Below are 112,697 nucleotides of genomic sequence, written 5' to 3' on the forward strand. Positions count from 1 at the left end.
TTCCATCGGCTTATGGCCCTGACTCAACAAGTCCAGCACCAACCGCCGACGCTCCGGCGACAACTTCGATCTCCCCACAACAGCCCTCCAACTCTGAAAGGCGTTGCGACAATCCCCTGACACCAGGTGCGCCTGGAGCAAGATAGTTTCCCCGTAGATCAACCCGGGCACCACGCGTACCCGCGGCACGCGTGGTGCGACAGTGGGAGTTCGTGATGTCTTCTGCTGTGCGGCCGTGGGTGGTGACGGTCCGGGCCGCCACCACCCACCAACCTCGACTGGTCGCCTGCGGCTGAGCGTGCGTAGTCGCGCTCCCGAGCAAGAACGGTAAGTTGATGTGTGATGGCAGTGCGGTTAGCGCGCAGGCAATTGGATGGTGAAAGTCGAGCCGTGCCCCAGGCGGCTGGTTGCGCCGATGGAGCCGCGATGCGCCTCGACGAGGTGTTTGGTGATGGCCAGGCCGAGTCCGCTGCCGCCGGTGGTCCGGCTGCGGGACTGTTCGGCGCGGTAGAACCGGTCGAAGAGGTAGGGGAGATGCTCGGCCGAGATGCCCGTCCCGTTGTCCGTGACGGTGAGGTTGTAGCCGTTGCCGACCCGGCGTACGCCGACCAGCACCTTGCCGTCGGCCGGGGTGAAGCGGATCGCGTTGGCGACCAGGTTGCCCAGCGCCTGCCGGATCCGGGCGGTGTCCACCACCGCCGGCGCCGGGCCGTTCACCTCGGCGGTCAGCGTGACCCCGGCTGCCTCGGCCGCCGGCCGATGCGCTGACACCACTTGCTGAGCCAGCTCGGACAGGTCCCGGAGCTCAGGGTGGATCCGGAGCTTGCCCGCGTCGGCCAGCGCTAGATCCTGTAGGTCCGAGACCAGCCGCTCGAGCAGCCCGGCCTCCTCCAGCAGCGAGGTGACCAGCTCGCTGTCGAGCGGAACCACCCCGTCCTCGGAGGCGACGAGATAGCCCTTGATGTTGGCCAGCGGCGTGCGCAGCTCATGGGCGACGTCGCTGACCATCGCCTTGCGCTGGTGGTCGTGGTGCTGGATCGACTCCGCCATCGCGTTGAAGGCGTGCCCGAGCCGGGCCACCTCGTCCCGCCCGGTCACCGGGACCCGGGCGGCGTGGTCGCCGTTCGTCATTCGCTGGGCCGCGCCGGTGAGGGCCAGGATCGGCCGGACCAGCCGGCGTCCGGCGAACACCATGACGAGCGCCGCGATCAGGAGTACGCCGAGCGCGGTGGCCGCAGTACGGGCCAGGCCTTCACCGGAGAAAACGTTGAAGGTGCTCTTGGCGCCAAGGTAGAGCTTCGCCTCCGGCGCGACGTACGGCGTGAGCGCGGCGGCGCGGGCGGTGTTTCCGCACTGGAAGAACGCCTCGGGAATCTCGGTACTGGCCGGGTCGACCGGGTTGACCACCAGGAGCCCGTCGCCCGGGTTGAGGTTCACGTCGTACTGCTCGCCGGCCGCGTCCAGGCAGTCGGTCGAGCGACGGATCTCGTCGGCGTTGACGGCGGCTGCCTTCGCACTCGGCGCGAAGAGGCCGGCCGGTACGCAGGGATCGTCCTGCAGGCTGGCCGGCCGCTGGATCTCCGCCACGGGCATACCTGACACGGACTGCCCACTCGCCATCGAGAACAGCGGCGGGCCGTCCTGCGAGCTGATCACCTGGACGTCCTGGCCCTTGGCCTGGAAACACGCCGACGCCTGGTTCGCGAGCTTGGCCCGCTCCTCCTTCTCCTGGTCCGTCAGGCCCCAGCTGGCCGAGCCCACCAGTTGCACACCGGCGTACTGGGTGGCGCTGGGCCCGATGACGGCGGTGGCCGACCTGGTCGCCATCCGCGTGGTGGCGCCGGCGACCGCGTTGAAGTAGCCGCCGCCCTCGTTGCGGGCGTCGACCGTCGCCGCGGGCACCGAGGGGAGGTCCGGCCCGGCTCCGAGCGTCCGGGCCGAGTCGGCGATCACGGCTCCGTCGGCGTCGGTCAGCGCGATCCGCCGGCCGGTCTTGTCGGACAAGGTGCCGACCAGCTTGTCCACGCCCGACCAGCTCTCGTGGTCGGCGGCGTACGTGCTCAGCTGGGCGTAGATGTCGCCGTCGACCTGGAGCTGCGAGGTGTTCTGGTCGATCTCGCCCTGGAGCTTCTCCGAGGTGCTGTAGGTCGCGATCACGGCGGTGGCGATGACGGCACCGAGCGCGACCGCGAGCGAGAGCCCGAGGAACCTGACCAGGACGCTATGACGCATCGCGAGCCACCACCTTGTCGGCGAGCTTGTAGCCCACGCCGTACACGGTCTTCAGGTACGCCGGGCTGGCCGGTGCCCGCTCGATCTTCTTGCGCAGGTTCATCACGTGCACGTCGATCGTCCGGTCGAACACGTAGTGGTCGAAGCCGAAGGCGTGTTCGAGCAGTTGCTGCCGGGAGAACGCGCGTCCGGGGGAGGCGGCCAGGCAGGCGAGGATCTTGAACTCGGCCGGAGTCACATCGACCAGCTCGTCCTCCAGCCGTACCTCGTGCCGGACCGGGTCGATCTCCAGCCCGCCGACCCGGTACACCTCGCCCTCGGTACGGCTGCGCGTGCGGCGCAGTACGGTCCGGACCCGGGCCACCAGCTCGCGCGGGTTGTACGGCTTGGTCAGGTAGTCGTCGGCGCCCAGGTCGAGGCCGAGCAGCAGGTCGTCCTCGGTGGCCCGGGCGGTCAGCATGATGATCGGCACGTCACCGTTGCCGGCGGCATCCGCGCGCAGGACGCGGCAGACGTCGAGGCCGTCGACCTTGGGCATCATCACGTCGAGGACGAGCAGGTCGGGGCTGCGCCGGCGGGCCTCGTCGATCGCGGCCCGCCCGTCGTGCACGACGACCGTCGTATGGCCCTCGCGCTCGAGATAGCGCCGGATCAGCTCCGCCTGCTTGAGGTCGTCTTCGGCGACGAGGATCCGGGCTGGCATGGTCTGACAGTGACTGATCTTCATGAGATTTCGATGAAGATCGGCTGAGAGCATCGGGTGCTGATCGGTCCTTCACAGGTTCTTCACAGCGTTCGCGGCACGCTCCACGGCATGAAGAACTCACGCATAGCGCTCTCCCTGGTTGCCGTCCTGGCACTGGCCGGCTGTGGAGCCAACAGCTCGGCAGCCGACCAGGAACCAGTGAAGAGCGGCGACGACAAGAGCCCGCTCGCGGAGTACATGGGCGAAGGTTTCTCCGGCTCCGGTGGCGGCGGCATGGTGGCGACCCGGGCGGTCGGCGGCAGCCAGGAGTCCTCCGAGGAGCAGCTGGCCAAGCAGCGCAAGATGGAGGACGCCGTCGCCGCCTGTATGAAGGCGGCCGGCTTCGAGTACGTCGCGGTACCGCCGGAGTCGCAGGGGAAGAGCAAGTTCGACGAGGCCTTCAAGCTGCCGCCGGACAAGTTCGCCGAGCAGTACGGCTACGGCATCTCCACGATCGACTGGGGCAAGCCGTCCGACGATGCCGACAAGGACCCCAACAGCAAGATCCGCAAGGCGCTGTCACCGTCCGCGCAGAAGGCCTACGGCAAGGCGCTGAACGGCCAGTTCGACAACCCCGACGGCGGTGCCATCGCGATGGCGCCTTCGACGGGTGACAAGGGCAAGCCACAGGACACCGGTTGCCGGGGTAAGGCCGCCGAGGAGGTGTTCGGCAAGGCCGACGAGCAGATGGCCGACTTCAAGAAGTTCGACTCGCTGTTCAAGGACCTCGAGGCGCTGCGCAAGCGGATCGAGGCCGACCAGCGCGTCATCGACGCCACCTCGGCCTGGTCGGACTGCCTGGCCGACGCCGGGCACAGCGGCTTCAAGAAGGCCGACGATCCGCGCGAATCGATCAGCAAGAAGCTCGATACCCTGACCGGCGCGGACAAGGGCGGCGCCAGTGGACCGGGTAAGCCCGACGGCTCGATGACAGTGACCGGGCCGCCGTCGTTCGACAAGGTGGACGCCGCCAAGCTGGCCGACCTCCGCAAGGCCGAGATCGAGCTGGCCAAGGCCGACCAGGGCTGCAAGAAGAAGGTCTACGAGGAGCCGTTCAAGAAGGCGCAGTACGAGCTGGAGAAGGAGTTCGTCGACGCGAACAAGACCCAGCTCGAGCAGTACCGCGACACGGTGTCGGAGCGGTGACCGCCTCACCCAAGTCGCGTCGCCGGGTGCTGGTCGGAGTCTCCGCGGTGGCGACGCTCTCCCTCGGGGTGGGCGTCGCGGCCGGCAGCCGGTTGATGTCGCCGGAGGACGCGGCGGCCAAGACGGCGGCGCCGAAGGCCTCCCAGATCACCGTGCCGGTGGAATTGAAGGCGTTGTCCAGCAAGGTCGTCGGGCGCGGGGACACCTCGTTCGACGGAGCGGTGAACATCCGGGTCGAGACCAGTGGTCTGCACACTCCGGCCGTGGTGACGGGCAAGGTGCCGAAGGTCGGTTCCACCCTCCAGGCAGGTAAGGCGCTGCTGGAGATCGCGGGCCGTCCGGTGATCGGGCTGCCCGGCGTACTGCCGATGTACCGGGCCCTCGCGCCGGGCTCCAAGGGGCCCGACGTGCTGCAACTCGAGCAGACGCTCGAGAAGCTGGGATTCGACCCCGGCAACGTCGACACGAAGTACGACACCAGTACTTCGCGCGCTGTGGAGAGGCTCTATGAGGCGGCCGGCTACGACGCGCCCGAGCCCGACGAGCAGCTCAAGCAGGCGGTGGATCAGGCGGACAAGGGTGTCGACGCGATGAAGAACGCCCTCCGGCAGGCGAAGGCCGCGCTCAAGCAGGCCAAGGCAGGCCCGGGCAAGGCGGACACCTCGGTCCAGCAGGGTCTGGTCGACGACGCGGAGGAGAACCTGGCCGACGCCGTGGAGGACAAGAACGAGGCCGAGTTCAAGGCCGGTACGCCGCTGCCGTTGTCCGAGATCGTCTACGTGAAGTCGTTGCCGCGCCGGGTCGACGAGGTGAAGGTCGAGCGTGGCGGCACCGTCAACGGCGTGGTGATGTCGGCCAGCGGTGCCTCGCTGGTGGTCAGCATCAAGGTGGACGCGGCGACCAAGGACCGGCTCAAGGCCGGGATGCCGGCCAGCTTCGATCCCGGCGACGGTTCGGTCGTCCAGGCCAAGATCGTCCGGATCACCGGCAGCGGCGACGACTACACCGTGGTGATCGCGCCGAAGTCGCTGACCGCGGCGCAGCTGAACCGGCTGCGTGAGGCGAACGTCAAGGTGACCGTCCCGCTCAAGAGCACCAACGGCAAGGTTCTCGCCGTACCGCTGGCCGCCTTGTCGGCGGGCTCGGACGGGGGCTCGCGGGTCGAGGTCCTGCGCAACGGCAAGATCGAGCTGATCCCGGTCAAGGTCGGGTTGTCGGCCGACGGGTTCGCCCAGGTGACGGCCAGCGGTGACGCCAAGCTGTCCGAGGGCGACCAAGTGGTGGTCGGCAAATGACCGCGACGGCCGTGGCGCTGCCGGCGCCGGTGGTCGAGATGATCGGCGTCCGGCGGTTCTTTCCCGGGCCACCGGAGGTGCAGGCGATCCGGGAGATCGACCTGACCATCCGCGAAGGCGAGTATCTGTCGATCGTCGGCCCCTCCGGGTCGGGCAAGTCGACCTTGCTGCACCTGCTCGGGCTGCTCGACAACCCGACCGGTGGGATCTACCGGCTGGACGGCGTCGACACGATGAGCCTGCGGGAGCGGCGTCGCGCCGTACTGCGGGGTGAGCGGATCGGGTTCGTCTTCCAGTCGTTCCACCTGCTCGACCACCGCACGGTGCTGGAGAACGTCGCGCTGTCGATGGTCTATGTCGGAGTACCACGGAAGGAGCGGATGGCCCGTGCACGAGTCGCCCTGGAACGGGTCGGGCTGGCACACCGGATGGAGTTCGGGCCCAGCACACTGTCGGGCGGCGAGCGGCAACGCGTCGCGATCGCCCGGGCGCTGGTGGCCGAGCCGAGTCTGCTGCTCGCCGACGAACCGACCGGAAACCTGGACAGCGCCAATGCGGAGGCGATCCTCGCGGTGTTCGACGAACTGCACCACGAGGGCATGACGCTGGCGGTGATCACTCACGACGACCACGTCAGTGAGCGGGCCCAGCGCCGGGTCCGGATCGTCGACGGGACGCTGCAGTGGTGAGCTGGCGCCGTACCCCGAAAGCCGGCCTCCCGAAAGCCGGGCCTCCGAAAGCCGGCCCCCCGGATCCCGCCGGCGGGCCGTCCACGTCCCACCGGCAGCGCAAGTCGGGGCGGCTGGCGCTGGCCGGTGCGGTACGGCGGCTGGCCGGGCCGCGGCGCAAGCGACTCTCGGGTGGACCCGCGCTGCGGGACCTGCTCGACGAGGCTCTTGCCGGCGTCGCCGCCCGGCCGACCCGCCTGGTACTGACCACGCTCGGCACGGTGCTCGGCATCGCCGCGCTGGTCGGGACGGTCGGGCTCGGACAGACCGCGGCCGGCCAGATCACCCAGCTGTTCGATCTCGCCGCCGCGACCCGGGTCGTCGTCACACCGGACGACACCGGGCAGCAAGGCGAGGCGGCGACGCAGCTGCCCTGGGACGCGCCGCAGCGGCTCGTCCGGCTGAACGGGGTGGACGCGGCCGGCACGGTCAGCCACGTCGACGTCGGTGAGGACCTGGTCCGCAGTGTCGCCGGGCTGGATGGCGCGAAGGAGGGCTACAAGCTGCAGATCATGGCCGCGTCGGGCGGGCTCTTCGATGCCGTTCGCGCGGCGCTGAAGACCGGCCGCTTCTTCGACGCCGGCCACGACAGCCGCGGCGACAAGGTCGTCGTACTGGGCAAGAACGCGGCGAAGCGGCTCGGCATCAACCGGGTCGACTCGCAGCCGGCCGTCTTCATCGGCGACCAGGCCTACACGGTGATCGGCATCGTCGACTCGGTCAGCGGTAAGGCCGAGCTGCTCGACTCGGTGATCATGCCGAACGGAACGGCCAAGACGGCCTTCAACCTGAAGGCGCCGGAGTCGGTCGAGATCCGTACGACGGTGGGCGGCGCGCAGCTGATCGCCAAGCAGGCGCCGGTGGCGATCGACCCGAACAACCCGAGTGCGATGAAGGTCGACGCCCCGCCGAAACAAGGTGGCGTGCGCAAGGGCGTCGAGTCGAACCTGAACGCGCTGTTCCTCTTGCTGGGCGCGGTCGCGCTGCTGGTCGGCGGTCTCGGCATCGCCAACGTGACGCTGCTGTCGGTGCTGGAACGGGTGGGCGAGATCGGCCTGCGCCGGGCCCTGGGCGCCGCGCGAAGACACGTGGCCGGGCAGTTCCTGGTGGAGAGCGTGATCGTCGGGTTCCTGGGCGGACTGCTGGGGACGGCGGTCGGGGTGCTGCTCACGGTCGGGGTCTCCTTCGCCCGCGACTGGACGCCGATCCTGGACAACAAGCTCACCTTCGGAGCGCCGTTCCTCGGTGCCGTGATCGGCCTGATCGCCGGCACCTACCCGGCCTGGAAAGCCTCCGCCATCGAGCCGATCACAGCACTGCGGGGGACCTGAGCTCCGATGACCAGCGGGAGTACAGGAAGGCGGTCAGCAGGAAGCCGAGAACCACGAAGGCCAGTACGGGGTAGGACTTCCCGTCGTCGGGGAGGATCAGCGCGCCGAGGGCGGCCGCCGAAACCTGGCCGACGTTGAAGATCATGTCGTAGAGAGAGAACACGCGACCGCGGTAGACATCGTCGACACCCGTCTGGACGAGGGTGTCGACGCTGATCTTCACGCCTTGCGCGCAGAAGCCGGTGAGGAAGCCGGAGACCAGGATCGCGGGTTGGGTGTACAGCCCGCCGGGGACCGCCGTAACCACCGCGGCCGCCACGAACAAGACGGTGATCCACCGGCGCAACGTCAGCACCCGGGTGGCCCACGGCGTCACCAGCGCGGCGATGAACAAGCCGGCGCCGACCGCCCCGGTCGCGAGCGCCAACGCGCCGAACGCCTGGTCGAGCTGGTCGGGGCCGTAGAAATTGTTGCGGTACAGCAGGATCATCGCGACCGTGACGAGCCCGAAGAAGAACCGCAGCGAACCGATCGCGGCGAGCCCGAGCGCCGCCTGACGCCGCTCCTTGAGATGCCGGCCGCCGTCGATCAGCCCGGCCACGATGCCGCGGACCGCTTCGACCAGGCCGGGTTCCTCGCCGGTCAGGTCGGGGCCGAGCTGGTTCCGCCCGAGCCGCAACGCGAGGAAGGCCGCGGCGAGGTAGACGGCGGCCGTAGTACCGAGGACTGCCAGGTCGGAGTCGGAGACGAGTTTGACCCCGGCGCCGACGCCACCGCCGATCAGGAACAGTGCGGTACCTGAGGTCGGCGTGACCGCGTTGGCCATCACCAGCTCGTCGTTGCCCACGACGTGCGGGAGGCCGGCGGACAAACCCGAGAGCAGGAAGCGGTTGACCCCGAGCGTGAGCAGCACCGCCAGATAGAACGGCACACCCGCGTTGCCCGCAGCAACGATCCCGCCGACCGCGAGAACCAGCGCGGCCCGGGTCAGGTTCGCCCCGAACAGGATCTGCCGCCGGGACCAGCGATCGAGCAGTACGCCGGTGAACGGCCCGAGCACCGAGAACGGCAGCAACGCGACGGCGAACAGCCCCGCGATCGCCGCGGCATCCGGCGCCCGCTCGGGCGAGAACAACACGTATGACGCCAGCGCGACCTGGAAGACACCGTCGCCGAACTGCGACGTCAAACGAACAGCGAAGAGCCGACGGAAATCCCCCCGCCGCAACAACCTGCCCAGATCCCGCGTGAACTGCACGCCAGCACTGTAGTCACACCGACCTGACAGCGACCCGCTCGGCCGCCGTCCGACCCCGCCTGTTCACCAGGATGACGCCTGCCAACGGTGACTTCCGAGCGCTCAGTCTCCGGGCCGCTGCTCAGGCCTGGGCGCGGGCGGCCTGGCGTTCGAGTAGGCGGGTGCGTTGTTCGACGAAACGGGAGGCCTGGGCGTCGAGGGCGGTCATGAACTCGGCGAGCTCCTCGCGGGCCTTGGCGCCGTCGCCGGACAGGTCCTCGCGGTCGTAGACCTTCCACATCCGCAGGATCGGGGCGACCACCTCGTCGTGGTGCAGGCGGAGGTCGTAGATGCCGGCCTTGGCGATCGCCACCGAGTTGCGGGCGAAGCCGTCCATCGTCGCGCCGGGCATGGAGAAGTTGCGGACCTCGTTGGTGACGGCGCGCATCGTCTCGTTCGGCGCGGACTCGAACGCGGCCGAGACCAGGTTGCGGTAGAAGATCATGTGCAGGTTCTCGTCGGTCGCGATCCGGGCGAGCAGCTGGTCGGCGATCGCACAGCCGGTCGCTTTGCCCGTGTTGCGGTGCGAGACGCGGGTGGCGAGCTCCTGGAAGCTCACGTAGGCGATCGCCTCGAGCATGTTCTTGTCGACCTCGTGGCCGACGGTCATATGCGCCATCCGGGCCACCTCGAGCTCGACCGGGTCGACGCCGCGGGTCACCACCAGGTAGTCGCGCAACGCGATCCCGTGCCGGCCCTCCTCGGCGGTCCAGCGGCCGACCCACGTCCCCCACGCGCCGTCCAGCCCGAACTGGGTGGCGATCTCGCGGTGGTACGAGGGCAGGTTGTCCTCGGTCAGCAGGTTGGTGATCATCGCGATCTTGGCGACCGGGTCGAGCCGGGACTGCTCCGGCGCCCAGTCCTCGCCGCCCAGGAAGGCGAAGTCGCGGCCCTCGCTCCACGGCACGTAGTCGTGCGGGTTCCAGTCCTTCGTGATCGCCAGGTGCCGCTCGAGATTCTCCTCGACGACGGGCTCCAGCTCGTGCAGCAGGTTCGTCACCAGCTTGTCGGTCACCGGGATTCTCCTTCGTCGGGGGGCTTCCTCCCACCCTACGGCACCGTAAGTTACGCATCCGTAAGTTACGCCGCCGGCCCGGGTCCTATGGTGGGCGGATGGATCGGAGCTCCTACCCGCACTTCCTCGCGATCGGTACGCGGTGGAAGGACAACGACGTCTACGGGCACGTGAACAACGTCGAGTACTACAGCTTCTTCGACACCGTGATCAACGACTTCCTGATCCGGGCCGGCGGGCTCGACATCCATCGCGGCGACGTGATCGGGTTGTGCGTGGAGTCACAGTGCACCTTCAAACAGTCGCTCGCGTTCCCGGAGACGGTCGACGCGGGGCTGCGGGTGACGAAACTCGGCAACTCCAGCGTGAGCTACGAGATCGGGCTGTTCCGCGACGGCTCCGCCGAGCCCGCCGCGACCGGCCGGTTCGTGCACGTCTTCGTCGATCGCTCCGACCGCCGGCCCGCCCCGATCCCGCCGGGGATCAGGACCGCTCTGGAGGGGATCACCGGATGATCGTGCGAGGCGCAGTACTGCGGGAGATGGGCCTGCCGAGCCCGTACGCCGAATCGCGGCCGCTCACCATCGAGGAGCTGCACCTCGCGCCACCCGGGCCGGGCGAGTTGCTGGTCCGGATCCGCGCGGCCGGGTTGTGTCACTCGGACCTGTCGGTGATCAACGGATCCCGCCCGCGGGTGATGCCGATGCTGCTCGGCCACGAGGCGACCGGCGAGGTGATCCAGTCGGAGGCGGCGAACTTCGCGCCCGGCGACACGGTCGGCTTCGCCTTCGTACCGGCGTGCGGCGCCTGCGCACCTTGCGCCGAAGGCCGCGCCGCCCTCTGCGAACCAGGAGCCGCAGCCAACGCCACCGGCACGCTGCTCTCTGGCGAACGCCGGCTGACCATCCCGCCCACCAGTGATCTGCCGCCCGCCAGCGACCAGCCGTCACCCTCCGATCGGCCGCCGGCCGCCGGCACCTCGCTCGCGAGCGAGGTGCACCACCATCTCGGGGTGTCCGGCTTCGCCGACTACGCCGTGGTCTCGGCGCGATCAGCGGTCAGGATCGATCCGTCGTTGCCACCCGAGATCGCCGCGCTCTTCGGGTGCGCGGTGATGACCGGCGTCGGCGCGGTCGTCAACACGGCCCGGGTGCAGGCCGGCCAGAGCGCCGTCGTCTTCGGGCTCGGTGGCGTCGGATTGTCCGCCCTGCTGGGCGCCGTGCTCGTCGGAGCGCACCCGATCGTCGCGGTGGACGTAGTACCGGAGAAGCTTTCCCTTGCGCTGGAGCTCGGCGCGACTCATGCAATCGATGCCCGAGGCAACGATGTTGCCGAGCAGGTGCGGGAGGCGACCGATGGTGGTGCGCACTACGCCTTCGAGACCGTCGGCAGCGCCGCAGTACTGGGGCAGGCCTACGCCGCAACCCGCCGGGGCGGAACCACGGTCACGGTCGGACTGCCGGATCCCTCGCAGCTGCTGAGCATTCCGGCCGTCAGCCTGGTCGCCGAGGAGCGCACGCTGAAGGGCTCCTATCTCGGCTCGGCGATCCCGAGCCGGGACATTCCGCGCTACATCGCGCTCTACCAGGCGGGCCGGCTGCCGGTCGACCGGTTGCTGACCTCGACGGTCCGCCTGGAGAGCCTCAACGAAGCCTTCGACACCCTGGCAACGGGAACCTCAATCCGCCAGGTGCTGGTGCTCTAGTCCGTTGCGTCCGAAGAAGTGACGATGACGTCCCTCCACTTCTTCGGACGCAACGGACTCAGTTGTTGTTGATGAAGGTGCGGGCCAGCTCCTGTCCGCGGGTCACGGCGAGGTTGTGGTTCTCGATCGGGTTGATGGTCGAGTTCTTGAACACGATGTAGGTGACGCCGGAGTCGGTGCCGCCGTTCTCCGGGTTGGGGTTGATGCCCAGCTGGCTGGCCGCGGCGTACGAGGCCTCGCCGATGATGTCGACGGGTCCGGTGTCACCGACGACCGTGTAGCTGACCTGGTTGTTGTAGATCACCGCGACCACACCGCCACCGGCAATCTGGAAGTTGCGGTAGTCCCAGGTGCTGCTCGGGCTCGGTACCACGACGTACGGGAGGGTCGCCGCGTTCAGCGGCTGATCCGTGGACGTGTGGAAGGCGGTGTCCGGCTGGTACCAGGGGTCGGTGTTCTCGTTGCACTGCGAGGTGCGCAAGCCGTCGCAGTCGACGTCCATGTCGGCCTTCCAGAAGACGGCGCCGTTCTTGCCGCAGACCGGGATGGTTCGGCCGAGCTCGGAGTCGGTCTTGTAGGTGCCGTTGGAGATCTGGCTGCAGCTGGTCACCTTGGCGAGCAGCTCGGCCGCGGTCGGTGCCCCGCCGCCACCGCCACCGGCGTCCGTGACGGCGAGCGAGTCGAGGTTCGGGCCGCCGTTCGCGGTCGTGGCGGTGGTCTTGATGGTGTGCGAGCCGGTCGGCAGCGTGGTGTTCACCGTGGTGGTGTTCCAGCTGGTCCAGACGCTCGTACTGGCGAACTGCGGGGTCGCGATAGTGGTGCCGTCGACCGCGATCGTCATCGGCCGGTTGATCGTGGTGCCGTTGGCGAACCGGAACACGAGCGCCGCGTTGCCGGCCGTGCCGACGTTGACGGTGAAGGTGACCGACGAGCCGGCCACGTTGTCGTAGTTGACGAACCCGGTACCGGTGAAGCCGGCGTGGTTGGACTCGACGACACCTTGAGTCCGGGCCGCGTTCTCGGCCTGGTAGGTGGTGGTCGCGGCGGACGCTGTGGTCGCGGCGGTCGGCACCAGTAACGCGGCACCGAACAAGGCGAGGGCAAGTGCGATGGGGCGGAACTTACGCATCTTTCACCTCTCTGATAGTTAGTAAACTTTCCTAACTATCAGAGAGGTGGATCGCCTCGTCAAGAGCCTGTGGTTCCGGAACCAGCAAGGGCTTTCCAGCCTGCCTCAGGAGTCGACGGAGAAGGTCGAGCTGCCGTCCTCGATCACCGCGGTACCGGTCAGGAACGGGGTCGGCGTCAGTACCGAGTACACCCCGCCGGTGCCGGTGACGCGGCTCTCGAGGAGCTTGAAGCCGGTCGCCGGAGCGTCCTCGGTGAACAGCCGCTTGCCGGTACCGACCGCGACCGGGAAGGTGATCAGCCGGTACTCGTCGATCAGGCCGGCCTGGTGCAGCGAGCGGGCCAGGCCGCAGGAGCCGTGGATCTGCAGTTCGCCACCGGGCTTCGCCTTCAGCTCCTCGACCTGCTTGACGACGTCGCCGGTGAGCGCGGTGCTGTCGTTCCAGACCGGCGCCAGCGGCGTGGAGGTGGCGACGTACTTCGGCAGGTCGTTCAGGCCGGTGGCGGTGTTGCTGCCGTCGTGCACCTGCGACCAGTAGGACTGCATCATCGTGTACGTCGTCCGGCCGAGCAGGATGCCGTCCGCGTGAGCGAACCAGCCCTCGACGATCTCGCCCATCACCTCGTCGCCGTACGGCATCAGCCAGCCGCCGCGGTCGAAGCCGCCGCTGCGGTCCTCCTCGAAGCCGCCCGGGCCCTGCATGACGCCGTCGATGCTGAGGAAGGTGTGCAGTGTGAGCTTCATGGTTCTGTCTCCGATTCGTCGCCCCGGTGCTCCGGGAGTGGTTCTTGCTTTCGATGACGCGTCGGGTGAACCCGGCCTGGATCGACATCCCATCGGATGTGATCCACATCACAGGCTTCGGCTGCCGTGTCAGGGAGTCTGAAGGCGCCTGGGGCCGCCTCTGGGGAAGGTAAATTCCGCGGAAAAATGTATACAGGGGGGCAACCGATGGGGCACTCTCTACGCAGAGTGCGCGGAAGCGCACCACAAGTGAGGCAGGACGGTTCCTCCCCGCCGCCCGGCGTACACCGCCGAGGAGCCGCCAGGAGTCCCCGAGGAGGGCCCCCAAGATGCACAGCAGGTTCCGCCGAACCGGTGCGCTAGTCGGCACCGGTGCCGTTCTGTTCGGAGCGCTGGCCGTCGTCGCCGGCAACCAGGCAGATGCCCAGCAAGGTCCGTCCCCGGCCCCGTTGGACACACTGCTCGGGCAGTCGCTCCAAGGCCAGTCGCTCCAGGGGAAGGCCGCCCTCAGTAAGCTCCAGCCGCGCCTCGCCGAATTGGCTGAGCGCAACGGCATCGCCGAGCAGAAGTTGCAGCGGATCCTCGCCACCGACAAGACCAGCTGGCTGGACAAGGACGGCAAGCTCTTCTACTCCGAGCCGGTCGCCACCGCTAAGGAGCGGGCCAGCACCGCCAAGTCGCCGAAGTGGGCGACCAGTGCGGTCGCCGCCGCGACCGGGCCCGCCTTCGAGCTGCACAGCAAGGCCGGCTCGAGCAGGGTGATCTACCTGGACTTCGACGGCCACACGATCAGCGGCACCGCCTGGAACGGTAACGGCAGGCCGGCCACCGTCAACGTGACGGCGTACGACACCGACGGCAACACGGGCAACTGGAGCACCGCCGAGCAGAACGTTGTCCGCGAGGTGTGGGCCCGGGTCGCCGAGGACTACGCGCCGTTCGACGTCGACGTGACGACGCAGGCACCGGCCGAGTCGGCCATCACCCGGTCCGGTTCGTCCGACCAGCAGTACGGCACTCGCGTCGTGATCGATCCGACCACCTGGTACCAGTCCGGCTGCGGTTGTGGCGGCGTCGCATACGTCGGCGTCTACGACGCGACCTCGCAGCACTCGTACTACCAGCCGGCGCTCGTCTTCACGAAGGGCGTCGGTACCGGTGCGAAGAACATCGCCGAGGCCGCGTCGCACGAGGCCGGGCACAACGTCGGGCTCAGCCACGACGGCACCGCGTCGGTCGGCTACTACACCGGTCACGGTGCCTGGGCGCCGATCATGGGCGTCGGCTACTCCAAGGCGATCAGCCAGTGGAGCAAGGGCGAGTACTCGGGCGCCAACAACAAGGAAGACGACTTCGCGGTGGTCGGGCAGAACGGCCTGGCTCTGCGCGCCGACGACCACGGCAACGGCACCGGCGACGCGACCGCTCTCACGCTGGGCACCGCCGTCAACGGCGTCTACGCCAACGACGCTGACGTGGACAGCTTCCGGATCGATCTGTCGGCCGGCACCTTCACGTTCGCGGCCAACGCCGCGGCGGCCGGTGGCGACCTGGACGTCAAGCTCCAGCTGCTGGACTCCGCGGGCGCGGTCGTCGCCACCGCGGACCCGGCCTCCGGCCAGACCAACTCCGGTACGCCGACAGGACTGAGCGCCAGCATCAGCCGTCAGGTGAGCGCCGGCCGCTACTACCTGCGCGTCGAGAACACCGGCTACGGCAACCCGCTGAACACCGGCTACTCGACGTACGGAAGTCGCGGCGGGTACTCCGTCAAGGTCACCGCCGGCTGACCACCTAGTTGTGGCCTGGGACATGTGGGCGCTCGGCCCGCCCACATGTCCCCGGCTACGTCCCGCGGGGGGACGTTTCTTGTCTGTACTTCAGCTGGGGGGAATCCTTGAGGAGGATTCCACGTGCACAACAAATTCCGCCGTACCGGTGCTCTGGTAGGAGCCGGTGCCGTCGTCTTCGGAGCGCTGGCCGTTGCTGCCGGCACCCAAGCCGACGCACAACAACTACCGCTCGGCCAAGTACTCGGTCAGCCCACGCCGGGTAGGACCGCCCTGGCCAATCTGCAGTCCCGGCTGGGGGAAGTTGCCCAGCGCAATGGTTTGTCCGAGCAGAAGCTCCGCGAGACGCTCGCCACCGACACGACGGCCTGGCTCGACCCCGCGGGCCGCTTGTTCTTCCGCGAGCCCGTCCTCACCAAAGCCCAGAAGGCTCCCGAGGCATCACCGCGCTGGGCGACCGAGGCAGTCGCAGCTGCCGCCGGCCCGGCCTTCGAGCTGCACAGCAAGCCTGGCTCGAACCGTGTCATCTACCTCGACTTCGACGGTCACGCCATCACCGGTACGGCGTGGAACGCGGACAAGGGGATCGACCCGGTCAACGTCTCCCCGTACGACACAGACGGGAGCCCGGCGAGCTTCGGTACCGCCGAGCAGGACGTAGTACACGAGGTGTGGGCGCGGGTTGCGGAGGACTACGCCGCCTTCGATGTCGACGTGACGACGCAGCAGCCGGCGCAGGACGCGATCAACCGGACGAATGCCGCGGACCTGCAGTACGGCACGCGCGTACTGATCGATCCGGACACCTGGTACCAGTCGGGTTGCGGCTGCGGTGGTGTCGCCTACATCGGCGTCTACGACAACTCGGGCCAGCACGACTACTACCAACCCGCGTTGGTATTCACCAAGGGAGTCGGTACCGGCGCGAAGAACCTCGCCGAGGCCGCCTCCCACGAAGCGGGCCACAACGTCGGCCTCGGCCACGACGGCACCGCATCGGTCGGGTACTACGAGGGCCACGGCTCCTGGGCGCCGATCATGGGCGTCGGGTACTACCGCGGCATCAGCCAGTGGAGCAAGGGCGAGTACGCCGGCGCCAACAACCCCGAGGATGACTACTCGGTCGTCGGCACCCACGGCCTCGCCCTCCGTACCGACGAAGCCGGCGACACCACCGGCGCTGCAGCCGCCCTCACGGTAGGGGCTCCCGCTGCCGGCTACATCGCCGCCGAAACAGACACCGACGTCTACCGAGTCCAGGTGAGCACAGCCGGCAACTACACCGCCACCGCCGGCGCCTCAGCCCTCGGCGGCAACCTCGACATCAAGCTGGACCTGCTCAACTCGTCGGGCGCAGTCGTCACGTCAGCCGACCCCGCCTCCGGCCAGACCAACGCCGGCACCCCCACCGGCCTCGGCGCCACCGTCACCAGCAACCTCCAGCCCGGCACCTACTACCTCCGCATCGACAACGTCGGCTACGGAGACCCCCTGAACACCGGCTACTCCACCTACGGCAGCCGAGGCGGGTACTCGCTGACCATCAACCCGTCCTAACCGCCGCTACTAGCAGTTTGCTAACGGCCAGCTGAGCCAGGGCGGCCGCCTGATCACCGAGTACCGCGTCGTCGAAGCGGACTTCGCTTGAATGGTTGGACGGCCCGTCCTCGCCGACATCGTCCGGCCGGGCGCCCAGCATGATGAACGTGCCAGGCACCTGCTCCAGTACCAGCGAGAAGTCCTCCGAACCCATCAAGGGATTGTCCAGTGGCAGTACCCGTGCCGCACCGAACATCTGCCCGAGCTCGCCGGCCGCCGCGGCGGTACTCGCCGGGTCGTTGACCGTCACCGGGTACTGCCGCTGGAAGTCCACGTCGACCGTGCACCCGTAGGCCGAGGCGATTCCCTCGGCCAGCACGGGTAGTTCGCGGGCCAGCTGGTTCCAGGACGCGTCCGACAGTGTGCGGACGGTAGCCCCGAGGGCCGCGGTGTTCGGGATGACGTTGATCGCGACCCCGGCCGCGAGTTGCGTCACTGTGATCACCACCGGGTCGAAAACGTTCACCTTGCGCGTCGCGTAGGTCTGCAGGGCCAGCACGAGCTCGGCGACGACCGGGACCGGATCGACCGTCGTGTCCGGCGCCGACCCGTGCCCGCCCTTACCGTGCACGGTGATGTGGAGCTGGTTGGAGCCGGCCATCATCGTTCCGGGCCGGGTCAGGAACAGTCCCTTGGCCGCCTGGGACCAGACATGAACGGCGTACGCGGCCACCGGCTTCTCCCCGGTGGCCCGCAGCAGACCTTCCTCGATCATCCACCCGGCGCCCCGCAGCCCTTCCTCACCGGGCTGGAACATGAAGACGACGTTGCCGTGCAGCTCGCCGCGATGTTCGCTGAGCAACCGCGCGGCGCCGACCAGGCCGGCAGTGTGGAGGTCGTGGCCGCAGGCGTGCATGTTGCCGTTGGCCGAGGCGTACTCCAGGCCGGTCTCCTCGACCACCGGGAGGGCGTCCATGTCGCCACGGAGCAGCACGGTCGGCCCGGGACGATCGCCGCGCAGTACCCCGACGATCGAGGTCAGTTCTTTACCGGTGGTGATCTCGAGCGGCAGGCCGGACAGCTCGTCGAGCACCATCGCCTGGGTCTTCGGCAGGTCCAGGCCGACCTCGGGGATCTCGTGCAGCGCGCGGCGCAGGGCGACCAGCCCGGGAGCGATCGCGGCGGCTTCGTCGATGAGACCCATCAGCTCGCTCCCTCGAAAGCCCATTGCCCGATGTTCGCCACCGTACCGTTCCAGAACGGCGCCGGGCCGCCGACCGCGACCGACTTTCCGGTCGAGGCGACCGCGTGGTCGGAGTACAGGGTCAGGATCGGCAGATCCGTCTGCCAGAGCTTCTGCAGGTCGTTGTAGATCTTGTGCCTGGCCGCGGGGTTCGCCTCGGACGTCCCGGCCAGCAGGAGGCGGTCGCTGTCCGGGGAGGCGTAGCCGGTCAGGTTGAAGGATCCGGTCGACCCGTACATGTTGGACACGTCCGGGTCGATGTTGAAGTTCAGGCCCATCAGGACCAGGTCGTGCTCCTTGGCGCGGGCCTTGGCCAGGGTGGTGGGGAAGTCGTAGTTCGTCTGCACCACGTTCAGGCCGATGGCCTTGAAGTTCTGCAGCATGATGTCGGCGGAGCGCTCCCGGATCTTGTTGCCGGTCGGTACGACGAAGTCGATCTTCTTGCCGAAGTCCCAACCGGCGTCGGTCAGCAGCTTCTTGGCGAGCGCCGGGTCGTAGGTCAGGTCCTTCTGGCTCTTGTCCAGGTACGGGCTCTGGCTGGTGTAAGGGCCGTCGACGATCTCGCCGTTGCCGAGCAGCAGTTGGTCGACCATCTGCTGCCGGTTGATCGCATGCGCGAGCCCCAGCCGCATTCGCGGATCAGGGAAGCTCTTGACGTTGAACTGGATCGTCTGGAAACCGATGGTCGGGTTCACCTTGGTGTTCACCTCGCGCAGACCCTGGACCGTCTTCAGGTCCTGGAACGGGATGTTCCCGATCCCGCCGCCGGAGTTCATCAGGATGGACTGGGTCTGCAGCTCGCCGGCCAGGTTCGCGGCCGGCATGATCTTCACGATCACCTTGCTGATCTTGGCCGCACCGAGGTAGTAGTCCGGATCGGCCGTGTACTCGATGCTGGCGTTCTGGGTGTACTTCGCGAACTTGTACGGACCGCTGGTGACATCGGGGAGCTGGGCGAACTTGCTGTCATCGACCTTGGCCGGCGCGACGCTGCCCAGCACGTGCTCGGGCACGATGACGATCTTGGTGCCCATCATCTCCTTGATGTAGTTGGGATCCACCGGCGTCTTCGTGGTGAACACCACGGTGCTGTCATCGGTCGCCTTCAGGCCGGGGACGGCCGTCCCGCCCTTGGGAAGCTTGCCGGTGGCATCGACTCCGGTGAGCGCGGTGATGTTGCCGCCGAGGGTGGTCAGGGAATCGCGGTTGGCGATCAGGTTGATGGTGAAGACGACGTCCTTCGCGGTGATCGGCTTGCCATCGCTCCATTTCGCGCCGGTGTGCAGCTTGACCGTGAAGGTCTTGTTGTCCTGGCTCTGGATCGACTCGGCGAGCTTGGGGACGAATTTCAGCGGCTCGGGCTGATCGAGCAATGTGTCCATCGCGAACCGCACGGCCCACTGGCCGGCGATGTCCGCCTGGTTGATCGGGTTGAAGCTAGCCGGCGGGTTGACGGTGCCGATGTAGAGCGTGTCGCCGGCTGTGCCCCCGCCCGTGTCGCCTGAGCAGGCCGCGGCGGCGAGCAGCCCGCCGGTGGTCAGCGCGGCGATCAGGAGTCGGGTCGGGCGGCGCCGGGCGGTGGTCGGTGCACTCATGGATGGAGCTCCCCTTCTCGGATGACGGCTTAGGCGTGGGAGCGGGACTCCATCGAGTCCCGGAGCCCGTCGCCGACGAAGTTGATCGACAAGACGGCGAGCAGGATCATCAGGCCGGGCGGGATCCAGATCCACGGCTGGCTGGACAGCACGGTGATCGACTGTGCCTCGCTGAGCATGTTTCCCCAGCTGGCCGCCGGTGGCCGGACGCCCAGGCCCAGGAAGCTCAGGCCCGATTCGAGGATGATCGCCTGCGCCACCCCGAAGGTCGCGTTCACGATGATCGGTGACAGCGCGTTCGGCAGGATGTGCCGGAACAGGATCCGTGGCGTGCTGTACCCCAGTGTCACGGCGGCCTGGACGTAGTCGCTCTGCTTGATCGACAAGACGCTGCCGCGGACCAGCCGGCCGATCATCGGCCAGGCCAGCAGGCCGATCACCACGATGATGGTGAGCAGGCTCGGTCCGAGCACGCTGACCAGGATCAGGATCACCATGAAGTACGGGAAGGACATGAACACGTCGGTGATCCGCATGATCACCAGGTCCACCCAGCGCCCGTAGTACCCGGCGAGCAGCCCGAGCAGGACCCCGATCACCAGATAGACGGCGACCGCCCCGACGCCGACACTCATCGACACCCGCGAGCCGTAGATCAGCCTGCTCAGCACGTCCCGGCCGACCGAGTCGGTGCCGAGCAGGTGGTCCGCCGACGGCGGCGCCTCGAAGGCGTCGAAGATCCGGTTCGGATCGTGGGGCGCCAGCAGTGGCGCCAGCGCCGCCATCAGGACGAGCAGGGCGACGATGACAAGCCCGGCGACGGCCACCCGGTGACGGAGGAACCGCCTGACCACCAGTCCGGCGGACGAACGCTCCTTGCCCCGCGCCTTATGCATAAGCGATCCTCGGATCGACCACGGCGTAGGCGACGTCGGTCAGCAGATTGGCTGCGAAGACCGAGACCGCCGCGATCAGGTTGATCCCCATCAGTACGGCGTAGTCCCGCGACCCGATCGACTGGATGGTCAGCAGCCCGATCCCGGGCCACTGGAAGATCTGCTCGGTGACGATCGCGCCGCCGATCAGGGTGGACAGATCGACGCCGACCACGGTCACCAGCGGGATCAGCGCGTTGCGCAGGGCGTGCTTGCTGGTGATCGTGGACCGGCCCAGCCCTTTGGCCTTCGCGGTTCTGATGTAGTCCTGGCCGAAAGCGTCGATCATGCTCGAGCGGACATAGCGGGCCATGTTCGCAGCGGTCGCCGTGGCCAGCACGGCGACCGGCAGGATCAGATGCTCGACCCGGTCGGCGAGCCCGCCGCCGCGGCCGAGGGTGAGCATGCCGCCGGTCGGGAACCAGCCGAGCGTCAACGCGAAAACATAGATCAGCGCCAGGCCGAGGAAGAAGTGCGGTACCGAGATGCCGAGGAACGACAACCCCACCACCCCGTAGTCGGCCGCGGTGTTCTTCTTCCTGGCCGCGAAGATCCCGATCGGGATGGCGATCAGGTAGGCGACGACCAACGAGGTACCCATCAGCAGCAACGTCGGGCCGATCCGGTCGCCGATCAACTGGGTGACCGGCTCGCGATTCTGGAACGACACCCCGAGATCACCCTGGAAGAGCCGGCTGAGCCAGTGGAAGTACTGCACGAAGACCGGCTGATCGAGGCCGAGCTCCGCCTCGGCTCTGGCGACGTCTTCCGGCGTCGAGGTCGGGGAGAGGTAGAGGTCGGCCGGGCTGCCCGGCGCCAGGTTGATGATCAGGAAGTTGATCAGCGTGACGCCGAGCAGGACCGGGATCCCGATCACCAGTCGCCGAATCAGGTAGGAGACCATCAGCTCGCCGCCGCCACTGCCGGCGTACCGGCTGCCAGGGGAAAATGACAGGCGACCGGATGTCCGCCGGTGCTCAGCTGCGGCACCTCGGTTTTGCAGATCTCCTGGGCATACCGGCACCGGGTGTGGAAGACGCAGCCCGGCGGCGGCTTCGCGGGACTCGGCACATCGCCCTCGACGATGATCCGCTGCCGGTCGCGCAAGCGCGGATCGGGCTCGGGATAGGCGTCGAGCAGGATCTGCGTGTAGGGGTGACGAGGCCGGGCGAAGATCTCCGCGGTATCCGCGATCTCCATCACCTTGCCCAGATACATCACCACGACCCGGTCGCTGATGTATTTGATCGCGCCCAGACCGTGCGAGATGAAGAGGTACGTCAGTCCGAACTCGCCCTGCAGATCCTTGAGCAGGTTCAGCACCTGCGCCTGGATCGACACGTCGAGCGCGGACACCGGCTCGTCGCAGACGATCAGCTTCGGCTCGAGCATCAGGGCGCGGGCGATCCCGACCCGCTGCCGCTGACCGCCCGAGAGCTCGTGCGGATAGCGGTTCAGATACACCGTCGGCAGCCCGACCACCTGCAGGATCTCGGCCGCCCTGGCCCGCGCTCCGGCCCGGTCGAGCCGACGGTGGGCGATCAGCGGTTCGGCGAGCAGATCGCCGATCCGGATCTGCGGATTCAGGGAGGAGTACGGATCCTGGAAGACCATCTGCAGGTCGGTCCGCAGCCGCCTCATCCCGCCCTTCGACAACGAGGCGATGTCGGTGCCCTCGAAGATCACCGAGCCGGCGGTCGGCGTTTCGAGCCGGACGACGGCGCGGCCTGTGGTCGACTTGCCGCAGCCGGATTCCCCCACGATGCCGAGGGTCTCGCCCGGGTACACGTCGAAGCTGACATCATCGACGGCGCGAACCTGACCAACCGTACGAGCGAGTACACCTTTGCGGATCGGGTAGTAGCGCTTCAGATTGCTGACCCGCAACAACGGCTGGTCAGCCGGCCCGGGTGGCTTGGTCAGCGTCATGCCGGCACCACCGCCGCGGCGGTCTTCGGTAGGGGCGCCCCGTCGTACAGCCAGCACCGTACTGCGTGCGCGCCCTGGCCGGCGGTGCTGAGGAGCTCGGGTCGCTCGCCCGCGCAGCGGTCCATCGCCTGCGGGCAGCGTTCGTGAAAGCGGCAGCCGGCCGGCATCTGCAGCAGGCTCGGCACCGATCCGGGGATGGCCGCGAGCCGATCACCTGCCGGGGCGGTCAGGTGCGGGATCGATCGCAGCAGGGCGGTCGTGTACGGGTGCTCGGGCTCGTCGAAGAGGGTGTAGACGTCGGTCTGTTCGACCACCTGGCCGGCGTACATCACCGCGACTCGATCGGCCATCTCGGCCACCACCCCGAGGTCGTGGGTGATGAAGATCATCGCGGTACCGGCCTCGTCGCTGAGGTCGCGCAGCAACTTCAGGATCTGGGCCTGGATCGTGACGTCGAGAGCTGTCGTCGGTTCGTCGGCGATGATCAGCCTCGGCTCGCAACTCAGCGCCATCGCGATCATCGCCCGCTGCCGCATACCGCCCGACAACCGATGCGGATAGTCGTCCACGACGTCCCGGGCCCGCGGGATGCCGACCTTCTGCAGCAGGTCGACCACTCGCGCCCTGGCCTGCTTCCTGGTCAGCCCCAGGTGCAGGATCATCGTCTCGGAGAGCTGATCGCCGATGGTCAGCACCGGGTTCAGCGACGTCATCGGCTCCTGGAAGATCATCGCGATCGAGTTACCGCGAACCGTGCGCAGGCGACTCTCCGGCAGCGTCACCAGGTCCTGGCCTTCGAAGACCACCTGGCCCTGGGTGATCCGGCCGTTGTCGGCGAGCAGCCCCATGATCGACAGCGCGGTCACCGATTTGCCGCTACCGGACTCGCCGACCAGACAGAGGGTCTCACCGGCCGCCAGGCTGAAGCTGACCTCGTCGACCGCGGTGGCGGTGCCTTCGTCGGTGCTGAACTCGGTCTTCAGATTGTCGACCCGCAGCAACGCGGGGGCGTCTGTTGACAAGCGATCCTCCGATGGGCGATGGGGAGATCACAGTGCGTCGGTGGACCGTCACCGACGGTCGACCTACTGAGGATGCTCCGGGCTCCGCGCGGTCGATCAAATTTTTGTCATGACATTGCAGGGAACTTGCGTGCCGACAGCGGTCCATGCAGGGATATTGAGTTGTGGACGACGTAGATTTCGCGCTGATTAACGCTTTACAGATCAGTCCGCGAGCCGGCTGGTCGCAACTCGAAGCGATTCTGGGAGTCGACTCGACGACGCTGTCACGCCGCTGGACCAGGCTGGTCGAGAGCGGGCTGGTGTGGAGTTCATGCTTCGCCGTGACCCCGCCGGAGCAGGCTCAGTTGCCGACCGGTGTTCTTGCCCTGGTCGAGGTGTCCTGCGTCGCAGGCGAGCGCGAGAAGGTGATCGAGAGCATCGTGCTGAACCCCGCCGTCCTCACCATCGACTGCACGTCCGGTTCGCGCGAGTTGATTCTGACCCTGTCCTTCATGTCGGTCTCCGGGGTGGACGCCTATGTGGCCGCCGAACTCGCCGCGGTGCCCGGCGTGCTGGGCACCAGGACCCACTTCACCCGCACCTTCTTCAAGGAAGGGACGAGTTGGCGGCTCGGAGTACTCCGCCAGCGCCAGATCCGGGCTCTGCATGACCTGCCTGCGACGGGTATCGACGCACCGGCCGTGCCGACCCGCCTACATGAACTGGTGATCACCGGACTCGCGGGCGACATCCGCCGGTCGGCCACCTCGATCGCCGATGAGATCGGCAAGAGCGTGGCCACTGTCACCCGGGCGATCGGCCAGATCATGCATGCGTCCTGGGCCCGTACCCGGATCGACTTCGCGCACAACGTGGTCGGCTACGACGCCTCCGTGATGGTCTGGTTCAGCGTTCCGCACCATCAGTTGGAGACAGTCGGAGCCGGGCTGGCGCTGATGCCGGAGACGAGGATGTGCTGCTCGGTGGTCAACAGCGCCAACCTCGCCGTTGTCCTGTGGTTGCACAACCTGCGGGAGTTCGACGCGATCGAGACCAAGATCGCCCGCGCCTTCCCGAGTGCCCAGATCGAAGATCGCTGGATGCTTCCCCGCTTCGCCAAGCGGATCGGCCACATCCTCACCCCAGCCGGCCTGCACGCCGAGTTCGTCCGCCCCCACAGAACCCCGCTACCCCTACACCAGACCGACTAGCCCGATCGGCAGCGAATCCGGCGCTCCTTGCCCCTTCGATGTTGGCGGCGCTGTCGTCGATGAACAGGATCGCCGACGGGTCGGCTGCGATCCGCCGCGCGGCTTCGGTGAAGAAGCCCGGGTCCGGCTTGGCGACGCCGAGGTCGTAGGAGTAGCAACTGACATCGAAGAGGAGGTCGTAGCCGAGCGCTGCGCGCATGTGTCCGCCGCGGTGCCTCTCCTGGTTCGTGCCCAGGTGTACGCCGTAGCCGTTGCGCCGGAGCGTTTCCACGATTGCGAAGGACTCTTCGACGGGCGCGATGCGGTGCCACACGTCCTGGAAGACGACCGCGGTAGGCGTCAGGACGCCGTACTCGGCGAGTGACGCAGCCAGCATGGGCAGGTAGTCACCGCGTCCGGCGAGCGTCGGAAGTTCGTCCTTCCAGGTCTTGTGCAGGAACTCGCGTGCTCTGTCGCCGACATACGGTTCCATCGCGGCATACCACCCATCGGGGATGTCCTGAAGCACTCCGTCGGCGTCGAAGAGCAGGTGCCGAATCGGCGAGCCGACGACCTGCCGTTCGCTGCCTGTCATGGCTTCTGGATCATCAGTGCGCGCCTCGGGGCAGGCCGAGGGTTGCGATGAGGTCTTCGTGCAGTTCGAACCAGACGGTGTGGCAGGAGTCGGCGCTGGTTCGGTCGACCCAGGTGTTGTCTCCTGAGCGCACTCGGTCCAGGGCTGCTGTGAATCTGGTGTCGTAGCCGTGGAAGCGGTGGAGTACGGCGGCGGTCCGCTCCGACACCAGGTGAAGTGCCTGATCCAAGGCGCTCAGTTGCTCGATGACCTGGCGGTCCCAGTGGGGATCGCTGTGGTCGTTGAAGGCGAGGGCGTCGGTTGCTGTCGGTCTGATCTGCCAGTTGGTGCAGGTCTGCTGCAGGCGCTCGTTGAGTGGCAGGAATTCTGAGTAGATCTCGTGAATCACCTCGCGCCCGGTTACCTGGTCGAGCTCGGCGGCGAGTTGCCGTTCGTTCTCCGCGCGTCCGGCGTCGGTGAGCGACCAACCGCCGGTGCCGGCGAACTCGCTCCAGCTGATCCAGCCGAAGGCCTGGTAGTCGAGCAACAACTCCGTCGTCCCCGCCTGGTCGAGGCTGAACCTTCTGGCGACGGTCTGGTCATCAGCAACGCCCTTGAGCCGAACGGCGTGCAGTGCCAGCAACTTTGGCGCGGAGACGGAGGCAGGTGCGGGCTGCGATGTGGAGGACCCTGTCACGGTGCGAGTCCTTCCGCGGGACGGCTTCCCCGCGCAGTAAGTCGATCGAGGCGCTGCTGACAGGCTTGCGGCGAATTCAGTCCAAGTGCACTGGCCATCTGAGCCCACGTGAGCCCGAGGCCACGCGCCGCGAACAGCAGCCCGGTCTCGAGTTGGTCGATCTCGGCTCGCGCGGCCGGCAGCAACTGAAGCGCCGCCACCGCCGCGTCGGTCATCTCCTGGTCCGAACCCGCCGCCCCGTCGAATGCCGCTGAACTCGACCGCCAGAGGAACAACTGGATCAGGTCGGCGGCCGACGGCGGCATGGAACCGACCTGCCACGGCCGCCGATCGAGCTGGTCGGCACCAGCCGCCAGCAGTCGCTCCCGAGCCTCTCGCTCCCGCTGTGCCTGGGCATGGTCACTCGCGGGCTCGCCCGCACCGTCGTCATTGCGTTGCACCCCGAAACAGTCCATCATCAACAAAGTGTTGTCAACATTTTGTTGAAGCAACTCCAGGTGCCGTTGGCATCCGCGTCCGTCTGCAGTGCTGGTTCCCGCAGCGGGTTGGCCGGTACGACGACCTTGTTCTCGGAGGAGGAAGCTCGTTGATCATCCGTCTCACCGAGGCGACGCCGCAGAACGCCGGCGCCAAGGCCGCGGTCCTGGGCCGCCTCACCCGGGCGGGTTTCCCGGTCCCGCCGGGTTTCGTGATCCCGGTTGACGCCTACCGCGCTGTCACTGCTCACCTCGCCCTGGCCCTGGCACTTTCCAGCCGGGATCCGGACGAGGCGCGCCACCTGGTCGAGGCTCAGCCGGTACCGCCGTGGTTGCTCGACGAACTGGCTGAGGCGCTGGCTGAACTGGGCGACCACCCCATCGCGGTACGGTCCTCAGCCACCACCGAGGACACCCCGACAGCATCAGCAGCCGGACAGTACGACACCTACCTCGGAATCCACGGCCTCCCCACGATCACTACCAAGATCCAAGCAATCTGGGGATCCCTCTGGAGCCAACGCGCTGTCACCTACCGTCGGCTCCAACCAGCACCAGCACCAGCACCAGCACCAGCACCAGCGCCAGGTCTAGGTCCAGGTCCAGCACCAGATCCGGGGATCGCGGTCATCGTTCAGCGCCACATCGACGTGGACGTCGCGGGAGTGCTCTTCACTGCGGATCCTCGCACTCAGGGCGGGGCAGCAGTTGTGGAAGCCTCCTGGGGGTTGGGGGAGAGCGTGGTGCGGGGGTTGGTGATGCCGGACACTTACGCGGTCAGTGCCGACGGTCGGATGAGTCGTCACTGCGGCGCCAAGCTCACCCGAAGGGATCGGACCGCCAGTGCTGACGGCATCGTCGCCAGTGAGGTTCCGGTGGGTCAGCGCGACCAGCTTTGCCTCAGCGACGGGCAGGTCCTGCAGATCGTGGAGTTGGGGCGAGAGGTTGCTGATCGACTCGGGGGTCCGCAAGACATCGAGTTCGCTCTGGAGAACGACCGGATCTGGCTCCTTCAGTCACGCCCGATCACGGCTCCTCTCGGCGCACCCGACAGCGCCGAGCAGGAGCAGTTACTCGAACCCGCCATACCGCGAGCAATACCCGAGGCCGCCGTACCGCGAGGTGCGGGCGATCTTGTTGGGCTGCGAGGTGCAGGTGGAGGTGTTGTGTTGCAGGGGGTTGGGGGGAGTGCTGGGAGTGTTTCTGGGCCGGCGCGGTTGGTGGCGCGGGTTGAGGACTTTGGGCGGGTTGGGGCGGGCGACATCCTGGTTTGCCGGTTCACCGATCCTGCGTGGACTCCTTTGTTCGGGCTGGTTGCGGGGGTGGTCACTGAGATAGGTGGCCGGTTGTCGCATGCGGCGATCGTTGCTCGCGAGCATCGGATACCCGCCGTGCTAGGGGTTCCCGGCGTTATGAGTGCTCTGGAGGATGGACAGCTGATCACCATCTCGGGGAGCCTCGGAACTGTCATGGCTCCATCTCTTTCGCGGTAGCAGGAACGGCGGTGGGGGTGGTCGGAGGCGGCGCCGTCGGAGGCGAGGGAGCGCGGTGGGTTGGCGGGCTGATGCCCGCGAATGCGTGCAGGGCGGCCTGGTGGGAGTCGGTCGGCCTGAGTCTGTGCGCCGGTGCCGAGGTGTCCGCAGATGCGGGCGACGGAGTGGGCATAGGAGTGTTGGTGACGGGGGACGGTGGGGCGGGTAGGCGTGGGGGCGTCAGGTGGATTCGGGTGCGGGTGGGTGTCGGGGTGTAGTGGCGTTCTGCGGTGGCCAGTTCTTGGTGGAGGAAGGACAGAGTTCTAGTGGTGGCCGCGTGGGAGCGGGAGGCCGCGAAGCCTCGGGGGAAGGGTTCGTAGAGCTCCAGGCCTTTGAATGACGTGCGGAGTGCTTGCTCGAGGTGGAGGCGGACCGCCGGAGCCTGATCGGGTGGGACCAGGTGTGGCAGGCGGCTCGACTGGTAGATGAGGGCGACTGCCTGGGGCCACTGGCCTTCGGCGGTTTGGCGGTTGAGTAGGTGCAGGCTCTGGCCGGCGGGTGAACCCGTTTGGCGGTCGAGATCAGCGCTGAAGAGACGGACGGCGGGGACGAACGCGGCGTACGACGGCTCGCTGTGGGCGTGAAGGATGCCGGGGGCAACTTTGTCGATGCCGAGCTCGCGGATGTAGTCGTTCAGGTGGTCGTGGGCCCAGACCTCGGCGACGCCCTCCTCCAGCGCTCGCCCGCCAGGGAGTTCGAAGGCAGCGCGGGCCGCCTCCTGGGTGGCGCCGGCCGGGCCGAGGAAATGCGACTGCTCGTGCAGCAGCGTCATCAACGCCTCGCGACAGCGGCTCAGCTCGGCGTCGGATCGCGGCTCGCCCGGGCGGTCGTACAGCTCGCTCAACGGCTCGAGGATGCTCTCGCGGTCGAGATGCAGCGTCCCGTCCCAGTGCGCCAGGCCGAGGATCCCGTCACCGGCTTCGACGATCTCGCCGCTCCAGGAGCTCTGGTCCGCGCCGCTGATCCGCAGCGCGGCCCAGGCATGCCGCTCCAGCAGGCCTTCCAGCGAGGTGATCACGGCTCGAGCGCCAGGGCTACGCGGACCAAGGAGTCCACGGATCGTCGGAGGTTGGTCTGCTCGCGCGGATCCTCGCAGGCCTCCGCGCGCCGGCGCAGGTCGGCGATCAGCGACTGGGTGCGGGTGTAGCGATCTTCGACGGATTCCATGGCTGTCCTCCCGGGAGATTGGTCTCACCGGGGAACATATGGATTCTCAGGCCAGGATCAGCCGCCGATTTCGCAGCTGTGGATAACCCTCAGAACAACGTCGGCGGCTCGGCGGGCATCGACGCCGGCTCGGGCAGCGGAGCAAGCTGAGGGACCTGAGCCCGGACGTCGTCGTAGAAGCGCCGCGCGAGCGCCAGCGCCTCGACGTTGTCAGGCGTGTGCAGGAAGACGGTCGGCGACCGCCCTTCCCGCAGCCAGGAAGCGGTCTGGTCAGCCAGGTATTGCCAGCCTCGGACCGTCACCTCGAGGTCGTCCCGGCCGATGTACCGCACGATCGGGTACTGCGTGAGTGCCCGCGTCCGCCGAGGCAACCGTGGCTTGTTCATCCACGCCTCACGCTCGCCATAACTCGAAGCCGCCGTCTGGAACAGCGTCACAGTGTCGAAAGGCACCCACTCGGCCCCGACCCGGCCGAGCACCTGTTCCAGCTGTTGGGTCGCCCGCTCATCCGAGAAGAAGGCTGGATGCCGGACCTCGACCGCGTACCGGAAGGCCGACGGTGCGCGACGAAGGAAGGACGCGAGTGAGCCGAGCTCGGAGGGACCGAAGGAAGCCGGCAGCTGGATCCACAAAGCATGGGCCCGCGGGCCGAGCGGCCGCATCGCGTTCAGGAATGTACGCAGCTCTGCATCGGCGGCGTCGTGCAACCGAAGGTCGTGGGTGATCACCTTCGGCAGTTTCAGCACGAAGCGGAAGTCGGGCGGCACCTGCGCAGCCCACATCTCCACGGTCGAACGCGCGGGGATCGCATAGAAAGTGGTGTTGCCCTCGACCGCGTTGCACCAGGTCGCGTAGGCCTCCAGCCGCTCGCTGGAAGGCAGCGGATGAGGCAGGAACCGCCCGTTCCAGGGCGCGTGCGTCCACATCGCGCATCCCACATGCAGCCGCATGACAAGGACGCTACCGAACCACACCGACAGTCCGGTCTGGTGTGCTCGAACGATGCTTGCCGACGTTTCGGTCACGACTAAATCGTGGCGGGCTCAGCAGCCGCACCCTGAGCCTGCTCTCGTGCCTCTCGTTCGGACAGGGGCCTAGGAACAGGAGTCGTCATGGACCGATCCGCTACCCGCCGCGCTTTACGGTCAAGCATTCTGATCGCCTCGGCCGTCGTCCTCGCCGTGCCGGGCACCGCCAATGCCGCGTCGGCGGCGGATACCAGCGCAGTGCCGGGCAAAGCCAAGACCTGCGCCCAGAAGCTCGACAAGGCGCAGCGCACCGACATGGAGTCGTTCCGCGACTTCGATCTGGCCAAGTGGGTCGCCGGGCATGACAAGGGTGTGGTGAGCATCATCGCCGACGGCCGGACCAGGATCGGCCTGGAGGCGGTCGTCGCGGCGAGCCGGCCACGCTTCATCAGCAAGGACTCGGTGTGGTCGTGGACCGAGAACACCCGCAAGGTCGACGGCTGCAGCACGGCCTTCGTCGTCTACACCACGAAGTACGCGATCCCGCGCCTCGACTACTGGTTCACGGCCGTCACCAGCGTGACCTACGAGTACAAGCGTGGCCGGTGGCTGGTGATCCTGGACCAGAGCACGCTACTCGAGGAGCACGTCGGGTCTGCCTGAACAACCGGTACTTCCAGCTGCATCGCCACCTGCAACCCCGGGTGCCGCGTGACCCGGACTTCGACCTCGACCTGCTGCTCGACATTGACGCCGCCCAGGCCCGCTGACCCCGGCGACCTTCGGCAGAAAGCGCGGGGCCCCGCGACCAAGACGGTCGCGGGGCCCACGCAGTACAGATCAGTCAGTACCGGGGTACTGCGATCAGCGCTCGACCTCGCCCTTGATGAACTTCTCCACCAGGTCGCGGCAGACGTCGTCGGCGTACTGCTCCGGCGGCGACTTCATGAAGTACGAGGAGGCGGACAGGATCGGGCCGCCGATGCCGCGGTCCTTGGCGATCTTCACGGCGCGGATCGCGTCGATGATGATGCCGGCCGAGTTCGGCGAGTCCCAGACCTCGAGCTTGTACTCCAGCGACAGCGGGACGTCGCCGAAGTTGCGGCCCTCGAGCCGGATGAAGGCCCACTTGCGGTCGTCCAGCCAGGCCACGTAGTCCGACGGGCCGATGTGCACGTTGCGCGGGTCGATCTTGTCGACCAGTTGCGAGGTGACGGACTGGGTCTTGCTGATCTTCTTGGACTCCAGCCGGTCGCGCTCCAGCATGTTCTTGAAGTCCATGTTGCCGCCGACGTTCAGCTGGTAGGTCCGGTCGACGGTGACGCCGCGGTCCTCGAACAGCTTGGCCAGCACGCGGTGCGTGATGGTGGCGCCGATCTGCGACTTGATGTCGTCGCCGACGATCGGGACACCGGCGGCGGTGAACTTGTCCGCCCACTCCTTGGTGCCGGCGATGAACACGGGGAGCGCGTTCACGAAGGCGACGTTGGCGTCGATGGCGCACTGGGCGTAGAACTTCGCCGCCTGCTCCGAGCCGACCGGCAGGTAGCAGACCAGTACGTCGACCTGCGCCTCACGCAGGGTGGCGACGACGTCGACGGGCGACGCGTCGGACTCCGTGATCGTCTCGCGGTAGTACTTGCCGAGACCGTCCAGCGTGTGACCGCGCTGCACGGTGATACCGCTCGGCGGTACGTCGCAGATCTTGATCGTGTTGTTCTCGCTGGCGCCGATCGCGTCGGCGAGGTCGAGGCCGACCTTCTTGCCGTCCACGTCGAACGCGGCGACGAACTCGACGTCGCGGACGTGGTAGTCGCCGAACTGGACGTGCATCAGACCGGGGACGCGCTCGTCGGGCTTCGCGTCGCGGTAGTAGTGCACGCCCTGGACGAGCGAGCTGGCGCAGTTGCCGACACCGACGATCGCTACGCGGATCGAGGTCATCTGGAACTCCTTAGTTGGGGGGTGGAACAGGCGGTTGATGCTCTTCAGGGGGCCGCTGCCGGCTGCGTTCGCCGTCGATCAGCTCGTTCAGCCAGCGGACCTCGCGCTCGGCCGACTCCAGGCCGTGCCGTTGCAGCTCGAGGGTGTACGCGTCGACGCGCTCCGCGGTCCGGCTCATCGCGGCCGAGAAATTGGCCAGCCGCTCCTCCATCCGGGCCCGTCGGCCCTCGAGGATGCGCAACCGGGTGGCCGGATCGGTCCGGCCGAAGAACGAGAACCGGACGCCGAACGTGTCGTCCTCCCACGCCGACGGTCCGGCGTCGTGCATCGCTTGCGCGAAGTGGTCCTTGCCGTCGGCCGTGATCGTGTAGACGATTTTCTGCCTCCGCCCGGCGTCCGGCGTACCGGCGTCGGCGGAGATCAGTCCGTTGCGGAGCATCGCCTTCAGACACGGGTAGAGCGATCCGAACGACAGCACGCGTCCCCAGCCGAACTGGGCGTTGACGCGCTTGCGGAGCTCGTAGCCGTGCATCGGCGCTTCGTGCAACAGGCCGAGTACGGCGAGCTCCAGGACCCCACTGCGGTTTCCCATGACCCACCTCCCTCGACCAGTTTGTCATGGCTATGTCATGACCTGATGTATCGAGTTGATACATCGCACCGCCACTGTAAGCACCTCGGTCGGCTGTGGACAACTCCTGACAAAGGTGGACTTTGTTAGCTATCCCACGACCCGCTGCGGCAAAACCTGTTACGTCAGGCGCCGATCTGCGTTAATCAACTGACACAGAGTCGTGGTCCAGGAGCGGAGGGTCATGGCGGACAGCCATGGGAAGCACACGAAACACGGCACCGAGGGCGAGGGCCCGTTGGCCCGGATCGCGCTGCGTTTCACTGCCTTCACCGAGAAGTGGTTGCCCGACGCGTTCGGGTTCGTGCTGGTCGGTACCTTCGTGGTGCTCGTCTTCGGGCTGATCACCGGCGAGCCGCTGTTGAAGCGCCCGGACGACCCCGCGGCGACCAAGGGCTACGGCATGGTCGACGCCTGGGGCCTGGGGTTCTGGAGCCTGATCACCTTCACGCTGCAGATGGCCATGATCATCATCGGCGGGTACGCCGTGGCCACCAGCGGCCCGGTCGCCCGGCTGATCACCAGGCTGGGCCGGATCCCCAAGTCACCTCGTACCGCGGTGGCCTTCGTCGCGGCGGTCGCGATGCTGGCGTCGTACCTCAACTGGGCGTTCAGCCTGATCTTCGCCGCCATCCTGGCTCGCGAGGTGGCCCGCAACGTGCCGAAGGCCGACTACCGGGCACTGGGCGCGATGGCGTTCCTGGGGCTCGGCACGGTCTGGGCGCAGGGCCTGTCCGGCTCGGCCGCTCTGCAGGTGGCGAGTGCGAGCAGCAGCCCCGGCCCGGTCCAGGAGGTGATCCGGGCGGGCGGTCACGCCAGCGGGCTGATCCCGCTGAGCGACACGATCTTCACCTGGCAGGCGATCGTCGCCACGCTCTTCGTGTACGTCGTGGGCGTGACGATGGCCTGGTTCGTCGCACCCGGCGAGGGCAACGCCAGGACGGCGGAGGACATCGGTATCGAGCTACGGCCGCTGATCGGCCGCGGTTCGGCGTACAACGGCAAGCGGGTGGACGGCTCGGAGGACGAGAAGCGCAGGCCGGGCGACTGGCTCGAGCACTCGCCACTGTTCAGCCTGCTGGTCGTACTGCTCGGCGCGATCTACCTGGTCCGGTACTTCGACGGCAAGAGCTTCTTCAACGCACTGGACCTCAACACGGTGAACCTGATCCTCTTCCTGCTCGCGATGCTGCTGCACTGGCGTCCCTGGCGGATGGCCCGGGCAGTGCGCGACGGTGCGCCGGCCGCAGCCGGAGTGCTGCTGCAGTTCCCCTTGTACGGCGGAATCTTCGGCATGATCGCGTACACCGGGATCTCGGCTCGCCTGGCCGGCTGGCTCGTGCAGGCGAGCAACCAGTTCCTGTTCCCGCCGCTGGTGGCGATCTACTCCTGCATCCTGGGCGTGTTCGTGCCCAGTGGTGGCAGCAAGTGGGTCATCGAGGCGCCGTATGTGCTGGACGCCGCCAACCAGCTCCAGGTGGACGCCGGCTGGATGGTCGTCGTGTACGACCTCGGAGAGGCCAGCGCGAACCTGCTGCAGCCGTTCTGGATGCTGCCGACGCTGGCCATCCTCGGGCTCAAGGCGCGCGACATCATGGGCTACACGTTCACCATGTTCCTGGCCTGCTTCCCAGCGGCCCTGATCGCTGTGACGCTCCTGGCACCGCACGTCACCGGCTGATTACCGGTGACCGCTGGGACCGCTACCATCCAGGCGGAATAGGGACCGTTACCACATCCGCCGTACTCTGGGTCGCAATGACTTCAGCGAGATCGTCGAGGATTGCACTGTGAGTGAAGCTCGTAGGAAGGCTCCTACCCGCGCGCGCCGCAAGAAACACTGGGCGCTGAGGGTTCTGGGGTGGCTGCTGGCACTCGGCTTCCTGGGCGTGATCGGCGCCGTCGCCACCTTCTTCATCGGGTACCAGACGACGGACATCCCGGACACCAACAAGGCGTTCGCGGCGAACACGACCACGGTGTACTACGCCGACGGCACGACGGTGATGGGCACCTTCTACGAGCAGAACCGGCGCTCGGTGTCGATCGACCAGATCCCGAAGTACGTCCAGGACGCGATGATCGCCGCCGAGGACCGGACCTTCTGGACCAACCCGGGCGTCTCGCCGTCCGGGATGGCCAGGGCGGCCTTCAACATCGCCCGGGGCGAGCAGTTGCAGGGTGGCTCGACGATCACCCAGCAGTACGTGAAGATCATGTACCTGACCCAGGAGCGGACCTTCTCGCGGAAGTTCTCCGAGCTCTTCATCGCCACCAAGCTCAGCCGCTCGCAGGACAAGAAGTCGATCCTCGAGGGCTACCTGAACACCATCTACTTCGGTGAGGGCGCGTACGGCGTCGCCGCGGCCGGCGAGGCGTACTTCAACGTGAAGGAGCCGAGCCAGCTCAGCGTTCCGCAGGCAGCCTTCCTCGCGACCGTGCTGAACAACCCGACTCGCTTCGACCCGGACAACAAGACGCCGGCGGCGCAGAAGCGGATCCTGGAGCGCTACCAGTACGTCATCGACGGGATGCGGCAGAGCGGAACGATCTCGGAGGCGAAAGCGCGGCAGTACAGCGCCAGGCTTCCCGAGATCCACAAGCCGGAGAAGAGCACCAAGTACAACGGCCCGAACGGCTACCTGCTCGACATGGCCAAGAAGGAACTCGCGAAGATGGTCCCGCAGGACCAGATCAGCGGCGGTGGCCTGAAGGTCGTCACCACCTTCGAGTTGCCCAAGCAGAACGCCATGGTCCGGGCCGCTCAGGAAGAGCTGCCGAAGAAGAACCGGGCGAACCTGCACATCGGGATGGCCTCGGTCCAGCCGGGCACCGGCCGGCTGGTCGCGATGTACGGCGGGCCCGACTATGTGAAGGCCCCGGGGCTGAACTGGGCGACATCGAAGGGCCGCCCAGGCTCGTCCTTCAAGCCGTTCGCCGTCGCGGCCGCGCTGCTGGACAACCGGACCATCTACGACACGTTCCAGGGCGACAGCCCGATCGAGGTCAAGGGCAAGAAGCTCAACAACGAGTTCGACCGGGACTACGGCGACGTCAACCTGCTGACGGCGACCGAGCAGTCCATCAACACCGCCTTCTACGACCTGATCGACAAGCAGATGGAGAACGGGCCGTCGAAGCTGGTCGACGCCGCCGAGGCCGCCGGCATCCCGAAGACGAGCATCCTCGAGAGCGCTCGGGACAAGCCGTCGACCGTGCTCGGCCCGGACCCGTACGCGTCACCGGTCGACATGGCCAGCGCGTACTCGACCTTCGCCGCGAGCGGCAAGTACGTCCCGGTGCACACGCTGAGGTCCGTGACTGGTCCGAACTTCAAGACGTGGACGGACACGAAGGACGTCATCGCGAAGCAGTCCAAGCAGGCCTTCCCGGCTGAGGTCGCCGACATGGTCAACTACGTGCTGGCGAACGTGGTCGAGAAGGGCACCGGCGAGAAGGCCAAGGACCTCGACCGGCCGGCGGCGGGCAAGACCGGTACCGCCGGTGGTGTCGCCCTCGAGCACCGGGCGGCGAACGCCAAGTGTGACGGCTGCAAGGACGGCGAGGACACCCTGACGTCGTGGTGGGCCGGGTACACGCCGCAGCTGTCCACCGCTGTGCTGTACCGGGCCGGCAAGAGCGGTGAGGCCGACCTGGACCCGTTCAGCGACGACGAGGCGTTCTTCGGTGGTAACTGGCCGGTGCGGACCTGGCTGGCCTACATGGAGCCGGTGCTCAAGGGCCTGCCGGACGCGGACTTCGCCCCGGCGGACGAGGACGCGATCAAGGACAGCCCAACGCCGACGTTCACGCCGAAGCCGACCCCGCCGCCCTCCAGCACGCCGCCGCCGAGTTCGCCGCTCCCGTCGAACACGCCCCCGTCGTCGAACACCCCACCCCCGCCGTCTGACACCCCGACGAAGACCAAGACTCCGAAGCCGCCGGGCTGGCCGTCGATCCCCACCAGACCGACCGGCCCACCTGACACACCCGAGACACCCAACGACGACGGCCAGTAGCTCCACGAAGAAGGCACTCCTACCTGAGGGGTGCCTTCTCGGTTTTGAGGAGCAGTACTCCCGGGCGCAAGGGTTCATCGAGACATTGCGGACAGACTTGGGGATGAGGCGTGGCTGAGGTGATGGGGGTCGAGGGGCGGCCGGGTGCGGCGCGGCTGACATTCGCGCTGTACGGCTGCGGGATCGTGCTGGTCGGCGCGCTGATCTACGGCTTCTTCCTTGCCTCGGTGTACTCGCCGATCAAGCCGGCGAGCGAAGCCTGCCACACGGGCCGGGCTGGGCATTCCCAGGACTTCGGCGGAGTACCGACGACGACGCCCGGGACGTTTCCGATCAGCTCGATCTGCCGGTGGCCGGAGACCGGGGAAGAGCTGGAGTTGGTATCCCGCGACATGACGGTTGTGCCGTTGGTGGTGATGGGGGCCGGGCTGATTGTGGCCCTTGGTGGGGTGGTTTTGGTTCGGCGGTGAGGGTTGGCTGTTCGACCTGTGAATGCGCGATGGGGCACCATGGGGGTGTGAGGGCGGCTAGGCGGTTTGTTGCGCAGTGGGCGTCCTGTGCGCAGAAATGGGCGTCTGGTGGTTGTTGAGCGGGCGGCTGCCGAGGAGCAGCCGCGGCGGGCTCGGCGGGCCAAGGAAGGTACTGCGCTCCGGGTGCGGTGGCGGCCTGATCTGACCGTGCGGGAGACGCTCGGGTGGTGGCTGGTCAGCCGGGTCGGGATCTTCGTGCTGTCCGTGTCCGCGCCGATGCTGTTCAACCGCGGCAGCGACTACCCGAACGTGTGGCACGCCTGGCTGCAGTGGGACGTCTGGCACTTCAAGGCGATCGCAGACTTCGGGTACAACCACGGCGAGCCGTCCGGCGCTCCACTGGCCGCGTTCTTCCCCGGCCTGCCGTACTTGATGCGCGTAGTCGGCTGGACCGGCATCGGCCCAGTGGCCGGCGGCGTGGTGATCTCCCTGGTCGCCAGCGCGGTCGCGGGGGTCTACCTCGCCCGGCTGGCGCAGTACGAGTTCCCACAGCTGAAGAACCTCGGGCCGAAGGCGGCACTGATCTGGTTTGCGGCGCCGGTCGGGGTCTTCCTCGCCGCGCCGTACACCGAGGCCCTGTTCTGCGCGTTCGCCTTCCCCGCCTGGCTGGCCGCGCGGCAGGGGCGATGGGCGCGGGCGGCGCTCTTCGTCGCGCTCGCGTCGACCGTCCGGGTGTCGGGCATCTTCTTGATCTTCGCGCTCGGCGTCGAGTTCCTCACCTCGAAGAAGCGCGACTGGTACTCCCTGCCGTGGCTGTTCTTGCCGGCCGTGCCGGTGCTCGGATTCATGGCGTACCTGAAGCAGATCCACGGTTCCTGGTTCGCCTGGCAGGAGGCGCAGGAGAAGGGCTGGGCGCGCGAGTTCACCGAGCCGTGGGTCTCGCTGATGCACACCGTGGAGGCCGCGACCAAGGGCCACTTCGCGGCGGATCGCAGCGACTGGACCTGGATGTTCCGGGCCGAGCTGGTCGCGCTGGTCGTCGGCCTGGTGGTGCTGGCGTGGCTGCTCTGGCGTCACTCGTGGGGCGAGGCCGCCTGGGTGGCGAGCACGATCGCCGCCTTCGTCACCTCGTTCTGGATCTACTCACTGACCCGCGCGACCCTGCTCTGGTGGCCGCTCTGGATCGGCCTGGCGGTGCTGGCCGAGCGAAGACCCTGGCTGGGCCGCCTCTACCTGGCGGTGGCAGTACCCCTCGCAGCCATCTGGGCCGCCGCCTTCTTCACCGGCCGCTGGACCGGCTGACGCCCGATCGGGCACACCTGCGTCCCCTGAGTAGTACTACCGATCCTGTACGTCGTACGCGAACCTAGCGTCGTCTTATGGATACCCGGGGGCAACTGTTTCGCAAGGCGCTCATCCAAGCAGCGATGGCTGCCCTGGTCACCGGCGTCATCGTCGGCATCTTGTTGGCCGTCCCTACGCCGTTGTGCCCGTCTGAGGCCGAGGACTGCCTCATCGACGAGTACGGGACGCACACCCACCTGAGCATCAGCATCGCCGGGATCGCTCTGCTCATCGCACTGCCCATAGCCGCGCTCAAGGCCAGGGTCGGCTCGCTCTACGTCCTGGGCGGCTTCTTCGCCGTACTACTGGCCAACCTCGCCTGGCACCTGTCCGGCGATGCCGCCTGGGTTCTCGGGCTCGCAGTAGCCGCGGTGGCTCTGCTGGCGGCCTATGTCCTCGCCACCCGAGGCAAGACCTGGCTCGTCGCGGCAGCCTTCGTTGCCGTCGGCATCGGCTACCCGGTCCTGCTGGAATTCAAGACGATGGTGCCGATCGTCAACGCCCTGAGAGGTCAGGGCGGAGCGCTCGTGCCGCAGCTCGAGTACGCCCGCGTCACGGATCCGCAGGTCGTCTCGGATGAGGTCAGCTACCTGGTGGAGAGCACCGACGTGAGCTTGAGCAAGCGGCAGTTGGCCGCCGGCACGATGCCTTGTGTGGGATCGATTGTGAGCTGCGTCGAGGAGGGGCCGGGTGTCTGGCGCGGTACGGACACCAGCGGCCGGACCCAGTTCTGGGTACACGGGGAGCAGGATCAGTGGGCTCAACTCACGTACGTCGGCAACGAGAACGAACCCGGCCCAGTCCGGGACTCCCACTACGCCTACGCCGGCGACCTCGCCCATTCCCTCCGCCCCGCCTCACCCTGGCGGATCGCTGTCGCCGGCTGCGGAGTCTGCAACCACTTCCGCTGACAAAAGCCCAGGTCAGCGAACATCCTGCCACTGCCGCGTCCAGGATGTGGACTGTTTTGGGTCAAGGCAACCTAACCGGAGCCTTGCTCGTCAGTAAAGGTGTTGGGGTGGCAGGCCGGGCGGGGTCGCCACCCCTCCATATTTTTCCCGGCCGACTGGCCGCGGACGTCCGGCGGAACCTCTCAGGGGCAGGTTCCGCCGGAAATTTTTGTCCTGTTCGACCGCGCCGCCGCGCGTTCTCAGCTCAGCCGAAGTTCCGGTCGATGGACTGCGACGGAGTCGGGCTCGGCTTGGCCTGGGCGACCCGCTGATCGCTCGGGTGCGTCCCTGCCTCGACACCCTTCAGCGTGCCGAGCAGCTCGAGCTCGGACAGCGTCACCCCGGTCGCACCGGCCGCCGGAGTCATCACCAGCCGGTACTGCGTGTAGGCCTTCGGCGCTGCGACGCTGAACGACCTGGTGTACGACGTGAACGCCCATGCCTGGCCGCTCCGCTTGTCCACCTCGGCCCACGTCGTCCCGTCGTTCGACCCCTCCAACGTCCACGCGGAGGGCGCGGTACCGGTGCTTCCACTGGTCAGCGTGTACATCGTGACCGGACGGCCGTCCTGCAACTGCACCGTCACGGTCGGGGTGGCGCCGGTCAGCGTGACCTGCTTCTTCGAGTCGTTGTCGGTCAGCGCGGACACGTCCACCCCGCCGGCCGACGTGACGGCCCCGGAGTCCTCGGTCGAGTCACGCCACGTCTTCGGGTCCTCGCCCGGAGTCGTGATCGACGGCGGGGCGTCGTTGCGGCCGCTGCCCCAGGTCGACGGCTGGTCCGTCATGTCGAACTCGATCTTGCCGCCGCTCGCGATCAGGTCGTGCGGCAGGTTGGTCGAGGTCCAGGCCTTGCCGTTGACCTTGACGCCCTTCACGTACTTGTTCGTGGCGCTGTTGTTCGGTGCGCTGATGGTCAGCTTCTTGCCGCCGGACAGCCGCACCGTCGCCTTGGTGAACAGCGGAGCGCCGATCGCGTACGACGGCGAGCCGACCTGCAGCGGGTAGAACCCGAGCATGCTGAACAGGTACCACGACGACATCTCGCCGTTGTCCTCGTCGCCCGGGTAGCCCTGGCCGATCTCGGAGCCCAGGTAGAGCCGGTCCAGGACCTCGCGGACCTTCTCCTGCGTCTTCGACGGCTGACCGACGAAGTCGTACATGTACGCGATGTGGTGCGACGGCTGGTTGCTGTGGCCGTACTGGCCCATCCGGACGTCCCGCGCTTCGAGCATCTCGTGGATCGTGCCGCCGTAGCCGCCGGTGTGCAGCGCGTCCTCCGGCGTACTCCAGAACTCGTCGAGCTTCTTCGCCAGACCTTCGCGACCGCCGTACAGGGCAGCCAGGCCGGCGCCGTCCTGCGGAGTGGAGAACGCCATGTTCCACGCGTTCGTCTCGGTGTAGTCGTGACCCCAGTCCATCGGGTCGAAGGTGGTCGGCGAGTTGCCCCACAGACCGCTTCCGTCCTTGCCCTGGAAGAAGTTCAGCGCCGGGTCGAACAGCGTGACGTAGTTACGCGCACGGTTCAGGTAGTAGTTGTAGTTGTCCAGGTACTCCTGTTTGCGCGGGTCGCTCGCCTTCGCGCCGTCGTACAGCGCCTTCGACATGTTGGCGATGCCATAGTCGTTGATGTAGCCGTCCATCGACCAGCTGAAGCCCTCGCCGGTGGTGCTGGCCGTGTAGCCGGCGAACACCGAGTGGTCCAGACCCTTGCGGCCGACGTTGTCTGTCGGCGGGCGAGCCGCCGCGTTCTTCAGCGCGGCGTCGTACGCGGCCTGTACGTCGATGCCCTTGATCCCCTTGAGGTAGGCGTCGGCGAAGGCGACGTCCGAGCTGGTGCCGACCATCAGGTTGGCATAACCCGGCGAGGACCAGCGGGAGATCCAGCCGCCGTCCTTGTACTGCTGGACGAACCCGTTCACCAGGTCGGCCGCGTCGTCCTGCGAGAACAGGCTGTACGCCGGCCAGACGGTCCGGTACGTGTCCCAGAACCCGTTGTTCACGAAGGTCTGGCCGGCGACGAGCTTCGAGCCGGTCGTGGTCGGGGTGTCGGCGCCGACCTTGGGCGACGTCGGCGACGCGTAGGTGATCACCGGCTTCGACGCGGTACCGGTGTTCTCCGAGCCGTTGTTCGGGTAGAGGAACAGCCGGTACAGGTTGCCGTACATCGTGTTGAGCTGGTCGGTGGTCGCACCCTCGACCTCGATGGTGGACAGCTTGGCGTCCCAGGCGTTCTGGGCCGCGTTGCGGACCTTCTCGAACCGGCTGCCCTCGGCCAGCTCCAGCTCGAGGTTCTTCTTCGCCTGCGCGGTGCCGATCAGCGAGGTCGCGATCCGCAGTTGCACCTGCTTCACCTTCGGGTCGAAGGAGAAGAACCCGCCGACGTTCGCGCCGCCACCGTTGGACAGCTTGCCGCTGGCAACGACCTTCTGGTCGACGACGCCGTAGACGAACAGCCGGCCGGCGCCGGTGGACAGGCCGCTCTTCACGTCGCTGTAGCCGGTGACCACACCGGTCGCCGGGTCGAGCGTGAGGCCGCCGAGGTTACTGGTGTTGTCGAAGATCAGCTTCGCCTGGCCGGCCGGGAACGAGAACCGCATCATCGCGGCGTGGTCGGTCGGGGTCAGCTCGGCCGCGTTGCCGTTGTCGAACGTGACGCCGTAGTAGTACGGCCGGGCGACCTCGTTGTCATGGCTGAACGCCCAGGCGCGCGCGTCCCGATCCGCCGTCGGCGTGTCGGCAGTGGACGGCATCACCTGGAAGGTCTGCCGGTCGCCCATCCACGGGCTCGGCTCGTGGCTGATCGAGAACGCCTGGATCTCCGGCTTGTTCTGGTCGTTGTTGCCCTTGGCGTAGTCGTACAGCCAGGAGGTCGAGCCGGCGTTCGTCACCGGCGTCCAGAAGTTGAAGCCGTGCGGTACGGCGGTGGCCGGGAAGTTGTTTCCCCGGGAGAATCCGCCGGTCGAGTTGGTGCCGCGGGTGGTCAGCACCAGGTCGGACGGGTGGTGCCGGGCGGTCAGCTGCGCGGCGGCGTCCGAGGTGGTCGCCTTGCTGATCCGGACGTCGTCGATCCAGCCACGGAAGTCCGCCGGGCCGGACGGCTTGTCATAGCCGACCAGGATCCGGGTCACCGTCTTGCCGGCCGCGACCTTGCCCAGGTCGGCCTCGATGTTGTTCCACTGGTTCGTGGACAGGCCCTTGCCGTCGCCCTGACCGCGCGGGCTGAGCTCGAAGCCACGGTGGTCCTTGGCCTTCAGATCGCTCAGGTAGGTGCCGTCGGAGAACGCCAGGTCGACCGCCGCGAAGGTGCTCGGGTAGCTCAGGTCGCCCTCGACGTGCTCGGGAAAGATCTTGTACGCCAGCTGGGTGTCCGGGCCGACCGTCAGGTCCACGTCGGCGACCTTGTTCCAGGTGTAGCCCCGGCCCTCGGCGGTCTGGTGTCCGGCGTACCGGAACGACTTGACGCCGGTGAAGCCGGTCCGGGCGCGGGCGTTGTAGGCGCTGGTCGGGCCGGAGTCCAGCCGCGATTCCGCCACCTCGCCAGGGGGCGGCAGGGGAGCGCCGTTCGACAGGTACCAGTCGGCGAGCTGGACGATGTTCTCGCCGTGGTTCAGCGTGACGTCGAACTTGAAGAACTTGTACGCCGTGGAGTTGCTGAAGCTGTACTCCTTGGTCTGGAACCGGTTGGCGAAGCTCTCGCCGGTCCGGGTGTCCAGCGTGGTCCAGGTGGTCCCGTCGTTCGAACCGGACACGGTCCAGTTCTGCGGGTCGCGGCCGTCGGCGTCGTTGGCCGAGGTGAGCGCGTACTTGCGGATCACCACCGGCGCGGAGGTCTCATAGGTCAGCCACCCGGTCTTCTGGAAGACCAGCCACTTGGTGAACTTGTCACCGTCGGCGGCGTTGCTCGCGATCTCACCGCCACCGGTGTTCTCGCCGCTCGCGGTCACCTTGGTGACCTTGTCCATCTCGCTGCCACCGATCCCGGTCGGCGTCGGGCCTTCGACACCGCCGGCCCGTGGCTTCCCGTCCGGTCCGGTCTCGACCGCATCGGCGTACCCGGGCTGCGGCTGGCCAGGCTCGAAGGAGGTGAAGAAGCTGGAACCGGCGACGACCGGCTGCGCTTCGGCGTTCGGGCTCGCGGTGGAGCCGGCGCTCGCTGACGTGGAGGACATGGAAGACATTGTCACAACAAGCCCGAGAGCCGTGACGAGCCCCAGGGGACGGCGGAGATCCATCTACGCTCCTGACACGACAAGACCGGCGTACGGCGATAGCCGTGTGCCGGAGGTTTTACGCGGCCCCGATGACAAGGTTGTCAGCCCGCGTCCGGGCTGATCCTGCCTACCATCGTCACCCCTGGTCAAGGGTTCATCGCTGACCGCTTGCGGTCGCGGCGAGTTGCAGCCTGACTAGTAAGTTGCTGGTATGGACGGATTCGAAGACAGGGTGCTCGTGACGGGCGCCTCCGGCTTCATCGGGCGGGCCGTGGTTGCCGCCTTGCGGGCGCGGGACCTGCCGGTGACGGCTGTGGACCGGGAGCCGGCGGATGCCTCGTGGGACGACGGTGTCACCGCTATCACCGGCGACCTGGCCGAGCAGGAGGTTTGCATCGCAGCCTTCGAGACGCGGCCGCGGGCGGTGGTGCACCTGGCGGCGCTGACCTCGGTACTGCGGTCTGTCGAGGCCCCGATGCGGACCTTCGCCGAGAACGTCACGATCACCCAGGTGCTGCTGGAGTTGTCGCGTGGCAGTGGTGTGGACAGCTTCGTGATGGCCTCCACGAACGCGGTGGTCGGCGACGTCGGCACCGAGACCATCACCGCCGAGCGCCCGCTGCGCCCGCTCACGCCGTACGGCGCGACGAAGGCCGCCGGCGAGATGCTGCTCTCGGCGTACTCCGGCAGCTACGGCCTGGCGACGGCGGCGCTGCGCTTCACCAACGTCTACGGCCCGGGCATGTCGCACAAGGACAGCTTCGTCCCGCGGATGATGCGCGCGGCCCTGACCGGCACCGGCGTCAAGGTGTACGGCGACGGCAAGCAGCGCCGCGACCTCGTGTACGTCGACGACGTGGTCGCCGCCGTGCTCCTGGCCCTCGACACCCGGTACGACGGCCGCGCGATCATCGGCTCGGGCAACTCGGTCTCCGTGCTCGACCTGGTCGATGCAGTGCGCGCGGTGACGGGCGCCGAAGTACCGGCTGAGCATGTGGAGGCGCCGGCTGGGGAGATGCCGGCCGTGGTGGTCGACGTGTCCGCCAGCGCGGAGACGCTCGGCTACCGGCCCACGGTGTCGCTGGAGGATGGCTTGGCACGGACGTGGCAGTACTTCCAAGCCCAGTGAGGCGGACCCTCAGGGCGCACTGGTTGCTCGCCATCTTCCTGGTGGCGGGCCTGGTACTGCGTGTGCTGGCGACCGTCGCCTACCGGCCGGCGATCATCTACACCGACTCGGTGCAGTACCTGACCAACATGAAGGACCTGAAGCCCGATCAGCTCAACCCGATCGGCTACGACTTCGTTCTCAAGCCACTGGTCGACATCGGCGGCCTCACCGGTGTGGTGATCGTGCAGCACCTCGCAGGGCTGGCCATCGGGGTCGCCATCTATGCGCTGGCCCGCAGGCTCACCGTCTACAAGTGGCTGGCCGCTCTGGCGGCCGCGCCGATCCTGCTCGACGCCTACCAGGTGCAGATCGAGCAGAACATCATGGCCGAGACCACCTTCGACGTACTGCTCGTAGCGGTCCTCTGGACTCTCCTCGGCTGGGGCAAGCCGGGCTGGAAGCGGGCGCTCGCAGTCGGCCTGCTCCTGGGCGCCGCCTTCGTAGTACGCACCATCGGCCTGACCCTGATCGTTGCCGCGGTCCTCTACCTCGTGGTGGTCGGCTCCGACTGGCGTCATCACCGCAGCAGGCTCGTACTACGAACCGCTGCCGCGCTAGCCGGCTTCGCTCTCGTCTCCGGCGCCTACGTCGGCTACATCCACAGCGAGACGGGCAAGTGGGCCATTTCGGGCGCGGACGACACAGTCCTGTACGGCCGGACCGCAGTAGTCGCCGACTGTGCCAAGCTGCCGCTCGACGAGGGCACCAAACTGTTCTGCCCGACGGAGCCGCTCGGTCAGCGCCTAGGCGTCGACTACTACGCGCACAACCACTACGGCGACCCGAACTGGCCGGGGCCGCTGCCACCTGGCACCACCAAGCAGCAGTTGGCGCACGACTTCAGCATGCTGGTGATCAAGCACCAGCCGTTCGATGTCGCGTGGGCCGCGGTCAAGGACTTCCTGAAGGGTTTCGCGCCGACCAGGACCACTTCGCCGGACGACGTACCGCTGGATCGGTGGCAGTTCCAGCTGACCTACCCGAACCTCGCCGACCCGAACACGGCCAAGGCGTCGCAGACCTGGGGCGGGACTGCCCCGCACGTCATCCACGGTCCGGCCGTCGTACTGCGGGCCTACCAACTCAACGGTGGCTACACGAGCGGCCTGGCTCTTGGGATCGCAGTACTGATCGCACTGGCCGCTGGAGCCGGGGTTGGTCGAGCCAAGCAGTCCGGTCTCCGCTCTGCTGCGCTACTGCCCGCAACTGCTGGGGTGATCCTCCTGCTGGGGTCCGCAGCCTTCGAGTTCTCCTGGCGGTATCAGCTGCCAGGCTTGGTGCTCTTCCCGCTGGCAGGAGCGATCGGCTTGCGGGCCGTGCTGGGCAGGGACCAGGCCCGGCCGCCAATGGAGAGCTATCCGGACCAGACCGATTCCGAGGCGCTCGACGACTTCCGGGCCAGACATGGCGAGCCGGCCTTCGCGCCACTCGTCGTGGTGATTGCCGCCTACAACGAAGCGGGCGGTATCGGCCCAGTGCTGGCGAATATGCCCAAGACGTGCGCCGGGCTGCCGGTCGACGTACTGGTCGTCGTCGACGGAGCCGAGGACAACACGGCCGAGATCGCCGCAGCGCATGGTGCCTACGTCTGCGTTGCCCCCCGCAACCGTGGCCAAGGTGCTGCGCTCCGACTCGGCTATCACCTTGCTGGGCAGGGCAGAGCGGAGTACGTCGCCACTACGGACGCGGACGGGCAGTACGACAACGACGAGCTCGATGTGCTGTTGCGGCCGATCCTGGAGGGCAAGGCGGACTTCGTCACCGGCTCACGCCGGTTGGGTGAAGAGGACGCGGACAGCCGGCTGCGGTGGCTCGGGGTCCGCGTATTCGCTGCCCTGGCGTCGATCCTGACCCGTCGCCACTTGACCGACACGTCGTTCGGGTTCAGGGCGACGCGGGCAGCCCTTGCCTGCAAGGTGACGCTGCGGGAGCCGCAGTACCAGTCGTCGGAACTGCTCCTCGGAGTACTGGCCAGTGGCGCTCGCGTAGTCGAGTTGCCGATGACCATGCGTCGCAGGGGAGACGGGACGAGCAAGAAGGGGCCGGGGCTCGTCTACGGCGCCAACTACGCGCGGGTGATGACCACTACTTGGTGGCGGGAGTACGTACGGGCTTCGAGAAGACGTATCGGTCGAACAGCACGAACTTCAGGATGAACGTCACCGCGTTCGCGGTGAGAAAGACCGCACCGGCCAGGATCGTCCGCCAGGTGTGGGAATCGACCCAGCCGCGGACGAAGTGGTCGCCGGCGCTGGTGCCGGCGATGACGACCGCCGCGCTGCCCAGCACGATGATTGCGTAGGGCAACAACTCCCGCCGGGCCGAGATCCGGCCCTGCCGGCGCCAGGCCCAGCGCCGGTTCAGCACATAGTTGGGCACGGCACCGGCCGCGAAGGCGATCACGCTCGCCACGGCGGACGCAGTACCGATCCAGTAGCAGAGCAGGAAGGCGACCTCGCTGGTCAGGGTGGCCACCAATGATGACGCTGAGTACTTGACCCAGGTCAGCAGGTTGGCCGGCTTCTTCACCTGGCCCATTCTGCAACGTCTGCCCCAGTCGTTGCAGGTGCGCGTCGATTCACAGGAAAATACCAGCTAGCGGGCAGGTGTTTCCTCCACCAGCTGGGTACACAGGACAGGACAAAGGCAATTTCCGGTCCGGAAGGCGGTTCGATCCGTGCGTGTTCTCGTGCTGGGTGGTGACGGTTACCTGGGGTGGCCGACAGCACTGCATCTGTCCGACAGCGGACATCAGACAGCGGTGCTGGACAACTTCGCGCGGCGTGGTTACGACCGCGAGCTCGGTGTCGACAGTCTGGTCCCGATCGAAGATCTCGATACCCGGGTCGCCGCCTGGCAGGAGGTCTCCGGGCAGCAGATCACGGCGTACACCGGTGATCTGTGCGACGCCGACTTCGTCTATCGGGTGCTGCGCGAGTTCAAGCCCGAGGCGATCGTGCACTTCGCCGAGCAGCGCGCCGCGCCGTACTCGATGATCGACCGGCAGCACGCCGTCTACACCCAGCAGAACAACGTGGTCGGCACGCTCAACCTGATGTACGCCATCGCCGAGCTCGACCCCGGCATCCACCTGGTCAAGCTGGGCACGATGGGTGAGTACGGGACGCCCAACATCGACATCGAGGAAGGCTGGCTCGAGATCGAGCACAACGGTCGCAAGGACCGGATGCTCTACCCGAAGAAGCCGGGGTCGTTCTACCACCTGAGCAAGGTGCACGACTCGCACAACCTGGAGTTCGGCTGCCGGGTCTGGGGCCTGCGCGTCACCGACCTCAACCAGGGTGTGGTCTACGGCCAGCAGACGCCGCAGACCGTGCTGGATCCACGGCTGGCGACGCGGTTCGACTACGACGCGGTGTTCGGCACTGTGCTCAACCGCTTCGTCATCCAGGCCGTGCTCGGCGAGCCGTTGACCGTCTACGGCACCGGCGGGCAGACCCGTGGCCTGCTGGACATCCGGGACACGATCGAGTGCATCCGGCTCGCGGTGGAGAACCCGGCGGATGTCGGTGAGTTCCGCGTCTTCAACCAGATGACGGAGAGCTGCTCGGTCAGCGAGATCGCCCAACAGGTGGCTGAGTGCTTCCCCGGTCCGGTCCAGATCGACCACCTGGAGAACCCGCGGGTCGAGCAGCCGGAGCACTACTACAACGTCAAGCACACCGGCCTGGTCGGCCTCGGCCTGCGACCGCACCTGCTCTCGGAGACGCTGATCGAGTCGCTGTTCCCGATCGTTGCCGAGCACAAGGACCGGGTGAACCTGGACGCGCTGCTCCCGACGGTTCGCTGGCGGGGCGGCCTCAAGTCCGCCTGACGGTCCGATCTGACAGTCCGATCCCCGGTCAGGTCGCGTGGACGTACGAGCGGAAACGTCGCGCGGCCGGGCTGGCGGCGTGACCCTGGGGCAGCACGAGATCGAGACGGCGGGTCAGCTCGATCCCGGCCAACGGGATCAGCCGGATGGCCGCGGCGACTCGTGGTGCCAGGTCGAATCCGGTCGGCGCCAGGGTCACGCCGACGCCCGCCGCGACCAGCTCGAGCACCATCGTCCACTCGTTCACCTCGCAGGCGATCCGCCGGCTGAGGCCGGCGGTCCGGAACGCGTCGTCGATCACGGTCCGGATGGCCCACTGCGCGGGCGGTTCGACGAAGCGCTCATCGGCCAGCTGCTCGAGCGTGACCGAGTCGGCTTGCGCGAGCGGATGGTCCTTCGCCGCGATCAGCACGATCGGCTCGGCGGCCAGCGGCACCACCTCCAGACCGGCGACCCGGGCCGTCGGCAACGAGACCAGCGCGCAGTCGAGTCGTCCGTCCAGGACCAGGTCCACCATCTGCATCCCCGGCAACTGCTGCACCGAGATGTTCACCCGCGGGTGCGCCAGCGCGAAGGCCGCCAGCCAGGACGAGAACGGCAGCCGATGCCCACTCGTCTGCAGCGCCCCGATCCGGAGCTGGCCAGCCAGCACTCCGTGCGCGTCCTGCACTGCCTGCTGGGCCGCATCGGCCGCGTCCAGCGTGTGCCGGGCGGCCGGCAGCAGCGCGGTTCCTTCAGCCGTCAACCGGACCGGCCTCGTACCGCGGACGAACAGCAGCGCGCCGACCTCCTTCTCCAGCGCCCGGATCGAGGTCGACAGACCCGACTGGACGATGAGCTCGCGCGCCGCGGCCCGGGTGAAGTTCCGCTCCTCCGCGAGCGCCACGAAATGCCTCAGATGCCGCAGTTCCATCTCCTCAGTATCTCCGCCGGAGCTGGAAATGATCTGAATCCGACCCAGGAAAGCTGGTAGTGCGCGGATCAGGGCGGCCGTTGACTGGAAAGAGACGACATTTCGCCGTGCTGGTCGTCGGAACGGCCACCAGTTTCCGCTGGCTCGGTCACCTGTCCGACCGGCTGGGCCGCCGCCGGATCATCGTGCCCGCGCTACTGACCGGGATCCTTGCCGCCATCGTGCTCGCCGCGTGGCCGGCGCTGCCCGGCCTACTCATCGGCCGGGTGCTGACCGGCGTCGCCGTCGGGCTGATGGCCTCGACCGCCACCGCCTACCTCGCCGACCTGTACGCCGAGGCGCGCCCGGCCGAGGCTCGGTCGGCCTTCCCGGGCCTGGTCGCGACCGCTGCGAACCTGGGCGGTCTCGCGCTGGGTCCGCTGGTCGCGGGCGCCTTCGCGCAGTGGCTGCCCGGTCCCTTGCACACGAGCTACCTGGTGTTCGGGGCGTTGATGGCGATCTTCCTCGGGTTCGTGCTGGCCAGCCCGGAGACCGTCGACACCGAACTGGCGGAGCGGGACCGGCCGGTGCGGTTCGCGGTCAGGCCCGGCCAGCACGCGGTGTTCGGCGCGGCCGCCGGCGTCGGGTTCTTCGCCTTCGCCCTGATGGGACTCTTCTCGTCGCTCGGCGCGATCATCGTCCGCGGCCAGCTCGGCATCAGCTCGTACTTCGTCGCCGGGCTGGCGCCGTTCGTTGCGTTCGCGGCCTCGGCAGTCGGGCAGCTCGCCCTCGGCAAGCTCGCGCTGCCCAAGATCCTGGCGATCGGCACCGCCCTGTTCCCGATCGGCCTGGCGCTCACGGCGGTGTCGCTCTACCACGCCTCGTTCTGGCTGGTGTTCCTCGGAGCAGGGCTGGCAGGCGCCGGTGCGGGCCTGCTCTTCAAGAGCAGCGTCACCCAAGCCGCCAAAGCCGCCGAACCCGCCTCGCGGGCCGGGGTACTGGCCGCGTTCTTCGTGATCTCGTACTTCGGCATGGGCCTGCCGTCGATCGCCTTCAGCCTGTTCATCCGGCATTTCGACCTGAAGCCGACGATGATCGGCTTCGCCATCGTGTTGTCCGTCGGCACGCTCGTCGCCGTGCTGGTCCCTCGCCGGAGGTCGCTACAGCTAGCGAGTGCCTGAGACCTGCAGGGTCGGGGCCACTGCGAGGAAGCGACCGCGGCGGCCCCGGTCCGCTTGCTCGGCGAGCCAGCCGTCGGCATCGGCCCGGGTGATCAGCGCCTTGTCGACCGCGGCCGTCGCGGCTTCGGCCAACTGGTCGGCCAGCCGCCGATGGTCAGTGACCACCTCGGTGTGGACGACGACCTCGACATCGTGGAAGCCGGCGTCGAGGAGCAGGTCGCGGAATCCACGCGCCGCCCGTGGCGCCACCGATCTCGACTCGAGACCCAGCTCGACGACATCGGTCAGGTCTGGGTCATCGCTGTGGAGCAAGAGGAATCCGTAGTCCTGGCCGACCAGCACTATGCGCCCGGCAGGGCGTAGTACGCGCCGGGCCTCGGTGATGGTGGGACGGGGGTCGGCCAGCAGGTGGAAGAGGCGGGCGGCGTGGTAGCCGTCGACCGATTCGTCCTCGAGCGGCAGGTCGTCGGATGGTGCCACGTGAAACACGGCGTCCGGCGTACGGGCTCGCGCGATGGCGATCGCAGCGGGATCTGAGTCCACGCCGATCGTCTTGAGGTGTGCATCGGTCAGGTCGGCGACCGCAGTCCCGTCGCCACAGCCCACGTCTACGCAGGTGTCACCAGGCGCGAGTCGGAGCGCCTCGAGAAGCGTTTGTTCACCCATAGGAGCAACGCTCCAACTTCAGGTGCACCTGAAGTCAAGAGCTCGGCGGTCACCTTGGGCGGGGTGACCGCCATCTTCCCCTTCCTTCCCTTGAGCAGTTCAGTCCATCGAAATCTTGTCGAACACCGTGGTGGTGAAGCGGACGTCGACGCCGACCTCGTCGCCGACGGCCGGCGGGGCCACCGAGGACGGCAGGAAGAGCATGCTCGCCTGCATGTGCGGCGGCTCGGCGAACCAGCGCTGCTTGCCCTCGATCGTGAACGGCGACAACGCCATCCCGGCGGCGTCCAGACTGCCCTTGGCCATCGCGATCGCGCGCTGCCGGACGGTCGCCGCCGCGGTGGGAGCCTCCAGGCCGACACCATGCGCGGTACCACCCGAGACGACCAGGATGTGCCCGTCACCGGCGACGCGGCGCTGCCGGTAGCCGACGCGCTCGCCACGGCGGACCGAGTGCACGTCGAGGACCGTCGCGCGCACGGTGAAGGCGCCGCGGTCACCGAGCCAGAGGCCGGTCCCCATCCGGAGCAACACGTTCTCGCCGATGTCCGCGAGTTTCTGGGACGGTACGTGCGACACCCACAGCGGTCCGTTGCGAACCGCCCGGGCCGCGCGACCGAGCTCCTGAGCCTCCCTGATGTTCGCGGACGTACCGCCCGCGCCCATCGGGAAGTGCAGCGACCAGCCTTCGAACTTGATCCGGTCCAGTGCGTTCAGCAGCATCGTGTGCCGCAGCTCGCGGGCGCCGATCCCGTGCCGGCGCATCGACGTCTGGACCTCGATCAGGACCCGGCTGCCGGCCGGGATCGAGACCAGGTCGGCCAGCCGGCTGACCGTGTGGATGACGTTCTTGCCCTGCGGGATCTCCAGGAACGGCCGCCACGGCGTGAGCACCACGACGTCGTCCTTGAAGTCGGGCGGGACCTCGTTGTACGTCCCGACCGCGACCGTCCGGGCACCGAGGGCGCGCGACTCGGCCAGCAGCCGGGTGTTGCCGACGCCGTACCCGTTGCCCTTGGCGACCGGGACGATGTCGGGGTTCCACGTGGAACGTAGATGGTCGCGCCATCGATCGGAATCGATGTGCAGGATCAGGGGCATGTTGTCATCGCCGTCTCATGTAGAGGTCGAATGCGGTGTAGAGCGCCTTGTTCAACGGCAGATCCCACTCACCGACGTACTCGACGGCTTCGCCGCCGGTGCCGACCTTGAACTGGATCAACCCGACGTGCGGGTCGTTCTGGTCCAAGGTGTCGGTGATGCCCCGTAGGTCGTACACGGTTGCGCCCGCAGCGAGCGCATCCGACATCATCCGCCACTGGATCGCATTCGATCCACGGACGTCCCGCTTCGTTGTCGAGCTGGCACCGTAGGAGTACCAGGAGTGACCGCCCACCCGGACCCAGATCGTCGAGGCGACCAGGTCGCCCTCGTGGTAGGCGTTGTAGAGCCGGAAGTCGCAGCAGTCGGCGGGCTGGCTCGCCATCGCCTCGTACATCTTGACGAAGTACGGCAACGGCCGCGGGGTGAAATGATCCCGCTCGGCCGTCTCGACATACAGCGCGTGGAAGGCCTTCAGGTCCTCCGGTGTGCCGAGGGTGACCTCGACGCCGAGCTTGGCCGACTTCTTGATGTTGCGCCGCCACTGCTGGTTCATCCCGGTCAGCAGGTCCTCCTCGGTCTTGCCGGCCAGCGGCACCTGGAAGACGTACTGCGGCTGGCCGGCGGCGAAGCCCTCGCCGACCTTCGGGGCCTTCCAGCCGAGCGCGCGGAGCTGGGCGGACACGGTCGCGCCGGACGGCTCGATCACATCCGGCCGGACGTCGCCGAGCTTGGGCTGCTGCCCACCGGCGATCGCGTCCTTGATCGTCTTGGCCGACCAGCGCCGGGTCGGTACCGGCGCACCCATCCGCAATCCGAACGCGCCCGCCTCCTGCGCGTGCGCGGCCAGCGGTCGCAGGTACCGGCCGAGGTCGATCGCGTCCCAGTCGATCACCGGGCCCTCGGGCAGGTACGCGAGGTAGCGCTTGACCTTCGGCATCTGCCGGTAGAGCACCAGCGCGACGCCCAGCAGATCGTTCGGGGCCGCCGGATCGAACCAGCCCAGCGACTCGGCCTTCCACTCGCTCTTCACCGCCGCCCAGCCCGGGGTCTGCAGGAAGCTCGCCGAAGGCTGCGCCGCCAGATAGGCGGCGTGCTGCTCGGCTGAGATGGTCCGGATGCTCAAGTCACTCACGGTCGGTCAGGTTACCGGCCCGCGGCGTCAGACCGTAGCCGAGCCGGAAACCTGACCGCTGAATGCTGTCCTTTTACCTCCCCCACCCCACCGCCCCGGTCAGGCGATCCTGATCAACCGGGAGCCGTGGGCGGGCACATTCGTGGCCGTCCAAGAGCTGGTGAAACTGCCCAGATCCGCCCGCGCCACCAGGTCGCGGACGGGCTTGCTGCCACTCAGGCCGAGTGAGCTCCAGCTCACGGTGATGTTGGTGGCCGACGATCCCAGGTTGTAGACGGCGGCGTAGGTGACGCCGTTGACGACCTTCTTCCAGACCTGGGAGTTGCCGGCGGTGATCCGGGTCGGCAGCACCGCGGCCTGGTCGAGCGCGACCACCTCGGGGTTGGTCAGGATCGAGATGGCCGCGTTGTCCATCCAGTAGACGTCGCCACCGACGTACAGGGGAGCCGACGCCATCGACCAGAACGTCATCACCGATTGCCGCTCGGCATCGTTGAGTCCGTCCTGGAGTGCGCTACCGGTGTTGTTGTTGATCGGCATCGAGTCCAGATCGGGCAGGTAGCTCGGGGTGACCTTGCTCAGCCAGTTGGGCAGATCGGCCCACCGGTCATCGATCGAACTGGTCCAGGTGGACGTCGTACCGCAGTAGCACTCGACATCGGTATCGATCCGTACGCCGTTCGCCCACGGGCGCAGGCCGTCACCTGCCGCAAGGTCGACCGGCCAGGCACTGGCGGTCAGCCAGATCGAGCGGCCGGACTGGTCGATCGCCTGGGAGATCGCCTGGATGTCGGGCACGTTGTCGGCGGTCACTCCGTCGACCTTGAGGAAGTCCACGCCCCAGGACGCGTACTTGTTGATGATCGAGTTGAAGTACGGCTGCGCGCACGGCTTGCTGTAGTCGACCTTCCAGTTGCCGCCCCATTTGTTGGTAGGCGTCAGCGGCAGCACGACGATGTCGCGGACGGTGCAACTGGTGCCGACGATCGGCGCACTCTTGTTGTAGGCCTCCTGCTCCAGCCCGGCGGCCATGTAGATGCCGGCCTTCAGGCCTTTGCCATGGATGTAGCCGGCGATCCCGCTGATCCCACTCGGGAACCGGGCCGGATCAGGATCCGGAATTCCGTTGGCATCGCTGTGGAAACTCCACGCCATCGTCGCGTTCCAGCCGGCGTCGATGTTGATGTAGCTGTAGCCGGCCGACTTCAGCTTGGTCGCCACCGCGTCGGCGGCGTCCTTGATGTGCGCCTCGGTCAGCCAGGCCGTGCCGTACGTCGCTCGGGTGGTCGACTGGTTGCTCCAGCTGCTCCAGCCCATGAAGGGTTTGGTGAAGCTGGTCTTGGCCTCAGTGGTGGTCTTGGCTTCGGCGGTGGTGCCCGGTGAGAGCGCTGCGAGCAGCGGCAGCGCCAGGGCGATTCGCAGTACACGAGTGGAGATCATCGGGGCGGTCCCTCCATCGGGGGCAGATAGAGGGACCGTACGATAATTAACTCCGGTAAGAAATAGCTCTGCTCAGCTGAGCAGCAGGTCGAGCGAAACCTCCCAGGGCCGGGTGGCGATCGCCGGATCGAGGGCGTGCGCGGCAACCCCGTCGGCCGGTGCGACGTGGGGGAGCGCCTCGTTGTCCTCGAAGTGCCGGCCGCCGATGCTCATCCGACTGTTCCTGTCCTGAGGTCGAGCTAGACTTAACCGGAGGATCCTCCGGTAGATCTCCAATGAATCGGAGGAGCCTCCGTTTCACAAGCCGGCGAGGGCGTCGGCTAGGTTCGTGGTTCCGGTCAGGGGTCGAGAGGGGGAGCAGGATGGGGGCGACGAGTGAGCGGCCGCTGCGTGCGGACGCCCAGCGCAACCGCGACCTGCTGCTCGATGCCGCGGGCAAAGCTTTCTCCGAGTGCGGCCTGGAGGCGACGCTCGAAGGCATCGCCAAGAACGCGGGCGTCGGGATCGGCACGCTCTACCGGCACTTCCCGACCCGCGAGGCGTTGGTCGAGGCGGTCTATCGCAACGAGCTGGCCGTGGTCTGCACCGCTGCGCCCGAGCTGCTCGCCGCGATGCCGCCGGTCGAGGCGACCCGAGCTTGGATGGATCGCTTCGTCGATTTCATGAGCCGCAAGATCGGGATGGCGGATGCGCTGCGGGCGCTGATCGCGTCCGGCGCGGATCCGTATGCACACAGCTTCGAGCTGCTGACCGGCGCGATCCAGCCGTTGCTGGAGGCTGCCGCCGCGGCGGGCGAGATCCGTCCGGACTTCGCTGCTGACGATGTGCTGATGAGCCTGAGTGGAGTCGCGCTGGCCGCGAGCTCCAACCGCGAGCAGGCGGGTCGCCTGCTCGACCTGCTGATGGACGGCCTGCGCTACCGCGCCTGACGCCGGGCCCTGGTCAGTACCGGTGGTGTTTCTAGGGTGTGGTCATGCAGACAGTGGCGTTGGTGACTGGGTCGACCTCTGGAATCGGGGAGGCGACAGCGCGGCGCCTCGCCGCCGACGGGATGACAGTGGTGATCCACTCGCGCAGTAGTCGCGACGCGGGACTCGCGCTGGCCGCGGAACTGGGTGGGACCTACCTGCAGGCCGGCCTCGAGCAGGAGGACGAGGCGACCGCACTGGTGCCACAGGTGCTCGCCGCACACGGGCGACTCGACGTACTGGTGAACAACGCCGGCATCAGCTGGCCAGTACCGCATGCAGACCTCGACGGCCTGACTGCCGCAGACTGGCGGCGTTTGCTGGAGGTCAACCTGATCGCCCCCTGGCTGCTCTGCACTGCAGCTCTTCCCGCCCTCCGCGAGTCGCGAGGATCAATCGTCAATGTGACCAGCCACGCGGGCGTACGGCCGAAAGGCAGCTCGGTCGCCTATGCCGCCAGCAAGGCAGCCCTGAACCACGTGACGAAGCTGCTCGCCGCCGCGCTCGGCCCCGAAGTACGGGTGAACGCCGTTGCGCCCGGGCTTGTGGATACCCCGATGACAGCCGACTGGACCGCGGCACAGGAGCTGTGGAAAACCAACAGCCCCATGCGCCGAGCCGCCCAACCATCAGACGTCGCCGACCTGATCGCCACCATCGCCGCCCATCACTACCTCACCGGCGAAGTGATCCTGCTGGACGGCGGCCTCAACCTCCGCTGACGAAACCGGCGCCGGCGAATCTGTCGGTGGCTGCTCCTAGGATCGGCCGATGCCATCCGGTGCAGGTGTCCCTGCTGGCCGCGTTGTCGGCCGTGGCGGGCGCAGTACTGGCGCTACCGATGGGCCTCCGTACGGCGATCTGGGTCGCTGGTGCGCTGTGCCTGGTCAGCGCGTTCGTACTGCCGTGGAAGTCAGCTAGACCAGCCCCATTGCCTGAGCCAGTCTGACCAGGCCGGCCATCACGCCGTTGTTGTCGTCCCTGGCGTCGAGGTAGGTGATCGCCTCATCGGGCGGCAGCACGAGCACCTCGATCACCTGCTCGGCGTCGTCGGGATTGCTCGGGTTGCCGTCGACCGTCACGTCGACGACGTAGTTCGCCCAGTACGAGACCGGATGCGGGAGATGCGGCCGGTACGGTTCGGGCCGGCGTTGGTGGGCGCGGTGCCCGCCGAGCCAGATCAAGGGGCCGGTGACCCGGGCGCCAGCCTCCTCGCGCACCTCGCGTCGCACGAGGTGCTCGATCGTTTCATCCGGCTCACGGGTGCCACCGGGCAGGAAGCGCCAGCCCCGGTCGTTCTGGCAGACGACGATGCCGCCCTCGGTCCGGCCGACCACATGTGCCTTGCCGATCAGCTCGTCCGGTGGCTGCTCGGTCCCGAACTGGAGATCGACCCCACCCTCGGCCCAGTGGCTCGGAGCGTACAAGTGGGGAAACTGCTGGGCCCAGGTCTCCATCGGGGCATTCTTGCGTGCTGCTGGTGCGCGGGCGGCTTGGCGGTCTGCGGTAGCGTCCGGCGCATGGCTGTTGCCGAACCTGATCCCGAGCGCGCTCAGCGCACCACCGTCCGTGTGCTGTGGGCTTGCGCGGTGCTGACCGTTTTCGTCGGGGTCTTCCTGGTCTCTGATATCACCAAATCGGCCGACAGCTACCGGCCCGCGGCCTGGGTGGGAGTCACGCTGGCGGCGCTCTGCATGCTGGCGTTGGCGACGCTGTACGTCGGCTGCGCTCTGGGGCGAGTCACGCTGGGCACCCAGGTTGGGCGCGCGAGCCTCTTCCAGCTCTCGACCGTCTGCCTCGTCGTCGCAGTGGGCGCCGACATCTTCATTCCGTCCCGGGAGACCGGCGGCCTGGCGCTCGTGCTGCCGTGGGGCATCACCTACTGGCTGCACAACCTGAACCGGCCGCCCGCGGACCACGCGCCCTCCGACGCGGGGCAGTAACTACTTCAGGTGTGACCGGAGGTAGTCGATGTCGGCCTTCTGACCGTGGTCGCCGTTGGGGGTCTCGACGACGACCGGTGCGTCGGCGGCCTTCACCACCGCGACGATCTCGGCCGGGTCGATCTCGCCCTCTTCGAAGTTGCTGTGCCGGTCCGCGCCCGAGCCGAACGCGTCCCGCGAGCCGTTCGCATGCACCAGGTCGATCCGGCCGGTGATCGCGACCACTCTCTCCACCACCGTCGGCAGGTCCTCGCCGGCCGCGTGGAAGTGGCAGGTGTCGAGGCAGAAGCCGACCCGGTCGACGTGCTCGTTGCCGGAGCTCTGCACCGCGTCCCACAGCCGGGCGATCCGCTCCAGCTTGCGCGCCATCGCGTTCTCGCCGCCCGCGGTGTTCTCGATCAGCAGCGGCACCGGCAGCTCCGCGCGCTCGATGCACTTGCGCCAGTTGTCGAACCCTGCCTCGGGGTCGTCGTCCTCACCGACGTGCCCGCCGTGCACGATGACGCCCTTGGCGCCGATCTCGGCCGCCTTGTCGAGCGTCTGCTGCAGCAGCTTGCGGCTGGGGATCCGGATCCGGTTGTTGAGCGTCGCGACGTTCAGCCGGTACGGAGCGTGCACGAAGAGGTCGATCCCCTCCGCCTCCGCCCGCACCTTCAGCGCCTCGGCGCCGTCGGCGTAGGCCACCTTCGGGGCCTTGTAGTCCTGCGGGTCACCGAGAAAGAACTGAACCACCTCGGCTCCCCGGTCGGCAGCCTCCGCCAGCGGGTCGTTCTGCTCGACGTGCGCACCCAGTTTCAAGCTCATGCCGACACCCTAAGACCGCCCGCCGACAGTCCCGCAATCCCGCGGTACGACCGCCAGGACAAAGCCGCTGTACTGCGCTGTCGGTGGCCGGTCCTAGCCTTGCCGCATGCCAACAGCAGAGACCTTCCGCGCGCTGAAGCCCGGCCCTGTCCTGGTCGGTGAGGACACCTGGACCCTGACGGTGCACGACCTGGGCATCCTGCGCGTCCCGAGCGGCCGGCTCGAGGCCTGCGACCCGTTCGTGAATCTGGGCGAGGGTGCCGTCGTCGACATCCCACCGGGCGACCACCCGGTCCGGGTGACGGTGGCGGATGTGTCCGATGAGCAGGACGGGAGCCACCTGCGCGAGGCGTACCTGAGCGTTGTTCTGACCGACGGGGAGGCCGTATCCCTGGGCACGGCGACCGGCGCGGACCAGACGCTGGAGGACGGCGAGTGGCTCGCGGTCGGCGTGGACGCGGGCACGGTGGGCTTCGTGGACGCCGAGGCGGTCAGGGCCGCGATGCCGGCTGACGACTGGTACGAGGGGGTTTTCGACAACGGTACGGACGACAGCTGGTTCTCGCTGATGGACTCGGCTGAGCACCTGATCGCAGGCAGCGCGAACATCGTGATGCCCGCCGCCACCGCGGGGGAGAACGTCGTCCTGGCCCATTCGGGCTGGGGTGACGGGGTCTACCCGGTGCTGAGCACGCTGGACGGGGACGGCCGTCTGCTGGCGATCCACATCGACCTGCTCGTGGTCGGCGAGGACGAGGATGACGATGAGGACGACGACGAGCTCGAGGAAGACGGCGATGGCGATGGCGACGGTGCCCAGCCGGTGAAGCGCGGGTTGCTGGCGAGGCTGCTGGGGCGCCAGTGATGCCGACCCGCCGGGAAACTGGCCTGTGGATAGTGGTCAAGGGCACGTCCAAGCGCTGGTATTCTGTTGGCGTGGGCCCGGTCCTTCGACCGGGCTTACTGCTTGACCCAGCTCGGCGCCGACGGCGATTGTCGGCGGTGAGCGCACCGCATCGCCCTCCTGCCACGGAAAGACCGTGGCCGCCAAAGTCCGAAGGAGGTGGAGTTCGCGCATGCGTCGTTATGAAGTCATGGTGATCCTCGACCCTGAGCTCGAAGAGCGCACCGTCGAACCGTCCCTCGACACGTACCTGAACATCGTCCGCAAGGAAGGTGGCACGGTCGAGAAGCTCGACATCTGGGGCCGGCGCAAGCTGGCCTATGACGTCAAGAAGAAGTCTGAGGGCATTTACGCCATCATCGACCTGACCGCCACCCCGGCAGTCGTGAAGGAACTCGACCGTCAGCTCACGCTGAACGAGTCGATCCTGCGCACCAAGGTCATCCGCCCGGACCAGCACTGATCCCTGGGGCGTCAGGTGGTCTGGCGTCGTCACACCACTCAACGTCCGCTGTACAGGAGGAGTTGTCATGGCCGGTGAACCACCCATCACGTTGATCGGGAACCTGACGGGAGATCCGGAGCTCCGGTTCACACCGTCGGGGGCCGCGGTGGCGAACTTCACCGTCGCCTGTACTCCGCGCACGCTGGACCGGCAGAGCAACGAGTGGAAGGACGGGGAAACCCTCTTCATCTCGTGCGCTGTCTGGCGCCAGGTCGCCGAGAACGTCGCCGAGTCACTGACCCGCGGCGCGCGGGTAGTCGTCCACGGTCGTCTGAAGGCACGAAGCTACGACGATCGCGACGGCAACAAGCGCACCGTCTTCGAGTGTGATGTCGAGGAGATCGGCGCGAGCATGAAGTATGCGACCGCGAAGATCACCAAGACGACGCGCTCCGGTGGTGACGGCGGCGGCTTCGGTGGCGGCGGTGGCGGTAACCAAGGCGGCGGTTTCGGTGGCGGCGGCGGCAACCAGGGTGGCGGCTTCGGCGGCAACCAAGGTGGCGGCGCCCCGCAGAACGACCCGTGGGCGACCCCGGCCGCCGGTGGCGGAGCCAGTGGTGGTGGTGGTGGCGGTGGCGGCCAGGCCGCCCCGCAGAACGACCCCTGGGCAGGCCAGAGTGGCGGCGGCTCGATGGAAGAGCCTCCGTTCTGATCTCGTCGCAGGACTGTTGTACCGAGTGACCATTCCGGCAGTCGCCGGGCTCTAGGAGTAGGAACGGAGCACCACAATGGCCAAGATCATTCGGAAGCCCAAGAAGAAGGTTTGCGGCTTCTGCAAGGACAAGGCAACGTACGTCGATTACAAAGACACCGGCTTGCTGCGCAAGTTCATCTCCGACCGCGGCAAGATCCGCGCGCGTCGGGTGACGGGCAACTGCGTCCAGCACCAGCGCGATGTCGCAACCGCTATCAAGAACGCTCGCGAGGTGGCTCTGCTGCCTTACACGAGCACCGCTCGCTGAGGGAGGTCTGAGACATGAAGCTCATCCTTGCGCAGGAAGTCGAGGGCCTCGGAGCCCCCGGCGAAATCGTCGAGGTCAAGGACGGCTACGGCCGTAACTACCTCGTACCGCGCGGTCTGGCCATCGGCTGGACCCGTGGAGCAGAGAAGCAGATCCAGTCGATCAAGCGGGCGCGTGACGCCCGGGCGATCCAGGGCAAAGAGCACGCGAGCGAGGTCAAGAACCAGCTCGAGCAGCTCGGCGTCACGCTGGACGTGAAGGCCGGCGACACCGGTCGCCTGTTCGGCTCGGTCACCCCGGCGGATATCGCCGGCGCGATCAAGTCCGCTGGCGGACCGCTGCTCGAGAAGCGGGCGATCACGATCGGCTCGCCGATCAAGACCACCGGCAAGCACCAGGTCTCGGTGCAGCTGCACCCGGACGTGGCCGCCACGGTCCGCCTCGAGGTCGTCGCAGTCTGAGGCGAAGCCTCACGTAGTACTGACGAAGGCCCGCTCTCCTCGGAGAGCGGGCCTTCGTGTTTTGCCTGATCCTGACGAGTGAGGCGCAGCAGCCTCACGAGGTTGGTCAGCCTTGTTGGGGGGCCGGCCACTGTGGAGGTTTGGGGTCGTTGGTGGTGCTGCTGGCGTCGGGCTGGGCGACCTCGGGCCAGTCGGCCGGCTTCGGGTCGTCCGCCGTACCACCGCTGGCGCCCGGGTTCTCGATCGTCGGCCAGGTCCGCGGGGCCGGGTCGTCGTCGGCTGCTGCCGTGACACTGGGCAGCAGGAGCAGCAGCGAGCCGACGATGCCGGCCAGCAACCGCTTCCTCACTTCTTGTCCAGCGCGTACAGGACCGAGTCGTGCACGACGATCGCATGCGACCCAGCCACACCCCACGGGCGCGCGGTGCCCGGAGGCAACGTGCGGAACCGCCCAGCCGGTATGCCGGCGACCAGAGCGCTCCCGGTGTTGCCGTAGACCGTCTGGCCGGTGATCGACAGGGGCTGGAAGTCCTTGTAGAACGAGGTCTTCTTCGCGGTGAAGTTGATCATGCACTCACCCCAGGCAGCCACCTTGTGGGTGTCGTCCGGCAGCCATTGCCAGCCGGCCGCCTGGTTCGGTGCCGCGGTCGGGCAGGTCGCGACGATGGCACCCGTGTCGGTGGTGTTCACCGTCGGGATCACCTTGTCGGCGGCCGCGGTCTTCCAGATCACCAGCACGCGACCGGGGCTGGCGGCAACGATGTGGTCGATCGTCGTCGCGCCTCTCGGCTTGGCAGGGGTCAAGGTGACCTCGTCCTTGCCGGGCTGGTCCCAGTACAGCGGACCGCTGTACCGCGCCAGCAGGGCCTTGTCGCCGTCGGCCAGCAGCAGGGTGCTGCCCCGGCGCGGGGTCGGCAGCGCCTTGAGGTCGCCACCCGATACGACGCTTGCGCCGCCCTCACTGCCCAGGATGACCAGCGGCGACGGACCGAAGAACTGGACTTCGGCCGAGTTCGGCAGCTCCAGCTCGATCGCCTCGGCACCGTCACCGGCCCAGTAGTACAGGGATTCCGGCGCGACCACGGCCACTACGGACTTGCCGTCGACAGTGGTGTAGACCGGAGTCTCCGCGCCACGCGGCACCTTGTCCTGCCAGAGCACCTTGCCGTTGCTGTCGAAGACGGCGATCTTCTCGTCCGGCGTGATGATCGCGACCTCGGTGCCTTTGGGCGAGACGGCGGGGTTGGTGCCCTCCGCGAGGTTCACGGTCCAGCTGGCGTTGGCCGTCCAGCCCGGTGGTACCGGCCGCGCAGCGAACTGGTCCGGACCGACACTCGGCGCGGACAGCTCCGGGAGCTTCGGCGACACGGTCGGTTTGGTGATGTCGTCGGACGGCGGCCGCAGGACGACCAGATAGATCACCGTCGCCGCGATCAGTACGCCCGCCAGCGCGGTCGCCACGATGATCGGCCAGATCGGCTTGTTGCTCTTGGGATCGATCTCGACCGACTCGACCTGGCCGTCCGGGTGGATGATCAGCGGCCAGGACGCGCCGTCCGACTCGACCGCCGTCGCCTTGACCGGCCGGCCCAGCTGGGCGGCCCGCTCACTGACGAGCTGGATCGCCGCCTGCCGGGGGTCGTGGTGATTCACCGGATGACTGCGGCCGGCGATCTTCACCTCGGCGTTGTGGTCGTCGTACAGCCGGATCGTCACCTTCGGCCAGGACGGAATGCCCTTCTCAGCCACGGTGACCTCTCATTCCAGCCACAAAACTCCCTCGTTAGACCTTCTCCGACCAGGCCGTTCTAGCATGTCGTCCGCCCGTAACTCATGCTTCCGCCCGATGGCATGCCAATACGCGAGCCGGCCCGGCTCGTCTGACCCCGACAAGGGGGTAGAAACATCCTCGCCTGTGGATGGGTCACGCCAGTACACCCGGATAGCGAGAGAATACTGTGGGCGACAGCCCGTGACACGCCGCGAGAGGAGGGGCGATGACGCAACCGCAGCAGAACCCGTGGACTCGGCAACAACAGCCGGATCCCGCTCTGCAGGAGGCTCAGCAGGGCCCACCTCGGCCGGCGGACCTGACTCCGCGCGGGCCCGCGACGCCGCAGCACGGCGTGGTCGCGCCTGCTGAGGACCAGCGGCTGCCCAAGTTCGCCATCCCCGCTGCCGACACCCTCTGGTGGGTGGGCGTGCACGGCGGGTCCGGCGAGACGACGATGTCGCAACTGCTGCCTGGTACCAGGGCGTCCGGCCATCGCTGGCCGATCCCGCCGCCGCCGGTGCCGACGCCGGTGGTGCTGGTCGCGCGGACCCACGGATCGGGTCTGCGGGCGGCGCAGCAAGCCGCGATCGAGTGGGCCTCCGGCGTGGTCCAGGGAGTGTCCGTGCTCGGCCTGGTGCTGATCGCCGACGCGCGCGGTCGGTTGCCCAGGGTTCTCGACGACTTCGCCGACATCGTCGGCGGCGGTGTCCCCAGGGTCTGGGATATTCCCTGGATCGAAGAGTGGCGAAGGGGGGAGGATCCCACCCCTGACAACACCCCGGACGAGGTTTTCGAAGTCCTTGAGTCCATCTACGCTCTTCGCGCGTCGAATCCGGCGAGTTACCCCGCCCCTTACTGAAAGGCACCACCGCAATGATGCTGTTGGCACACCTGATTCCCGACCTGATCATGGGCAACGGCGGCGAGCCACCGCCCGGATCCGAGAAGCTGCTCAAGGTCGTCGACTGGGTCCGCTGGATCGCCTTCACCGTCTGCATCCTCGGCATCCTGATCGCCGGCGCGATGATGGCCGTCGGCCAGCGCCGTGGCGAGGGTGGCGAGCACGCCGCCCGGCTCGGTTGGGTCCTCGCGGCCTGCGTCGTGATCGCGTCGGCCTCGCTGCTCGTGGGCGCGCTCAAGTGACGTTGCTCAACCCGTTCCACCCGGCCGCCGGAGGCTGATCCCAAGTGGGACTGTTCAGCCGGGACCCTGACTCCGATTCCGGAGACGGCAGCGCCGGGGACGACGGATCCAGCGCCTGGCAGCAGCGCGGATTCGTCGCCTCAGCGATCGTCGTCGGCGCCGTGGTCGTGTGTCTGGTGGTCTGGCTCTTCGCCCGGGGCGGCAACACCCCGGCGAGCCAGCCGTCGACGCCGACCAGTAGCACCAGCGCCGTCCCCACCGAGCAGCCCACCGACGACCCCAACGGCCCGCCGGCGACTCCTTCCGGCCCGCAGCCGACCGGTACTGCGACCAGCACGCCGACCGCGCGCCCGAAGCCGGGTGTCGGCGGCTGCAAGAGCATCAGCCAGAACCAGCGGATCCCCAGGACGACGCCGACCGCGGTGACCTGGGAGTTCGACTCGGACATGTTGATCCCGACGCAGCAGGAGGGTGGGCCGGCGGTGATGGACAGCATCGGAGTCCGCTCCTGCTTCGCGCACTCGCCGACGGGCGCGGTACTGGCCGCGTTGGTGACCCTCGGCCAGATCCGCAATCCCGATCTGACCCTGCCGGTGCTGCGGCAGCGCTTCGTGAACAACGCGGGCCTCAAAGTGGCGCTGGCCGAGGGCAAGGCGACGCCGCCGACGCCGGGGCAGACCAAGCAGGTGGCCCAGTTCACCGCCTTCAAGGTGCTCGACTATCTGCCGCAGCGCGCGATCATCTCGGTCGCCGTCCGGATCGACGACCGGAACGTGGCCGCGATCCCGGTGACGATGGTCTGGGCAGGCGGTGACTGGAAAGGCTCGTTGCAGACCGACGGCAGTTTCAACGGCGCGGTCGAGCCCGACCTGCTGCAGTCGATGACCGGGTACGTCGGGTTCGGGGGCGCGTGATGATCCCGCTGATCAATTGCTGGTGGCCGCCGAACTGGGACGACTGCATCACCGAGTACCTCGGCAAGGCCGTCAACGTGGCGATCGGCGGCTTCTTCTCGCTGATCTTCGAGGCGATCAAGTCGATGGTGGTCGCGGCCGTCGTCGCGGTGATGAAGGCAGTCGGCTTCCTGTGGCTCAAGATCGAGTCGCCGGATGTCCGCGGCAACGAGACGATCGGCTTCATCACCGGGCACACGTACTACATCCTGGCCTTCATCGCGACGCTCGCGGTGATCTTCGGCGCCATCAAGATGGCCGTCTCGCAGCGCGGTGAACCGGTCCGCGACATCCTCAAGAGCCTGATCACGATGGCGATGGTGTCGGCCGGCATCACCGGCTTCAGCGCGCTGCTGATCGAGGCCTCGGACGAGTTCTCGAACTGGATCATCGGCCAGGCACTCGGCGGCCACACCTTCCAGGCCAGCCTGGACGCCAAGCTGACCGACCCGCTCAAGGGTCAGGTCGGGCTGGCGCTGGTGATCCTGATCGGCATCCTGATGGTGATCAGCGGGCTGATCCAGTTGGCGTTGATGATCATCCGGTTCGGGATGCTGATCCTGCTGATCGGGATCGTGCCGCTGACCGCCGCGGCGACCAACACCGAGATGGGGATGATGTGGTTCAAGCGATCGATCGCCTGGCTGGCCGCGTTCGTGATCTACAAACCGGTGGCCGCGCTGATCTACGCCACCGCGATCAAGCTGATGTCGGCACCGGCTGACGACACACTCAAGGTCATCACGGGCGTGACGATGATGGTGATGGGAATCGTCGCCCTGCCCGCGCTGCTGCGCTTCGTCTCCCCGAAGGCGGCTTGAGATGATCAGGATCGCGCTCTGCGCGGGCAGTTGGTACGACTGCCTGCTGGGTTGGGTCAAGGAAGCTCTCGGAACCGCCGTCGGAAAGTTGATCGAACTCGTGTTCCAGCCGATTCTCGACGCCCTGGCCGAAGCCGTGGCCAACATGTTCAGCACCATCGCGACCTTCTGGGTCTACATCCCCACCCCGGCGGTGGGCAGCGAGGCCACCGGCGCCCCGGCCGGCGACACGGTCGGCTGGATCTGGACCCATACCCAGTACATCGCCATCTTCGTCGCCGTCCTCGGCGTGATGGTGGCCGCGATCCAGATGGCGTTCACCCAGCGCGGCGAGAGCGCCCGCGACCTGCTCCGCTCGCTGATCACCTTCGGGGTCGCGTCGGCGTTCAGCATCGCGATCGTCCAGGCGCTGGTCGCGTTCGGCGACCAGTTCGCGAACTGCATCGTCACCACGGCGGTGCGGGGCGCCAACGACTGGCAGTGCGTCGACCTCGACCAGAAACCGGCCGTGCTCGAGGCCGGCAACGGGTTCCGCGACACGATGAAGGGCGTGATGGGCTTCTCGGCCACGGCCGGCACGGTCGGTATCGGGCTGATGATCACGATCGGCATCCTGACCCTGCTCGCCTCGGTGATCCAGGTCGTGCTGATGGTGGTCCGCAGCGGGATGCTGATCCTGCTGCTGGGCGTCCTGCCGATCGCGGCGGCGGCGACCAACACCGAGATGGGCAAGGCCTGGCTCAAGCGGATCATCTCCTGGCTGCTGGCCTTCATCCTCTATAAACCGGTCGCCGCCCTGGTCTATGCGACGGCGATCATGCTGGCGTCCAACAACGGCCACGGGTTCAACTTCGACGACGTGCCGGACCCGGCCGGACGGCAGATCATGAACATGGTCGTCGGCGTCGTGATGCTGGTGCTCGCCCTGTTCGCGCTGCCCGCGCTGATGCGGTTCATCGCTCCGATGGTCGCGGCGACGGCCGGCTCGGCCGGCGCCGGAATGATCGCGGCCAAGATGATCGGCGCGGACAAGATCGGCGAGAAGGTGAGCGACTCCACCAACACCCAGGGCGATGGCCCGACCGGCTCGCGGAACGTCGGCCGGCCGAGTCAGCAGCCGTCGAGCCCGAGCGGGTCGCAGAATTCGGCACCTCAGCCCAGCGGCGGCGGTGGGGGTGGCGGCGGCGGCGGAGGTGGCGCTGGAGGTGGCGCCGGAGCCGGTGCTTCAGGTGGTGCGTCAGGCGGCGCGGCGGGCGGTGCGGCCGGGGGTGGTGCAGCGGCCGGTGGTGGCGCGGCCGCAGGTGGTGCTGCCGCGGGTGGTGGCGCCGCGGCAGGTGGTGCGGCCGCAGGTGCCGGCGCAGCGGCGGGTCCGGTCGGCATCGCGGTGGTCGCCACCGCGGCAGCCGTCAAGAAGGGCATCGACGTGACCAAGGACGCGGCCCAGGCGGGCGCGAGCGAGACGATCGACAACGACTCGATGGATGAGGGACCAAGTGGCAGCGGCTGACAACATCCGGAGCGTCCCGCGGACGTACGGGAACTGGCGCCAGCCGGCCTCGGCCGGTATCGGCGGCCTGGGGTCGCTGGGCACCGGCATCATGATGATCGGCCTGGTCATCACCATCATCACGATGACGGCCGGCGGTCTGATCCCGGCGCTGATGGTGTTGCTGGTCGTCGGCGCCGTCCTGCTGCTGTTGATGACCAAGGACAAACACAACCAGTCCGCACTGCAACGGCTCTCGACCCGTATTGGATGGCAGCGAGCAAAGATGGCCAAGCACAACGTCTACCGTTCCGGTCCGCTCGGCCGGACGCCGTGGGGCAAGTTCCAGCTGCCCGGTCTGGCGGCGGCCTCCCAGCTGAGTGAGTACAAGGACTCGTACGGCCGGCCGTTCGCGTTGCTCTTCTACCCGAGCACCCGGCACTTCACGGTGATCATCAACGCCGAGCCGGACGGCGCATCCCTGGTCGACGAGGACCAGATCGACGTCTGGGTCGCGCACTGGGGTCAGTGGCTCGCCTCGCTGGGCCACGAGCCGGGCATCATCGCCGCCTCGGTCACGGTGGAGAGCGCGCCCGACACCGGGATCCGGCTGCGCCGCGAGGTCCTCAACAACATGCAGGAAGGCAGCCCGGCGATCGCCCGGGCGATGCTGACCGAGGTCGTCCAGACCTACCCCGAGGGTTCCGCGCTGGTCTCCGCCCGGGTCGCGCTGACTTTCAAGGGCACCGACCGCAGTGGCAAGCGGCGCAAGGAAGACGACATGGGCCGTGAGCTCGCGTCCCGGCTCCCGGCGCTGACCCAGAGCCTGAACTCCACCGGTGCGGGTGCCGCCCGTCCGGTCACCGCTCAGGAGCTGTGCGAGACGATCCGGATCGCCTACGACCCGGCCGCCGCCGGACTGATCGACGAGGCCCGTAGCCAGGGCATGTCGCCCGAGCTCCAGTGGACCGACGTCGGCCCGGCCGGTGCGCAGTCCTTCTGGGACAAGTACCGGCACGACAGCGCGTGGTCGGTCACCTGGCAGATGACCCAGGCGCCGCGCGGTGAGGTCTTCTCGTCCGTACTGTCGCAGCTGGTCGGTCCGCACCCGGACATCGACCGCAAGCGCGTCACACTGCTCTACCGCCCGCTCGACGCCGCTACCTCGGCCCGGATGGTCGAGGCGGACAAGCGCAACGCGTCCTTCCGGGCGAGTACCTCGTCCCGCCCGTCGGCCCGGTCGCTGGCCGAGGCCAGAGCAGCCGACCGGACCGCGCAGGAAGAGGCCCGCGGTGCCGGTCTGGTCAACTTCGGCATGGTCGTCACCGGCACCGTGATGTCGGCCGAGCAGATCCCCGACATGGTCGCCGCGATCGACAACCTCGGCGCGACCGCCCGGGTGTTGCTGCGTCCGGCGTACGGGTCGCAGGACTCCGCCTTCGTGGCGGCGCTGCCGCTCGGGGTCGTGCTCCAGAGTCACCTGTCGGTACCGGCCGGCCTCCGGGAATCGCTATGACCCAACGGGAGTCGTTGTGAGCAAGGAAAAGAAGCCGGTCGACCCGATGCGCGGCGGCCGCCGCCCGATGCCGCGTGGCTGGCCCGGCCCGGCCCGTGGCTACTCGACGTACTTGCAGGCCCCGCAGGAGTGGCGCGGCACGACCGTCCAGGTCTGCGGCATGTGGCCGTTCTCGGCCGGCACCGGAAGCCCGATGGTCGGCGTACCGATCGGCCGCAACATCCTCTCCGGCGCCACCATGTGCTGCGACCCGATCAGCTGGTTCATGCGCGCCAAACTGATCTCCAACCCCTCCGTCTTCGTCCTGGGCAAGCCCGGCTTGGGCAAAGCACTCGACGTCGAGACCTTGATTCCGACGCCGGACGGCCTCCGGCGGATGGCGGATCTGCAGCCGGGCGACTTCGTGTTCGGCGCCGACGGGTTGCCAACGGCAATCGTTGCGGTGTCCGAGGTGATGACCGATCGTGAGTGCTGGGAACTGACCTTCTCCAGCGGTGAGACGATCGTCGCCGACGCGGAGCACCTGTGGGTGACGGAGACAGTCGAAGACCGCCGACGAGCCTGGGTCGAGCGGAATGTACCGCGCAAGCGGCTTCCTGCCGGGACGGACACCGACCTTGCGACGGTCGGCGCGGCGCGAACAAGGCTCGGCGCCGAGGCGATCTCAGTTCGCGACCTGACCAGGAACGATCAGCGCGCGCGGACGCCTGAGAAGGCGCCGGTGACGACGGCGCGGCTGGCATCCTCGCTGGTCGCCGGCGGCGAGGCCAACCATGCCGTCCGCGTGATACCAGGACTGGTCCTGCGGGAGGCAAAGCTCGCGCTCGACCCGTACGTCCTCGGAGCCTGGCTGGGCGATGGACACAGCGCGGGACCGAGACTGACGACGATGGACCAAGGAATCGTCGAGCGAATCCGAGCCGCAGGTATCGAGTGTGAGCCGGCAACCGGGCATCTGCTCTACCAGTTGACGATTCCGGGGACCTACCGACAGAAGGGGGTCGGCTTCACGGCGGTCCTCCGGCAACTCGGCGTACTGGGAGACAAGCACATCCCGACGTCGTACCTTCGTGCCTCGGATCGGCAGCGTCGAGAACTGCTCGCCGGTCTGCTCGACACGGACGGCACGGTTTCCCCCGCCGGCGGGCAGGTCCAGTACACCTCGACCTGTCGACGGTTGGCGGAGGATGTGCTCGAGCTCATCGCCAGCCTCGGTTACCGTCCTACCCTTCGAGAAGGCCGGGCGATGCTGGCGGGCCGCGACTGCGGTCCGAAGTGGACAGTTGGTTTCACCACCACCGACGAGGTGTTCGGCCTCGAACGCAAGCACGTTGTCCATGCGGAACGGACCATCGGCAATCCGGCGCGGACCGCGCGTCGCTATGTGGTCGCGGCTCGTAAGGTGGCGTCCAGACCCGTGCGATGCATCCAGGTGGCCAATCCCGACGGCCTCTACCTGGCCGGACGAACCTTTATCACCACGCACAATTCCACGATCATTCGGCGGATGGCGCTCGGTCTGGCTGGGTACGGGGTTATGCCGCTCGTGTTGGGTGACCTGAAGCCCGACTACAAGGACCTGGTCGTGGCCCTTGGTGGGCAGGTGATCGAGCTTGGTCGTGGTCGTGGGCATCTGAACGTGCTTGACCCGGGTGAGTCCCGGCGGGCGGCGCTCCGGCTGACCGGTAGTGCGCGGCAGGCGATCCAGGCCGACGCGCATGGCCGCCGGTCGACGATGGTGTCCGCGCTGATCTCGATCATGCGGTCCGCGCCGCCAACCGACCGCGAAGAGACCATCCTCGACGAGGCCCTCAAGGTGCTCGACGAGCGCCACGAGGGCACTCCGGTACTCCGTGACCTCCTGCAGGTCGTCCAGGAGGCGCCGGACCGGGTCCGGGACGTCGCGCTCGACCGGGGCAGCATGGACCGGTACAGGCAGATCACCGAAGGGCTGGAGGCGTCGCTGATCGGTCTGGTCGGCGGTGGCCGGCTCGGTGAGATCTTCTCCGAGCAGACCGACCAGCCGATGAAGATGGACCGGCCGGTGGTCTTCGACGTCTCGAACATCGACGACTCCGAGACCAACCTGCAGGCCGCCGTGATGCTGGCCTGCTGGTCCTACGGCTTCGGCGCGGTCGCGGTCTCGCAGGCTCTCGCGGACGCCGGCCTCGAGCCTCGGCGGCACTACTTCGTCATCCTCGACGAGCTCTGGCGAGTACTACGGGCCGGCCGCGGCCTGGTCGACCGGGTCGACGCGCTGACCCGGCTGAACCGGCAGCGGGGGGTCGGGATGGCGATGATCTCGCACACGATGTCGGACCTGCTGGCCCTGGAGCACTCCGAGGACCGGATGAAGGCGAAGGGTTTCGTCGAGCGCTCCGGGATGGTGATCTGCGGTGGCCTGCCGCGCGCCGAGATGGAGAACCTGACCGCCGTCGTACCGCTGTCCGGCGAGGAGCAGAACATGCTGATCGGCTGGCAGGACCCGCCCGCGTGGGACCCGGCCACCGGTGAGGAGGCCGCACCGCCCGGACGGGGAAACTTCCTGGTCAAGGTCGGTGGCCGCCCGGGCATCCCGGTGCACGTCGGGCTGACCTCGGTCGAGCGCGAGATCAACGACACGAACAAGCTGTGGAAGACGGGCGCCGACGGCCGGCCGCTGAAGGTGGAGATCGCCGACGACGGCACCGAAGAAGTGGTCGAGGAGTACACCTTCGACGACCCGGCGATGACGGCACTGCCGCCCCCCGACCCGACCACCCGCGTGGTAGCCAAAACGGGAGTTGACGACTAAGTGACCCCCATCCGAACTCCGCACACCGTCTCCGGCGCCCAGGCGGGCGCCTCGCGGCGTTGTCGGAAACGGACGATGGAAAAGACATCGCCCGCTTCCTCCGCCTTGCGATCCACCCACCTGAACACCGGAGCCGGCGCACGGACTCCGGATGGAGGTCACTGATGGCCCAAGGCAGGAAGAGCACCGGCCCCGGCGGCCTGTCGGCGGAATCGGTCCTGGTCTTCATCGGGATCGGTCTGTTCGCGCTGATCGTCGGTGGTACCTGGGTGGCGACCAAGATCGCCGCCGCGATCAACCACACCCGGCCCATCGGCGACCCGATGAGCAACCTGGTCGACCTGATCAACGGCCGGGTCCGCTGGTCCGGCGCGGCCACCGGCGTACTGATCCTCGAGATCGTCCTGCTCGGGGTGCTCACCGGCGTCGGCTTCTACCTGGTCGGCAAGGCGAGGAACCCCGGCTCCCGGGTGGACCGCTCCGCGCAGCTGATGTCGAAGCGGAGCGAGATCTACAAGCTCACCCGGCAGGGCGCTCAGGAGATCGCGAACCGGCTCGGCGCCGGGCACGCAGGCCCCGGCGTGATGATCGGCCGGACCGTCCGGGACAACCTCGAGGTCTTCGGGTCCTGGGAAGACATGCACGTCGACATCTGGGGTCCCCGGACCGGGAAAGCGCTGGCAGCGACCACACCGGTTCTGACGCCGCACGGCTGGGTACCGATCAAGGATCTCGCGCGCGGTTGCCGGGTGATCGGCAGCGACGGCCACCCGATCGAGGTGACTGGGGTCTATCCGCAAGGGACTCGTCCGGCTTACCGCTTCCGACTGACTGACGGTACGTCGGTCTTGTGCGACCCGGACCACTTGTGGACCGTCCGACCAAAGATCAGGGCCGACAAGAAGCACCCCGAGGCATGGCGGACGTGGACCACGCGGCAGTTGATTGATCGTGGTCTGCGCCGTATGAGCGGTGGAGCCAAGTACTACCTTCCGATCGTCGAGCCAGTTCAGTTCGAAGGTGTGCTGGAGCCGGGGCGGCTGATGGAGGCCCCGCCGCCCGACGGCCGAGGGCACAACCTCAGCGCACCGGCCGACCGCCCGACCCTGCCGGTCGCGCCGTACCTGCTGGGCGTACTGATCGGCGATGGTGGTCTTCGGTCGGCTTCGATCCGGTTGTCCACGGCAGAGGCCCAGGACCTTCTGCCTTTACTGGCGCCCCTGCTCCCCGCAGGCGTAACGGCGAAGCCGGTCGCGGGGAGCGCCTACGACTGGTCGCTGACGTCGGGCCGGACTGGTCCGCGCAACGCCCTGATGGCGGCGATGCGCGAACTCGGTCTGATGGGGCACAGCTCGCTGACGAAGTTCGTCCCGCCGGCTTACCTGCTGGCCGCGGTCGAGGATCGGCGAGCGTTGCTCGCCGGCCTGCTCGACACCGATGGTTCGATCGATCAGAGGGGGGTCATCGAATTCTCGACCTCGTCGCCGCAACTGTCGGAGGACTTCCGCTTCCTGGTGCAGTCCTTGGGGGGAACGGTGACGACAACCCGGCGCGAGACGACCCACGCGCCGTCGTACCGATCGCTGGTGCGGCTTCCGGCCGACATCCCGGCACCGTTCCGGCTCCGTCGGAAGCGGGAGCGTTGGGACGAGCTGGCGCCGCACCGACGGGTCGCCAGGCCGGTGCGCGCGATCGAGTCCATCGAACCCGAAGGTGAGATGGAGATGGTCTGCATCTCGGTTGCGGCTACCGATGGCCTGTTCGTCACCGATGAGTTCATCGTCACCCACAACACCACCTCGCGCGCCGTACCGGCGATCCTCGACGCACCGGGGGCCGTCGTCGCGACCTCGAACAAGCGCGACATCGTCGACGCCACCCGGGACCCGCGGTCGAAGAAGGGACCCATCTGGGTGTTCGACCCGCAGGAGGTCTGCGGCGAGTCGCCGGACTGGTGGTGGAACCCGCTCAGCTACGTCACCGACGAGGTGAAAGCGCGTGAGCTGGCGGAGCACTTCGTCGCCTCGCAGCGCAAGGAGGGCGCCCAGACGGACGCCTTCTTCGACTCCGCCGGTACTGACCTGCTGGCCGGTCTGCTGCTCGCGGCCGCGGTCGCGAAGCGCCCGATCACGCAGGTCTACAGCTGGCTCGCCGACCAGCGCAACGACGAGCCCGAGCGCATCCTGCGGTCCACTCCGGGCCTGCAGCTGTCCGCGGACGCGCTGTCCGGCGTCATCAACGCTCCGGACAAGCAGCGCGCCGGTGTCTACGGCACCGCGCAGCAGAGCGCCCAGTTCCTGATCAACCGCAAGGTCACCCGCTGGGTGATCCCGGCAGGCCCGAACGACAACCGCCCGCAGTTCAACCCGCACCAGTTCGTCCGCGAGGGCGGCACGCTCTACAGCCTGTCCAAGGAAGGCGCCGGTACTGCGGGCCCGCTGGTCACCGCGTTGACGGTGGCCGTGGTCGAGGCAGCCGAGGACTACGCCAAGACGTGCCCGATGGGCCGGCTGCCCAACCCGCTACTCGGCGTACTGGATGAGGCGGCCAACGTGTGCCGCTGGAAGAACCTGCCCGACCTCTACAGCCACTTCGGCTCCCGCGGCATCGTGCTGATGACCATCCTGCAGTCCTGGGCGCAGGGGATGGAGTGCTGGGGCGAGCGCGGGATGGAGAAGCTCTGGTCCGCCGCGAACATCCGGGTGTACGGCGGCGGCGCGTCCGACGCCAACTTCCTCGAGCGGCTGAGCAAGCTGATCGGCGACTACGACATCCTGTCCAGCTCGGTGTCGTACAACAAGGGTGAGCGCGGGACCAGCAAGCAGACCCAGCGGCACCACATCATGGAGGTCTCCGACCTGGCCGCGATGCCGCCCGGTCGCGCGGTCGTCTTCCCGTCCGGGATCCCGGCGACGATGATCAAGACCGTGCCGTGGATGGCGCGCCCCGACGCGGGCTTGGTGAAGGCCTCGCTGGCCCACCACGACCCGGGTGCGGCACTGACCGCGCAGGGTGGGGCGAACGCTTGGATCGCGGCCGGTCGCCCGGGGACGACGGCACCGGATGCTCCGGCAGCCCCGTCCGGCCCGCCGGTCCCGATCTGGGAGCAGACCGAGGAGCAGCGTCGTGGATGGTGAGCAGGAACTCTTCTACCCGCACGTCGCGGCCTTCGTCGAGGACCGCCTGGTCTACCTGTACTGCCGGCGGATCGGCCAGCAGTACATGTGGTGCCCGGAGTGGTTCCGGCATGCCGAGGCGCTGAGCCGGCTCGACTCGATCTGGCGCGCCTGGGAGCACCTGCGGCTCGACCCGGCGACGGGGATGTCGGTCTGGTGGCGCGACCACGCAGACCCGCACATGCAGGCGCTGCTGGACCCCGACGGCCCGTTCGCGGCCTGCCGCGGCGTGCACAGCGACTACCCGATCCCACCGCTGCCGGTCGAAGAGCCGCCCGCCGGTCTCTTCTTCGACCAGCGTCAACCCAACCTGCGCGGCATCTGACAGTACGGGTCAGCGCGGGCGACTGATGCGACCGTACTGCGGCCGCACGCCGGGGATCAGTCGCCGATGCCGAAGTTTCGGAGGGCCTTGGGGTCCTGGTCCTTCAGGCGGCGTTGACGTTTGAGGTTCTTGCGGGCGACCGGGGGCTCTTCGGGCGCGTTGCGGACAGCCTCCGCGGCGGGCGGCTGCTCGGCCCGGCTGCGTTGCTCGCGAGCTTCCGCGGAGTTCCAGTCGGCCCGGCGGTCGTCGTCGGCCGCGCTGCGGTAGCGGGAGTCCGCCCTCGCCTGGGCCCGCTCGGCGGCCAACAGGTCGGCAGCCGACTGAGGGTCGTCCCGGCCGGTGGCGCCATCGCGCAACCGCGCTGCCTGGGCTATTTCGTCGTGGCCCAGCAATCGCTCGTCGGCTGCCCGGGCACGCAAGTAGCTGTGGTTCCGCTCGGCGACGTCGGCGCGGCGCATCGCGTCGGCCAGCTCGGCGTCACTGTCGCGCTCGACCTGTCGACGGGTGTCCCGGAGTTCGCGCTCCTCGAGTGCGTCCAGCTCAAGCTCCTCGTCGACCTGCTCCCGATCCGCCTCGGCGCGCTGAGCTGCCAGTTCCGCGCCCCGCGCCGGCACCTTGGGCCTCCGCGCGGTGGTCTGCTCGTCGTCGTCCGTGTCGGCCATCCGACTCCTTCCACTCGATGCCCACGATGCCGCAAAGCCAGGTCAGCTACCAGGGCGACCGGCGAGGCTCAGCGAGTTGCGCCGGTGACCAGCCAGTCGTCGCGGCGTTCGCGGACGAGCAGGGTCAGCAACCTGAGCAGCATGAACCCACCGAAGGCCCACCACAAGGCGACCACCCCGCCGTCGAGCCACAGCACGCTGAGCGCCAGTGGGACGTACAGGATCAGCGCGATCACCCCGGCGGCCGCCAGGTAGCGCCCGTCGCCGGCACCGATCAGTACGCCGTCCAGCACGAACACGACTCCGTTGACGGGCTGCCAGAGCGCCGACACCAACAGGATCGCGGCCAGCGTGTGCCGTACTTCGGGATCGGACGTGAACCACGGGACGTACAGGCCCCGCAGTCCCCACAACGCGAGCCCGCCGACGATGCCCGAGACCAGACCCCACCACATCATCCGCCGGGTGATCGCTCGCGTCCCCTCGACATCGCCCGCCCCTAGCGCGCGACCCGTCAACGCTTGCGCGGCGATGGCGATCGCGTCGAGTGCCAGGGCCAGGAACGACCAGAGGGTGAAGGCGACCTGGTGGGCCGCGACGGACGTAGTACCGAGGGAAGTGGCGACGAACGTCGCGAGGATGATTGCCATCCGCAACGTCAGGGTGCGAACCACCAAAGGGATCCCGGCCTGGGCCGACGCGAGGATGCCTGGCCGGTCGGGGCGCAGCTTGGCGCCGTCGCGGCGGGCTCCGCGGACCACCACCCAGACCAGGGCGACGCCTGCCGCGGTTTGGGCGAGTGCTGTGCCCAGTGCCGAGCCGGCGATGTTCAGGTCGAGTCCGTAGACCAGGACGAGGTTCAGGCCGATGTTGGCGAGGTTGGCGGAGATCGCCACGATCATGGGCGTCTTGGTGTCCTGCAGACCGCGCAGTACGCCGGTAGCCGCCAGCAGCAGCAACATGGACGGGATGCCTAGGCAGGAGATCCGCAGGTAGGTCACTGCGTAGTCGGCTACGTCAGGAGACGGGTTGAACGCACTGATAGCCAGTGGGGCGAGCAGTGCCCCGACAACAGCCAGTACTACGCCCAGCAGCAAGGCCAGCCAGAGTCCGTCGATGCCCTGCGTGAGTGCGCCGCGATGGTCGCCTGCCCCGATCCGCCGGGCCACCGCGGAGGTGGTGCCGTAGGCGAGGAAGACGCAGATGCCCACCAGCGTCTGCAGGATCGTGCCCGCGACGCCGAGTGCCGCGAGCTGCGGCGTACCGAGGTGGCCGACGATCGCGGAGTCGGCGAGCAGCATCAGCGGCTCGGACACCAGGGCGAAGAAGGCCGGCACCGCCAGCCGGAGAATCTCCCGATCCTGCGACCATCCGGTAATGGGCATGGGCCTCATTGTGCCTGGCCACGCCTGTGCACATCCCACCGGACCTGACGGGTTCGAATCTTTTTCTTCTCCACAGTATGGGGACAACGAAACCGCAGGTCAGAGGGCTGTTGTGGAAGGTTGTCCCCAGATATCCACAGGGATATGCCCAACCTGTGCACACCCGCCACCGGGGTTTCCCACAGGTCTTCCACAGGGGGTGTGGACGACCGGCTACCGGGGTTCGGGTGAACCGGCGTACGGTCGCGTGACTGACGCCGTCCGCCCGCAGTCTCGGGGGCGAGTCCGCCTGCGGATGCTGTCGGCGAAAGTGTCGGCGGCGGTGGTTAGGGTTCGATCAGGTGTTCGATCCGGGCCGGTTGGCCGGGTCGGATCGGCCAGGTCGGTTGGCTGGGTCGTGTCAGTGGTCGGGCGTGGGACGAGGAGGTCGGACGAGTGAGCGTTGCGGAGTTCCGCGGGGGGTCGGGTAGCGGCAAGGAAGAGCGCAGCCCGGAGATGGGCTTCGACCGCACCCCGCCTCAGGACCTGGCGGCCGAGCAGTGCGTGCTCGGCGCGATGATGCTCAGCAAGGACGCGATCGCCGATGTGATCGAGACCCTGCGCGGTACGGACTTCTACCGGCCGGCGCACGAGGTCGTCTTCGACGCGGTCACCGACCTGTACGCCCGGGGCGAGCCCGCCGACGCGATCACCGTCGCCGCCGAGCTGGCCAAGCGCGGCGAGATGGGCCGGATCGGTGGCGCGCCATACGTGCACACCCTGGTCGCCTCGGTCCCGCTGGCCGCCAACGCCGGCTACTACGCGCACATCGTCCGGGAGAAGGCGATCCTGCGCCGCCTGGTCGAGGCCGGCACCAAGATCGTCCAGATCGGCTACGCCGGCGAGGGCGAGGTCGACGACGTCGTCGACCAGGCGCAGGCCGAGATCTACTCGGTCACCGAGAAGCGCACCACCGAGGACTACGCCCCCCTGAAAGACATCATGGAAGGCGCCCTCGACGAGATCGAGGCCATCGACTCCCGCGGCGACGCCATGGTCGGCGTCCCGACCGGCTTCACCGACCTCGACGAACTGACCAACGGCCTCCACCCCGGCCAGATGATCATCGTCGCGGCCCGCCCGGCGATGGGCAAAGCCCTGGCCCTCGACACTCCACTACCAACCCCAACGGGTTGGACCACCATGGGCGACGTCGCAGTAGGCGACGAGCTGATCGGTGCCGATGGCCGCCCGACCAAGGTCGTCGCCGCCACCGAGGTCATGGCCGACCGCCCCTGCTACGAACTGACCTTCTCCGACGGCAGCACCGTCACCGCCGACGCCGAACACCAGTGGGTTGTGGTGGGTGAGGCCGGCGCAGTCATCCGTACGACGGTCGACCTGTGGCGGGCGATGGAATCGGACCCCGGGATGACCCCGGTGATTCCAGGCTCTGCGCCGAGTGAAGTCGTGGGTCACGGCCTGTCGACCGGACTGCCGGGCGAAGAAGACCGCTGGATCGAGTGGATCGAGCCGGTACCGAGCGTGCCGGTGCGATGCGTCGAGGTGGCCGCCGAAGACCATCTGTACCTGGCCGGCAAGACGATGATCCCGACCCACAACTCAACGTTGGGACTGGACTTTGCCAGGTCGGCGTCGATTAAGCATGGGTTGACTTCGTGTGTGTTCTCGCTGGAGATGAGCCGGAACGAGATCACCATGCGGTTGCTGTCGGCCGAGGCGAAGGTGCCGCTGCACCACATGCGCAACGGCAAGATGACCGATGAGGACTGGGCTCGGCTGGCCCGCAAGATGGGTGAGGTCTCCGAGGCGCCGCTGTTCATCGACGACTCGCCGAACCTGACGATGATGGAGATCCGCGCCAAGGCCCGCCGACTCAAGCAGCGCCACGACCTGAAGCTGATCGTCATCGACTACCTCCAGCTGATGACGTCCGGCAAGAAGGTCGAGTCCCGCCAGCTGGAGGTCTCCGAGTTCTCCCGCTCGATCAAGCTCCTCGCCAAGGAGCTCGAACTCCCCGTCATCGCCATCTGCCAGCTCAACCGAGGCTCCGAACAACGCTCCGACAAACGCCCCATGGCGTCAGACCTTCGTGAATCAGGCTGCCTCACCGCCGATACGCGGTTGATGCGTGCCGACACCGGCGCGGAGATCTCACTAGGCGAACTGCTGGCCGCCGACGCACGGGATATCCCGGTCTGGTCGCTCGACGACCGACTCAAGCTGGTACCGCGCACGATGACTCACGTCTTCCCGAGCGGTGTGAAAGAGGTCTTCCGGTTGAAGCTCGCCTCCGGCCGGGAGATCAAGGCGACGGCCAACCACCCGTTCCTCACGTACGACGGATGGAAGCCGCTCGGCGAGTTGGCGCCGGGCGCACGGCTGGGCTCGTTGCGCCATGTGCCGGCGCCGCTGGAGGGCAAGCCCTGGGATGACGATGAGGTCACCTTGCTGGCTCATCTGCTCGGTGACGGCTCCTTCGTGAAGAGGCAGCCGATCCGGTACGCCAGCATCGACGAGGCGAATCTGACGGCTGTTGGCGAAGCAGCTCATCGACGTTTCGGTATCACCCCGATCCGCGATGAGTACACCGCTGCCAGGGTCACGACCCTGCGCCTACCCGCGCCGTACCGGCTGGCTCGGGGCAAGCGAAACCCGATCGCCGCCTGGCTCGACGGAATGGGTCTGTTCGGCCTGCGCAGCCACGAGAAGTTCCTTCCTGAGGGAGTCTTCGGCCTGCCGAAAGAGCAGGTCGGCGCCTTCATCCGCCACCTGTGGGCCACGGACGGTTCCGTCCGCTGGGACGAGAAGTACCATCAGGGCAGGATCTACTACGCTTCGACGAGTCGCCGCCTCGTCGACGACCTGGCCCGGCTACTACTGCGATACAACATCTTCAGCCGTATCGCCAGGACTAAGAAGGCGGGCTATCGAGACTCGTACCATCTTCACGTCAGCGGTGTGCAAAACCAGACGCGGTTCTGTCGTGAAATCGGTGTTCACGGCCTGCGTGGTGAGAAGGTGCGGGAAGTTCTCCAGAATCTTGACGGAATCGAGGCTGCACCGAAGCTTGATACCGTTCCTGTCCAGGTCTGGGATCAGGTCAAGGCTGCACTGCGCGAACAAGGTATGAGCAAGGTTGCTCTCGGTGCCGCACTTGGAAGAAGCAATACGAACAGCCTATTTGTCGGCGCTCCGACAAGGCAACGTTTGTCTGATATCGCGCAAGTACTGGATTCGTCTGCGCTTGAGTTGCTCGCGACAAACGATATTTTCTGGGACTCTATCGTGCAGATAGATAGCATTGGTGAGCAGGAAGTATTCGACGCCACGGTCCTCGGCAATCATAATTTTGTTGCAGATGGAATTGCTGTACATAACTCACTGGAACAGGACGCCGACGTCGTCATCCTCCTGCACCGCGAAGATGCCTACGAGCGGGAGTCCACGCGGCCAGGTGAAGCTGACTTCATCGTCGCCAAGCACCGTAACGGACCTACCGCTGACATCGTTGTCGCCTTCCAGGGCCACTACTCCCGCTTCGTAGACATGGCCCACGACGGCTGATCCTGCCGGTCGTACTGCGCGCTGAGGTGGTGGCACGGCAGCTAGTCGGTGCTCGGGTTCCATCTCTTGGCGGAGATGGATTCTTGGGACAGTAGGCGGAGGCTGGCGATGAGGGTTTCGCCGAGGATGGTGCCGATGATGACGCTTTCGGCGATCTGGTCGGGGGTGGGGGCGGCGGGGCTCGACGTTACGGCGCTGACCTCCAGGTCGGTGAACTTTTCTACTGCTGTGGCGTAGGAGTCGAGGAAGCTGACCAGGTGGTCCTGTTGCAGGGTGCGCAGGGCTGCGATTGTTTCGATCAGGGTGTTGAGGGCGGGGGCATCGGGGTCTACTGACCAGCCGCGGGACCTGAGTAGTTCTTCGACCTGAGTGGTCGCGGCCTCTCGTGCGTCAGAGGTCGAGGTGAGCTGGCGCTGTGGGGTGATGGCGCGGTGAGCGCGGCCGATCTTGTCGTGCAGGGTCATGGTGTCCGAGTCCAGGCCTTCCAGCACCTCCTTCACCCGAGCGACCGGTACCTGCGCGAGGTCGACCAGTGCGCGGATCAGGCGCAGCCGGCGCAGGTGGGTCTCGCTGTACGACGCCTGGTTCGGGCTGGTCAGCTCGCCCGGCGGCAGCAGGTTCTCCCGCAGGTAGTACTTGATCGTGGGCACTGGCACCCCGGAAACCCGGCTCAACTCGGCGATCTTCAACGGCCTTGCCTTTCCCTCGACTGTGATGGATAGTAGCAGTATCCGTAAACGGATACCTTCACTATCTAAGCAAAAGGAGAGACGATGATCGTCGACCTCGTGCTGGTCGTGGCGACGCTGACCTTCCGCGCGCTGGGGGCTTTCGGCGTACGCCGGTTCGCGAGCTGGCCGGTGAGCGCGGCGCACGGGATGGCCGTCATGCTGCTGTTGACCGCCAGCGCGCATTTCGTCCCCGCGAGCGTCACGGTGATGCCGAACCACGCGGACCTGATCCGGATCGTGCCACCGTTCCTCCCATTCGCGGACGCGCTGGTCTACCTGACCGGCGTCCTGGAACTGCTCGGCGCCCTAGGTTTGGTGCTGATGGCAACGAGATGGGCAGCCGGCCTCGGGCTCGCTGCGCTCTTCGTCATGTTGCTCCCGGCAAACATCTACGAGGCGATCGCCGACATCACGTTCGCGAACGGCGAGCCGGCCAGCCCGCTTTGGCAACGCATCCCCGAGCAGATCCTGTACGTCGCTGTCGTGCTCTGGGTAGCCCGCTCCGCCGACAGCACCCCGGTGCGCCAGCTGCTCTCGTCACGCCGCAATTCGTCCGTCGAGCCCGCGGAAGCCGCAGTGCCGGCGACCGTCAACTACTGAAGGAGCAGCACCCATGGAACTGAGCGACGCGTCCCGGATCATCGCCGGAGCGATCCTGCTCACCATCGTCACGATCCAGTTCGGTGGCTGGTTCCTGACCAAGATCGTCCGCGGAGACATCCCGATGACGGAGTTCCAGAAGTCGTTCGCGCGGGCTGGTCACGGTCACGCCGGCGTGCTGGTCATCCTGGGCCTGGTCGGTCTGCTGTACGTCGATCAGACCGGTCTCAACGGCTTCTTCCTCTGGCTCGGCCGGCTCGGCATCCCGGTCGCGGCGATCCTGATGTCAGGCGGCTTCTTCGCCTCGTCAGCAGGCAAGGACCGAACCAAGCCGAACCAGTTCATCTGGATCCTCGGCCTGGGCGCCCTGTCCCTCGCGGCCGGCGTCATCACCCTCGGCCTGGGCCTGATCACGGCCTAGGCCGAGGCCAGCCGCCCGCCCACGGTCCGCATCAGCTCGGCAACCTCCGCGCTGGCCTCCAGGGTGTAATCGATGCCAAGGGCAACCACTGCGGCGACGTACTGGATCAGCAGGACGGGGGAGCCGGCGCTGAGCCGGAACTCGCAGACGTCCTCCCCGAGCGGCGTGATCGACCCCGGCGTACCCCGGAAGAAACTCCCGCGGAGCACCTCGGCCGGCACCTGCACCACCATCCGGACACTGGGCCGATCAGCTGAGCAGTTCCTCGATCAACGCGCCCTTGCCGTCGACGTAGGCGGAGCGGTCGACCCGCAGCAGCGGCGCCAGCTCCCGCTTGAGCTCGGCGTACCGGGCCAGCGCCTCGGGGTCGGTCCGCAGACGATCCCGCAGTACGAGGTGATCCCGGTGCGCCTTGTTGCCTGCGACAACGACGTACAGGTGGTGATAGCGGACCGCGTCAACCGGCATCCGGAATGCCTCCCGGCCGGCGATGCCGAGGTCGCCTTCATGCTCGTAGCCGCCGGCTGCCAGGGCGGCGACTGCCGTGGGTACCTGCTCGGCGGTCGGCACGACCACGTCGACATCGATGATGGGTTTGGCGGCAAGACCCGGTACTGCGGTACTCCCGACGTGCTCGATCTCTGCGGGCAGCCCAGCGAGCAGTCGGTCGAGGGACGCCCGGAGCTCGTCGAACCAGGCGGGCCAGCGATCGTCGTACGGGACGACTTCGGCGGGCGGGATCACAAGGCCGCGGTGACGTCGATCTCGACCAGTTGGCCGGGGAAGCCGAGTTGGGCGACGCCGAGGAGGGTGCTGGCGCTGGTGAAGGCCGGCGCGAGCGGCGACTCGTTGAGCTGCGTCCAGACTGCGCTGAGCTGCTCGCGGACCGGGCTGGCCACGTAGATGACCGTCCGTACGACGTCCGTGGGGGTGGCGCCGGCCGCGTCGAGCGCGACCAGGATGTTCTGGATCACCTGCTCGGTCTGGCCGGTCAGTCCACCCTTGGCCAGCTCACCCGACGGCTGCAGCGGGCACTGCCCCGCCAGCATCACGAGCTCGTCAGCGCGGATCTTCGTCACGTGGTGGTAGCCGGGAGTCGCGTGCAGGGCCGGGGGATTGCTGCGCTCGATCGTCACCCTCCCGAGCAAACGCGATCAGCCGCGCACGCGTCAACGGGATATCCCCAGGCCACGCCGCGTCAGCCGGCGATCTCGTTGTTCCACATCCGGAACATCACGCACTTGCCGCGCTGGTCGAGCGTCACCGTCCACAGGTTCGAGAACGTCCCGAGCTCGCGATACACCCCGGTACCACCGATCGCCGCCGTATCGCCGGTGATCGTCAGGATCGACCACTCGAATTCCCATCCACCCGCCTGCCAGTCCTGCCGGCTGAGCCACCCCTCGACGATCGCGTCCCGGCCGATCCAGTCGGTGGCATAAGGCCACTCGTGATACTCCGCCGCCGGCGCGAACAGCGCCCCGATGTCCGACGCATCGCCACTGCGCCAAGCCTTCACGTAGTCCTCGACCCATCGGGTCACCCGCTTCTCCATACCCCGAGCATGCCGCGTCGCAGCCCGACCAGGCAGACCGAGTCTTCCTAGGTGCGCCGCACCCACCTACCCCTTCGCGAACTCCTTGATCAGCTGCCCGAGCAGCGCCGGCTGGTCGAGCGGTACCAGCGTGTACGAGTCGCCCACCTCGACATACCGCCCGCGCGGCAACAACTCAGCGAGCCGCCGCCCATGCTCAACCGGCATCACCCGATCCTCGCCGGCCCACACCACCAGCGCAGGCCGATCAAACAACGGCAACCGCTCAGCCGCTTTGACCAGCAGCCTCCGATCGGCAAAGGCAGCGCGTAGTACCCGTACTACGTCCCGCCGGATCTCCGGTTGTCGCAGCAACGGTCGCACCCACCGCGCGGTAGCCGCGTCCCCCCGCTTGGTCAGCCACCCGAAGGTGATCGGCAACCGCCGCACTGCCTTCAACCGCAACTGCTGCAGGAAGACACCGAGCAACCCAGGCGACAGCTTGCCCACCACCGCAAGCGTCCTCCCGGTCAACCCGGGTGGCAGGTTGTCGAAGGCCTCGCACGACACGAGCACGATCCGCCCGATCCGCGGCGAATCGATCAACAGCTGGACGAGCGCCCCGCCGGTGTCGTTGCCGACGAGCGTGACGTCCTCGAGCCCGAGGCGCTCGAGGAACTCCTCGACCAACCGCGCGACGCCAGGCAACGACAGGTCGGCATCAGCGTTCATCGCCCGCCGATGCGCTCCCAGCGGCAGCGTCGGTACTACGCAGCGGTGGTTGCTCGCCAGTTCGGCGACCGGGCCGTCCCAGAGCGTGCTGTCCATCAGCAGCCCGTGGAGCAGGACGATCGGTGAGCCGGCGCCGAGGTCGTCGTACTCGATGGTGCCCGCGGAGAGCGCGACCTCGTTCATGCCGCTTGCCGGTTGACGGCTACGAGGTGCTTGTTCAGGAAGGCGAGTTCGGCCCCGACGGCGGCTTCGTGTTGTTCCAGGAAAGGAGCGTAGTGGCCGCCGGGGAGGCGGAGGAGTTGGGCGTTGGGGGCTTGGTCGCCGGTAGAGCGTGACGCGGAGAGCGGACCGGGCGGCGATCGCCTGGATCCAGTTGGTCCCGGGGTAGTACCAGGCCGCACACTCGGCATCCCCGCTGACGAACCGCACCTTCTCGCGTTCCATGGCGCACCCCACCTCTGGCAAGAGTCTCTCGATGCCAGAAGTGAACCACCTGGTTCGCAAGCTGTCCAGACAAACTCCGCCAGACAACTCCGCCAGACAAAATCCGCTAGACGGTGGCCTCCTCGTGATCGAGGGCCCGCCCCAACGCTGCGAGACCGGCCTCGATCCCCGGCCCGTCGCCGCTCGTCCGCCACTCGACCAGGAAGCCGCGCAGGGTGGCCAGAACGAACTCGGACACCTCGCACTTGCGCTCGTCCCCCCACTGCGGCGGGCAGAGCGAGATCAACGCCGGCAGATAGCGCGTCGACGCGGTGCGCGCCAGTTCGGCGTACCGGCCGGGGTCGTACATCGCGAGCCCGATCGCCTGGTCGAGCACCCACGACTCCTCGCCGACGAGTACCGGCCAGATCGCCAGTACTCGGCCCGACAGCGTAGGGCTGGCCAATCCGGCCGCGGTCAGGCTCCGGTCGATCCGTCGCTCGCGAAGCTGGAGCACGGCCTGGGTGAGCAGGTCTTCGGGGCCGTCGAAGTAGTAGAGCAGCACCTTGTGCGTCGTACCGGCGGCCCGGGCGGCACGGCGGAGCGAGAAGTCCACCAGCCCGTTGACCCCGACCTCGTCGGTGACGCGCTCGAGCAACTCACGCCGCCGCACCTCGCCACGCGCCGACCCAGCCGAGCGCCGATAGCCCGCCTTCTCCGGAGCAGTCTCTTCGTCCACCAACGAGACAGTAGCTAATCTCGGGTGTGTGAACGACTTAGGCGAGTTCCTCCGGGTACGCCGCGCGCAGGTCAGCCCTGAAGAGGCGGGGTTGCCCGTGTCGGGTGCGCGCCGGGTTGCCGGGCTCCGGCGGGAGGAGGTCGCGGTGCTCGCCGGCGTGAGTGCCGACTACTACACCCGCCTCGAGCAGGGGCGGGAGCGGAATCCCTCGGGTCAGGTCGTGGACGCCATCGCGCGCGCCCTCCGCCTCGGGCAGAACGGCCGCTGGTACGCCTACCAACTGGCCGGTCTCGCCCCGAGGACCGACAAGCCGGACTCGGAGGAGGTCGCCCCGGAACTCCTGCAACTGATGGACAGCTTCGAGTCGGCCGTTGCCTACATCATCAATCGCCGCCTGGACATCCTTGCCTGCAACAACCTCGCCGACGCCCTCCTGGCGCCATTGGCCAACCCGCACGCGATGATGCACTCGCTCTTCCACGACCCCGCGGCCCGCGAACTCTTCGACGACTGGCCGACGACGGCGAGAGATTCGGTCGAAGCGCTCCGCCTGGCCTCACCCGACGACCCCACGGCCGGCCGCCTCGTCGACGAACTCATTGCCAGCAGCAACGAATTCGCGGAGTTCTGGAAAGACCACGGCGTCAACAGCCTCGGCAGCAAGGTCAAGACCTTCAACCATCCGGTGGCCGGCCGGCTCACCCTGACCTATCAGACCTTCGACGTCCAAGCGGCCCCCGGCCAGTCCCTCATGGTCGGCACCACCGATCAGGACTTGGCGAAGCTCCTGACGTAGCGCTTCTGCCACGGCGTTTCCACGGCCTTGGGGTGGTAGTTCGCCCGCACATAGGCGACAGCGTCGCGCGGCTCGATCCCGTCGAGAACGGCCAGGCACGCAAGCGCAGTACCGGTTCGCCCGCGCCCGCCTTCGCAAGCGACCTCCACCCGCTCGGAGGCCGCCCGGGCAAGCACCTCCACCAAAGCCTCCCGAGCCTCACGGTCATCAGCCGGCAACCGAAAGTCCGGCCACCGCACCCACCGCGACTCCCACTCCACCGCCGGCGGCTCCTCGCCCAGCAAATACACCCCGTACGACGGCAGCGCCCCGCCAGGCAACCCGTCTCGCAACCCACGCCCCCGCACAAGCCGCCCCGAAGGCAACTTCAACACCCCACTCTGTCCCGCCACCCACATCTCCACCCCCCGACGCTAACCCGCCCCGACGCCAGCGCGCCCCGGACGTCTGAGGGGTTAACCCTCCAATGGGTGGGTTGCCCCCTCGGGATCTGGCTAGGCAACCCACCGTCTGGGGGGTTAACCCCTCAGGCGTCGGCGAGTGGTGAGCGGGCGGGCGAGCGAGGGGCGGGCGAGCGGAGGCGAGGGGGTGGGTCGGTGGAGGTGGGGTGAGGTGGTGATGCGGAGTTCTGTGGACGTCGAGAAGAGGTGGAGTTTCTCTGGGTGTCTACTCAAAGAATACGTCGCGTTGGTGATGTATCAACAAATCTAGCAACGCGGTCACCGCCCGGCTCGGACGCTTGCCGCTCACCGTGATCACGGACAGCGTCCAGCTCAGATCCGCGTCCACCAGCCGCAGCCGGGCCACGCCGGGTGTCTCGTTCAGTTCCATCTCCGGTACGACCGCCACCCCGAGCCCCGCGCGCACGTAGTCCGGCACGGTGGTCAGGTCGGGTACCTCCACCTGAACCCGCCGAGGCAGCCCGGCCAGGTCGAAGGCGCGATCCACTGCCGTCCGGTTGCCGAAGCCGCGCAACATGTCCACGAACCGCTCACCGGCCAGATCCGTCAACCGAACCTCAGTCGCCCCGGCCAGCCGATGCGACGACGGCACCAGTACTGCGAAGCGCACGGTCGCCAGCTCGCGTGACTCCAGCCCGGTCAGCTCCGGCTGACTCAACCCGACCAGTGCCACGTCGAGCCGGCCGTGCCGTACGTCGTCGGCCAGCCCGCTCGACCCGGTCGGCGAGGTCGTCACCTGGACGTCGACCAACGGGTACCGCTGGTAGAACGAACCGAGCAGCGACGCCAGATCCACCAGGCCGAGCCTCGTCATCGTGCCGATCCGCACACTACCCCGCAGTCCGGTCGACGCCTCCTCGACCACGGCGCGCGCCCGATCCAGCGCATCCAGCGCCGCTTTCGCCTCGGGGAGCAGCGCCTCGCCGGTGTCCGACAACTTCACTCGCCGGGTGGACCGGTCGAACAGGGTCGTCTTCAGATCGGTCTCCAGCGCCCGGATCGCGGCCGAGACGGTCGACTGCACAGTGAACAGCCGTTGCGCCGCCCGGGTGAAGCTCAGTTCTTCCGCGACGGCGACGAAGTACTCGAGCTGCCTGCTGTCCATACCGTCAATTATCGGCAGAGGCGATAAGACAGTGCAAGAAGATTCGTTGGACTCGATAGATCTCAGCGAGCACCCTAGAGATATGACAACTCTTTCCGGTCCCCGCGCGCTCGACAAGGCCGGTACGCCCGTCCGGTTCGCGCACGGCGCCGGCTTCTGGGTGATCGCCGTCGCCTTCTTGACGACGATGGCCTTCTCGACCGTTCCGACGCCGCTCTACGCCATCTACCAGCGCCGGGACGGCTTCCCGACCTTCCTCATCACGGTCATCTTCGCCGCCTACGCGGTCGGCGTGATGGTCAGCCTCTACCTGGCCGGCCACGTCAGCGACTGGCTCGGCCGTCGCCGGGTGGCGCTGGTCGCAGTACTGGTCGAGGCGCTCGCCGCGGTGGTCTTCCTGCTCTGGCAGGACGTGCCCGGGTTGCTGCTCGCCCGCTTCATCAGCGGTGTCGGCGTCGGCGTACTGACGGCCACCGCGACGGCTCACCTGTCCGAGCTGCGACGGATCTCCCGGCCCGATGAGGACCCGAGCCACTCGGCGCTGATCTCCTCGATGGTCAACCTCGGCGGGCTCGCTTTCGGGCCGCTCATCGGTGGGTTGCTCGCGGAGTACGGGTCGAAGCCGCTGGACCGGCCGTACGAGTTGTTCCTCGTACTGTTGCTGCTGAGCGCCGTCGGCATCGCGTTGGTGCCCGAGACGGTCGAGCGGCTGGAGGAGCGTCCGGCGTACCGGCCGCAGCGGGTCGCGCTGCCGAGTGCCGCGAAGCCGCAGTTCTTCGCGTCGGCCGTCGGAGCGTTCGCGGCGTTCGCAATCTTCGGGCTGTTCACCTCGCTCGCGCCGACGTTCCTGGCCGGCACCCTGCACCACACCTCGCGGCTGCTGGCCGGTGTCGTGACGTTCGCGGTCTTCGTCGCGGGAGCGGGCAGCCAGGTGGTGTTCGTGCGGTTCAGCCGCCCGCAGCAGCTGCGCCTCGGCCTGGTCCTCATGTCGGTCGGCCTGGTCGGGATCGCCGTCGGCGGCCTGATTCCCAACCTGTGGCTGTTCGTCATCGGTGGCGTGATCGCCGGTGCCGGCGTCGGTCTCGTCTTCCGCGGCGCCGTCGCGACCGCGGCCTCGCTGGCCGACTCGGGTTCGCGCGGTGAGGTGCTCGCCGCACTCTTCCTGATCGCGTACGCCGGACTCGCGGTCCCGGTACTCGCCATCGGTGTCGGTGTGGCCGTGCTCCCGGCCCAGGTCGCCCTGCTGATCTTCTCGGCGATCATCTTCGTCCTGGTCAACGTGGCGGGCCAGCGGATGCTCAAGGCCAACCAGGCCTGATCGTCAGCTAGCCTCCCGTTCGTGACTGAAATCGAGGCGGGTCAGGTTCAGGTGGGGGAGCTGGGGGCGTATCTCGCGCGACCGGTGGGTGCTGAGGCCGGGCCGGGAATGCTGTTGCTGCCGATGATCACCGGGATCGGCGAGCAGCTCCGGGCCTGGGCCGACGAGCTCGCCGGGCGGGGGATCACTGCGCTGGTCTGGGATCCGTTCAAGGGACGTAGTACCGACAACTCGACACAAGACGAGCGGGTGGCCCTGCTCCTCGGACTGGACGACGACACCGCCCTCGCCGAGCAGGTCGCGTTGCTGGACCATCTGCGCGGCGAGCTCGGCTGCACCAAGGTGGGCTCGATCGGCTGGTGCCTCGGTGGCCGGTTCGTCTTGTTGCTGGCGGCAAGGGATCACCGGCTCGCGAACGTGGTCGGCTTCCACCCGACGGTGCCGTCGGAGCTCCGGCCGAACCAGACACACGACGCGATCGCGGACTCGACCGGGATCACCGCGCCGGTGATGATCGTCTACCCGGGCGCCGACGCGGCAGTACCGGTCGCTGACTTCGAGGCGCTGCAGACTGCGTTGCAGAGCAGGGATGTCGGCGCGACGATCACCCACTTCTACCCGGGCGCAGACCATGGTTTCACCGATCGATCCAGGCAGGACAAGGCGGTGAACGCCGACGCCTTCCAGGTCTCCTGGCCGCAGGCGCTCGCGTTCATCGACGCCACCACCGCCTGAAGCCATGGCACAGGGGCATACCCGCAACGCTGGGCTGAGCCGCCGGATGAACCGCTTCTTCCGGCGGACCGCCCCCACCCCGGAGCTGGTCGCCAAGGAGTACGCGAAGCGGTTCATCACCGGCCCCGACGGGTTGCGCTGGCGGCAAGGAGCGCGCTTCGCCGTCTCCGTGCTCAATTCCTTCCCCGCCCCACCACCCCGGTCGATGCCTGCCGACAACGAGGCCTGGCTGCTCGAACGCACGCGCCTGATCGTCGACACTCTCGTCCTGCCCGACCATCGGCCGGGGGAGTTCCACCCCCTGCTGCTGTCGAGCAGCAACCAGGCGCCGCTGGACGACCCGATGACTCTCGACCGCGAGCGCCAGCGCAACTACACCGAGATGCATCTCGGCATCCACACGCCGAATCTGACCGCGCTCGGCCGTCGCATCCTCGCCGCAGAACCGCTGCTGCGGACGGGAATCGTGCACCTGATCCCGAACTACGCTGACCGCTCAACGACGTACACGGACTACCGCAAGGCCGACCGGTCGGATCCGAGCCCTCGCCCGCTGGCGCCCACCTTCGTCCTCGCTGACCGTCTGTTCGTCGACGCAGGCCAGGTGCCGCCGGAGAGTTGGGCGGTCAAACACCTGATCAGCACCCAGATCCCGTACGTCGAGGGCGTCCAGCCGCTCGAATTCGACCGAACCCTCCAGGCCGGCTGGTCAGGCTTCGAGACCTACCGACGACAGCTGCGGACGGCGTACGCGACCCCGTCGAAGCTGCCCGCCCTGCTGGCCACCGCAGAATCCGTACTCCGCTCCCAAGACCGCTTCCGTGGCCGGGTGAGAACCGTGCCGGCCACCTTGGTGAGCGTGGACCACGGCGCCTTCGCGAACGCATACCTGCCATCGCGATCCACTGGCGACCTCTGGAACCGCATCGCCGAGCCGCCGGTCTTCGAGCCTTACCTCCCGTCGACCGACCTGGCCTGGATCCTCGACCGCTGAGCCGCCCAGTCAGGCCGCTGTGCTCGACCGGCGATGGGCCGTCGGGCTGGTGCCGCGGACGCGTTTGAAGGCGACGCTCAAAGCGAACGCGTTGGCGTAACCGACCTTGCGCGCGATCGACTCGACCGTGTCCGTCGTCTCGCGCAACAGGTCCGCGGCCAGCGCGATCCGCCAGCCGGTCAGGTAGGCCATCGGCGCCTCACCGACCAGCCCGGTGAACCGCCTGGCCAGGCTCGCCCTCGAAACCCCGGTGCGATCGGCCAGCTCGACGACACTCCACGGATGCGCCGGCTCCTCGTGCAGCAGCCGCAGCGCGAGCCCGACCACCGGATCGCTCTGCGCCTGGTACCACCCCGGCGCGTGCGACTCGGGCCGAGCGAACCACGCGCGCAAGGTGGTGATCAGCGCGAGGTCGAGCCATCGGTCGAGTACGGACTGCTGACCCGGTTCATCCCGCTGGATCTCGCCGAGCACCATGTCCATCACGGGCCCCGCGACGTCCGCGGCCGGCACCACCAGTACAGATGGGAGAGCGGCGAGCAGTCGGCGGCTGACGTCGCCCTCGAGCTGATAGGTGCCGCTGACAACCATCGCTTCACCGTCCGGCCGGGCGCCGTAGGTCCGGACGCCGAGCCGGGCGCTGTAGTCAATAGGGGCCCCAGGCAACGGTTCGCAGATGCCGAAGGGGTGGATCCGCAGGTTCGGCTCGGTGTCCGGCTGGTCGGCGACGACGTACGGCTCCGGGCCGGACAGGACGGCGACGTCGCGCTCCTCCATCCGGACCGGCGCCTGCCCGGCGCGGATGATCCACGCCGAACCGCGAACGAGCGTCGCGAGCGCGAGTGGCGCCTCGTCGACGATGTGCAGGCCCCACGGCGGATCCAGGATCGTCAGGTTGAACACGCCGCCCCGCGCACGGGTGCCGGCGAGCAGATCATCGAGGACGTCCATATCCAGAAGCCTACCCCACCAGTGAGACGCTCAGACATCGAATTGCGCCAGACAGCCATGGTTTGTCTCATCCAGCCGCGATGAACTTAAGCCATGACAACAACGACACCGATCCTGATCATCGGCGGCAAAGGCAAGACCGGCCGCCGCGTCGCAGAGCAACTCGACGCCCGTGGCGTCCCCTACCAGCTGGCCTCCCGGTCGAGCGAGCAGCGCTTCGACTGGTACGACGAGACCACCTGGTCGCCGACCGTCGCCGGCATCGACACGGCCTACCTCGCGCCGCCCGTCGGCCCGACCGGGCTCACCCGGGCCGGCGAGTTCATCAAGCAGGCGGCGGCCGAGGGGCTGCGCCGGGTAGTTCTGCTGTCCGGCCGTGGCGTCGGCAGCCCGGGTCGCGACTTCGCGGTCTACGAGAGCAGCGTCGAACTCGAGAACGCTGTCCGGGACAGCGGCGCGGACTGGACCATCGTCCGGCCCGCCTGGTTCGCCCAGAACTTCAGCGAGGACTTCCTGCTCGACTACGTGCTCGGCGGCGAGATCCGGGTGGCGGCCGGCAACGGCGGCGAGGCGTGGATCGACACCAACGACATCGGCGACGTGATGACGGCGGTACTGCTCGACGAGCGGCACACCGGCGAGGCCTACTCGCTGTCCGGGCCGCGCACGCTGACGATGGCCGAGGTCGCCGCCGAACTGTCGGCGGTCAGCGGCCGCCCGATCAGGTACGTCGACCTGGAGCAGGAGCAGTTCGTTGCCGAGCTCGTCGGCTACGGGCAGCCGCTGGAGGACGCGGAGGCGGTCCGCGATCTGTTCGCGGTGATCCGCAATCATCGTTCGGAGTACGTGTCGGAGGGCGTCCAGCAGATTCTCGGCCGGGCCCCTCGCGACTTCGCAGACTGGGCGCGGGAGACCGCGCAGACCGGAGTGTGGTCCGCATGAACCTGACCAAGATCCTCATCCTCGTGGGACTCGTCGGCAGTGCGTTGATGGGCGGCCTGTTCTTCGCCTTCGGTACCTCGGTGATGAGCTCACTGCAACGGATGCCGGCCGGCCAGGGCGCCACCGCGATGAACCTGATCAACGTCAGGATCCAGAACCCGCTGTTCCTGCTGGTCTTCTGCGGCACCGCGCTGGTCTGCGTGGCGCTCGCGATCCTCGGCTTCGTCAAGGACAGCCCGGGCAAGTGGTGGCTGCTGGCCGGCTCGCTCCTCTACCTGGTCGGCGTCATCGTGGTCAGCTTCGCCGTCAACATCCCGCTGAACGACCAGCTCGCCGCCGTCGACCCGAACACCGCGGCCGGTGCCGCGGAATGGCTGAACTACCTGGCCAAGTGGAACCCCGCCAACAACCTGCGCGCCATCACCAGCACCCTCGCGGTCGTCGCCTTCGCCCTGGCTCTGCACGCCGGCAACTCAGCTCAAGCCGACTCCCATCGCCCGGCCTCCTCGGTCAGTACTGTCGGGGCATGACCGACTTGCTCAACGTCAACGGCGTCGAGTTGTGCGTCGACACCTTCGGATCCCCCGTGGACCCAGCGATCCTGCTGATCCACGGGGCTTCCGCGTCGATGGACCACTGGGAGCCCGCGTTCTGCGAGCGCCTCGCGGCCGGCCCGCGGTACGTGATCCGCTACGACCACCGCGACACCGGCCAGTCGACCAGCTACGCGCCGGGCAAACCGGAGTACACCGGAGCGGACCTGGTCGCCGACCCGATCGGCATCCTCGACGCACTGGGGATCGGCAAGGCACACCTCGTCGGTATCTCGATGGGCGGAGGTATCGCGCAGCAACTCGCCGTCGAGCACCCCGACCGGGTTGCCTCCGTCACCATGATCGCGACCAGCCCCGGCGGACCGGACCTGCCACCACCGACCGACAAGATCCGTGCCAGCTTCTCCGAGGACACACCGCCGACCGGCTGGTCCGACACCGAGAGCGCCCTCGACGAGCTGATCAAGAGCGACCGCCTCTACGCCGGTTCACTCCCGTACGACGAGCCCGCCCGGCGCGCGCTCTACGCCAAGGCGCTGGCCCGGACCATCAACCCCGACTCGGGGGCGAACCACTGGACGCTCGACGGCGGCGACTCGATCCGCCACCGCCTCCGCGAGATCGCAGTACCGGCCCTGGTCCTCCACGGCACCGAGGACCCGCTCTTCCCACCCGCCCACGGCGAGGCGCTCGCCCGCGAAGTACCGGGTGCCCGGCTGCTGATCCTCCCCGGCGCCGGCCACGAACTCCCCGAACCCACCTGGGACGTGGCGATCCCTGAGATCCTGGCGTTGACCGCTCGCCGTACCAGCTAGGTTTCAGGTCATGGAGCCGCTCATCTTTGCCCACGCCGACGTCCATCTGCAGGTGGAGCACGGGATCCTCGAGGTGTTCATGCGGAATCGGATCATCGGGTCGTACCGGGCGCCGGTGAAGTGGGTGAAGGTGCGGGCGGAGACCCGCAAGGGTGGGCTGACGCGGTTGCACTTCGGCAACATCAAGGAGCTGGACGAGCCGCTGTACGCGGGTTTGACGGGCGCCCAGCACCTGCTGACCAAGGTCGAGATCGAGACCGCCGACGAGCCGCGGTACCGGGCTTTCTTCAGCGAGCTTGCCCGGCAGGCCGATCGCCGGGTCGGTGGATAACTTCGGGTTGGGCTGACCGGTAGCGTGGCGAGCGTGATCACCATCGAGCGCGTTGTCACCGTGGAGAAGTCCGTCGAGAGCGTCTTCGCCTACCTGTCTGACTTCGAGACCACCACCGAGTGGGATCCCGGCACGGTGTCGACGGTGAAGGTGGAAGGCGACGGCGGGCCGGGGACGAAGTACCAGAACAAGTCCTCGTTCGCGGGCCGGGAGACCGAGCTCGAGTACGTCGTGCAGCAGCGTGAGGCGGGTCGGGTCTTCCAGCTCCGCGGCGAGAACAAGACCGTCAGCGCCCTCGACACGATGTCCTTCCGCAGCACCGACGACGGCGGCACCGAGGTGACGTATCGCGCCGAGTTCGAGTTCAAAGGCGTCACCCGGCTGATCGAGCCGCTCTTCAAATCGCAGTTCAAGAAGCTCGGCGACGAGGCCGAAGAGGGTATACGCACCGCGCTCCAGAAGCTCTGAAAGTAGTGCAGGCGCTACTCCGGTTGGGGTGACTGCGGGATGGGCCGGGCGGGTTGATCCGGACAGGGTTGGAACTACTCGATTCCAACTCTCCGGAGGACTTTGATGAAGCGGCTCCTGGCGCTCCCGGCCCTGCTTGTCGCGGCGGCGTTGCCACTGTCGACGGTGACCGCGACCGCGGCACCCACACAGGTCAACCCAGTGCCTGCGCTGACCGCGGCGGCGCACCCGATTCGTAGTACCGCTGCGACGAGCAGCCTGCGTGACCTGACGCCGCTCGCCGCGATGGTCGGTGACGCGCGCATCGTCGGGCTCGGCGAGGCGACGCACAGCTCGAGCGAGTTCCTCACGCTGAAGCACAAGATCTTCCGCTCGCTGGTGGAGGAGAAGGGCTTCACGACGTTCGCCCTCGAAGCCCCGTGGAGCACCGGGCTCGAGCTCGACCGGTACATCGTCAGCGGGGTGGGCGATCCGCGCGAGATCATGCGGCGCGAGTTCCAGGACGCGTACAAATTCTGGAACGTGCAGGAGTACCTCGACCTGATCGAGTGGATGCGCTCCTACAACCGCACCCACGCCCGCAAGCTCCACTTCGTCGGCGATGACCTCGGCTACGCGAGCCCAGCCCTGCTCGACCGCGTCACCAGCTATGTCGGCAAGACCAGCCCGGCGCTGCTGCCCGAGATCAAGAGCCTGTACGCCGGTATTCGCTCCGATTCCGAGTACGCCGCCTGGTCCGCGGCGTACTTCACCAAGCCGCTCGCCGAGCGGGTCAAGCTCGCGGCGGGCGCCCAGCGGGCCGTAGTACTGGTCGAGTCGTTGCCCGCGAGCCCCGAGCGGACCTGGGCGGCGCAGCATGCCCGGGCGATCTGGCAGGTGGCGAAGTTCTACTCGTTCGACATCACGGACCCGAAGGTGACGCCGAAGGCGATGTACTTCCGGGACGAGTCGATGGCGGCCAACACCGCGTGGTGGGCCCGCACCACCAGGGCCAAGGTCGTGCTGTCGGCGCACAACGGCCATATCGCCCTCGAAGCCGGGTCGCCGGCCGATTATCCGAAGACTCAGGGGCAGTTCCTCCGCGAGCAGTTCGGTCGTGACTACGTGACGGTCGGGACGTCCTTCGACCACGGGTCCTTCAACTCCCACAACACCGCTGACGGTCAGCTCCGCGTCTTCACCGTGCCGCCGGCGGCGAAGGGCAGCAACGAGTACACCCTCGACAAGGTGCCGTACCGCGACTACCTGATCGACCTGCGGCGCCTGCCCGGCAACACCCGCGACTGGCTCGACGTACGCCGGCCGACGCGCGACATCGGCACCGGCTACCCCACCCCCGAGCTGCCGATCCGCCTCGCTCCTTCGTACGACCTCCTGATCCACCTCAACCAGGTCTCGGCGGCGCACCTCCGCTTCTGACCGCAGGACCCCGAGGCCGGTTGCGGCCTCAGGGTCATCGGGCGTGGATCAGTCAGCCGACCGCAGCATCATCCGGATGCCGACCGTCAGGCCGAGCGCGACAGTGACCAGCGCGGCGAGCCAGCCCCAGAGGACTGCCGTCGAGGTGAGGTCACCGGCGAACAGCGTCCGCTCGGCGTCGACCAGGTAGGACAGCGGGTTGAACTTCGACGCGACCCGCATCCACTCCGGCCCGGTCTCCAGCGGCAGCAGCATCCCGGACAGGATCATCAGCGGGAACAGGAACGTCTGCTGCACCACCCAGAACATCCACTCCTGTTTGCGGACCGCGATCGCCAGCGCATAGCTGAACGAGCCCAGCCCGACCCCGAACACGGCCAGCAGCACCAGCCCGACGATCGCGCCGCCCAGGTGCAGGTCGAAACCGAACGGCGTCATCACCGCGATCACGATCACCGCCTGCCCGAACAGCGGCACCATCTCCTTCAGCGCCCGCCCGATCAGCAGCGACGAGCGGGACAGCGGCGTCACCAGCATCCGTTCGTGCGCGCCGGTCTGGAACTCGAAGAGCAGGTTCGACCCGGTCGTCGACGTACCGAACAAGGTCGTCATCACCAGGATGGCCGGCACGAACCACTGCCAGACGCCACCGTCGAGGGAGCCGCCGAGCGAACCCGCGAGCAGCGGACCGAAGAGGGCCAGGAAGACCAGCGGCTGGATCATCCCGAAGATCAGCGAGAACGGGTCGCGCAGGACCGGCTTCAGCTCCCGCCGCATCACGATCGCGGTGTCCCGGAAGAGGTTCCGGTTCATCGGCCTGACGGCCTGGTGGGTCACGGTGGGAACGGTGAGCGTGCTCATGCTGCGGCCTTTCCGGTGGAGTCGGCCTCGCGCAGGCTGCGGCCGGTGAGATTGAGGAAGACGTCATCGAGCGTCGGCCTGAGTACCTGGGCGGCAGTAACCGGTACTGCGTAGTGCTGGCTCGCCGCGATGAGCTCGGGCAACGCCTTCGGCCCGTCCGCGACGCGTACGGTCAGCCGGTCGCCGTCTCCAACCACTTCTCTTGCGCCGGGCAACTTGTGCGCCAGCTCGGCGAGTTGCGAAAGGTTGCCCGGCGCAACGGTCAGGACGAGCTGGTCGCCAGCCAGATCGGCCTTCAGCGCATCGGCGGTGTCGTCGGCGATCACCTCGCCGTGGTCGACCACGACGACCCGCTCGGCCATCGAGTCCGCCTCGTCCAGGTAGTGCGTGGTGAGTACGATCGTCATCGAGTACTGCTCGCGCATCCGGAGGATGTGGGCCCACAGGTTGGCCCGGTTCTGCGGATCGAGCCCGGTCGACGGCTCGTCCAGGAACAACAGCCCGGGTGCGTGCACGAGCCCCATCGCGACATCGAGCCGGCGGCGCTGGCCACCCGACAGTTCGGACACCTTGCGCTTGGCCAGCTCGCCGAGCTCGAGCGAGTCCAGCAGCTCGTCGGTCCGCCGCTTCGCCGATCGCGGGTCGAGGCCGTAGATGACGCCTTGGCCGTAGAGCTCGTCGCGGACCCGTTGCGAGTGGCCCGCGCCGTTGCCCTGGCCGACGTACCCGATCTGCCGGCGTACCCGGCTGGGGTCGGCCGTGACGTCGTACCCGGCGACCTTCGCGGTACCGGAGGTCGGGGCGATCAGGGTGGTGAGCATCCGCAGCATCGTCGTCTTGCCTGCGCCGTTCGGGCCGAGCACGGCGACGAGTTCGCCCGGCTCGACGTCCAGGCTGATGCCGCGGACCGCGTGCACGGTCTCGGTGCGGCTCACCACGAAGTCCTTGGTGAGCTCTCGGGTGCTGATCACGGTGTCTCCTTCGTTGGGGGCCTGACACCGACGACATTTCCAGCAGTAGAGGACAGGTTCTGGCCGGTACTCGTGGCAATCTGAAGTCATGTCCGAAACCTCCGCTCGGCTCCTCTCGCTGCTGTCCCTGCTACAGGCCCGCCGCGACTGGCCGGGCGCGCTACTGGCCGAAAGGCTGGAGGTGAGCCCGCGTACGGTCCGCCGCGACGTGGATCGCCTGCGCGACCTCGGGTATCCGGTCCGCGCGAGCAAGGGCCCGGACGGCGGCTACCGCCTCGACGCGGGCGCCGACCTGCCCCCGCTGTTGTTCGACGACGACCAGGCGATCGCGGTCGCCGTCGCCCTGCAGACCGCGACGACCACGGTCACCGGCATCGAAGAGGGCGCCCTGCGCGCGCTCGCCACGGTCCGCCAGGTGATGCCCGCGCGCCTGCGTCAACGCGTCGACGCGCTCCAGGTCACCACCATCGACCGGTACGCCGATTCGCGCCGCATCAAGGTGGACTCCAACCACCTGATCGCGATCGGCACCGCAGTACGCGCCCGCGAAGTACTGCGCTTCGACTACGCCTCACCCGACGCGCCCGCGGGGGAGTGGGTGCCCCCACGCAAGGTCGAGCCCCACCACCTGGTCACCTGGGGCGGCCGCTGGTACCTGGTCGGCTGGGACCTGGACCGCAACGACTGGCGAACCTTCCGAGTCGACCGCATGCTCCCCAAAACCCCGACGGGCCCCCGATTCACTCCCCGAGAACTCCCCGCCCCCGACGTCTCGACCTACATCTCAACCCGCTTCCAGAGCCAGAACCAATGGCCCTGCCGAGGCACAGCAATCCTCCAAGCCAAGGCCGCCGACATAGCCCGCTGGGCCGGCCGCGACGCCCTGGTAGAAGAGGTCACCCCCACCACCTGCCGCCTAACCCTCAACGGCTGGTCCTGGACCGGCCTAGCAGCCACCTTCGGCATGTTCGAGGCCGCCATGGAGTTCACCACTCCACCCGCCCTGAAAGAAGCAGCCCACCAACTAGCCGCCCGCTACACCACCGCAGCGACCTAGCAAGCGCTACGACAAAGGACGGGCTCCACCCGGCTGCCTGCCAGCGGGGTCACCCCGGCATCGCCCGCCTGAGCCACCCCGACCCACCTAACCAGCGAGGCTCCCGTTGTCGCCGGATCTCCGAGAGCAAATGTGCCGCTAGGTACGGATCAAACATTGACGTAATGATTGTATCAATCTATTTTTAAGAGATGCTCTTCCCGACGCCTGCGCTCACCGCCGCTGACGAACGCGTTCTGGCTGAAATCGACCGGATGCGGGACGCCTTGCGCCATCAAGTCCGCGCGACGCCCACCAAATGGACGGCTGGTCTGCGGAAGTTCCTGACCGCGGACGCCGTTGCCGGGTCGAACTCGATCGAGGGCTTCAAGGTGTCGACGGTTGATGTCGAGGACCTGATGGCGGGTGAGCGCGATGTCGAGATCTCCGATGAGAATCGCGAAGAGACCCTGGCCTACCAACGCATGATGACCTATCTCCAGACGTTGCACGATGTCGAGGATTTCACCTACAGCAAGGGTTTTCTCAACGCGCTGCACTGGATGCTTCAAGGGCATCGGCACACTTCCCGCAAGCCGGCCGGGCAATGGCGCAAGGGGGCTGTCTACGTCACCGACGTCCGCGATCCCAGTATCGCGGCCTATACGGCGCCCCCCGCCGACGAACTCCCGGCACTGATGGCGGAGCTGGTCGACTGGCTGAACGCGGAAGACTCCACGCACCTACTGGTCCGGGCGGCGATGGCACACCTGCAACTCGTCTCCATCCATCCATGGGCTGATGGCAACGGCCGGATGTCTCGCTCTCTGCAGACCTTGATGATCGCGCGGGAAGGCGTGCTGGCGCCTGAGTTCTCCTCTATCGAGGCGTGGCTCGGTCGCCCCGGCAACACCTGGGAGTACTACCGGGAGCTCACCCTCCGCGGAGCCGTCTACCTTCCCGATCAGGACGTCGCCGGCTGGATTCGTTTCAACCTCATCGCCTATCACCAGCAGGCACAAACTGTTCAGAGTCGGCTCGACCGTTCGGCACGCGCTTGGACGGCGCTTGGCGACTTCGTCAAACAGGCAGGTCTCGACGAGCGGCTGGTCACCGCGCTGCATGACATCGCCATGGCCGGACGAGTCAGACGCTCCCGCTACGAACAGTCCGAGGGCCTCAACCGGCAACAGGCGCAACGTGATCTCAGAGACCTCGTGACGGCTCAATTCCTCCAGCCGGTCGGCCGTACCCGGGCCCGCTACTACATCGCCGGTTCGCGCTTCCCGGAGCCGATCCTGGAGATCGCCGGCACGCCGATCACCCTGACGAATCCCTACGGTTCCTGACGTCAGTACAGGCTGGGATCGAGTGGTGAGGAGATGGCGTAGCGGTCAGCTCTTCGGCTGGGTTGCGAACCGGTCGATTGCGGTCAGGACCAGGTCGGAGACGCTTGCTTTTCCTGCGCCGTGGCCGGCGTCGGTGACGATGTGGAGTTCGGCGTCCGGCCAGGCCTGGGCTAGTCGCCAGGCGGTGTCGGGTGGGCTGCTGATGTCCAGGCGGCCGGTGATGAGCACGCCGGGGATGCCGGCCAGCTTGGGTGCGTCGCGAAGCAGGGCGCCGTCCTCGATCCATCCTGCGTGACCCCAGTAGTGCGACACGAGCCGCGCGAACCGCAGTCGGAAGGTCGGGTCCTCATAGCGCGGATCCGGCTTGAAGCCTTGGTACGTCGACACATGCGTGTCCTCCCACTCGCACCAAGCCCTCGCCGCCCTGTCCCGCACGGCTGGATCGGGATCGTGCAGCAACCGGCTGTACGCGAGCGCAAGGTTCCCATCCCGCTCCTCCACCGGTACGACGTCCAGGAACCGCGTCCACTCCTCGGGGAAGATCCGGCTCATGTCGCGGGTGATCCACTCGACCTCACGGGGAGTCGTGCTCGTCACGCTGAACACCACGATCTCGGAGACAGCCGACGGGTGCTGCTCGGCGTACGCGAAAGCGAGCGTCGCACCCCACGACGCCCCGAGCACGAGCCACTGCTCGATCCCGAGCTGCTCGCGCAGCTGCTCGATGTCCGCGACGAGATGCCAGGTCGTGTTGGTGCTCAGATCCGCATCCGGCTCGGCGGCATCCGGCGTACTGCGACCGCAGCCGCGCTGGTCGAACAACACCACCCGGTACTTCGCCGGATCGAAGAAGCGACGCCAGAACGCCCCGGCTCCCGATCCCGGCCCACCATGCAGCACCACGGCCGGCTTCCCCTCGGGGTTACCGCAGACCTCCCAATAGACGAGCTGCCCATCTCCCACGTCGAGCATCCCGCGGTCGTACGGCTCGGTCTCCTGGTGCATCGGGCCTCCGTCGATCGCCTCAATCTAACAGTGCTGTTAGATTACTCCCATGGAAGGCGCGATCGGTACTCGGTTACGGCACGTGCTGGAGTTGCTCGACGGCGATGTGGCGAAGGGTTACGTCGACGCCGGCTTGCCGGAGTACCGGCCGCGGTTCTCGCCGATCGTCCGGGCGTTGGTTGCCGAGGGCCCGTTGTCGATCCGGGCGCTCGCCGGGGCGGTCGGGGTGACACACTCCGCCGCCAGTCAGACGGTTGCCCAGCTCAACCGTTCCGGCTTCGTCACACTCGAACCCGGCAAGGACGCGCGGCAGCGGATCGTCCACCTCACCGTCAAGGCGCGCGCGTTGCTGCCGATCATCGAAGCGGAGTGGCAGGCAACCACCACCGCGCTGGCCGAGCTGGACGCGGAGCTCTCAGTGCCACTCGCTCAGGTCCTCGACGAGGTGGTCGCCGCTGTCGAACGCCGGTCGTTCCGGCTACGGATCAGCGAACACACCGCCCAGGGCCCGGATGCCTCCCACCGCGAGAACCTGCGCCACTGACGAGGACCACTTGTCCCGAGCGACAGGACATAGTGCCTGTGCTGCGACTATCCGCCGCCCCCGTGAGCGTGGGGCCAGCCCAACCTCCCGACTATGTCCTGTCGCTCGGGACGCTTCGCCGGCGGCAGTTGTCACGCGGCGTCGTGGAAGACAAGGCCGAGGGTGTGGCGGGTTCCTGAGCGGATGGTGCTCACGCCGTGCCGGACCGGTGCGGCAGACCAGCCGCGGGCCGACTTCACCGGACGATCGCGCGTGGTGAAGATCAGTCCCCGCCCCTGAGGCAGCAGCGTGACAGTGCCGCGCGACTGCGCTCGCGGCCGCTGCTCGACCAGCAGGAACTCGCCGCCTTCGTGGTCGACGCCCGGTTTGTTCAGCCCGATCACGATCTGCAGCGGGAAGACAAGATCGCCGTACAGGTCGCGGTGCAAGGCGTTCCAGTCACCGGCCTGGTACTTGAGCAGGATCGGCGTCGGCTTCGTCTGCCCCGCCCGGTGGCAGTCGTCGAGCCACTCGTCGAGAGTGTCCGGCCAGGGCGCGGGGCGGTTGAGCTTGGCCGCCCACTCGCGCGCAACCGGGAGCAACTGTGGATAGAACTCTTCCCGAAGCTTGGCGACGACGTCGGGCAGCGGGTGATCGAAGTACCGGTACTGCCCCGAGCCGAACCGGTAGCGGGCCATGTCGATGGTGGAGCGGAACCGCCGCACCTCGTCGTACAGGCCGGAGATCTCCTCGCACTGCTTGGGCGTGAGCAGTGGGGGCGTCAGCGCGCAGCCGTGTTCGTCGAGTTCTTCTTTCCAGGTCATACCAACAGAACGGCTGGAGCCGGAGAGGTGTGAGTCAGAGGACGCCGGTGTAGGTGAGGGCGAAAGTGCCGCAGGGGAGGAGGAACAGGGTGGCGAGGATGACGACACCCTTGAATGTCATGCCCGGGCCGATGAAGCGCCGGTATGCCGCGACGAGGACCGGGACCATCACGATCTCCAGCGCGAGCATGCTGCGTGGAATCACCGCATCCAAGGCCGCCAGTACGACGGACAGCCCCGCCGCCGCGACCCAGAACGCAAACCCCAGCCGGTACGTCGCCCGCGCGCCGAGCCGCACCGCGATCGTCCGGTACCCCGCCGCGCGATCCGCCTCCAAGTCGGCGAGCGTCGTCGGCAGGTAGAGCCCGATCGCCGCCAACGTCCCCTGCAACGCCATCACCCAAGGAAACCCACTCAGGTGGGGTTGACCGCAGCCCATCCCGCCAACGGCCCGAACGTCCCCAAAGCCAGCGAGTTCGCCGCAACATCGAATCCGGCCCGAGTCTTCAACCGCACCGGCGGCACGCTGTACGCGAACCCCAACGCCACCGCCAGCACGACACCCAACGCAAAGGTCGTCCCCACAAAGAAGGCAACCCCGACCGAAGCCACCCCGGCCGCGACCGCGAGCCACTTCGCTTCGGCCAACGACACCCGCCCGTCGAGCAACGGCGACTTCGACTTCCGCGGATTGATCAAATCGCCAGGCAAGTCATACGCATCATTGATCGCCAACACCGACAACCAGAGCAACGGCCCCATCACCACAGCCCCGACGAGCAAGCGAGGCCAGTCCGCAACCACGGGCACCAGCCGATGCGTCGCGAGCAGGACCCCGACGTAGTACGGCACTACAGAGACAACCCAGAAGGCCGGGCGCCCCACCGCAAGTACGTCCCGCGCCCGGGGCACACGAACAAGTCTTGGTCCCACCAATGTGGTCACGTAATCCACACTGCTCCTGCTACGGCCTAACCGCGTCCCTCCGGCGGGTGAATCGGCTCACTCCTAGGCGTGGATGTGGGCAAGAACACCGATCTCCAGCGCTACGTTCAGCCGCCCCATCGCCACCGACCCGCGCCACGCCCCCGGCATGCGCCAGCGTCGTCCAGTCCGCGCCAGACCCGTCCAGCGCCACGCCGTACGGGCCATCGTTGCTGTCAGCAACAACAGTTTCAGTGCTCCGCAAAGCTCTTCTCCTCCAGTTCGAGAACGCCGCCCCGCCACCTGGACGCGAATCGCCGGTCGTGGCTGACCACCACCAGGGCGCCGTCGTACTGATCGAGCGCCGTCTCCAGTTCCTCCACGAGCACCAGCGACAAGTGGTTCGTCGGCTCGTCGAGTACCAGTACGTCGTACCGCGTGGTCAGCAACCGTACGAGTGCCAGCCGCCGCCGCTGCCCCGTCGACAGGTCACCGACCCGCGTCTGCAACTGGTCGCGCTTGAACAATCCCAACCGGCCAGCGCCGGCGTACAGCATCAGCTCCTGCCGCAAGGTCCGATCCGGCCGTTCCTCGACGACCTCCTGCGCCAGATACCCGATCTGCCCGCGCCGATCCACGGACCCCGAGTCAGGCGTCAGCCCACCGGTCAGTACTTCGAGCAGCGTCGACTTCCCGATTCCGTTGGGTCCGGCGATCAACAACCGATCACCCCTCGAAACCTTCACCGATGTCGCCCGCAGCCGGCCCCGTACAGACACCGCGGCCGCATCGAGCAGCACGCCGGTCGAGCCGGCTGTCCGCAATGCCGCCGTGAAGCGCAGCGGCTTCGACGGCACCGGCGGCGGGTTCTCCTCCAACCGCCGCAGCCGCTCCTTGGCGTTGCGGATCTTGCTCCGCTCAGCCTCGTTGACGCGGCCGGTCGCGCGGTCGTAGGCCATCTTGTTGTTGTCCGTCATCGGCCGGCCGTAGGCGACCCGATCAGCCGTGGTCTGCACCGTCGTGCGCATGATGGCGACCTCGTCCTCCCAGACCTGCCGCGCCTGCGTGATCCGGGCCCGCTCGGCTGCCTTCTCTTTGAGGTACCCCGAGTAGCCGTTGCCGTAGCGCGTCACCTGATGCGTGTCGCCGTCCACCTCGAACAGCGTCGCCGCGACCCGCTCCAGGAACGCGCGATCGTGCGACACGACCACCGTCGTACCGGCCCGCGACAGCAGGTAGTCCTCCAGCCAGACCGCCGCCGCCAGATCGAGATGGTTCGTCGGCTCGTCGAGTAGCAACACCTCAGGAGCAGCAACCAGTACTGCGGCCAGGTGCAGCCGCGCCTGCTCGCCACCGGACAGCGTCGCCAGCACCCGATCGCCAGGAAGGGACCTCAATCCCAACCCCGCCAGCGCCCGCTGGAACCGCGCCTCGGCGTCGTACCCCTCCCGCACCTGGAACGCGGTCTGCAACTCGCCGTACTCGGTCAGCCCGGAATCATTGCCATTGGCAAGCAAACCCTCGAGCTCCAGCATCCGGGCCTCGATCGCCCGCAGCTCGGCCAGGGCGAGATCGAGAACCGCGGACACCGTGAGGTGTAGCGGCAACGGGTTGTCCTGACCGAGAAAGCCGATGCTCTCGGCGACCTCCACCTTGCCGTCGTTGTCGGGCGCATCGATCCCGGCCAGGATCCGGAGCAGGGTGGACTTGCCCGACCCGTTCTCGCCGATCAGGCCGCTCACCTGTCCGGGCGGGAAGGCGCAGCTCACCCGATCGAGCACCGGGCGATGGTCGTACGACTTGGAGATCTCGTGCAAAGACAACTGGCTAGACATACGTGTCCTCCTGACGCGCTGGAACGGACGGCGGTCCCGCGCTGGGACGACCGGTTCGACGGCGGGTCAGAGAATCACTGCTAGCTCCTGCTAATGCGACGAATGTTGCGTTAGGATCATGACATGGACGCCGCCCCGAAGGCAAGGCACGCCCCGGCGCCCGAGAGCGCGCGACCGGGTGGCCGGACCGCGCGGGTCCGCGCCGACGTGCTGGCGGCCGTCGAGGCGGAGCTGGCCGAGCATGGGTACGACGGGCTGACCGTTGACGGTGTCGCCGCCCGCTCCGGCGTCCACCGGACCACGGTCTACCGCCGCTGGCACACGGTCGACGGCCTGCTGATCGACCTGCTCGCGATGGGCGCCGACGACACCTGGGTGCCCACCGAGACCGGCTCGCTCGAGGGCGATCTGGTCGAGCTCAACCGCGAGATCCACGGCTCGCTGGCGACCTCTCCGTCGCTGACGGTCGCGGTCATCGCAGCGTCTTACCGGACCGCCGAGGCAGCCGCCGCCCTGCACGACTTCTGGAAAGACCGCTATGAGCGGAGCGCGATCGTCGTCACCCGAGCGATCGAACGTGGCGAGATCCCGCCCGGCACCGACGCCCACCGCGTCCTGCTCACCGCGACCGCGCCTCTCTTCCACCAGCTCGCGCTGCTGCGGCAGGAGCTGACGGCGGCCGACGCCGAGCGCTACGCCCGCGACGCCGCCGAGTCAGCGAAGGCGGGCATCCTCCGGACGTACCCCTGAAAAGATGAGGGCAGCGTCTTCGACGTCGACCTCAAGGCGCCTGGCTGATGGCCCGCGCCGTCCTGCCCCCGATGATCGAGGCCGGCCACGGCGCGATCGTCAACATCGCCTCGATCCACTCCCACCTCACCACCGCCGGCATGTTCCCGTACGCCGCCGCCAAGTCCGGCCTGGTCGGCATGACCCGCAGCCTCGCCCTCGACGTCGCACCCCACAACATCCGCGTCAACGCCGTCAGCCCCGGCTTCATCGCCACCGACCTCCTCGAAGAATTCTTCGACACCATCCCCAACGCCCGCGAATCCGCCCTCGCAGTCCATCCTCTGGGCCGCATCGGCACCCCCGAAGACGTCGCCGAGGTCGTCTGCTTCCTAGCCTCCCGAGCAGCTGCCTTCGTCACCGGCGCCAACTGGTCAGTAGACGGCGGCCTAGGCATCCGCTACGCCTGAATCCCTGACTTCCACCAACTATCGGTAGACCGGGTGTCGCGCAGTGCGTTGGTCGCGCAGTGCACTTCGCCACCGCCCAGGTGGGCCCAGAAGAAGTCCTCCACCCAATACACCCGTACGCCGTTGCGCCCGAGTGCTCGTTCCGTCGCCTGGCCGAAGATGTCCCGGCCGCCCACCTTCGGGCCGTGCGGATCCGGTGCTGCGAAGTCCCGCCCGGTCAGCGACAGCCCATTCACCAGACCTGGAGTGCTTGCCCGCAGCAACGATCTCCATCCGTGGAAGGAGAGGTGCTGAGCTGCGGCCGTCGAGAAGGGGATTTGCCTCATCAGGCAAGTACTGGGTGAGGACGCGCTCAACCGGAGCGCGGGGTGAGGAGCTGTTGATGCGCAAGACGAGGATCGCCGCGCTGGGGATCGTTGCGGCGGTAGCGGTCGGAGCTTTCTTCCAGCTTCCGGCCAGTCCTTTCTCCCGCAACGGCTACCCAGAGCGACCGGAAACCGAGACGTCGACTAGCCAGACGCGTGGCGGCAAGGCCGGCTCCTCGAAGCCGAGCACCTCGGTCGACCCGGGTGGTACTGACAGCTCCGTAGTACCGGAGACGCCGGCGTCCAACCCGGCGCCCGGGCAGGGCGATCCTGGGATCACGTATCCCGTCCGTGGCACGGTCAGCTTCACGGTTCTGCCTGGCGACCCAGCCACGATCGGCCGGGCCGGCAAGCTCTACACCTTTCAGCTCGCGATCGAGGGTGGCATCAAGGGCGTCGATCACGCGGCCTTCGCGAGCTTCGTCCGCGAGACCTATGGCGCACCGCAGGGCTGGGCCTCGGCCGGCAAGTACCGGTTCCGCCAGGTCGGGCCGGGGGAGACGGCCGACTTTCGGCTGATGCTCGTCACGCCCGCCACTCGTGACACCTACTGCGGTGGCGGCTTCGACCAGTACACGAGCTGCCGGATCGGCGACCGCGTCATCCTCAATGTGGCCCGTTGGGCCAGGGGAGTACCCAACTACGGCGCCGGCCTGACGACGTACCGGCAGTACATGATCAATCACGAAACCGGCCATCGCCTCGGCAACGCCCACGAACTCTGCACCGGGGCAGGCCAGCCGGCCCCGGTGATGCAGCAGCAGACCCTCGGCCTGCACGGCTGCACCGCCTACGCCTGGCCATACCGGAACGGCCAACGCTACGAGGGCCAACTCGGCAAGTACGACGACCCGACCCCGACCAACTAGAGGGAACGTCGGAGGTGGGCGTCCAGTACTGGGGATGCGGTCAGTTGTGGAGGATGGTCGGGGGGAGTTGGTCGGAGACCGGGGCGGTGATCGCGGCGGACTCGAGACCGTCGGCGACGGTGTGCAGGAGGCGGATCAGTTGGGCGGCGTCGGCGGGGCCAAGGATGCCGGTGATCACGTCGAGCACCCGGACGGTCAGACCGTCGAGCTGGGACAGCCTGGCCTGACCCATTCCGGTCACGGTGAGGGCCGGTGAGGTGCGCGCCAGGCCGAGAGCGGCGAGCTCGGCGATGGCGAGCTCTGCCTCGCCCGCGGTGGTGCCGACCTGGGCGGCGACAGCCTCGGCGGAATCGCGGCCGTTGGAGATCGCGCTCAGCACGAGCGCGGCCGGCATCTTGATCCCGACGGCGTCCTGCAGTCCGAGGATGAGTGGATGGGCGTGGCCGCGGACCCGCTCCACGGCGTCCAGCAGGCGGAGTGCCTCGCTGATGTCGCCGATCAGGTGTTCGGTCTGGACGGTAGCGATCCCGGTCGGTGAAACGACCCGGTCGGGAACCGCCAGGGTCTTGGTGCCGGCGTCTTCGATGGTCACTTCACCAGCGTACGGAGGCCGCGGGGCCGCCTCGGCGTGTCGTACCTGAGGAAACGCTATGAATTGCGTCTCCCGAAGTAATCGAACAGGCCTTCGAGTGGCGCAGTGAGCCGGGTGAACGACCGGTGAAGAGATTCTGGACAATTGGCCAGATTTCGTGCGTGACCTTCCGTTCGGCTCGCCCGTTGAACCTGACGTGACGGTGAACACACGGCGCACCGGCACCGCGCTCGCTCCGCGATCAAGGCCGACCATCCTGGAACTGCATGGAGGACAAGTGACAACCGCCACCGCCACCCAGACGTCTGAGCGCCGACGCGTACGAGTCTGGTTCGGTGAGCACGTGATCGCCGACTACAACGCCGAGCCGGCGTTGGCAGAGCGATACGCACACGCCATGAGCCGTCGTTTCGCCGGACTCCGGGTCACCAACGACCCGATGCCCGTCGTGGACCGGCTCCCCGACCCCCTGCCCGGCGAGCGCATGTGGGATGTAGCACCCCGCTGACCATTGATCGGCGGCAGGCGAGAGCGGGCAATCTGCCCCTCGCCTGCCGCCCTCAATACCCACTGAAATGCGCCTGATTGAGATGTAGAAAAACATTCACCGTCCGCACCGAACCTCACCGGTGCGGACGTTTTTCTGTCGTCGGCGATCCGTAGGCTGGCTGGTATGGAAAAGGCCGAGTTCGGACTCCCGGAACCGCTACCGACTCTGCCTGGGAACGTGCTCACCCCGTTCCGGATCGCCATCCCACCAGACGCGATCGACGATCTCCACCAACGGCTGGAGCGGATCCGGTGGCCACGTGAGCTTCCTGGCGACTGGGAGCGCGGGGTACCGGTCGGGTATCTCCGGGGGGTGGTCGAGCGGTGGCTGGAGTTCGACTGGCGGGTCTGGGAGACGCGGCTCAACGCAGTACCGCAGTACACGACGAGGATCGACGGGCAGACGATCCACTTCCTGCATGCGCGATCGCCGGAGCCGTCGGCCGTTCCGTTGCTGCTGACGCACGGCTGGCCGGGGTCGGTCGCCGAGTTTCTCGAGGTGATCGGGCCGCTCACCGATCCAAGCCGGTACGGCGGTGACGCCGCGGACGCCTTCCACGTGATCGCGCCATCGGTGCCCGGGCACGGCTTCTCGGTGCCGCTCGAGGAGCCGGGCTGGGATCACGTCCGCATCGCCCGCGCCTGGATCGAGCTGATGGAACGCCTCGGCTACGACCGATACGGCGCGCAGGGCGGCGATACCGGATCGGTGGTGTCACCCCTCGTCGGTCGCCTGGCGCCGGGCCGCGTCATCGGCGTACATCTCAATGGCGGTCTCGCGTTCCCCGCGGCCGAGCCCGGTGACCTCGACGCGCTCAGCGCGACGGATCAGGCCAAGCTCGCGACGGCCGAGCACTTCCGCGCGACCGGCACCGGGTATGCCGAGCTGCAGTCGACCAAGCCGCAGACGGTCTCGTTCGCCCTCAGCGACTCACCGGTCGGGCAGCTCGCCTGGATCCTGGAGAAGTTCCACGACTGGACCGACCCGGCGCGCTCGCTCCCCGAGGACGCCGTCGCCCTGGATCACCTGCTGGCCAACGTGTCCATCTATTGGTTCACCAACACCAGCGCGACCTCCGCCAACCTGTACTACGAAAGCCGCGGCTACCCAACGGCATCGAGCGGGGTGCCAACGGGAGTGGCCGTCTTCCCGACCGACCCCGCGATGCGGCACATCCTCGAACGCGAACACCACCTCACCCACTGGGCGGAGTACTCACGGGGCGGTCACTTCGCCGCACTGGAAGCCCCGGACCTGCTCGTCGAAGACATCCGCGTCTTCTTCAGGAGCCTGCGTCAGCAGTAGGACCGGCACCCGCGGTCAACGCCGTACGAGCGCCGGGTCTTGGCCACCAACGCCACCGGCGAAAGCTGCCGTCCGCCATGCCAGGCATTGAGGAAACTCTGCGGCGGTACAGCACCCCGCCGGATCCACCAATGCCCAGCAGGCGTAGGCCAACTGATCCCGAAATGCAGATGCGGCGGCGTCGCCTGAGCGCTGCCGGTCTTCCCGGTCAACCCCAGCGTCTGCCCGGCCCGAACCGCCAGCCCCGGCTTGATCTCCGCCCCGATCGCCGACAGATGCGACCCGTAGTACCGAACGCCATCCACCCCGACCACCGAGACCGACAACCCGCCCCGATCCTCGCCGACGTTGGTCTTCGACGACCAGGAATCCACCCGAGTCACCTCGTCCACCCGCCCGTCAACCGGCGAAACGAACCGGCACCCCTTATCCGCGAAGATGTCCGACGCGGGGTAGTCATGATGACTCTGCGAAGCATCTGCCCGACACCCACCGACGGGGAACACGTACTTCGTGGCAGTACTGGTCACCCGTACCGGTGGAACCACCGGGCTCGATGGCTGCTGTGACTGCGGCTGCTCAGGTGTCGCTGCACCGGTCGGCTCAACCGGCACAGCCACCGTCTTGGTCCGCGTACTACTCACCGGCACCGGCACCGGCACCGGCGAAGGCGCAGTCGACTTGCCGGACTCAGCCCGATCGAAAGCCCCGGTAGCGTTGAGCACGATCACCCCACTACCCACAACCACCAGGGCCGCGGACAGGAAGGCCACCCACCCAGACAGACCGTCTCACTGGAGCCAAAAGTTGTTGACCGCGGCAACCGAGTAGACCGTCTCGCAGGGAATGCCGTTCTGGTCGGCGTCCATCCGCAGTGGCATGGCGTAGTACCACCAGTAGGCCACGGCTTCAGCGTAGGTCGCCCCCCGGTCGGCGAGCTCCCGGCAGAGCAGATTCGACGTCAGTGGCGCGGCGCCGGCGACCTCACGCCCGTTCCAGTACTGGCCGATATCGCTGCGCGAATAGACCGTCTCGCACGGGATACCGTTGCGGTCGGCATCCATCTGGTTCGGCTGACCGTGCAGCCGCCAGTAGTCGATCGCCGCCACGTAGCTGTACCCCTTGGTCTTCAGATCCCGGCAGAAGAGTCCCGTCGGGAGCGATCGGACGTCGCCGATCGCCTTCGGCAAGGTTCGTACTGGCGCCGGCGCCGTCGTGGTGCCTTTGACCGACGGAGCCACGGTCAGCGTCTTCACCGTAACCGGTACGCCGG

General features: G+C 67.7%; 113 protein-coding genes and 2 pseudogenes (1 of these 115 running past the window's edge). 58 read left to right on the forward strand and 57 right to left on the reverse strand.

The window, feature by feature from the left end; genetic code table 11:
* Positions 1–354 precede the first annotated feature (354 nt).
* Together G3I17_RS32500 and G3I17_RS32505 are read right to left on the reverse strand one after the other, a co-directional pair.
* Positions 355–2,232 (reverse strand): HAMP domain-containing sensor histidine kinase, encoded by a 1,878-nt coding sequence (locus tag G3I17_RS32500; protein ID WP_164601817.1) that lies wholly within the window; start codon positions 2,230–2,232, stop codon positions 355–357.
* A complete protein-coding gene (locus G3I17_RS32505) occupies positions 2,222–2,935 on the reverse strand; it encodes a response regulator transcription factor (protein ID WP_164601819.1) in 714 nt (237 codons plus the stop codon). The genes G3I17_RS32500 and G3I17_RS32505 overlap by 11 nt, the downstream gene beginning before the upstream one ends.
* A 111-nt stretch (positions 2,936–3,046) precedes the next feature.
* Here G3I17_RS32505 and G3I17_RS32510 point away from each other — a divergent pair, with 111 nt between their 5' ends.
* From G3I17_RS32510 to G3I17_RS32525, 4 genes are read left to right on the forward strand one after another with little or no spacing between them, the layout of a single operon-like run.
* Positions 3,047–4,123, forward strand: a complete 1,077-nt coding sequence (locus G3I17_RS32510; protein ID WP_164601821.1) for a hypothetical protein — start codon at positions 3,047–3,049, stop codon at positions 4,121–4,123.
* Positions 4,120–5,418, forward strand: a complete 1,299-nt coding sequence (locus G3I17_RS32515) for a peptidoglycan-binding protein (protein ID WP_164601823.1) — start codon at positions 4,120–4,122, stop codon at positions 5,416–5,418. Before G3I17_RS32510 ends, G3I17_RS32515 begins: the two co-directional genes overlap by 4 nt.
* Entirely contained in the window at positions 5,415–6,107 is a 693-nt protein-coding gene (locus tag G3I17_RS32520) for an ABC transporter ATP-binding protein (RefSeq protein ID WP_164601825.1), read from the forward strand. The genes G3I17_RS32515 and G3I17_RS32520 overlap by 4 nt, the downstream gene beginning before the upstream one ends.
* Positions 6,104–7,477 carry an ABC transporter permease gene (locus tag G3I17_RS32525; RefSeq protein WP_203591078.1) on the forward strand — a complete coding sequence of 458 codons (1,374 nt, stop codon included), beginning with the start codon at positions 6,104–6,106 and terminating at the stop codon, positions 7,475–7,477. The genes G3I17_RS32520 and G3I17_RS32525 overlap by 4 nt, the downstream gene beginning before the upstream one ends.
* On the opposite strand, the gene G3I17_RS32530 is transcribed toward G3I17_RS32525, so the two are convergent.
* Together G3I17_RS32530 and G3I17_RS32535 are read right to left on the reverse strand one after the other, a co-directional pair.
* On the reverse strand, positions 7,455–8,735 hold the full coding sequence (locus tag G3I17_RS32530; RefSeq protein ID WP_203591079.1) for an MFS transporter: 1,281 nt from the start codon (positions 8,733–8,735) through the stop codon (positions 7,455–7,457). The two genes, G3I17_RS32525 and G3I17_RS32530, sit on opposite strands and share 23 nt — an antisense overlap.
* Positions 8,736–8,856: 121 nt before the next feature.
* Positions 8,857–9,789 (reverse strand): acyl-ACP desaturase, encoded by a 933-nt coding sequence (locus G3I17_RS32535; protein ID WP_164601827.1) that lies wholly within the window; start codon positions 9,787–9,789, stop codon positions 8,857–8,859.
* A 98-nt stretch (positions 9,790–9,887) separates the two neighbouring features.
* Here G3I17_RS32535 and G3I17_RS32540 point away from each other — a divergent pair, with 98 nt between their 5' ends.
* The gene (locus G3I17_RS32540) at positions 9,888–10,304 is read left to right on the forward strand and encodes a thioesterase family protein (protein ID WP_164601829.1); all 417 of its coding nucleotides are present in this window, start codon (positions 9,888–9,890) and stop codon (positions 10,302–10,304) included.
* Positions 10,301–11,494 (forward strand): zinc-dependent alcohol dehydrogenase family protein, encoded by a 1,194-nt coding sequence (locus tag G3I17_RS32545; RefSeq protein ID WP_164601831.1) that lies wholly within the window; start codon positions 10,301–10,303, stop codon positions 11,492–11,494. The genes G3I17_RS32540 and G3I17_RS32545 overlap by 4 nt, the downstream gene beginning before the upstream one ends.
* A gap of 58 nt (positions 11,495–11,552) precedes the next feature.
* Here G3I17_RS32545 and G3I17_RS32550 read toward each other — a convergent pair.
* The 3 genes and pseudogenes from G3I17_RS32550 to G3I17_RS32555 form a co-directional block, all read right to left on the reverse strand.
* Positions 11,553–12,128 (reverse strand): annotated as a pseudogene (locus G3I17_RS32550) (glycoside hydrolase family 75 protein); the annotation flags it as partial.
* Positions 12,129–12,176: 48 nt separating this feature from the next.
* A pseudogene (locus tag G3I17_RS41255) lies at positions 12,177–12,623 on the reverse strand (carbohydrate-binding protein); the annotation flags it as partial.
* 105 nt (positions 12,624–12,728) lie between these two features.
* The gene (locus G3I17_RS32555) at positions 12,729–13,367 is read right to left on the reverse strand and encodes a dihydrofolate reductase family protein (RefSeq protein WP_164601832.1); all 639 of its coding nucleotides are present in this window, start codon (positions 13,365–13,367) and stop codon (positions 12,729–12,731) included.
* A gap of 329 nt (positions 13,368–13,696) precedes the next feature.
* Between G3I17_RS32555 and G3I17_RS32560 the strand changes: the two genes are divergently transcribed.
* Together G3I17_RS32560 and G3I17_RS32565 are read left to right on the forward strand one after the other, a co-directional pair.
* A complete protein-coding gene (locus G3I17_RS32560) occupies positions 13,697–15,157 on the forward strand; it encodes a pre-peptidase C-terminal domain-containing protein (RefSeq protein ID WP_164601835.1) in 1,461 nt (486 codons plus the stop codon).
* 123 nt (positions 15,158–15,280) lie between these two features.
* Positions 15,281–16,714: a M12 family metallo-peptidase gene (locus tag G3I17_RS32565; RefSeq protein WP_164601837.1), complete on the forward strand. Its 1,434-nt coding sequence runs from the start codon at positions 15,281–15,283 to the stop codon at positions 16,712–16,714.
* On the opposite strand, the gene G3I17_RS32570 is transcribed toward G3I17_RS32565, so the two are convergent.
* The 6 genes from G3I17_RS32570 to G3I17_RS32595 are packed head-to-tail and all read right to left on the reverse strand — an operon-like array spanning position 16,701 to position 23,420.
* Positions 16,701–17,900: a M20 family metallopeptidase gene (locus G3I17_RS32570; protein ID WP_164601839.1), complete on the reverse strand. Its 1,200-nt coding sequence runs from the start codon at positions 17,898–17,900 to the stop codon at positions 16,701–16,703. The two genes, G3I17_RS32565 and G3I17_RS32570, sit on opposite strands and share 14 nt — an antisense overlap.
* Positions 17,900–19,534: an ABC transporter substrate-binding protein gene (locus G3I17_RS32575; RefSeq protein ID WP_164601841.1), complete on the reverse strand. Its 1,635-nt coding sequence runs from the start codon at positions 19,532–19,534 to the stop codon at positions 17,900–17,902. Before G3I17_RS32575 ends, G3I17_RS32570 begins: the two co-directional genes overlap by 1 nt.
* A gap of 29 nt (positions 19,535–19,563) precedes the next feature.
* Positions 19,564–20,430, reverse strand: a complete 867-nt coding sequence (opp4C, locus tag G3I17_RS32580; RefSeq protein WP_164601843.1) for an oligopeptide ABC transporter permease — start codon at positions 20,428–20,430, stop codon at positions 19,564–19,566.
* Entirely contained in the window at positions 20,423–21,373 is a 951-nt protein-coding gene (locus tag G3I17_RS32585; protein WP_164601845.1) for an ABC transporter permease, read from the reverse strand. Before G3I17_RS32585 ends, opp4C begins: the two co-directional genes overlap by 8 nt.
* A complete protein-coding gene (locus G3I17_RS32590) occupies positions 21,373–22,398 on the reverse strand; it encodes a dipeptide ABC transporter ATP-binding protein (RefSeq protein WP_164601847.1) in 1,026 nt (341 codons plus the stop codon). Before G3I17_RS32590 ends, G3I17_RS32585 begins: the two co-directional genes overlap by 1 nt.
* Complete coding sequence (locus tag G3I17_RS32595; RefSeq protein WP_239063145.1) at positions 22,395–23,420, reverse strand: ABC transporter ATP-binding protein; 1,026 nt, start codon at positions 23,418–23,420, stop codon at positions 22,395–22,397. The genes G3I17_RS32590 and G3I17_RS32595 overlap by 4 nt, the downstream gene beginning before the upstream one ends.
* Before the next feature lie 164 nt (positions 23,421–23,584).
* Between G3I17_RS32595 and G3I17_RS32600 the strand changes: the two genes are divergently transcribed.
* On the forward strand, positions 23,585–24,613 hold the full coding sequence (locus tag G3I17_RS32600) for an Lrp/AsnC family transcriptional regulator (RefSeq protein WP_164601849.1): 1,029 nt from the start codon (positions 23,585–23,587) through the stop codon (positions 24,611–24,613).
* Here G3I17_RS32600 and G3I17_RS32605 read toward each other — a convergent pair.
* From G3I17_RS32605 to G3I17_RS32635, 7 genes are all read right to left on the reverse strand, one after another.
* Positions 24,540–25,187, reverse strand: coding sequence for an HAD-IA family hydrolase (locus tag G3I17_RS32605; protein WP_164601851.1), 648 nt, complete (start codon positions 25,185–25,187; stop codon positions 24,540–24,542). The two genes, G3I17_RS32600 and G3I17_RS32605, sit on opposite strands and share 74 nt — an antisense overlap.
* Before the next feature lie 13 nt (positions 25,188–25,200).
* The gene (locus G3I17_RS32610) at positions 25,201–25,863 is read right to left on the reverse strand and encodes a transcriptional regulator (protein WP_203591080.1); all 663 of its coding nucleotides are present in this window, start codon (positions 25,861–25,863) and stop codon (positions 25,201–25,203) included.
* The gene (locus G3I17_RS32615) at positions 25,860–26,321 is read right to left on the reverse strand and encodes a hypothetical protein (RefSeq protein ID WP_164601852.1); all 462 of its coding nucleotides are present in this window, start codon (positions 26,319–26,321) and stop codon (positions 25,860–25,862) included. The genes G3I17_RS32610 and G3I17_RS32615 overlap by 4 nt, the downstream gene beginning before the upstream one ends.
* Positions 26,321–26,716, reverse strand: a complete 396-nt coding sequence (locus G3I17_RS41260) for a hypothetical protein (protein WP_239063146.1) — start codon at positions 26,714–26,716, stop codon at positions 26,321–26,323. Before G3I17_RS41260 ends, G3I17_RS32615 begins: the two co-directional genes overlap by 1 nt.
* Positions 26,717–27,806: 1,090 nt before the next feature.
* Complete coding sequence (locus G3I17_RS32625) at positions 27,807–28,889, reverse strand: hypothetical protein (RefSeq protein ID WP_164601856.1); 1,083 nt, start codon at positions 28,887–28,889, stop codon at positions 27,807–27,809.
* A complete protein-coding gene (locus tag G3I17_RS32630; RefSeq protein ID WP_164601858.1) occupies positions 28,886–29,038 on the reverse strand; it encodes a hypothetical protein in 153 nt (50 codons plus the stop codon). Before G3I17_RS32630 ends, G3I17_RS32625 begins: the two co-directional genes overlap by 4 nt.
* Before the next feature lie 89 nt (positions 29,039–29,127).
* Positions 29,128–29,988: a DUF72 domain-containing protein gene (locus G3I17_RS32635; protein WP_164601860.1), complete on the reverse strand. Its 861-nt coding sequence runs from the start codon at positions 29,986–29,988 to the stop codon at positions 29,128–29,130.
* 162 nt (positions 29,989–30,150) lie between these two features.
* Here G3I17_RS32635 and G3I17_RS32640 point away from each other — a divergent pair, with 162 nt between their 5' ends.
* A complete protein-coding gene (locus tag G3I17_RS32640) occupies positions 30,151–30,669 on the forward strand; it encodes a hypothetical protein (protein ID WP_164601862.1) in 519 nt (172 codons plus the stop codon).
* Between the two features lie 201 nt (positions 30,670–30,870).
* Here the strand turns inward: G3I17_RS32640 and G3I17_RS32645 are convergent, their stop codons facing one another.
* Together G3I17_RS32645 and G3I17_RS32650 are read right to left on the reverse strand one after the other, a co-directional pair.
* The gene (locus tag G3I17_RS32645) at positions 30,871–31,950 is read right to left on the reverse strand and encodes an inositol-3-phosphate synthase (RefSeq protein WP_164601864.1); all 1,080 of its coding nucleotides are present in this window, start codon (positions 31,948–31,950) and stop codon (positions 30,871–30,873) included.
* 10 nt (positions 31,951–31,960) lie between these two features.
* On the reverse strand, positions 31,961–32,542 hold the full coding sequence (locus G3I17_RS32650) for a PadR family transcriptional regulator (RefSeq protein WP_164601866.1): 582 nt from the start codon (positions 32,540–32,542) through the stop codon (positions 31,961–31,963).
* Between the two features lie 223 nt (positions 32,543–32,765).
* Here G3I17_RS32650 and G3I17_RS32655 point away from each other — a divergent pair, with 223 nt between their 5' ends.
* The 5 genes from G3I17_RS32655 (at position 32,766) to G3I17_RS32675 (ending at position 39,325) form a co-directional block, all read left to right on the forward strand.
* The gene (locus tag G3I17_RS32655) at positions 32,766–34,262 is read left to right on the forward strand and encodes a TIGR00366 family protein (protein ID WP_164601868.1); all 1,497 of its coding nucleotides are present in this window, start codon (positions 32,766–32,768) and stop codon (positions 34,260–34,262) included.
* Between the two features lie 109 nt (positions 34,263–34,371).
* On the forward strand, positions 34,372–36,600 hold the full coding sequence (locus G3I17_RS32660) for a transglycosylase domain-containing protein (protein WP_164601870.1): 2,229 nt from the start codon (positions 34,372–34,374) through the stop codon (positions 36,598–36,600).
* A gap of 110 nt (positions 36,601–36,710) precedes the next feature.
* On the forward strand, positions 36,711–37,070 hold the full coding sequence (locus G3I17_RS32665) for a hypothetical protein (RefSeq protein ID WP_164601872.1): 360 nt from the start codon (positions 36,711–36,713) through the stop codon (positions 37,068–37,070).
* A 108-nt stretch (positions 37,071–37,178) separates the two neighbouring features.
* Positions 37,179–38,372, forward strand: a complete 1,194-nt coding sequence (locus tag G3I17_RS32670) for a mannosyltransferase family protein (protein ID WP_203591081.1) — start codon at positions 37,179–37,181, stop codon at positions 38,370–38,372.
* A gap of 77 nt (positions 38,373–38,449) precedes the next feature.
* Entirely contained in the window at positions 38,450–39,325 is an 876-nt protein-coding gene (locus G3I17_RS32675; RefSeq protein ID WP_164601874.1) for a hypothetical protein, read from the forward strand.
* A 244-nt stretch (positions 39,326–39,569) separates the two neighbouring features.
* Here G3I17_RS32675 and G3I17_RS32680 read toward each other — a convergent pair whose 3' ends face one another.
* Positions 39,570–43,535, reverse strand: a complete 3,966-nt coding sequence (locus G3I17_RS32680) for a GH92 family glycosyl hydrolase (RefSeq protein WP_239063147.1) — start codon at positions 43,533–43,535, stop codon at positions 39,570–39,572.
* A gap of 253 nt (positions 43,536–43,788) precedes the next feature.
* On the opposite strand from G3I17_RS32680, the gene G3I17_RS32685 reads away from it, so the two are divergent.
* Both G3I17_RS32685 and G3I17_RS32690 read left to right on the forward strand, forming a co-directional pair.
* On the forward strand, positions 43,789–44,706 hold the full coding sequence (locus G3I17_RS32685; RefSeq protein ID WP_164601878.1) for an NAD-dependent epimerase/dehydratase family protein: 918 nt from the start codon (positions 43,789–43,791) through the stop codon (positions 44,704–44,706).
* Entirely contained in the window at positions 44,703–46,904 is a 2,202-nt protein-coding gene (locus G3I17_RS32690) for a glycosyltransferase family 2 protein (RefSeq protein WP_164601880.1), read from the forward strand. Before G3I17_RS32685 ends, G3I17_RS32690 begins: the two co-directional genes overlap by 4 nt.
* Here the strand turns inward: G3I17_RS32690 and G3I17_RS32695 are convergent.
* Complete coding sequence (locus G3I17_RS32695; protein WP_164601882.1) at positions 46,834–47,277, reverse strand: GtrA family protein; 444 nt, start codon at positions 47,275–47,277, stop codon at positions 46,834–46,836. The genes G3I17_RS32690 and G3I17_RS32695 overlap by 71 nt on opposite strands.
* Before the next feature lie 148 nt (positions 47,278–47,425).
* Here G3I17_RS32695 and G3I17_RS32700 point away from each other — a divergent pair, with 148 nt between their 5' ends.
* Positions 47,426–48,583 carry an NAD-dependent epimerase/dehydratase family protein gene (locus G3I17_RS32700; protein ID WP_164601884.1) on the forward strand — a complete coding sequence of 386 codons (1,158 nt, stop codon included), beginning with the start codon at positions 47,426–47,428 and terminating at the stop codon, positions 48,581–48,583.
* Between the two features lie 28 nt (positions 48,584–48,611).
* Here the strand turns inward: G3I17_RS32700 and G3I17_RS32705 are convergent, their stop codons facing one another.
* Complete coding sequence (locus tag G3I17_RS32705) at positions 48,612–49,496, reverse strand: LysR family transcriptional regulator (protein ID WP_164601886.1); 885 nt, start codon at positions 49,494–49,496, stop codon at positions 48,612–48,614.
* Between the two features lie 80 nt (positions 49,497–49,576).
* Between G3I17_RS32705 and G3I17_RS32710 the strand changes: the two genes are divergently transcribed.
* Entirely contained in the window at positions 49,577–50,656 is a 1,080-nt protein-coding gene (locus tag G3I17_RS32710) for an MFS transporter (RefSeq protein WP_164601888.1), read from the forward strand.
* On the opposite strand, the gene G3I17_RS32715 is transcribed toward G3I17_RS32710, so the two are convergent.
* The 5 genes from G3I17_RS32715 to G3I17_RS32735 all read right to left on the reverse strand — a co-directional run bounded on the left by G3I17_RS32715 (position 50,642) and on the right by G3I17_RS32735 (position 55,211).
* A complete protein-coding gene (locus tag G3I17_RS32715) occupies positions 50,642–51,322 on the reverse strand; it encodes a methyltransferase domain-containing protein (RefSeq protein WP_164601889.1) in 681 nt (226 codons plus the stop codon). The two genes, G3I17_RS32710 and G3I17_RS32715, sit on opposite strands and share 15 nt — an antisense overlap.
* Before the next feature lie 99 nt (positions 51,323–51,421).
* Complete coding sequence (locus G3I17_RS32720) at positions 51,422–52,423, reverse strand: alanine racemase (RefSeq protein ID WP_164601891.1); 1,002 nt, start codon at positions 52,421–52,423, stop codon at positions 51,422–51,424.
* Positions 52,424–52,427: 4 nt separating this feature from the next.
* A complete protein-coding gene (locus tag G3I17_RS32725; RefSeq protein WP_164601893.1) occupies positions 52,428–53,558 on the reverse strand; it encodes a peptidoglycan bridge formation glycyltransferase FemA/FemB family protein in 1,131 nt (376 codons plus the stop codon).
* A gap of 99 nt (positions 53,559–53,657) precedes the next feature.
* Complete coding sequence (locus tag G3I17_RS32730) at positions 53,658–54,998, reverse strand: glycoside hydrolase family 27 protein (RefSeq protein ID WP_203591083.1); 1,341 nt, start codon at positions 54,996–54,998, stop codon at positions 53,658–53,660.
* Positions 54,999–55,070: 72 nt separating this feature from the next.
* The gene (locus G3I17_RS32735) at positions 55,071–55,211 is read right to left on the reverse strand and encodes a hypothetical protein (protein ID WP_203591084.1); all 141 of its coding nucleotides are present in this window, start codon (positions 55,209–55,211) and stop codon (positions 55,071–55,073) included.
* Positions 55,212–55,360: 149 nt separating this feature from the next.
* Here G3I17_RS32735 and G3I17_RS32740 point away from each other — a divergent pair, with 149 nt between their 5' ends.
* Genes G3I17_RS32740 through G3I17_RS32750 form a run of 3 tightly spaced genes read left to right on the forward strand, consistent with a single transcriptional unit; the run spans position 55,361 to position 56,915 of the window.
* The gene (locus G3I17_RS32740) at positions 55,361–55,927 is read left to right on the forward strand and encodes a TetR/AcrR family transcriptional regulator (protein ID WP_164601896.1); all 567 of its coding nucleotides are present in this window, start codon (positions 55,361–55,363) and stop codon (positions 55,925–55,927) included.
* Positions 55,928–55,971: 44 nt separating this feature from the next.
* Positions 55,972–56,688 (forward strand): SDR family oxidoreductase, encoded by a 717-nt coding sequence (locus G3I17_RS32745; RefSeq protein ID WP_164601898.1) that lies wholly within the window; start codon positions 55,972–55,974, stop codon positions 56,686–56,688.
* Positions 56,689–56,714: 26 nt separating this feature from the next.
* Positions 56,715–56,915 carry a hypothetical protein gene (locus tag G3I17_RS32750; RefSeq protein ID WP_164601900.1) on the forward strand — a complete coding sequence of 67 codons (201 nt, stop codon included), beginning with the start codon at positions 56,715–56,717 and terminating at the stop codon, positions 56,913–56,915.
* Here G3I17_RS32750 and G3I17_RS32755 read toward each other — a convergent pair.
* A complete protein-coding gene (locus G3I17_RS32755; RefSeq protein ID WP_164601902.1) occupies positions 56,884–57,423 on the reverse strand; it encodes an NUDIX domain-containing protein in 540 nt (179 codons plus the stop codon). The genes G3I17_RS32750 and G3I17_RS32755 overlap by 32 nt on opposite strands.
* 63 nt (positions 57,424–57,486) lie before the next feature.
* Here G3I17_RS32755 and G3I17_RS32760 point away from each other — a divergent pair, with 63 nt between their 5' ends.
* Entirely contained in the window at positions 57,487–57,909 is a 423-nt protein-coding gene (locus tag G3I17_RS32760) for a hypothetical protein (RefSeq protein WP_164601904.1), read from the forward strand.
* Here G3I17_RS32760 and G3I17_RS32765 read toward each other — a convergent pair whose 3' ends face one another.
* On the reverse strand, positions 57,910–58,713 hold the full coding sequence (locus G3I17_RS32765; protein ID WP_164601906.1) for a deoxyribonuclease IV: 804 nt from the start codon (positions 58,711–58,713) through the stop codon (positions 57,910–57,912). It abuts the gene before it with no gap.
* 106 nt (positions 58,714–58,819) lie between these two features.
* Here G3I17_RS32765 and G3I17_RS32770 point away from each other — a divergent pair, with 106 nt between their 5' ends.
* From G3I17_RS32770 to rplI, 5 genes are all read left to right on the forward strand, one after another.
* Positions 58,820–59,578: a DUF4241 domain-containing protein gene (locus G3I17_RS32770; protein ID WP_164601908.1), complete on the forward strand. Its 759-nt coding sequence runs from the start codon at positions 58,820–58,822 to the stop codon at positions 59,576–59,578.
* 211 nt (positions 59,579–59,789) lie between these two features.
* Complete coding sequence (rpsF, locus tag G3I17_RS32775) at positions 59,790–60,080, forward strand: 30S ribosomal protein S6 (protein WP_164601910.1); 291 nt, start codon at positions 59,790–59,792, stop codon at positions 60,078–60,080.
* A gap of 67 nt (positions 60,081–60,147) precedes the next feature.
* Positions 60,148–60,774: a single-stranded DNA-binding protein gene (locus G3I17_RS32780; RefSeq protein WP_164601912.1), complete on the forward strand. Its 627-nt coding sequence runs from the start codon at positions 60,148–60,150 to the stop codon at positions 60,772–60,774.
* Positions 60,775–60,850: 76 nt separating this feature from the next.
* Complete coding sequence (rpsR, locus tag G3I17_RS32785; RefSeq protein WP_020390880.1) at positions 60,851–61,084, forward strand: 30S ribosomal protein S18; 234 nt, start codon at positions 60,851–60,853, stop codon at positions 61,082–61,084.
* A 14-nt stretch (positions 61,085–61,098) separates the two neighbouring features.
* A complete protein-coding gene (gene rplI / locus G3I17_RS32790) occupies positions 61,099–61,545 on the forward strand; it encodes a 50S ribosomal protein L9 (RefSeq protein WP_164601914.1) in 447 nt (148 codons plus the stop codon).
* Between the two features lie 106 nt (positions 61,546–61,651).
* On the opposite strand, the gene G3I17_RS32795 is transcribed toward rplI, so the two are convergent.
* Both G3I17_RS32795 and G3I17_RS32800 read right to left on the reverse strand, forming a co-directional pair.
* Positions 61,652–61,894: a hypothetical protein gene (locus tag G3I17_RS32795; protein ID WP_164601916.1), complete on the reverse strand. Its 243-nt coding sequence runs from the start codon at positions 61,892–61,894 to the stop codon at positions 61,652–61,654.
* Positions 61,891–63,294 (reverse strand): hypothetical protein, encoded by a 1,404-nt coding sequence (locus G3I17_RS32800; RefSeq protein WP_164601918.1) that lies wholly within the window; start codon positions 63,292–63,294, stop codon positions 61,891–61,893. The genes G3I17_RS32795 and G3I17_RS32800 overlap by 4 nt, the downstream gene beginning before the upstream one ends.
* Before the next feature lie 248 nt (positions 63,295–63,542).
* Between G3I17_RS32800 and G3I17_RS32805 the strand changes: the two genes are divergently transcribed.
* The 9 genes from G3I17_RS32805 (at position 63,543) to G3I17_RS32855 (ending at position 75,533) form a co-directional block, all read left to right on the forward strand.
* A complete protein-coding gene (locus G3I17_RS32805) occupies positions 63,543–64,178 on the forward strand; it encodes a DUF6668 family protein (RefSeq protein ID WP_164601920.1) in 636 nt (211 codons plus the stop codon).
* Between the two features lie 14 nt (positions 64,179–64,192).
* Positions 64,193–64,462 carry a TrbC/VirB2 family protein gene (locus G3I17_RS32810; protein WP_164601922.1) on the forward strand — a complete coding sequence of 90 codons (270 nt, stop codon included), beginning with the start codon at positions 64,193–64,195 and terminating at the stop codon, positions 64,460–64,462.
* Positions 64,463–64,506: 44 nt separating this feature from the next.
* The gene (locus tag G3I17_RS32815; protein WP_164601924.1) at positions 64,507–65,376 is read left to right on the forward strand and encodes a hypothetical protein; all 870 of its coding nucleotides are present in this window, start codon (positions 64,507–64,509) and stop codon (positions 65,374–65,376) included.
* Positions 65,376–66,236, forward strand: a complete 861-nt coding sequence (locus tag G3I17_RS32820; RefSeq protein WP_164601926.1) for a hypothetical protein — start codon at positions 65,376–65,378, stop codon at positions 66,234–66,236. The genes G3I17_RS32815 and G3I17_RS32820 overlap by 1 nt, the downstream gene beginning before the upstream one ends.
* A gap of 1 nt (position 66,237) precedes the next feature.
* Positions 66,238–67,743, forward strand: a complete 1,506-nt coding sequence (locus G3I17_RS32825; protein ID WP_164601928.1) for a hypothetical protein — start codon at positions 66,238–66,240, stop codon at positions 67,741–67,743.
* A complete protein-coding gene (locus G3I17_RS32830; protein WP_164601931.1) occupies positions 67,718–69,238 on the forward strand; it encodes an SCO6880 family protein in 1,521 nt (506 codons plus the stop codon). The genes G3I17_RS32825 and G3I17_RS32830 overlap by 26 nt, the downstream gene beginning before the upstream one ends.
* A 46-nt stretch (positions 69,239–69,284) precedes the next feature.
* Positions 69,285–72,032, forward strand: a complete 2,748-nt coding sequence (locus G3I17_RS40115; RefSeq protein WP_239063160.1) for an LAGLIDADG family homing endonuclease — start codon at positions 69,285–69,287, stop codon at positions 72,030–72,032.
* A gap of 164 nt (positions 72,033–72,196) precedes the next feature.
* Entirely contained in the window at positions 72,197–75,169 is a 2,973-nt protein-coding gene (locus G3I17_RS32850; protein WP_164601933.1) for a TraM recognition domain-containing protein, read from the forward strand.
* A complete protein-coding gene (locus G3I17_RS32855) occupies positions 75,159–75,533 on the forward strand; it encodes a DUF4913 domain-containing protein (protein ID WP_164601935.1) in 375 nt (124 codons plus the stop codon). Before G3I17_RS32850 ends, G3I17_RS32855 begins: the two co-directional genes overlap by 11 nt.
* A gap of 56 nt (positions 75,534–75,589) precedes the next feature.
* Here G3I17_RS32855 and G3I17_RS32860 read toward each other — a convergent pair whose 3' ends face one another.
* Both G3I17_RS32860 and G3I17_RS32865 read right to left on the reverse strand, forming a co-directional pair.
* Positions 75,590–76,195: a hypothetical protein gene (locus tag G3I17_RS32860; RefSeq protein ID WP_164601937.1), complete on the reverse strand. Its 606-nt coding sequence runs from the start codon at positions 76,193–76,195 to the stop codon at positions 75,590–75,592.
* Between the two features lie 68 nt (positions 76,196–76,263).
* Complete coding sequence (locus G3I17_RS32865) at positions 76,264–77,580, reverse strand: MATE family efflux transporter (RefSeq protein WP_164601940.1); 1,317 nt, start codon at positions 77,578–77,580, stop codon at positions 76,264–76,266.
* Positions 77,581–78,075: 495 nt separating this feature from the next.
* On the opposite strand from G3I17_RS32865, the gene G3I17_RS32870 reads away from it, so the two are divergent.
* Positions 78,076–81,147, forward strand: coding sequence for a replicative DNA helicase (locus G3I17_RS32870; RefSeq protein WP_164602114.1), 3,072 nt, complete (start codon positions 78,076–78,078; stop codon positions 81,145–81,147).
* A gap of 41 nt (positions 81,148–81,188) precedes the next feature.
* Here G3I17_RS32870 and G3I17_RS32875 read toward each other — a convergent pair whose 3' ends face one another.
* Complete coding sequence (locus tag G3I17_RS32875; protein WP_343238495.1) at positions 81,189–82,022, reverse strand: MerR family transcriptional regulator; 834 nt, start codon at positions 82,020–82,022, stop codon at positions 81,189–81,191.
* Here G3I17_RS32875 and G3I17_RS32880 point away from each other — a divergent pair.
* Positions 81,921–82,478, forward strand: coding sequence for a hypothetical protein (locus tag G3I17_RS32880; protein WP_164601944.1), 558 nt, complete (start codon positions 81,921–81,923; stop codon positions 82,476–82,478). The genes G3I17_RS32875 and G3I17_RS32880 overlap by 102 nt on opposite strands.
* A gap of 13 nt (positions 82,479–82,491) precedes the next feature.
* On the forward strand, positions 82,492–82,899 hold the full coding sequence (locus G3I17_RS32885; protein WP_164601946.1) for a hypothetical protein: 408 nt from the start codon (positions 82,492–82,494) through the stop codon (positions 82,897–82,899).
* Here G3I17_RS32885 and G3I17_RS32890 read toward each other — a convergent pair.
* The 6 genes from G3I17_RS32890 to G3I17_RS32915 form a co-directional block, all read right to left on the reverse strand.
* Positions 82,896–83,132, reverse strand: coding sequence for a hypothetical protein (locus G3I17_RS32890; protein WP_164601949.1), 237 nt, complete (start codon positions 83,130–83,132; stop codon positions 82,896–82,898). The genes G3I17_RS32885 and G3I17_RS32890 overlap by 4 nt on opposite strands.
* A 16-nt stretch (positions 83,133–83,148) precedes the next feature.
* Positions 83,149–83,643: a GrpB family protein gene (locus G3I17_RS32895; RefSeq protein WP_164601951.1), complete on the reverse strand. Its 495-nt coding sequence runs from the start codon at positions 83,641–83,643 to the stop codon at positions 83,149–83,151.
* Positions 83,640–84,047, reverse strand: coding sequence for a RidA family protein (locus G3I17_RS32900; protein WP_164601953.1), 408 nt, complete (start codon positions 84,045–84,047; stop codon positions 83,640–83,642). Before G3I17_RS32900 ends, G3I17_RS32895 begins: the two co-directional genes overlap by 4 nt.
* Positions 84,048–84,097: 50 nt before the next feature.
* Positions 84,098–84,454: a nuclear transport factor 2 family protein gene (locus tag G3I17_RS32905; protein WP_164601955.1), complete on the reverse strand. Its 357-nt coding sequence runs from the start codon at positions 84,452–84,454 to the stop codon at positions 84,098–84,100.
* Between the two features lie 66 nt (positions 84,455–84,520).
* Positions 84,521–85,348 (reverse strand): alpha/beta hydrolase, encoded by an 828-nt coding sequence (locus G3I17_RS32910; protein ID WP_164601957.1) that lies wholly within the window; start codon positions 85,346–85,348, stop codon positions 84,521–84,523.
* 367 nt (positions 85,349–85,715) lie between these two features.
* Complete coding sequence (locus G3I17_RS32915; RefSeq protein WP_239063149.1) at positions 85,716–86,327, reverse strand: TetR/AcrR family transcriptional regulator; 612 nt, start codon at positions 86,325–86,327, stop codon at positions 85,716–85,718.
* Positions 86,328–86,355: 28 nt separating this feature from the next.
* On the opposite strand from G3I17_RS32915, the gene G3I17_RS32920 reads away from it, so the two are divergent.
* Positions 86,356–87,123 (forward strand): helix-turn-helix transcriptional regulator, encoded by a 768-nt coding sequence (locus G3I17_RS32920; RefSeq protein WP_164601961.1) that lies wholly within the window; start codon positions 86,356–86,358, stop codon positions 87,121–87,123.
* Here G3I17_RS32920 and G3I17_RS32925 read toward each other — a convergent pair.
* A complete protein-coding gene (locus G3I17_RS32925) occupies positions 87,096–87,521 on the reverse strand; it encodes a protein-tyrosine phosphatase family protein (RefSeq protein WP_164602116.1) in 426 nt (141 codons plus the stop codon). The genes G3I17_RS32920 and G3I17_RS32925 overlap by 28 nt on opposite strands.
* 268 nt (positions 87,522–87,789) lie before the next feature.
* Entirely contained in the window at positions 87,790–88,689 is a 900-nt protein-coding gene (locus G3I17_RS32930; RefSeq protein ID WP_164601964.1) for a LysR family transcriptional regulator, read from the reverse strand.
* An 82-nt stretch (positions 88,690–88,771) separates the two neighbouring features.
* Between G3I17_RS32930 and G3I17_RS32935 the strand changes: the two genes are divergently transcribed.
* The 3 genes from G3I17_RS32935 to G3I17_RS32945 are packed head-to-tail and all read left to right on the forward strand — an operon-like array spanning position 88,772 to position 91,736.
* Positions 88,772–90,007, forward strand: a complete 1,236-nt coding sequence (locus G3I17_RS32935; RefSeq protein ID WP_164601967.1) for an MFS transporter — start codon at positions 88,772–88,774, stop codon at positions 90,005–90,007.
* A gap of 21 nt (positions 90,008–90,028) precedes the next feature.
* Positions 90,029–90,742 (forward strand): dienelactone hydrolase family protein, encoded by a 714-nt coding sequence (locus tag G3I17_RS32940; protein WP_164601969.1) that lies wholly within the window; start codon positions 90,029–90,031, stop codon positions 90,740–90,742.
* 4 nt (positions 90,743–90,746) lie between these two features.
* Positions 90,747–91,736, forward strand: coding sequence for a hypothetical protein (locus tag G3I17_RS32945; RefSeq protein ID WP_164601971.1), 990 nt, complete (start codon positions 90,747–90,749; stop codon positions 91,734–91,736).
* A 9-nt stretch (positions 91,737–91,745) separates the two neighbouring features.
* On the opposite strand, the gene G3I17_RS32950 is transcribed toward G3I17_RS32945, so the two are convergent.
* On the reverse strand, positions 91,746–92,687 hold the full coding sequence (locus G3I17_RS32950) for an AraC family transcriptional regulator (RefSeq protein ID WP_164601973.1): 942 nt from the start codon (positions 92,685–92,687) through the stop codon (positions 91,746–91,748).
* Between the two features lie 93 nt (positions 92,688–92,780).
* Between G3I17_RS32950 and G3I17_RS32955 the strand changes: the two genes are divergently transcribed.
* From G3I17_RS32955 to G3I17_RS32980, 6 genes are all read left to right on the forward strand, one after another.
* The gene (locus tag G3I17_RS32955) at positions 92,781–93,629 is read left to right on the forward strand and encodes an NAD(P)H-binding protein (RefSeq protein WP_164601975.1); all 849 of its coding nucleotides are present in this window, start codon (positions 92,781–92,783) and stop codon (positions 93,627–93,629) included.
* On the forward strand, positions 93,626–94,159 hold the full coding sequence (locus tag G3I17_RS32960) for an anthrone oxygenase family protein (protein ID WP_164601977.1): 534 nt from the start codon (positions 93,626–93,628) through the stop codon (positions 94,157–94,159). The genes G3I17_RS32955 and G3I17_RS32960 overlap by 4 nt, the downstream gene beginning before the upstream one ends.
* The gene (locus G3I17_RS32965) at positions 94,156–94,998 is read left to right on the forward strand and encodes an alpha/beta hydrolase (protein ID WP_164601979.1); all 843 of its coding nucleotides are present in this window, start codon (positions 94,156–94,158) and stop codon (positions 94,996–94,998) included. The genes G3I17_RS32960 and G3I17_RS32965 overlap by 4 nt, the downstream gene beginning before the upstream one ends.
* Before the next feature lie 10 nt (positions 94,999–95,008).
* Entirely contained in the window at positions 95,009–95,329 is a 321-nt protein-coding gene (locus G3I17_RS32970; RefSeq protein WP_164601981.1) for a hypothetical protein, read from the forward strand.
* 33 nt (positions 95,330–95,362) lie between these two features.
* Positions 95,363–95,797: an SRPBCC family protein gene (locus G3I17_RS32975; RefSeq protein ID WP_203591089.1), complete on the forward strand. Its 435-nt coding sequence runs from the start codon at positions 95,363–95,365 to the stop codon at positions 95,795–95,797.
* A gap of 105 nt (positions 95,798–95,902) precedes the next feature.
* Positions 95,903–97,216 carry an erythromycin esterase family protein gene (locus G3I17_RS32980; RefSeq protein WP_164601983.1) on the forward strand — a complete coding sequence of 438 codons (1,314 nt, stop codon included), beginning with the start codon at positions 95,903–95,905 and terminating at the stop codon, positions 97,214–97,216.
* A gap of 48 nt (positions 97,217–97,264) precedes the next feature.
* Here G3I17_RS32980 and G3I17_RS32985 read toward each other — a convergent pair whose 3' ends face one another.
* Both G3I17_RS32985 and G3I17_RS32990 read right to left on the reverse strand, forming a co-directional pair.
* Positions 97,265–98,077, reverse strand: coding sequence for an ABC transporter permease (locus G3I17_RS32985; RefSeq protein WP_164601985.1), 813 nt, complete (start codon positions 98,075–98,077; stop codon positions 97,265–97,267).
* Positions 98,074–99,048 (reverse strand): ATP-binding cassette domain-containing protein, encoded by a 975-nt coding sequence (locus G3I17_RS32990; protein ID WP_164601987.1) that lies wholly within the window; start codon positions 99,046–99,048, stop codon positions 98,074–98,076. Before G3I17_RS32990 ends, G3I17_RS32985 begins: the two co-directional genes overlap by 4 nt.
* A gap of 88 nt (positions 99,049–99,136) precedes the next feature.
* Here G3I17_RS32990 and G3I17_RS32995 point away from each other — a divergent pair, with 88 nt between their 5' ends.
* Positions 99,137–100,105 carry a WYL domain-containing protein gene (locus G3I17_RS32995; RefSeq protein ID WP_164601989.1) on the forward strand — a complete coding sequence of 323 codons (969 nt, stop codon included), beginning with the start codon at positions 99,137–99,139 and terminating at the stop codon, positions 100,103–100,105.
* Between the two features lie 371 nt (positions 100,106–100,476).
* A complete protein-coding gene (locus G3I17_RS33000; RefSeq protein WP_343238496.1) occupies positions 100,477–101,433 on the forward strand; it encodes a Fic family protein in 957 nt (318 codons plus the stop codon).
* A gap of 45 nt (positions 101,434–101,478) precedes the next feature.
* Here G3I17_RS33000 and pip read toward each other — a convergent pair whose 3' ends face one another.
* On the reverse strand, positions 101,479–102,438 hold the full coding sequence (gene pip, locus G3I17_RS33005; protein ID WP_164601993.1) for a prolyl aminopeptidase: 960 nt from the start codon (positions 102,436–102,438) through the stop codon (positions 101,479–101,481).
* A gap of 49 nt (positions 102,439–102,487) precedes the next feature.
* Here pip and G3I17_RS33010 point away from each other — a divergent pair, with 49 nt between their 5' ends.
* Positions 102,488–102,982: a MarR family transcriptional regulator gene (locus G3I17_RS33010; RefSeq protein ID WP_164601995.1), complete on the forward strand. Its 495-nt coding sequence runs from the start codon at positions 102,488–102,490 to the stop codon at positions 102,980–102,982.
* A gap of 131 nt (positions 102,983–103,113) precedes the next feature.
* On the opposite strand, the gene G3I17_RS33015 is transcribed toward G3I17_RS33010, so the two are convergent.
* The 4 genes from G3I17_RS33015 to G3I17_RS33025 form a co-directional block, all read right to left on the reverse strand.
* Entirely contained in the window at positions 103,114–103,785 is a 672-nt protein-coding gene (locus G3I17_RS33015; protein ID WP_164602012.1) for a 2OG-Fe(II) oxygenase, read from the reverse strand.
* 34 nt (positions 103,786–103,819) lie between these two features.
* Positions 103,820–104,182: a hypothetical protein gene (locus G3I17_RS40120; RefSeq protein WP_203591091.1), complete on the reverse strand. Its 363-nt coding sequence runs from the start codon at positions 104,180–104,182 to the stop codon at positions 103,820–103,822.
* Positions 104,183–104,199: 17 nt separating this feature from the next.
* Positions 104,200–104,697 carry a UbiA prenyltransferase family protein gene (locus tag G3I17_RS40125; RefSeq protein WP_203591092.1) on the reverse strand — a complete coding sequence of 166 codons (498 nt, stop codon included), beginning with the start codon at positions 104,695–104,697 and terminating at the stop codon, positions 104,200–104,202.
* A 263-nt stretch (positions 104,698–104,960) separates the two neighbouring features.
* Complete coding sequence (locus G3I17_RS33025) at positions 104,961–106,544, reverse strand: ABC-F family ATP-binding cassette domain-containing protein (protein WP_164602015.1); 1,584 nt, start codon at positions 106,542–106,544, stop codon at positions 104,961–104,963.
* Positions 106,545–106,667: 123 nt separating this feature from the next.
* Here G3I17_RS33025 and G3I17_RS33030 point away from each other — a divergent pair, with 123 nt between their 5' ends.
* Together G3I17_RS33030 and G3I17_RS33035 are read left to right on the forward strand one after the other, a co-directional pair.
* Positions 106,668–107,294, forward strand: a complete 627-nt coding sequence (locus G3I17_RS33030) for a TetR/AcrR family transcriptional regulator (protein ID WP_164602017.1) — start codon at positions 106,668–106,670, stop codon at positions 107,292–107,294.
* Positions 107,295–107,341: 47 nt separating this feature from the next.
* Positions 107,342–107,743, forward strand: coding sequence for an SDR family oxidoreductase (locus tag G3I17_RS33035; protein WP_203591093.1), 402 nt, complete (start codon positions 107,342–107,344; stop codon positions 107,741–107,743).
* Here G3I17_RS33035 and G3I17_RS33040 read toward each other — a convergent pair.
* On the reverse strand, positions 107,734–108,069 hold the full coding sequence (locus tag G3I17_RS33040; RefSeq protein ID WP_164602019.1) for a protein-arginine deiminase family protein: 336 nt from the start codon (positions 108,067–108,069) through the stop codon (positions 107,734–107,736). The two genes, G3I17_RS33035 and G3I17_RS33040, sit on opposite strands and share 10 nt — an antisense overlap.
* Positions 108,070–108,125: 56 nt before the next feature.
* Between G3I17_RS33040 and G3I17_RS33045 the strand changes: the two genes are divergently transcribed.
* Positions 108,126–108,977, forward strand: coding sequence for a DUF3152 domain-containing protein (locus G3I17_RS33045; protein WP_203591094.1), 852 nt, complete (start codon positions 108,126–108,128; stop codon positions 108,975–108,977).
* A gap of 40 nt (positions 108,978–109,017) precedes the next feature.
* Here G3I17_RS33045 and G3I17_RS33050 read toward each other — a convergent pair whose 3' ends face one another.
* Positions 109,018–109,569 carry a MarR family transcriptional regulator gene (locus G3I17_RS33050; protein ID WP_164602021.1) on the reverse strand — a complete coding sequence of 184 codons (552 nt, stop codon included), beginning with the start codon at positions 109,567–109,569 and terminating at the stop codon, positions 109,018–109,020.
* A gap of 277 nt (positions 109,570–109,846) precedes the next feature.
* On the opposite strand from G3I17_RS33050, the gene G3I17_RS33055 reads away from it, so the two are divergent.
* Together G3I17_RS33055 and G3I17_RS33060 are read left to right on the forward strand one after the other, a co-directional pair.
* Positions 109,847–110,077, forward strand: coding sequence for a hypothetical protein (locus G3I17_RS33055; protein ID WP_164602023.1), 231 nt, complete (start codon positions 109,847–109,849; stop codon positions 110,075–110,077).
* Positions 110,078–110,242: 165 nt separating this feature from the next.
* Entirely contained in the window at positions 110,243–111,424 is a 1,182-nt protein-coding gene (locus G3I17_RS33060; protein ID WP_203591095.1) for an epoxide hydrolase family protein, read from the forward strand.
* Here the strand turns inward: G3I17_RS33060 and G3I17_RS33065 are convergent.
* Both G3I17_RS33065 and G3I17_RS33070 read right to left on the reverse strand, forming a co-directional pair.
* Positions 111,415–112,197, reverse strand: coding sequence for a peptidoglycan DD-metalloendopeptidase family protein (locus tag G3I17_RS33065; protein WP_203591096.1), 783 nt, complete (start codon positions 112,195–112,197; stop codon positions 111,415–111,417). The genes G3I17_RS33060 and G3I17_RS33065 overlap by 10 nt on opposite strands.
* 18 nt (positions 112,198–112,215) lie before the next feature.
* On the reverse strand, positions 112,216–112,697 hold the 3' portion of the coding sequence (locus tag G3I17_RS33070; protein WP_164602025.1) for a hypothetical protein. 190 nt of this gene lie beyond the right edge of the window; only the last 482 of its 672 coding nucleotides appear in the window; its start codon lies off the right edge, out of view; the stop codon is at positions 112,216–112,218.

This window comes from Streptomyces sp. SID13031 (assembly GCF_010548305.1).
GTDB lineage: Bacteria > Actinomycetota > Actinomycetes > Propionibacteriales > Kribbellaceae > Kribbella.

Bases quoted from the DNA above. Each gene is read 5' to 3' on its own strand.
- G3I17_RS32555 (WP_164601832.1), bottom strand. From the start codon at position 13,367: ATGAAGCTCACACTGCACACCTTCCTCAGCATCGACGGCGTCATGCAG.
- G3I17_RS32745 (WP_164601898.1), top strand. From the start codon at position 55,972: ATGCAGACAGTGGCGTTGGTGACTGGGTCGACCTCTGGAATCGGGGAG.
- opp4C (WP_164601843.1), bottom strand. From the start codon at position 20,430: ATGCATAAGGCGCGGGGCAAGGAGCGTTCGTCCGCCGGACTGGTGGTC.
- G3I17_RS32880 (WP_164601944.1), top strand. From the start codon at position 81,921: ATGATCGTCGACCTCGTGCTGGTCGTGGCGACGCTGACCTTCCGCGCG.
- G3I17_RS32955 (WP_164601975.1), top strand. From the start codon at position 92,781: ATGACAACAACGACACCGATCCTGATCATCGGCGGCAAAGGCAAGACC.
- G3I17_RS40120 (WP_203591091.1), bottom strand. From the start codon at position 104,182: ATGGCGTTGCAGGGGACGTTGGCGGCGATCGGGCTCTACCTGCCGACG.
- G3I17_RS32520 (WP_164601825.1), top strand. From the start codon at position 5,415: ATGACCGCGACGGCCGTGGCGCTGCCGGCGCCGGTGGTCGAGATGATC.
- G3I17_RS32650 (WP_164601866.1), bottom strand. From the start codon at position 32,542: ATGGGAAACCGCAGTGGGGTCCTGGAGCTCGCCGTACTCGGCCTGTTG.
- G3I17_RS32585 (WP_164601845.1), bottom strand. From the start codon at position 21,373: ATGGTCTCCTACCTGATTCGGCGACTGGTGATCGGGATCCCGGTCCTG.
- G3I17_RS32720 (WP_164601891.1), bottom strand. From the start codon at position 52,423: ATGCCCCTGATCCTGCACATCGATTCCGATCGATGGCGCGACCATCTA.
- G3I17_RS32865 (WP_164601940.1), bottom strand. From the start codon at position 77,580: ATGCCCATTACCGGATGGTCGCAGGATCGGGAGATTCTCCGGCTGGCG.
- G3I17_RS32960 (WP_164601977.1), top strand. From the start codon at position 93,626: ATGAACCTGACCAAGATCCTCATCCTCGTGGGACTCGTCGGCAGTGCG.
- G3I17_RS33030 (WP_164602017.1), top strand. From the start codon at position 106,668: ATGGACGCCGCCCCGAAGGCAAGGCACGCCCCGGCGCCCGAGAGCGCG.
- G3I17_RS32635 (WP_164601860.1), bottom strand. From the start codon at position 29,988: ATGCGGCTGCATGTGGGATGCGCGATGTGGACGCACGCGCCCTGGAAC.
- G3I17_RS33060 (WP_203591095.1), top strand. From the start codon at position 110,243: ATGGAAAAGGCCGAGTTCGGACTCCCGGAACCGCTACCGACTCTGCCT.
- G3I17_RS33040 (WP_164602019.1), bottom strand. From the start codon at position 108,069: ATGAGGCAAATCCCCTTCTCGACGGCCGCAGCTCAGCACCTCTCCTTC.
- G3I17_RS32930 (WP_164601964.1), bottom strand. From the start codon at position 88,689: ATGGACAGCAGGCAGCTCGAGTACTTCGTCGCCGTCGCGGAAGAACTG.
- G3I17_RS33035 (WP_203591093.1), top strand. From the start codon at position 107,342: ATGGCCCGCGCCGTCCTGCCCCCGATGATCGAGGCCGGCCACGGCGCG.
- G3I17_RS32500 (WP_164601817.1), bottom strand. From the start codon at position 2,232: ATGCGTCATAGCGTCCTGGTCAGGTTCCTCGGGCTCTCGCTCGCGGTC.
- G3I17_RS32715 (WP_164601889.1), bottom strand. From the start codon at position 51,322: ATGGGTGAACAAACGCTTCTCGAGGCGCTCCGACTCGCGCCTGGTGAC.
- G3I17_RS32890 (WP_164601949.1), bottom strand. From the start codon at position 83,132: ATGGTGGTGCAGGTGCCGGCCGAGGTGCTCCGCGGGAGTTTCTTCCGG.
- G3I17_RS32910 (WP_164601957.1), bottom strand. From the start codon at position 85,348: ATGAACGAGGTCGCGCTCTCCGCGGGCACCATCGAGTACGACGACCTC.
- G3I17_RS32825 (WP_164601928.1), top strand. From the start codon at position 66,238: ATGATCAGGATCGCGCTCTGCGCGGGCAGTTGGTACGACTGCCTGCTG.
- G3I17_RS32675 (WP_164601874.1), top strand. From the start codon at position 38,450: ATGGATACCCGGGGGCAACTGTTTCGCAAGGCGCTCATCCAAGCAGCG.
- G3I17_RS32705 (WP_164601886.1), bottom strand. From the start codon at position 49,496: ATGGAACTGCGGCATCTGAGGCATTTCGTGGCGCTCGCGGAGGAGCGG.
- G3I17_RS32780 (WP_164601912.1), top strand. From the start codon at position 60,148: ATGGCCGGTGAACCACCCATCACGTTGATCGGGAACCTGACGGGAGAT.
- G3I17_RS32685 (WP_164601878.1), top strand. From the start codon at position 43,789: ATGGACGGATTCGAAGACAGGGTGCTCGTGACGGGCGCCTCCGGCTTC.
- G3I17_RS32970 (WP_164601981.1), top strand. From the start codon at position 95,009: ATGGAGCCGCTCATCTTTGCCCACGCCGACGTCCATCTGCAGGTGGAG.
- G3I17_RS32560 (WP_164601835.1), top strand. From the start codon at position 13,697: ATGCACAGCAGGTTCCGCCGAACCGGTGCGCTAGTCGGCACCGGTGCC.
- G3I17_RS32965 (WP_164601979.1), top strand. From the start codon at position 94,156: ATGACCGACTTGCTCAACGTCAACGGCGTCGAGTTGTGCGTCGACACC.
- G3I17_RS32680 (WP_239063147.1), bottom strand. From the start codon at position 43,535: ATGTCCTCCACGTCAGCGAGCGCCGGCTCCACCGCGAGCCCGAACGCC.
- G3I17_RS33010 (WP_164601995.1), top strand. From the start codon at position 102,488: ATGGAAGGCGCGATCGGTACTCGGTTACGGCACGTGCTGGAGTTGCTC.
- G3I17_RS32985 (WP_164601985.1), bottom strand. From the start codon at position 98,077: ATGAGCACGCTCACCGTTCCCACCGTGACCCACCAGGCCGTCAGGCCG.
- G3I17_RS32945 (WP_164601971.1), top strand. From the start codon at position 90,747: ATGGCACAGGGGCATACCCGCAACGCTGGGCTGAGCCGCCGGATGAAC.
- G3I17_RS32505 (WP_164601819.1), bottom strand. From the start codon at position 2,935: ATGCCAGCCCGGATCCTCGTCGCCGAAGACGACCTCAAGCAGGCGGAG.
- G3I17_RS32570 (WP_164601839.1), bottom strand. From the start codon at position 17,900: ATGGGTCTCATCGACGAAGCCGCCGCGATCGCTCCCGGGCTGGTCGCC.
- G3I17_RS32820 (WP_164601926.1), top strand. From the start codon at position 65,376: ATGATCCCGCTGATCAATTGCTGGTGGCCGCCGAACTGGGACGACTGC.
- G3I17_RS32810 (WP_164601922.1), top strand. From the start codon at position 64,193: ATGATGCTGTTGGCACACCTGATTCCCGACCTGATCATGGGCAACGGC.
- G3I17_RS32590 (WP_164601847.1), bottom strand. From the start codon at position 22,398: ATGACGCTGACCAAGCCACCCGGGCCGGCTGACCAGCCGTTGTTGCGG.
- rpsF (WP_164601910.1), top strand. From the start codon at position 59,790: ATGCGTCGTTATGAAGTCATGGTGATCCTCGACCCTGAGCTCGAAGAG.
- G3I17_RS33015 (WP_164602012.1), bottom strand. From the start codon at position 103,785: ATGACCTGGAAAGAAGAACTCGACGAACACGGCTGCGCGCTGACGCCC.
- G3I17_RS32765 (WP_164601906.1), bottom strand. From the start codon at position 58,713: ATGAGCTTGAAACTGGGTGCGCACGTCGAGCAGAACGACCCGCTGGCG.
- G3I17_RS32605 (WP_164601851.1), bottom strand. From the start codon at position 25,187: ATGACAGGCAGCGAACGGCAGGTCGTCGGCTCGCCGATTCGGCACCTG.
- G3I17_RS32755 (WP_164601902.1), bottom strand. From the start codon at position 57,423: ATGGAGACCTGGGCCCAGCAGTTTCCCCACTTGTACGCTCCGAGCCAC.
- G3I17_RS32630 (WP_164601858.1), bottom strand. From the start codon at position 29,038: ATGGAATCCGTCGAAGATCGCTACACCCGCACCCAGTCGCTGATCGCC.
- G3I17_RS32935 (WP_164601967.1), top strand. From the start codon at position 88,772: ATGACAACTCTTTCCGGTCCCCGCGCGCTCGACAAGGCCGGTACGCCC.
- G3I17_RS32805 (WP_164601920.1), top strand. From the start codon at position 63,543: ATGACGCAACCGCAGCAGAACCCGTGGACTCGGCAACAACAGCCGGAT.
- G3I17_RS32925 (WP_164602116.1), bottom strand. From the start codon at position 87,521: ATGTGGGTGGCGGGACAGAGTGGGGTGTTGAAGTTGCCTTCGGGGCGG.
- G3I17_RS32510 (WP_164601821.1), top strand. From the start codon at position 3,047: ATGAAGAACTCACGCATAGCGCTCTCCCTGGTTGCCGTCCTGGCACTG.
- G3I17_RS32575 (WP_164601841.1), bottom strand. From the start codon at position 19,534: ATGAGTGCACCGACCACCGCCCGGCGCCGCCCGACCCGACTCCTGATC.
- G3I17_RS40115 (WP_239063160.1), top strand. From the start codon at position 69,285: ATGCGCGGCGGCCGCCGCCCGATGCCGCGTGGCTGGCCCGGCCCGGCC.
- G3I17_RS32640 (WP_164601862.1), top strand. From the start codon at position 30,151: ATGGACCGATCCGCTACCCGCCGCGCTTTACGGTCAAGCATTCTGATC.
- pip (WP_164601993.1), bottom strand. From the start codon at position 102,438: ATGCACCAGGAGACCGAGCCGTACGACCGCGGGATGCTCGACGTGGGA.
- G3I17_RS32540 (WP_164601829.1), top strand. From the start codon at position 9,888: ATGGATCGGAGCTCCTACCCGCACTTCCTCGCGATCGGTACGCGGTGG.
- G3I17_RS32740 (WP_164601896.1), top strand. From the start codon at position 55,361: ATGGGGGCGACGAGTGAGCGGCCGCTGCGTGCGGACGCCCAGCGCAAC.
- G3I17_RS32735 (WP_203591084.1), bottom strand. From the start codon at position 55,211: ATGAGCATCGGCGGCCGGCACTTCGAGGACAACGAGGCGCTCCCCCAC.
- G3I17_RS32830 (WP_164601931.1), top strand. From the start codon at position 67,718: ATGAGGGACCAAGTGGCAGCGGCTGACAACATCCGGAGCGTCCCGCGG.
- rplI (WP_164601914.1), top strand. From the start codon at position 61,099: ATGAAGCTCATCCTTGCGCAGGAAGTCGAGGGCCTCGGAGCCCCCGGC.
- G3I17_RS32760 (WP_164601904.1), top strand. From the start codon at position 57,487: ATGGCTGTTGCCGAACCTGATCCCGAGCGCGCTCAGCGCACCACCGTC.
- G3I17_RS33045 (WP_203591094.1), top strand. From the start codon at position 108,126: ATGCGCAAGACGAGGATCGCCGCGCTGGGGATCGTTGCGGCGGTAGCG.
- G3I17_RS32905 (WP_164601955.1), bottom strand. From the start codon at position 84,454: ATGGAGAAGCGGGTGACCCGATGGGTCGAGGACTACGTGAAGGCTTGG.
- G3I17_RS32850 (WP_164601933.1), top strand. From the start codon at position 72,197: ATGGCCCAAGGCAGGAAGAGCACCGGCCCCGGCGGCCTGTCGGCGGAA.
- G3I17_RS32770 (WP_164601908.1), top strand. From the start codon at position 58,820: ATGCCAACAGCAGAGACCTTCCGCGCGCTGAAGCCCGGCCCTGTCCTG.
- G3I17_RS32645 (WP_164601864.1), bottom strand. From the start codon at position 31,950: ATGACCTCGATCCGCGTAGCGATCGTCGGTGTCGGCAACTGCGCCAGC.
- G3I17_RS32545 (WP_164601831.1), top strand. From the start codon at position 10,301: ATGATCGTGCGAGGCGCAGTACTGCGGGAGATGGGCCTGCCGAGCCCG.
- G3I17_RS32730 (WP_203591083.1), bottom strand. From the start codon at position 54,998: ATGATCTCCACTCGTGTACTGCGAATCGCCCTGGCGCTGCCGCTGCTC.
- G3I17_RS32980 (WP_164601983.1), top strand. From the start codon at position 95,903: ATGAAGCGGCTCCTGGCGCTCCCGGCCCTGCTTGTCGCGGCGGCGTTG.
- G3I17_RS32870 (WP_164602114.1), top strand. From the start codon at position 78,076: ATGGGCTTCGACCGCACCCCGCCTCAGGACCTGGCGGCCGAGCAGTGC.
- G3I17_RS32995 (WP_164601989.1), top strand. From the start codon at position 99,137: ATGTCCGAAACCTCCGCTCGGCTCCTCTCGCTGCTGTCCCTGCTACAG.
- G3I17_RS32860 (WP_164601937.1), bottom strand. From the start codon at position 76,195: ATGGCCGACACGGACGACGACGAGCAGACCACCGCGCGGAGGCCCAAG.
- G3I17_RS32950 (WP_164601973.1), bottom strand. From the start codon at position 92,687: ATGGACGTCCTCGATGATCTGCTCGCCGGCACCCGTGCGCGGGGCGGC.
- G3I17_RS32885 (WP_164601946.1), top strand. From the start codon at position 82,492: ATGGAACTGAGCGACGCGTCCCGGATCATCGCCGGAGCGATCCTGCTC.
- G3I17_RS32655 (WP_164601868.1), top strand. From the start codon at position 32,766: ATGGCGGACAGCCATGGGAAGCACACGAAACACGGCACCGAGGGCGAG.
- G3I17_RS33025 (WP_164602015.1), bottom strand. From the start codon at position 106,544: ATGTCTAGCCAGTTGTCTTTGCACGAGATCTCCAAGTCGTACGACCAT.
- G3I17_RS32615 (WP_164601852.1), bottom strand. From the start codon at position 26,321: ATGATGGACTGTTTCGGGGTGCAACGCAATGACGACGGTGCGGGCGAG.
- rpsR (WP_020390880.1), top strand. From the start codon at position 60,851: ATGGCCAAGATCATTCGGAAGCCCAAGAAGAAGGTTTGCGGCTTCTGC.